This is a genomic window from Shinella sp. G-2, from assembly GCF_050172695.1.
Lineage (GTDB): Bacteria > Pseudomonadota > Alphaproteobacteria > Rhizobiales > Rhizobiaceae > Shinella.
In genome coordinates, this window is record NZ_JBBEYH010000003.1 from 449,102 (window position 1) to 530,434 (window position 81,333).

Below are 81,333 nucleotides of genomic sequence, written 5' to 3' on the forward strand. Positions count from 1 at the left end.
ACAGGTCTGGCAGCTTGCCCGCGTCGCCGACCGGCTGCACATTCCCGTCATGGCCTATGGGTTGCGCACGGACTTCCAGGGCAAGCTCTTCCCCGGCTCCAAGGCGCTGCTCGCCATCGCCGACGAACTGCGCGAAGTGCGCACCATCTGCCATTGCGGCCGCAAGGCCACCATGGTCGTGCGGCTCGGCGCCGACGGAAAGGTGGCGAAGTCGGGCGCGCAGGTGGAAATCGGCGGCAATGACAAGTACGTTTCCTATTGCCGCCGCCATTGGGACGACATCATGAACGCCGAATGAGGCGAGGGCGGCGAAAGGACGGATCCATGAAACAGCTTCCCGCGCTTGCCGCCGTCTTCCTCTGTCTGGCCGCCCCCGCTCTGGCGGAGGGCGACGCCGTTGCCGGCAAGACGGTCTTCAAGAAATGCGCGCCGTGCCATTCCGTGGAGCCGGTCAACCGCGTCGGGCCGACGCTGTCGGGCGTGATCGGCCGGCCGGTCGCCTCCATCGCCGACTACGGCTATTCGCCTGCCATGAAGGCCTTCAGCGACGGCGGCAAGGTCTGGAACGAGGCGCTGGTCGCCGAATATCTCCTGTCGCCCAAGGCCATGGTGCCGGGCACGCGCATGACCTTCGTGGGGCTGAAGAAGATCGAGGACATCGCCAACCTCATCGCCTATCTGAAGGCGCCGGCCGGTCACTAGGACCGATCGTCGTTCGGACCACTTCGCCCTGCCCAGGGAGAATCACCGTTTTGCCAGGCCTGAACGCGGTGGCGATCGGCCTCGGCCCACAACCGAAAATTTCCGCCCCGGTCTTGCAGGCCGTCGAAGGCGCCCCACATCTTGCGCGGGGCAGGTTCCTATCTGTCTGAAATCGTATAGTGTTGCCGCGATGGAATAAATCGGGCGGCGCAGACGTCTGCCGTGAAGAGCTCAAGGGGACAAAGGCATATGGCCACACTTCAGAACTTCGATGCGGAGATCGCCAAGACCCGCAGTGTCGTCAACCAGATGCGCGGCAAGCTGGAGCAATCCGGCGTCGTGCTGGAGCAGTTCGCGAAAGCGGACACCAAGCTCGGCGACGTCAATTTCGACATCGAGAATGCCCGCATCCAGGATGTCATCACTCAGCAGAAGGTGATGGAAGGCAATATTGCCGACCTCATCATCGGCCTCGAGGACGCGACCAATATCTTCGGCACCGAATTCGAGAGCATGAAGAGCTATACGGGCTACGAGAAGTTCATCGGCATCTTCTCCAAGCAGAAGATGCAGCGCATGCGCACCGACCGCGTCCGCAACATGTCGCTTGCCGGCAACCTGCAGGAACTGCTCTCCAAGTCCGACACGATCGTCGGCATCCTTAAGGAGCAGAAGTCTATCCTCGACCAGCGCTACAAGACCTCCGAGGCGAGCCTCGTGCAGGTGATCGAGCGCCGCAAGGGCACGATGGCCAATCTCGAGGCGACGCAGAAGCGCATCGAGGAATTGAACCCGCTGCTGCTCGACCTCGAAAACCGCATCGCCGCCTCGACCGACCAGAAGAGCCGCACGGACCTCGAAGGCGAACGCTCGGCGCTGGCGACCGAATACAACCAGATGCAGGCGAAGGAGCAGGAGCTCCTGGCCGAAAGCCAGACGCTGGAACGCTACACCTCGATGTTCCAGACCTTCGTGGATTCGCTCAACAACCAGATCGCCGCGCAGAACACGCTGATCAACAAGCTGACCATCGATACCGAGCAGCGCATCGTGCTCTACAAGGCGCTGGAAGATTCGTTGAAGACGGCCGCCCAGCAGGACGTCGCGCACAAGATCAACACGCTCGGTTCGCAGGTCGACACCGCCGCCGAGGAGACCATGGCCGGCATCGGCTCGGCCGCCCAGCGCCATATCGGCGACCTTCTCGAAATGCATGAGAAGAACATGCTGGCGACCCAGGACATCCAGCGCCGCAAGAAACTCGCCGACGACGCCTTCGCCCGGCGCTTCCAGGCCGTGATGGACAAGCACAACACCGCCAATTACGTGAAGTCGTGATGGTGCATGGGACGGGTTTTCCGGCCGTGAGGCTGTGGGGTGTTCGCGGAGCAAGCCGCCCATGAGCACCCCCGCCGACAGTGCCGTCACGCAGTATTTTTCGACCATCCGCTCGGCCCTGGGTGGTCTTGAAATCTTCCTTGGCGACCGCAATTCGCCCCTCTACCGCAACAGCGTGGTGGGCGAGGTGGTCATGCCGTATCTTGCCCGGCTGAAGGCGTCCTTTGCCTGCTGGGAGAACCGCATCGGCTTCGTCCAGCATTTCCGCGTCTCACGCGCCGAGAGCGGCTTTCCGGTGTTCCAGAACGTGCTGGAGCTGGAAAACGACCGGCAGAGTGCGGAAAAGCGGCTCGCCTCGATCCCCAATGCCGACCAGTTGCGCTCGGAAATGGCGGATTTCATCCTGCGGCAGAAGGCATTCCCGGCCGATCTGCAGACGCGGATGGCCGAACGGCTTTATCTGGAGCAGATCGGCAAGGGCGACATCTTCTCGCCTTTCGTGCTGCCCGAGACGATCCGCGTCGCGGTCAATCCCAAGACCATGCGTCCCTACTACGTCGTCTGCTGGGGCGCGTTCGACGGCACGGCGACGCTGCCCATGGTCTATATGGCGATGATCGAGGATTCCTCGGAAAACGTCGTCAAGATGCTGGTGGCGGAGGATGGCAAGCTCAATCCGGACGTGGACATTCCGCTGCCCGTCGGCGGCCTGCTCAACCCGGAGCTTGCCAGCCGCTTCGACGATTTCACGCTGAAGAACAGCGCCTATTCGCTGACGCCGGCGACGATCGCGACCAATCTCGACAAGGATTTTCCGACGCTGCATCCCAAGCAGTTGCGCCGCTTCGTGCTCGGGCCGTTCTATTCGGCCGGGATCACCGAGAACAACGAGAAGGTCAACGAAGTCCTCTCCAAGGTACGCAAGCCCGAAAACGCCTGGCTTCTGACCTGGACGGTGCAGGAAGTCTTTTCCAAGGCCGAGCGTCCGGCCCAGAAAGGCTTCTGGAGTTCGACGCCGGCGCAGGAGGAGTTCCACATCGAGACCGACGATCTCGAAGCCGCCCGCATGGGTGTCAGCGCCTATGAGAAGCATGCACTGGTGCCGCACGATGCCTACCAGGCGCTCTACGCCGCGGGCGAGACGCAGGGCATCTTCGGCGGCTACAAGGTGCATGTGATTTCCGGAAACCAGGTGATCAGCGAGGGCTAACCGATGAGCCTCAATGCCGGACTGACGACGATCCACGAGGACGATATCGCCAAGCATCAGGCGACGGCGCAGAGCCTCGTCTCGAAACTCGTCATCCTCGAAAGCGACGACGGCAAGAGCGGTACGGCGCTGGCCGGCACCGGCCGGCGCTTCGTCTCGACGGTTTCGACGGCCGGCACGCGGCGCACGCGTGAGGTGGAGCTGGCGAAGACCATCCAGTCCGTGCGCGCCGCCGATCCGCTGCTGTCGCCGCAGCAGCATGCCGTGCTCTATCGCGCCCGTCGCGGGGTGCAGGTGGCGCTGGCGGTAACGGATGCGTTCTCCCGCCAGACGAATCTCGAGAGCCTGCAATCGCGCAATCTCGCCTCGCCGCTCGCGGGAGACGAGGCCAATCAGTTCAAGGCGCTGCTTTCGGCCTCCGCCTATATCGCCGCCTTCACCTTCGCCGCCTACCTCGGCGCGACCCTTCCGGGCGAGGGCGAGCCGGTGGAGGACGGGGGGGAGCCGGATTATCTCTTCGACACGCCGCAGGATGCGCTGAAAAGCATGGTTGCCGGCCTCGACCGCACGCTTGCCGGCGCGCCCGACGATGCGGCGCTCGTCAGCCGGTCTCGTGCCTTCTCGCGTGTCGCCATCGAGGGACTGATCGGCCGCCGGGCGCGCTTCACCGGCCTTGCCGGCTTCGAGAATGCGCATATCCGCATCGAGCAGGACGACTTCACGCTCTCCGGCTTCGATGTCGCGCCGGGCCAGAAGCGCAAGCCGCTGGTCATGACCTTCAAGAAGCCGAACGAGATCATCGGCAACCACATTGCCAAGTATCAGGCGATGAAGCTCGCCAAGATGCTGATGGCCTACGATTTCGAACGGCAGATGAATCCGTTCGTCGAGCTTGGCGGCTTCCTCTTCACCTTCATCGGCGACGGCATGCCGGGCACCGGCAAGACGATCCTCATCCAGATGCTGGCCGGTCTCGTCAACGATTACTGCCAGATCGCCGGCTACGCCTTCCACTACGAGAATTTCGGCGTCGACCAGATTTCCTCCTACCAGGGCAAGTCCGGCCAGAACTGCAAGGAATTCGTCAACAACGTCATCAACCCGAAAGCCATCGGCTTCGGCACCATCGACGACGTGGACCAAGTGGCCGCCAAGCGTTCCGACGACCGGGCCTCCGCGGGCCAGCATGAGGTGACGGCGGTGCTGATGGAAAGCTTCGCCGGTGCCTCGACGGTGGTGCGCGGCAATTGCACCTTCGGCATGTTCTCCAACTATCCTGAGAATGTCGACGACGCCCTGCGCCAGCGCGCCGGCGCCCGCTGGCTGGTCGACGGGCCGCAGACCGAGGACGACTATATCGACATCTTCGCCATGCTGGTCGGCAAGAACCACGCGATCCCGCTCGGGGAACACACGCTGTTCGAGGGACAGGAGATCAAGCGCGCGGTTTCGACCTCCTATGAGCAGCACGCCAAGCCGCAGGAAGATGGCTTGCTCGCGGTCTGGGAAAAGCAGGAGAAGGAGCACGGGGCGATCCGGTCGCTTGCCGATATCGGCGCCTATCTCCACCGCATCAAGCTCGCCGAGCCGCGCTTCACCGGCCGCGCCATCAAGAACATCACCGATGCCATCAAGATGCGCGCCATGGACGTCGAGCTGCCGGACGACTGGTTCGCCACGCCCGAGGCCTTCATGCACAAGGGCTACGACGAGAAGAAGGCGATGATCGAGGAGCTGCGCGGCCCCATCTCGATGGAGATGGTCCTGCAGGAGATCAACCGCTACGCCGATTCGGAATTCCGCTACACCGACAAATCCGACGATGCCGCGGTTTCCGACATCATCCGCCGCGAACGCCAGCGCGAGAAGGCGATCCGCGAGATGGAGACGATGAAGGCGGAGGGGCGGTGGTGACGGCAGGAGCACGTCCCGGGGTCACCGACTTTGCCTGCAACGGAGAAAATGCCACGTGCCGAGGTTGACGGCGGCCAGCATGCGGGTAGTGAATACGACCGGAAACGAAATGAATTCATGGGCATGAACGGTGGGTCCGGTGCCCGGTTCTGGAATGTGATGTGCTGACGGAGCGCGAGGCTGTGCGGGAGACGATGGTGGCGATAGGGCAAGATCCTCGTTCAGGACACGTATCCGCATCGGATGTCGTCTTCCTGTCGGTGGAGCGCCCATGAAACGCCTCCTGGAAGCCGAACTGATCTATGGCCGGCTGCTGCCGGTCGACGAGCCGCATCTGGTCGAGCGTTACAACAAGGCGCTGGACGGCTTCGGCATGCGGCGCACGGCACTGCCGAGCTTCCGCATCGACATGACGGGCTTTTCGCCCGAAATCGCCGACGAACTCGGCGACCGCGATTATCTCGACCCGAACCGCGTCAACCGCCGCTTCGTCATTATGACGCCGGAGCAGGTGAACCTGCCGGTGGTGCATACGAGCTTTTCCAACACGGCCGCGCTGATGCATGAATTCTTTTCGGCCAATGCGCGGGCGATCAACGCCATCACCATCCGCGACGCGCTCTATGGTGAGATCGAGGACTCGGTTTCCGTCGTCAACGACATCGACGACCTGCTTTCCATCAACGAGGTGCGCTTCAAGGTGCTCTCGGCCGAGGACATGCTCGGCAAGGCCGCGGAGTTGCGCGGGCTGGTGGACCGGCTGAAGACGGTGCCGAATGCCTGGTCGGACGATACCATGCTGAACCGCATGGTGGAGCTTGCCAAGCAGACCGGCGACATCCGCCAGAACGCGCTGGTGCCGGACCAGCTCGTCTTCCGCCACGAGGCCTATTGGGCGAACCATTTCGGCGGCGTCTACGTCTTTCTCGACGACAAGACGACGACGGTCATCTGCGATCCGACCGTGCCGGGCTTCCGCCGCTCGCGGCCATGGCAGGTCAGCTATATCGCGCTGAACGACCACAAGCGCATCTTCGATTTCCTCGCTTCGACGAAGCGGCTGGAACTGCCGCGCGCCTCCTGGGTGGAGCCGTCGGGCCTTTTCCAGCACCGGGCGGACATGACGATCGCCAGCCTCGTCAACCGGGCCGATCCGACCGCCGATCTCGAAAAGACCGACCGCATCTGGCTGCAAACCTGGATGCACCGCAATGCCGCGCTGGTCGCCGAGGACGGCACCTATCCCTTCCTGCTGGAGGCCGCCCGCACGGTGGCCACGACCGGCGAGATCAAGATCAACGACGTGGCGCCGGACCGGCGGTTCCTGCTCGTGCGCGCCGCGCCAGAGCATCCGGACCAATGGCTAGTCAACCGCCTGATTTCGCAGATGGTTCCCTACGATTTCGTCTCCCGCTTCGTCTTCGACAAGCAGGGCTTCTACGCGGCCTATGAGCATTACAGCGAAAAGTTCCGCGAGTACGTTGTGGCGGCGTTGACGCGGACCTATCTGCAGGACAAGGCTGCTTTCCGCAGGAAACTCTTCGGCATCAGAGAGGATGACGCCAATGCTTGACCCGATCGTCGCGTTCTTCCAGCGCATCTTTTCGGCCATCGGCCGGGGCATCGGCACGGCTGTCGCCTGGATCCTCTGGCCGTTCATCACGGCGACGAACTGGTATCGCGCCCGCGGCTGGATCATCAAGGGACCGATCGGCATCGGCCTTCTCGTGCTTTTCGGCTTCTACGCCTATTTCATCTGGCAGACCCAGATGTGGAGCGGCTTCAACCCGGATTACGTCAACGGCTACAACCTTGCCCAGCGCAAGCAGGATGCCGGCACGGCCGCAACCGGGACGGCCACGACGACACCGGCGGCGGGAGAGGTAGCGGAGCCCGAGCCGAAGACATGCGTGCGTTCGGCCATCGTCGACGTCACGGCCGACCTCATCGACTACAACGTCAACCAGAATGCCTGGATTTCCTCGATGCTGCTCTACAAGCTCGGGCTCTTCGGGATCGACTGGGACAAGACGCCGTGGTTCGACAACAAGGCCGCCTTCCAGCGCGGCATCAACCAGGCGGTTCGCCGCACGGCGGTGGAGCTGGTCGATTCGCTCGGCCGCGTGCGCGGGACATCCGGCATCAACAACGAGCTTCAGCGCGCCCGCGGCAATATCCAGTTCGACGAGGAAACCTGGTATTTCGGCTCGGATTCGCTGCTGCCGAAGACGCCGACGCCGACCTATTACCGCACCGCCATGGCGGACCTGCGCAAGTTCAATGAATCGCTTGAATCCTGCGGCGCCATCTTCGATGGCCGCTCCGACAACCTGATCGAGTTCCTCGACCGCATCGCCAACGATATCGGTTCGACCTCCGCCATCATCCGCGAGCGCTCGGAATTCCACAACGGCGGCTGGTTCGATACGCGGGCGGACGACCGCTACTGGTTCGCCTATGGCCAGCTCTACGGCTATTACGGCATTCTTGCCGCCGCCGGCGCGGATTTCGACGCCGTCATCAAGGCGCGCGGCATCGAACCGCTCTGGGTGGAAAGCATCAAGCAGCTTCGCTCCGCGCTCAACATCCAGCCGGCGATCATCTCGAATGGCCGCGAGGACGGCTGGATCATGCCGACGCATCTGGCGACGATGGGCTTCTATATCCTGCGCGTGCGCTCGAACCTGGTGGAAATGCGCGACGTGCTGGCGCGGTAAAGGGGACTTAAAAAAACGCCGCCCTCGGGAGAGGAGCCCGGTCGCGGTGTGAGAGCTCAAGAGGGGGAGCGACACCGCATGGCCGAGGTAAAATCCGATATCGAAATCGCCCGCGCCGCGAAAAAGCGGCCGATCCTGGAGATTGGCGAGAAGCTTGGCATTCCGCCGGAGCATCTTCTGCCCTATGGCCACGACAAGGCGAAGATCGGCGCCGAATTCATCGCCGCGCAGAAGGACCGGAAGAACGGCAAGCTGATCCTCGTCACGGCGATCAATCCGACGCCGGCCGGGGAGGGCAAGACGACGACGACGGTCGGCCTCGGCGACGGGCTCAACCGTATCGGCAAGCGGGCCGTCACCTGCATCCGCGAGGCCTCGCTCGGCCCCTGCTTCGGCGTGAAGGGCGGGGCGGCCGGCGGCGGCTATGCGCAGGTCGTGCCCATGGAGGACATGAACCTCCACTTCACCGGCGACTTCCACGCCATCACCTCGGCGCACAATCTGCTCGCCGCGCTGATCGACAATCACATCTATTGGGGCAACGAGCAGAATATCGATATCCGCCGTATCGCCTGGCGGCGGGTGATGGACATGAACGACCGGGCGCTGCGCCAGATCGTCGGTTCGCTCGGCGGCGTTGCCAACGGTTATCCGCGGGAGACGGGCTTCGACATCACCGTCGCCTCGGAGGTCATGGCGATCCTCTGCCTTTCGACGGACCTGAAGGACCTCGAAAAGCGCCTCGGCAGCATCATCATCGGCTACCGGCGCGACAAGTCGCCGGTCTTCGCGCGCGACATCAAGGCGGACGGCGCGATGACCGTGCTGCTCAAGGATGCCATGCAGCCGAACCTCGTGCAGACGCTGGAGAACAACCCGGCCTTCGTGCATGGCGGCCCTTTCGCCAATATCGCCCATGGCTGCAACTCCGTCATCGCCACGACGACGGCGCTGAAGCTTGCCGACTATGTGGTGACGGAAGCCGGCTTCGGGGCGGATCTCGGGGCGGAAAAGTTCTTCGACATCAAGTGCCGCAAGGCAGGGCTGAAACCGGATGCGGCGGTGATCGTCGCGACCGTGCGCGCCATGAAGATGAACGGCGGAGTGAAGAAGGACGATCTCGGCCGCGAGAATGTCGAAGCCGTCAGGAAGGGCTGCGCCAATCTCGGCCGCCACGTGCAGAACGTGAAGAAATTCGGCGTTCCCGTCGTCGTGGCGATCAACCACTTCACGTCGGATACCGACGCGGAAATCCGGGCGGTGAAGGACTTCGTCGCCACGCTCGGCGCGGAAGCCATTCTGTGCAAGCACTGGGCGCTGGGCTCGGCGGGCATCGAGGAGCTGGCGCGCAAGGTGGTGGACCTTGCCGAATCCGGTCTCTCACAGTTCTCGCCGCTCTATCCCGACGAGATGCCGCTGTTCCAGAAGATCGAGACCATCGCCAAGAACATCTACCATGCCGGCGAGGTCATCGCCGACAAGACGGTGCGCGACCAGTTGCGTGTCTGGGAAGAGCAGGGCTACGGCAATCTGCCGGTCTGCATGGCCAAGACGCAATATTCCTTCTCGACCGACCCGAACCTGCGCGGTGCGCCGACGGGCCATACGGTGCCGGTGCGCGAGGTGCGGCTGTCGGCCGGCGCGGGCTTCGTCGTCGTCATTACCGGCGAGATCATGACCATGCCCGGCCTGCCGAAGGTGCCTTCGTCGGAGAAGATCTTCCTCAACGACGAAGGCTATATCGAAGGGCTGTTCTGACGGGGGCGCCTGCGCGCCCCTTCCGTCCTTACGTGCGGCCGAGGAAATCCAGCTTGCCGACGGCAACGCCGTTGTGACGCAGGATCGCGTAGGCGGTCGTCAGGTGGAAATAGAAGTTCGGCAGCGCGAAGCCGAGCAGATAGTCCTTGCCGGACGAGCTGACATCGCCGCTGCGTGTCTTCATGACGACGGTGCGCTCCGCCGCGCCTTCGAAGGCGGCCTGCGGGACGGAGGCGAGATAATCGACGGTCTTTGCGATGCGCGCGCGCAGGTCCGCAAAGGTCGTCTCGTCATCGGGGAAGCTCGGTGCCTCGGTGTTGGTGAGGCGGGCTGCGCTGGCCTTGGCGGTGTCGCTGAGGCGCTGGATCTGGCCGGCAAGCGACAGCATGTCGGGCGCAAGGCGGGCATTGACGAGAATTTCCGGCTTGAACTTCTTTTCCTCTGCAAAGGCCTCCGCCTTGTCGAGCAGCTTGGACAGAACGGCGAAACCGCGCTGGAAGGCGGGGATGGAAAGATCGTAGGGGGTGATCGACATCGGCGAGAACCTTTGGCTTGAATGCAGGAGGGCCGCGACGGGCCGCGCTACAGATAGGAGGCGACCGGGCGTCTTTTCAGGAGCAGGGCGAAAATAACCCGTCTACCAGCAATAGCGATAGCCGCCGCGCCGTTCCTTCACGTCGAGATGCAGGTGGTTCTGGTGGGCGGCGTCGCTGCCGGGATCGAGCACGGTCGTGAAATAGAGGCAGGCGGCCTCCGTGATGGCGCGCTGGAAAGCGCCTTCCAGTGTGGCGTCCTTGTCGGCGGGGCGGACGGTGAGGCTCTTGCCGCTCTTCAGGGCGAACCCGGCGATATCGATTGCATTGCCGAAGGCGTGTTCGGAGATCCTGCCCTCCTCTGCGCCGTTGCGGTTCTTGCAGACATAGGCCGATGCCTGTGACAGGCCGGTAATGGTTTCGCCCGGCATGGCGGCTTCGAGCGAAGGCTTCACCGAGCCTTCCATCCAGCGGGCCAGTTGCAGCGCGGTCTCGCAGCGAACGGTCGCCGCCGGCTCGACCGCGACGCCGCCCGGCAATGTCTTGAGCAGAACCGGCCGGTCGATGCCGCAGGCCTTGCTGTCATGAAGGGCAGTGGCCTCTTCGAAGACGGCGCCGATTTCCTTCATGGCCGCCCGGCAAGCGGCCTGTTCAGTGTCGTCCTCCTGCGGACGTTCCCGGGCCTTTTCCGCCTCTATCTTCGCCTCGTCCGCGGGCTCGACCTTTTTCGCCTCGTCGGCAGGTTGCTGCCCGGGGCGCGGCAGGGGCAGGGGGCCTTCCTTCGGCAGGTCGGCGGCGCCGGCAAGAACGAGGACGGCGGCGAGGAGGGTGAGGCGGCGAAGCGTGGCGATGAGGCATCTCCCGGCTGACGTGGGCGGCAGGGAAACGCGGGGCAGGCAAATTGGTTGCGAACAGGCCGGTTGGAAAGGCTGCTAGAGTTTGTCAGGGAAAAGTGGGAACCGGTTTTCCCGAAAAGACAAACGAAAACAAAAGAATTTAGAGCATGTCTGGTTCAATCTGAACCTGACATGCTCTAGATGCCGGCGCCGTGGGTGATTTCTTCCGCGGCCGGACGGTGGACGGCGCCGTCGAGGACGATGGCACGGACGCGGTCGATGAGGTGGATGTTGTCGCCGGCATCGTTGGTGGCGATGAGGTCGAGGAAGAAATCCACCATGGTGCGGGCTTCCTCGGCATTGCGCGGGTCATGCCGATAGATGGTCTGGAAGACGGTCGCGATGCTGCCGTCCAGCGCCTTGAATTCGGGGGTCTCGTATTCTTCCAGCGTTCCTGCCAGCCGAAGCTGCATGTCGCGGAACGTTTCAACCATGCCGGAAACCATGGGTGTTTGCCTCGATCTCGTGTCCAGCGGTGATTAGCATATGCTCAAAAAGACGGCAAACACTCGCATATCCCGAGAATTCGGGATGGAAGCAGGATTGTTGCGTGTTCGGCGTTGTCCTGGAACGCAACGAAATGCCGGGTCGCGCTGTCGCGCAACATCCTGAGTCCGCTTGTCAAAGGCCGGCATTTATGTGACAGGGCGGCCCGGCTCGCTAACTTGATTGAAGAAGTCAGCTTTTTTATCTTGACAAGTTTAATCATGTTTCATAGCGATGAGGCGGGCTCAAGCCCACCACGTTTTCGCCATATTTCCGCATGGCTCGCAGCCGGTGCACTCCTGTGCGTCGGAGCGATGTCGCGCGAGCTGACCAAGTAGAGGATAGACATGCAGGCCCGGCGCTCCCGTTCCGCACTTCTGGCATGCACGGCACTGGCCGTGCTCTCGCTTTCCGCCGATGCATTCGCGCAGGATGCCGCCGCCGCCGGCGACAGCACCGCCCTGCAGCCCATCGTCGTCAAGGGCAAGCGGGTCGGCACGCCCGGCATCGTCGGCGACACGCCGCTTGCCTCGGAAACGACGGCAGAAACGATCCGCCAGAAGGACATTGCCAGCGTCAAGGACCTCGGCAACACGACGGAAGCCGGTGTCGACTATGTCGAAGCGCGTCCCGGCGCGGCCGGCGGCATGTTCATCCGCGGCATGGGCGGCGCGCGCATCGCGACCCTCATCGACGATATCCCGATCCCCTATCTCGAAACGCTGACGCGCTCCGGCGGCCCGTCGCCGACGACGGGTGTCAGCGACAGCACCGACAGCTTCGACTTCTCCTCGCTTGCGGGCGTGGATGTCGTGCGCGGCGCGGATTCCAGCCGCATCGGCGGTGGTGCGCTCGGTGGCGCGCTGGTGCTGCGCACGCTGGAGCCGGAAGACCTGATCGGCGAAGGCAAGACCTGGGGCGGCCTTGCCCGCGCCGGTTATGACGGCAAGGACGAGAGCGTCAACGGTTCGCTCGCCCTTGCAGCCCGCTTCCAGGATACGTCCGTTCTCCTCCAGGGCGGCTACAAGCGCGGCCACGAATCCGACAACCGCGGCGATGTCGACGTCATCGGATCGACGCGCACCAAGGCGAACCCGTCGGACACCACCCAGAACAACCTGCTCTTCAAGGTGCGGCACGAGCTGGAAGGCGGCCATCGCATCGGTCTGACCGCCGAGCGCTTCGACCTCGACACCGATACGGACCTGAAGACCCTGCAGGCGACGACGGGCACGCCCTCGCTCACCTTCAAGCCGGGCGATTACAACGGCTACGACGACACGCAGCGCCGCCGCGTCTCGCTCGACTACGATTACACCGCGCCGGAAGCCGGTGGCCTCATCGATGCGGCCAAGCTGACCTTCTACTGGCAGGGCCTCACCAAGGAAGCGGGCTCCTTCGGTTCGCGCAACAGCGGCACGCGCTATGAGCGCCACAACACGACGGAAGAAAGCTCCGTCGGCGTGACGGGCGGTCTGATCTCGACCTTCGACACCGGCACGTTCAGCCACACGCTGCGCGTCGGCGGCAATGTCGGCTTCTTCTCCTACGACCAGTACCTGCGCGCGGTGCCGGACACGGCCTCCCAGGCGGACGTTCCCAATGTCGACGGCGTACGCCTCGGCCTTTATGCGGACGACGAGATCGCCTTCGGCGACAGCGGCTTCAGCCTGACGCCGGGTGTCCGCTTCGACTGGCACCAGTACGACCCGAAGGTTTCCGACGGCTTCAACCGCAACACCGGCATCGGCTATTTCGGCTTCCCGACGGAGCGCAGCGGCGGCCGCGTCTCGCCGAAGCTGCTGGCCTCCTACCAGGTGACGCCGGAACTCGGCCTCTTCGCACAGTGGTCCATGGCCTATCGCGCGCCGACGGTGGCTGAACTCTACAGCAACTTCACCAACGTTGCCGGCGGCTACGGCGTCATCGGCAACCCGAACCTGAAGTCGGAAACCGGCCATGGCTTCGAGGTCGGCGCCAACTACGAGACGAACGACTTCCAGGGCAAGCTGACGGTCTTCCACAATCGCTACCGCAACTTCATCGCGGAAACGACGGCCTTCACCAACGCCTTCCCGCCGGGTTACTACCCGCAGTTCATGATCAACAGCTGGGAAAACCTGAACCGCGTCGAGATCTCGGGCGTCGAGCTGAAGGCGCGCAAGGACCTCGACAACGGCTTCTTCGTGCAGGGCTCGCTCGCCTATGCCTACGGCAAGGACAAGGATACGGGCAATTTCATCCGCACGGTCGCCCCGCTCAAGGCCATTGCCGGTGTCGGCTATGCCGCCGACCATTGGGGCATGGAGCTGACCGGCATCTTCTCGTCCGGCATGCGTGACGATGGCAATGCCAAGACCTTCGACGCGCCGGGCTACGGCATCGCCAACCTCACGGGCTGGTGGGAGCCGGAGCAGATGGAAGGCCTGCGTGTTCAGGCCGGTGTCTATAACGTCTTCGACAAGCTCTACTACAACGCCGTCGGCGTGCGCCTGAAGGACCCGACCTCGGTCGCCAGCACCAACCAGCCGATGCCCTATTATTCGGAGCCCGGTCGCACCTTCAAGGTTTCGCTGACCCAGCGTTTCTAAGGTCCTGACCATCGATCGGAAGGGGCGGCTTCGGCCGCCCTTTTCTTTTTGGCGCGGGGAAGGTTGCCCTTGCGCAAGCCCGCATCTGCCGCTAACAATTCCCGCCATGGAAAACGCACGCATCATCGCTGGCTGGTGGTGGGCTCGCTGAGGCGGCCTTGACCAGTCATGCGTGATTGAGACGACAAGCCGCCCGGAACCTTCGAGGCGGCTTTTTTGTGTTCGGGCCGCCTCAAACGTCCGGGCCTGAAACGGAGTTGGGGAATGGCCACGAAAATTCTGGAAGACGGCGGCGAAGCCTATGAAACGCGGGGCGGCGTGACCGTCACCCGCCGTCGCCGCGCGGCGGATTATGCAGGGGCGATCTCCGCCTATGTCGACAAGCTCGACGAGCGGCGCGGCGCGGTCTTCTCCTCGAATTACGAATATCCGGGCCGCTACACCCGCTGGGATACGGCCGTCGTCGATCCGCCGCTCGGCATCTCCTCCTTCGGCCGCGCCGTCTGGATCGAGGCCTACAATGCGCGTGGCGAGGTGCTGCTGTCCTTCATCGCGGACCGCCTCGCGCAGGTGCCGGAACTGGCGCTCGGCGCGCGCACGGCAAGCCGCCTCGATCTCGAGGTGAAGCAGCCCGACCGGGTCTTCACCGAGGAAGAGCGCTCCAAGATGCCGACAGTCTTCACGGTGCTGCGCGCCGTGACCGATCTCTTCCATTCGGCGGAGGACGCCAGCCTCGGCCTCTACGGAGCCTTCGGCTACGACCTCGCCTTCCAGTTCGACGCCATCGACCTGAAGCTGAAGCGGCCGGACGACCAGCGCGACATGGTGCTGTTCCTGCCGGACGAAATCCTCGTCGTCGACCACTACGCCGCCAAGGCCTGGATCGATCGCTACGATTTCGCCAAGGACGGGATTTCGACCGAGGGCCGGGACGAAGCCATCGCGTCCGAGCCCTTCAGGACCGTCGATGTCATTCCCCCGCACGGCGATCATCGTCCGGGCGAATATGCCGAACTCGTCGTCAAGGCGAAGGAGAGCTTCCGGCGCGGCGACCTCTTCGAGGTCGTGCCCGGCCAGAAGTTCTTCGAGCGCTGCGAAAGCAAGCCCTCGGAAATCTCCCGCCGTCTCAAGGCGATCAATCCGTCGCCCTATTCCTTCTTCATCAATCTCGGCAATCAGGAATATCTCGTCGGCGCTTCGCCGGAAATGTTCGTGCGCGTGTCGGGCCGCCGCATCGAGACCTGCCCGATCTCGGGTACGATCAAGCGCGGCGACGACCCGATTGCCGACAGCGAGCAGATCCTGAAGCTGCTGAATTCCAAGAAGGACGAATCCGAGCTCACCATGTGCTCGGACGTCGACCGCAACGACAAGAGCCGCGTCTGCGAGCCGGGCTCCGTCAAGGTCATCGGCCGCCGGCAGATCGAGATGTATTCGCGCCTCATCCATACGGTCGACCATATCGAGGGGCGCCTGCGCGACGACATGGACGCCTTCGACGGCTTCCTGTCGCATGCCTGGGCCGTCACCGTGACGGGCGCGCCGAAGCTCTGGGCGATGCGCTTCATCGAAGCGCATGAGAAGAGCCCGCGTGCATGGTATGGTGGGGCGATCGGCATGGTCGGCTTCAACGGCGACATGAACACCGGCCTGACGCTGCGCACCATCCGCATCAAGGATGGTATCGCCGAGGTGCGCGCCGGGGCGACGCTGCTCTACGATTCCAGCCCGGAAGAAGAAGAAGCCGAAACCGAACTGAAGGCATCCGCCATGATCGCAGCCATCCGGGACGCAAGGTCCGGCAATTCCGCCAAGGTCCAGCGCGATGTCGCGGCCGTCGGGGCAGGGGTGAACATCCTGCTCGTCGACCACGAGGACAGCTTCGTGCACACGCTCGCCAACTACTTCCGCCAGACCGGCGCAACCGTCACGACGGTGCGCACGCCGGTGCCGGAAGAGGTGTTCGACCGCATCAAGCCGGATCTCGTCGTGCTTTCGCCCGGCCCCGGCAGCCCGAAGGATTTCGACTGCAAGGCGACCATCAAGAAGGCGCGCGCCCGCAACCTGCCGATCTTCGGCGTCTGCCTCGGCCTGCAGGCGCTTGCCGAAGCCTATGGCGGGGAACTGCGTCAGCTTGCCATTCCCATGCACGGCAAACCCTCGCGCATCCGCGTGCTGGAGCCCGGCATCGTCTTCTCCGGTCTCGGCAAGGAAGTGACGGTCGGTCGCTACCATTCGATCTTCGCCGACCCCTCGACGCTGCCGCGCGATTTCATCATCACGGCGGAGAGCGAGGACGGAACGATCATGGGCATCGAGCATGCCAGCGAGCCGGTTGCCGCCGTGCAGTTCCATCCCGAATCCATCATGACGCTCGGCCAGGATGCTGGCATGCGCATGATCGAGAACGTGGTGGCGCATCTGTCGAAGAAGGCGAAGGTCAAGGCGGCCTGACGGCCGGATTGCCCATGCCCCTGCCGGCGTTTCCATTCCTGTGCGCCGAGCCGCATAGGCTTTGACAAAGCCGTCCGGCTGGTCCATAGCGAACCCGAAGAGAAAACCGCGTGCACGTCCCCGTGCGCGCGGTTTTGCGTTGATGGGCCAGGCTTTTTGCAACTCGTTTGCATGCGCATGGAGAGCGGTATGACAAATTCTGACGGCAACACGGTCAAGCGGCTGGCGCTCTGGGGCATTCCCCTGTCCCTCGGCGTCATGGGACTGAAGCTCGTCGCCTGGTGGGTGACGGGCTCGGTGGCGCTGCTTTCGGACGGGCTGGAATCGAGCGTCAACGTGGTGGCGGCCATCGTCGCCTTCGCGGCGATCAGCTATGCGGCGAAGCCCGCCGACAAGACGCATCCCTTCGGCCACCACAAGGCGGAGTACCTGTCTGCGGTTCTGGAAGGCGTGCTGATCGTCGTGGCGGCGCTGCTGATCGTGATGGAGGCGGTGCCGGCGGTGCTTGCCCCCGTGCCGATGGAAGCACCCCTGCTGGGTCTCGTGATCAATTTCGCAGCGGGCGTCATCAATGCGGCCTGGGCCTATGTGCTCATCCGCGCCGGCCGGCGCTATCGCTCGCCGGCGCTTTCGGCCGATGGTCAGCATATTCTTTCCGACGTCGTTACCTCGATCGGCGTGCTCGTCGGCCTCGTCCTGGCAATCGTCACCGGCTATGCCGTGCTCGATCCGCTGCTGGCGGTGCTCGTCGCGCTCAACATCCTCTATCAGGGGTGGAAGGTCATCGCCCATTCGGTCGACGGGCTGATGGACCACGCCGTGGAGCGGGAGGAGGCCGAGGCGATCCAGGCGGCGATCGCGGCGAACGGCGCGGGCTCGCTCGGCGTGCACGATCTCAAAACCCGGCGGGCGGGATCGGCAACCTTCGTCGATTTCCATCTCGTCGTTCCCGCCGCCATGCCCGTGGGCGAGGCGCACGAGATCTGCGACCGGCTGGAGGACGCCATCAGCGCCGTGCAGCCGGGCGCGCAGGTCGCTATCCATGTCGAGCCGGAAACCGAGAAGGCGCACGGCATCAAGGTGAAAATCGAAAGGGTCGCACAATGAGCAAGACGGACGTTTCAGGCCTTTCCCAGCTTGGGCAGACGGTCGATCTTCCCGCCAATCCGGAAACGGCGGTGCTGGAAAAGGTGCCGAGCAGTCATGCCGGCACGGATTTCGTGGTGCGTTTCACCGCGCCGGAATTCACCTCGCTCTGCCCGATGACCGGCCAGCCGGATTTCGCGCATATCGTCATCGACTACATTCCGGACGGCTGGCTGGTCGAATCGAAGTCGCTGAAGCTCTACCTTCATTCCTTCCGCAATCACGGTGCCTTCCATGAGGACTGCACCATCGACATCGCCAAGCGGCTTGTCGGCCTGCTGGAGCCGAAATGGCTGCGCATCGGCGCCTACTGGTATCCGCGTGGCGGCATCCCCATCGACGTGTTCTGGCAGACCGGCGATGCGCCGCAGGGCGTCTGGATCCCCGAGCAGGGCGTGCAGCCCTATCGCGGCCGCGGCTGAGGCCGCATTTACCCTGTTTTCCGGTGGCGCTGCGAAGGTCTATCGCGGCCTATCGGTTTTGTTGCATTGTCTTGGCCAGTGAGTCGCATTATCTGAACAGCGACAGGACTATTGACGAGCAATCCGGAGACTTTGGATGAGCGACGAAGACGACAAGAAGACGGAACTGCCCCTGGGCAAGGAAACGGAGGCGAACCTTTTCAAGTCGCGTTCGATCTTCATCTACGGGCCGATCAACCAGGAACTGGCGCAGAAGGTCTGCTCGCAGCTCGTGGCGCTTGCAGCCGCCAGCGACGACGACATCCGCATCTACGTCAATTCGCCGGGCGGCCATGTGGAATCGGGCGATTCGATCCACGACATGATCAAGTTCATCAAGCCGAAAGTCTGGATGATCGGCACCGGCTGGGTCGCTTCCGCCGGCGCGCTGATCTATGTCGCTGCGCCCAAGGAACAGCGCCTTTGCCTGCCGAACACCCGCTTCCTGCTGCACCAACCGTCGGGCGGCACCCGCGGCATGGCTTCGGATATCGAGATCCAGGCGCGCGAAATCATCAAGATGAACGAGCGCCTGAACAAGATCTTCGCCGACGCCACCGGCCAGCCGATCGAGAAGATCGCCAAGGACACGGACCGCGACTACTGGCTCTCGGCAGAAGAAGCCAAGGGCTACGGCCTCGTCTCGCGCATCGTGACGTCGCAGGCCGATATCTGAGGCTTTTCGGCCACTTGAATTGAGGAAGCCCTCCCTTTGTGGAGGGCTTTTTCTTATGGGTGGGTTGCGCCGCGGCCTTCCCGCCGGTATAGACGGCCTCATGTTGAAGACCAGCGCACAGATCATCGAACGAGTTTCCCGCGGCAGCGCAGCTGTTCGTGAGCGTTCGCGCGGCTTCTCCTCGCTTCTTCTTCTCGGCCTTACGCGCGGTTGCCGGGTTCGCTGAGGAGCGCCCGGCGGCCGAAAAGCCCGCCCGGCAATAGCTCCTCGTTTCACCCCCATGCATGAATTCCGATGCATTCGCCGTCGCCAAGCGCCGATCCTTGCGCTAAGACCTTGTCGCGAATGCAGGGACGACGAAGAGACGAAGCGATGATTTTGAAGACCCATACCCCCAAGCAGGGCATGCCCGACGCCGTAACCAAGTACCAGCCCTATCCGACGATCAACATTCCCGACCGCACCTGGCCGGGCAAGGTGATCGACAAGGCACCGATCTGGTGTTCGGTGGACCTGCGCGACGGCAACCAGTCGCTGATCAACCCGATGGGCCACGACCGCAAGGCCCGCATGTTCCAGCTGTTGCTCGACATGGGCTTCAAGGAAATCGAGATCGGTTTCCCCTCGGCCTCGCAGACCGACTTCGATTTCGCCCGCTGGTGCGTCGAGCAGGGCAACGTTCCGAACGACGTCTCCCTGCAGGTTCTGGTGCAGTGCCGCCCGGAACTGATCACGCGTACCTTCGAGGCGCTGGAAGGCGCGCATAAGCCGATCATCCATTTCTACAATTCCACCAGCGAATTGCAGCGCCGCGTGGTCTTCGCCAAGGACGTCGCCGGCATCAAGCAGATCGCCACCGACGCGGCCAAGATGATCACCGACATGGCCGCCAAGGCCGGCGGCGGCTATCGCTTCGAATACTCACCTGAAAGCTTCACAGGCACCGAGCTGGAAGTCGCGCTGGAGATCTGCAACGCGGTCGTCGAGATCGTGAAGCCGACCGCCGACAACAAGCTGATCCTCAACCTGCCCTCGACCGTCGAGATGGCGACGCCGAACATCTATGCCGACCAGATCGAGTGGATGTGCCGCAACATCGACAACCGCGAAAACGTCCTCATCTCGCTGCATCCGCACAACGACCGCGGCACGGGCATCGCCGCGACGGAACTGGGCCTGATGGCCGGCGCCGACCGCGTCGAAGGCACGCTGTTCGGCAATGGCGAGCGCACGGGCAATGTCGACGTCGTCACGCTGGCGCTCAACATGTACACGCAGGGCGTCGATCCCAAGCTCGACTGCTCCGACATCGAGCGCATCAAGTCGGTCTACGAATATTCCAACGAGATGGCCATTCCGGAGCGCCATCCTTACGTCGGCGAACTGGTCTACACGGCCTTTTCCGGCTCGCATCAGGACGCCATCAACAAGGGCATGAAGGCCATCAAGAAGGCCAACAAGCCGCTGTGGGAAGTGCCCTACCTGCCGATCGACCCGCAGGACGTCGGTCGTTCCTACGAGGCGATCATCCGCATCAACTCGCAGTCGGGCAAGGGCGGCATCGCCTACATCCTGCAGGAAGACTACGGCATCAACCTGCCGCGCAACCTGCAGGTGGAGTTCCGCGACGAAATCCAGCGCATCACGGACGAGGAGGGCGTCGAGCTGCCGGCCAAGCGCATCCATGAGAGCTTCATGGAACGCTATGTCACGCAGCCCGGCACGCGCCTGCGCTTCGTCGACCACCACACCTACCCCGATGCCGGCCAGAAGGGCTCGCGCATCGTTGCCGCAGAGATCACCGACGGCGGCGAGGTCAAGCGCATCGAAGGCAAGGGCACCGGCCCGATCGACGGCTTCATCAATGCGCTGTCGATCTATCTCGGCGTTCCGATGTCGGTGGTCGACTATTCCGAACACTCGCTGCAGCAGGGCTCGAACGCGGCGGCCATTGCCTATGTCGAGGTCCAGCATCCCGGCGGCAAGCTGTTCGGCGTCGGCATCAACACGAACATCGTGACGGCCTCGCTCGAAGCCATCGTCTCGGCTGCCAACCATGTGATCGCCGCGCGCGGCTGATCGTTCGCATCGTCAGAGTTCGAGGAGCCCGGCGGCCTTGCTGCCGGGCTCTTTTTATCCGGGGCATGCCGTGGCGCGGCCGGGCGGCTCGAGCCCGCCCATGACGAAGCGGCGGCGGGGCATGTCGGGGAGAATTGGGAAGGGAAACGACAGCTTCGCCCGACGGCAGGCCCGGGCCTGACACGAGGATCCAGATACCAGGTTCAGGCCTGTCAGGTCAGATGCTGGCGGAGACCGTCTCGGCGATGCGCTCGAGATCCGGATCGGCGGAGGGGCCGACGACGACGAAGGAGGCGTTGCCCTTCTGCCAGGAGATCAGGCCGATGTCGTTGCGCATGCTCTCGGCCAGTTCGGTCTTGCCTTCCACCGGATCGCTCTTGAGGAAACAGATGGCGAAGATCTCGTTCTCGGCGTCGCGATAGAGAAGCTGCGCGGTCGGCTTGCCACCGGCCACCAGCAGACGGGCGCCCTCGAAGGTCAGTTTCTGCGCGGTCAGGTCGGGAACGGCGAAGGTCACGCCTGTGCTGGCCGAAAGCCACTCGACAAGGTGGTCCTTGTCGCTGGCGGGCAGTTCCACCAGATGGCGTGTCTGGCGCGAATAGATGCGGTGATAGTCCGCGATGTCGTCCAGCCACGTGCGCACGGGCGCGAATTGCGTGGAAGCGACCTGGAAGGAGGTCTGCTTCTGTTCGGAGATCAGGTAGCCGGCGGCACCGCCGGCGAGAAAGAGCACGAGCGAAGCGGCCAGCGCCTGCGGCCAGAAGGCGCTGCGGCGCGGGGCGGGCGTGGCGGCGACGGGAATGGCGGCGATGCCGAGCTTCGGCGGTTCATCCTCGTTCTTGCCGGCATCCTTGATGTTGCGCACCAGATCGAGCGGAATCGGCTCCTGCAGCATGCGGTCGAAGGCGCGGGCGCCGAACTCGCTACCGAGCTTCAGCTTCTCGTAGACCCCGCGCGCCTGATCGTCCCGGGCGAGGATCGCGTTGATTTCATCCACTTCCGCCTGCGGTAGCTGGCCGTCGAGATAGGCCGACAACCGCACTTCGAGCGGGAGACCCTGCGTGCTTTCCACGATCAGGCCCTCCTTTCCGTCTGTTCCGAGATCATGGCCGCGAGCCGGATGCGGGCCGCCGACAGCCGACTCATCACGGTGCCGATCGGTATCCCGAGGATATCCGCCGCCTCGCGGTAGCTGTGGCCTTCGACATTCACCAGAAGGAAGACGCTCGACAGGCCTTCCGGCATGGTCATGATCAACTTGTGCAACTGCTTGGCATAGACCGCCTTGTCGGCCGATGCCTCGATATGCAGGTTATCCTGCTCGGCGACATCTACCGTCCCCGACCCTGTGCGGACCTTTCGCTTGCGGATCTCGTCCACCCAGAGATTGCGCGTCATGGCATAAACCCAGCTTTCCAGCCGGCCTTCCCCGTTCCAGAGATGGCTTCGCGTGATGGCACGTTCACATGCTTCCTGCACGAGATCGTCGGCATCACTGCTGTTGCGCGTCAGCGTCATGGCAAAACGACGCAACTTTGGCAGCAAGTTGACCAATTCTCGCCGGAACTCATTCGATTCTGCCGTCGGACGCATTGCTTTTCCAAGGAAACGTTCGGGATCAAAACTCTATTCGCCCCCGGCTGGGCAGCGACCGTCTGATATGAAACATTCTTCCTTGGGTCCGCAAGCACGAACGGCACGCCGAAACGCAGTTTCCCGCGTTCCTCAACGATTGTCCCCCGTCTTGGCCGGCGCCGTCCCGTTTTCGGACGACGCCGGGCGAGGGCGTCAATAGGTGGTGCGTTCGCCGCCAAGCGATTGCAGCAGCGCGCGATAGGCCCAGGTGTTTTCGCCGCCGCGGTCGCGGATCTCGACGAGCTGGACGCGGGCGCCCTCGACGTCGCCCTGTTCGATCAGGGCCTGGCCCATATAGGAACGGGCGAGAATGTAGTTCTCGTCCTTCTGGAGGGCGCGCTTGTAGTAGCTCATGCCCAGCGCCATGTCGCCGAGCTTGCGGGTGTTGTAGCCCATGTAGTTGAGGATGCGCGGATCTTCCTGATTGTAGGCGGCGCGCAGCGCACGAAGGGCATTTTCGTGCTGGCCGGCATAGGCGAATTCGCGCGCGGCTTCATAGAGCTTGTCGTCGATCTCGCGTTCGGTCTTCTTCTGCTCTTCCGTCTTGGCCTTGTCGTCGGTCGGCGTGCCGTCGGCGGGCTTGGTTTCGGCCGGCTTGATGTCTTCCGGCGCGACGCATTCCTTCTTTTCCTCGTTCCAGATCTTGCCGTCGGTGCAGGTCGTCGTCGTCTCGGTGGCGACCGGCGGCGTGGTCGTGTCGGAATCGGCCGCCCTTGCGGCCGACAGCGCCGTCAGCGAGACGGCGGCGCAGAATGAAAGCAGCATGGTGTGGCGGAGCATGGTCATGGGTTCCCTCTCGATCGGATCGTCTGCCGGACGCTGGCCGTCTTCGAGCGGCCGGTGCGCGGTGATCGCCCGGCAGGCCGCTCTGGAAAGATATGACGAAGGGAGGGGGTGATTTATTCGCGACCGCTTTAGAAACGTGTCGTCTCGGCAAGGCTGAGGGCCGCGCCATCGGGTGACAGGGCGTAACGCTCGCGTTCGACGGTCCAGTTGCCCGGCGAACCGGATATCGAGAAGAGATTGTAGCCGGCGGGCGGCTTGTGCCCGCCCGGTCCCTGCGAGGCGGAGGCGATGCCGACGACCGGCACGGGTTTCGTCTGCCCCGGCAGCCAGTGCACGGTGTTGAGATGGGTATGGCCGTGCAGCACGAGCTCCGCCCCGCCGGTCGAGATGGTCGCGGCAAAACGACGGATGCCGATCATGCGCTTGTGGAAGGCGGTCGCGCCGCGGATCGGCGGATGATGGATGAGCACGACGCGGAACAGCCCGGCTTCACCCGCTGCGCGCAACATGTTCACCGCTTCACGCGCCTGCCGGCTGCCGAAATAGCCGGAGGCGGAAAAGGGCGGCGTCGCGACGGCCGTCGAGCAGCCGACGATGGCCACCTGGCCGCGCACCCGCAGATAGGGAAAGACATGCACGTCCTCCTGCCATTCGGCAGGCGCAGCGTCGCCACGCATGTAAGGATACCAGGCGCGGGTCGATTTCTCGTAGGCGCCGCGCACATAGGCGTCGTGATTGCCGGGGACGAGGGAGACGTTTTCCGGCGTGCCCGCTTCCGGCAGCCAATGCTTCACTGCGGCGATTTCCAGCCGCGAGGCAAGGTTCACGAGATCGCCGGTGATTGCCAGATGATCCGGCGCCTGCCGCTCGATGTCATCGAGCACGAGGTCGAGCGTGTTCGTGAAGAGGTGCCGGCGGCGGTTGCGGTGCCAGTTCACGAAGCCGGTGATGCGCTTGGAAAACAGTTCCAGAAAGGTGAGGGCGGGCAGCGGCCCGAGATGGACGTCCGATATGTGGGCAAGTCTGAACATACCCCTCCTTAGAGCATAAGGCCGCCAAGGGAAACGCAAGGCGTGGATATTCGCGGGCATCTGCCGCATCGTGCCTTGATTTGGCCAGGCGCTTGCGGCGAAGTGCCGTCATGGAACAGGACAAGCCCACCGACGTCTCCGCGCCCCGAAGCCCGCTCACGCGGCTGGTGACACGCGTTCTGCATGGCTATTTCGCGCTCTCGCGCGGCATGACCATGGGGGTGCGGGCGGCCTGTTTCGACGGGGAGGGGCGTGTCTTCCTCGTGCGCCACAGCTACGTGCCGGGCTGGCACCTGCCGGGCGGCGGCGTGGAGCGGGGCGAGACGGCGCTGGAGGCGCTGGCGAAGGAGATGCGGGAAGAGGGCAATCTTGCCATCGGCGACGCGCCGCGGCTCGTGCATGTCTATTTCAACCGCCAGACCAGCAAGCGCGACCATGTGCTGCTCTATCGCTGCGACGGCGTTGCCCAGACCGCGCCGCGCCTCAAGGACCGCGAGATCGTCGAGGCCGGTTTCTTCGCGCTCGACGCCCTGCCGGCCGCGACCACCGCAGCCACCCGCCGGCGGCTGGACGAGCTTGCCGGTCGGGCGCCTTTCGCGGATTTCTGGTAGGTCAGGCGGCCTTCAGCCGGTCCCGGCCGTGCGGGGAGGCGAGGTCGATGTCCGGGCCGACGGGCACGATGCCGGTCGGGTTGATCATCGTGTGGCTGCGGTAATAGTGCTCCTTGATGTGACGCATGTTCACCGTCTCGGCGACGCCAGGCACCTGATAGAGATCGCGCAGGTAGCCATAAAGGTTCGGATAGTCGGCGATGCGGCGGATGTTGCACTTGAAGTGGCCGACATAGACCGGATCGAAGCGCACCAGCGTCGTGAAGAGCCGCCAGTCGGCCTCCGTGACGCGGTCGCCGGTGAGATAACGCTTCGTCGACAGCCGTTCCTCCAGGCTATCCAGCATGGCGAAAAGCTTGCCGACACTGCCTTCATAGGCATCCTGCGTCGTGGCGAAGCCGGCCTTGTAGACGCCGTTGTTGACGGTGTCGTAGATGCTGTCGTTCAGCGCATCGAGCTCGGCGCGCAGGATCTCCGGGTAGAAATCGTCGCGCGAGCCTGTCAGGTGGTCGAAGGCGGAATTGAACATGCGGATGATCTCGGCCGATTCGTTCGAGACCATGCGGTTCTGCTTCTTGTCCCAGAGGACGGGCACGGTGACGCGGCCGGAATAGTGCGGATCGGCCTTGAGATACACCTCGTAGAGCATCGAAGCGCCGAACAGCGCATCCAGCGTGCCGCCGTTCTCGCCTTTGAATTCCCAGCCCTTGGCCAGCATCAGCGGATCGACGACCGAAACGGTGATCAGGTCTTCCAGTTTCTTCAGCTTGCGGAAGATCAGCGTGCGGTGCGCCCAGGGACAGGCATAGGAGACATAGAGATGGTAGCGGCCGGCCTCTGCGGCAAAGCCGCCTTCGCCGGTCGGGCCGGGCGCACCATCCGGGGTGATCCAGTTGCGGAACTGCGAGACGGAGCGCTGGAAATGGCCCTTCGTCGCCTTCGTATCGTACCAGACGTCGTGCCAGACGCCGTCAACGAGCATGCCCATGATGATCTCCTTTTTGCCGCGTCCTGCGGCTTGAACTTGCATCCATAGATAGCGCATGGGGCAAGGCTGGATAGGCGCATTTTGGTGAACGGTGCGTTTTGCGCTTTGACATCGGAAAAATATCTGCTATCCGCGCAGACCAGAACCGGCACTTCAGCCGGCGAGGAAGACGATCCGCATGTTCTACACGGGAACCCCACGACGACGCTGATGCTCCTGCTGCGCCCCCTTGCGGCGGCGCGATAACCCGCATCCCTCGCTCGTATCCGGTTCCTCGATCCATGAACATGCTGAAGCACGACATCGTCTACCTGACGGAACACGCCTCCCACGACGACGCCATCGAACATATCAACGAAGAAGCCTTCGGGCCCGGCCGGCATGTTCGTGCCGCTGCGCGCATCCGCGAGCAGGGTCCGCACGACCGGTCGCTGTCCTTCGTCTGCACGGACGATGGCGAGACGATCGCCTCGGTGCGGATGACGCCGGTTCTGGCCGGCGGCGTGAAGGCGCATCTGCTCGGTCCGCTCGCCGTGCGGCCCTCGCACAAGAACCGGGGCATCGGCCGGGAGTTGCTGCGCATCGCTTGCGCCGCCGCCCAGCGGAAGGGATCCGAAGCGGTCGTGCTCGTTGGCGATCCGCCCTATTACGGCCCGCTCGGCTTCGAGAAGGTCGCCTGGAATGCGCTGGCCTTCCCCGGCCCGGTGGATCCGGCCCGGGTGCTGGTCATGCCCTTCGCAGAGGACACGCATGCGCGGCTGAACGGCGTCATCGCCTGGCGGGACGACGGGTCGCAGGAACTGTAATCTTCCGGTGCCTTGCCTTCACCCCGTTCCCGCCCCGCAGGCGGGGAGAGGGGGCGGCAGCCGAATGAGGCTGCCGCGAATGCGGTTCAGTCCTTCAGTTCCATGAAACGGATGCGGTTCTGGAAGGGGTCGGTGACCTCTACCTCCAGCCGCGAGCCTTCATCCTCCAGCCCCGGCTTCATGTAGCGGTAGTTCTTGCCGATCAGGTCCTTCTGGAAGGCACGGATGCCCTTCATGTAGACGACCATGTTGCCGCCGGGCGTCGCATCGCCCGCATGTTCGGAAAGATGCAGGCGCAGCCCGCCACGGGAGACCTGCGTGTAGAGCGGGAAGTTGTCGCCGTAGCGATGCTCCCAGTCGACGGAGAAGCCGAGAAAGCCAAGATAGAATTCATGCGCCTTCGCCACGTCGAAGATGCGCACGATCGGCACGGCCTGCTCGAAGGCCACGCCGTTTTCCGGCAGCTTGGCCTCGATCTTCGCGGAGAGGATGTTCCACGTCTCAACGCCGAACTGGCGGGCGACGATTTCGAGGGCTTCGCTGTGGGAGATCTCGATGTTGCGGGCGGCCAGCGTTTCCCGCATGGCTTTCGCCATGGCCTTGGCATCGCGAAAATCGCGCATGTCCGTTCCTTTCGTTCCGGCGAAGTCCCCGTCAGTGCCCGCATTGCCGACGCCTTCGCCCAACGATGAACGGTGGAGAAAGGTTGTTCTGGAGGCGTTCGCCATGCCTTCTTCAAAGGCGCGGGTCTGCCGGCCGCCTCCGGCCGTGCCGCAAGACTAGCCGAAACCCGAGAGAGGTCAACGCCCCTCGCGGTACCACATGGCGGAGAAGGCGAGCAGCAGCAGGCCGACGCCGGCAAAGCCGGCGAAGAGCGGCAGCGAGTCGATGCCCTTCAGCACCGTCTCGTCCGTCATGCGCAGCGACAGGCGGTTCTCGTCGATTGTGCGCACCGCACCGGAAACGGGCAGCAGCGGCGGCAGGGAGATGGCCTCGCCATTTTCGCCGACCAGCCGGCGCACGGTGCCTCTGGTGGTCTCGGCGAGTGGCTTCAGCGTCTCGGTCGTCGAAATCGTCGCCTTGAACTCCGGCGCATCGACCGCGCCGACATGGACGAGGGCGGTGAGATCGCCGTTGGCGATCTCGTAAAGCCCGGTCTCGGTCGTGCGCACCTCCGCGCGGTAGAGGCCGGGTTCGGCCTCGGTCAGCGTCGCGCGCTCCGTCTTGCCGGAGGGCAGTTTCAGGATGGCTTCGCCGGGTGCGTCACCGATGGTCTGGCGGTTGATCTGCAATGTGCGGCCGAAGGTGCGGGCGGTCAGTGCCTCTTCCTCGAGCGCCGGTTCCTGCATCAGCCAGTGCGCGGTGCGCCGGTAGAGCGAGACATGCGGGCCGCCGCCTTCGAAGCCGCGAGCCCAGAGCCAGCCCTGATCGGAGAGCAGCATGGCGACGCGCCCCTTGCCGACGCGGTTGAGCACCAGCAGCGGCTTGCCGCCCTCGGCCTCCATCACGACATTGCCTTCGGGGCGCTGGACATCGACCGTGCGGAACCATCGGCCCCAATGCGGCGGCTCGTCGTTCGCGCCTTCGAGGCCACGCGTGACGGGGTGTTTGCGGCCTTCCTGCGAGAGGCGCGGATAGAAGGGCGCCTCGTTCATCGCGCCGGTCGGGGTTGCCGGCAGCACGGCGGCCAATGGCGTTCCGGCGATGGAATCGCTGCCCGCATGCTCCGGTCCCGCCGCGATCAGCAGCGCGCCGCCGTTTTCCACATATTGCGCGATGTTGTCGTAGTAGAGGATCGGCAGCACGCCGCGGTGCTGGTAGCGGTCGAAGATGATGAGGTCGAATTCGTTGATCTTGTCGACGAAGAGTTCGCGTGTCGGGAAGGCGATCAGCGACAGTTCGTTGATCGGCGTGCCGTCCTGCTTTTCCGGCGGACGCAGGATGGTGAAGTGCACGAGGTCGATGGCGGTATCGGACTTCAGCAGGTTGCGCCAGGCGCGTTCGCCCGCATGCGGCTCGCCCGAGACCAGCAGCACGCGCAGGTTCTCGCGGATGCCTTCGATGACATGGACGGCGCGGTTGTTGGCCGTGGTGATCTCGCCCTCGACCGGCGCGACTTCGAATTCGAGGATGTTGTTGCCGCCGCGCGGCACGGTGAAGCCGAGCGGCTGCTCGGTGCCGGGCTGGGCGATTTCCGAGGCGATCTCGTTGCCGTTGAGGCGCACGGTCACGCGGGCGGCTTCGCTGGTGCCGACGCCGTCGTCCACCACGCGGAATTTCAACTCCTGCGGCTCGCCGACGATGCCGAAGCGCGGCGCGCTCACCACCTCGATACGGCGGTCGAATTCGTCGGGCCGGCCCGTGACGAGCGCATGCACAGGGGCGTCGAAGCCCGAGAAGGCGGACGCCGCAGGGATATCGTGCACCTGGCCGTCGGTGATGAAGATGGCGCCGCCGACGCGCGAGCGCGGCACGTCGGCGATGGCCGAATTCAGCGCCTCGAAAAGGCGGGTGGAGGGCGTGTCCGAGGTGCCGTCGTCGCCGGCCTCGACGATGCGCGGCTCGATGCGCGGATAGCGGGCGAAACGCTCCTTGAGCCCTTCCAGCGCGGCGTTCGTCTGGGCGGTCCGCTCCTCGCTGTCCTGGCTCTGGCTGCGGTCGACGATGACGGGAACGACGGTCGACAGGGCCTCGCGGTCCTCCTGGAGAAAGACCGGGTTGGCGAGCGCCAGCACGAGGAAGGCAAGCGCCAGGGCACGCAGAAACGCGCCGCGCAGACCCCGCCAGAGGCCGAGGGCGGCCAGCGCCAGTCCGGCAAGGCCGATGGCGGCAATGGCGATCCAGGGCAGGAAGGGGGAAAACTGAAGCGTCATGTCACTGCCCCAGCCGTTCGAGAAGGGCGGGCACGTGCACCTGGTCCGCCTTGTAGTTGCCGGTCAGCATGTACATCATGATGTTGACCCCCGAGCGGAAGGCGTGCTCGCGCTGCACCTCGTCCGGCGGCACGGTTGGCAGCAGCGCCATGCCGTTGTTGTCCACGGCCCAGGCGCCGGCAAAGTCGTTGCCGGTGATCATGATCGGCGAAACGCCGTCGCCGGCGCGAGCCGGACGCGAGGGATCTTCCTTGCGGTCGAGTTCGGCTTCCACCCACAGCGGGCTGCCGGCATAGCGGCCGGGGAAATTGGCGAGCAGGTAGAAGGCCTTGGTGAGGACGTGGTCGGCCGGCACCGGCTCCAGCGGCGGAATGTCGAGATTGGCGAGGATCGCCTGCAGACGCTCGGTGTTCGGGCTGGTCGCATTGCTGTCGAGCGAGACGAACTGGTCGCGGGTGTCGAACAGCACGGTGCCGCCGCTGCGCATATAGGCGTCGATGCGGCTGATCGCGGCGCTGGAAGGCATTTCCGCCGTGGCGCTCACCGGCCAGTAGATGATGGGATAGAGGGCAAGCTCGTCCTTCGTGATATCGACGCCGACGGGCGTGCCGGGTTCCAGCGTCGTGCGGTAGGTCAGGAATTCCGTGAGGCCGGCAAGACCGCGCTCGGAAATGCGGTCCACCTCGCTTTCGCCTGTCACCACATAGGCAAGATGCGTCGTGTCGAGCCGTGACAGCAGCGTCTCGTCGCCCGGCTTCCCGTCGGCCGCACGGCTTTCGCCGGGCAGGCCGGCAAGCGCGCCGGCAAGGAACAGGGCGGCAAGTGCGGCGGTCGCGCCGCGCTTGGGCATGCGGCGTGCGGCGGCGGCGAAGGCTCCGCCCATCAGGAGCACGATGGCGCAGTCGGCCAGCAGCAGCAGCGCGGCGAGGGTGAAGAGATGCGGTTTCAGCGACCAGGTCTCCTTGCCGATCAGCGGCTCGCGCAGGACGGATGCGCCTTCGGCCACGGTGAGCGGGCGGATCTCATGGCCCGGCGGCAGGAGGTTGTGCGCGACATAGCCGTCCTCGGTGCCGTAGAGGCCGGGCGGGTTGTCGAAGCTGGCGATCGCCTTTTCACCGGTGCCTGTGGCGAGCGGCTTGGCTTCGCCCGTGGCGGCGACAAGCGTGCCGTTGGCAGTCATCAGGCGGTAGGGCGGCAGGCCCTGGCCGCGCTCCCCGTCCTTGGCCGAAACGCCGCCGCCGCGCGAAAGCTGCACCGTGCGGCGAAGCATTTCGACGAAATCGCCCGAGAGCGGCAGGTTGGACCAGCCGGTTTCCGCGCTGATATGGAAGAGCACGATGCGGCCGGACCCGAGCGGGCCGGTCGTCACCAGCGGCGTGCCGTCGGCAAGGCTCGCCCAGGTGCGCTCGGCAAGATCCGGGGTCGGCTCGGCGAGCACCTGCCGCTTGATCAGGATATCGGCCCGCGTCGGCAGGCCGAAGAACGGGCTGTTCGCGGGATAGGCGGAGAGCGGCTGCGGTTCGGACCAGGAAAGCGCGCCCCCGAGCGCGCGTTCGCCCTTGCGCAGCAGCACCGGCACCAGCGGATCGTCGGCGGGCGCTGCGGCAAGGCGCGGGCCGGCGAAACGCACCAGCATGCCGCCCGCCTCGATCCAGCGGCGCACCGCGCCCTGCACGTCCTCCGGCAGGCGGCCGATATCGGCCATGATCAGCACCGAGGGGTTCTGCTCCAGGAGTTCGGGAATGGCGACCGAAAGGTCCGCGACGCTCGGCTCGATCAGGTCGGCATAGGGCGCGAGCGCCCGGTTGATATAGTGCAGCGGCGACAGCAGTGGCTGGCTCGCATCCGTCACCTCGCCGGAAAGGAAGGCGACGCGGCGGCGGCGGAAACCGTCGTCGAGAAGGTAGGTGCCGCCGGCATTGGCCAGGCCGTCGATGGTGACGCGGGCAAAATCGTTGCGCAGCTCGAAGGGCGCGGTGATCGTGCCTGTCGTCGTCGTGGCGCCGGCTGCGAACTCCGCCGCGCCCGCGGCGATGGGCCTGCCACGGGAATCGTGTGCGGTCAGCGGCAGGCTGCGGGCCGTCCGGCCGTCGAGGCGGGTGAGCGTGAGGGCAAGCGCATCGGCGCCGTTCGCAGCGGATGTGACGGCCACGGCCGCCGCGCCGTCACCCTCGATCAGCCGGAAGTCGGCGGGGGAGAGGGCCTGTAGGGCGGTCACCGCATCGTCGGTTTCGCCATCCGCGATGCCGTCGCTGAGGAAGGCGAGCGTGCCGGGCGCCGTTCCGTCCAGCGCGGTGCGCAGTGCGGCAATGGTGGCGGCGCGGCCTGCCGGCAGGGGGCGGGGTTCCGCGGCGGCGAGGCGGTTGCGCGCGGTGGCGGCATCGACCGGCACGGCGTCGTGCTGGCGGTCGGCGGTCAGCACGAGGGAAATCGGCACGTCGCGGCTTTCGGCATCGTCGATCAGCGCCTCGGCCGTCTCGACGCGCCGCGGCCAGTCCGTCGCCGAAGCCCAGCTGTTATCGAGGACGAGGACGAGCGGACCGTTGGTCGCGAGCGTGCTGGTGCGCGGATTGAAGACCGGATCGGCGATGGCGAGGATGACGGCAGCGGCCATCAGCATGCGCAGCAGCGTCAGCCACCAGGGGCTCTGCGCCGGCGTTTCCTCGCGCTTGAGGATGGAGGCGAGGATGGCGAAGGGTGGAAACACCTCCGTCAGCGGTTTCGGCGGCGTCAGGCGCAGCAGCCACCAGATGACGGGCAGCAGCACCAGTGCGGCGAGCGCGGCGGGAAAGGCTAAGGCGAACGCGCTCATACCCGGCTCTCCGCTTTCAATGCCGGCATGCCGGAGAGATAGGCGTGCACGGAAACCAGCGCTTCCGAGGCGAGCCGGTCCGTGCGGTGGGCGATGAAGCTCCAGCCGAGATGGCGCAGGCTGTCGGCGAGCGTTTCGCGGCGCGCGAAATAGGCGCGTGCATAGTCGTCTTTCAGCGTTTCGGCGCGTCCGGCCGTCAGCTTCTGGCCGCTTTCGGGATCGGTAAATTCGGTGCGGCCGGCATAGGGGAACATCTCCTCCGCCGGGTCGGCGATCTCGACCACATGACCACGCAGGCCGCGGCGGGCGAGCGGTCCGAGGCGGTCCATGACATCGGCGACCGGGTCGAGGAAATCACCGATCAGCACGATCTCGCTGTTGCTGCGGATCATGTCCGTTTCCGGCAGGCCGTTCGTGGCGGCGTTGTGCATGAGGGCGGTCGCCAGGCGTTCGGCGGCATTGCGGGCGGCGATGGGCTCCATGATGCCGGGGCAGCCGATGCGCTCGCCGGAGCGGGCCAGGATTTCGGCGAGCGCCAGCATGATGACGAGCGCGCGGCTTTCCTTCGAGACGGTGGCGAAGGTGGATTTGTACATCATCGAGGGCGACAGGTCCGCCCAGATCCACACGGTATGCGCAGCCTCCCATTCGCGGTCGCGCACATAGGTGTGGTCGTCGCGCGCCGAGCGTCGCCAGTCGATGCGCGACAGGCTCTCGCCGTCGACATAGGGACGGAACTGCCAGAAATTCTCGCCGATGCCGCGCTTGCGGCGGCCGTGCCAGCCGGCGATGACCGTATTGGCGAGGCGCTGGGCTTCCACCATGCAATCGGGAATGAGGGCGGCGCGCGCCTGCGCCCGCGAGAGCACATCGCGGGTCGGGGTTGGCGCAACGATCTGGCCGATGGACGCCATGCTTCTATCCCGTTCAGCCGCCCGCCTGCCGGACGAGGCCTGCGATGACGTCGCGCACCGACATGCCCTCGGCGCGCGCGCCGAAGGTCAGCGCCATGCGGTGCTGGAGCACGGGTTCGGCGAGCGCGAGAACGTCGTCGACGGACGGTGCGAGACGGCCCTCGTAGAGCGCACGGGCGCGGGCGCAGAGCATCATCGCCTGGCCGGCGCGGGGGCCGGGGCCCCAGGCGACGTGCTTGTCGGTGGAGGCGACACCGTTGCCGGGACGGGCGGAGCGCACCAGCGAGAGAATGGCGTCGAGCACCTTCTCGCTCACCGGCATCTGGCGGATGAGGGTCTGGATCTCGATCAGCCGTTCGGCCGAGATGGCCGCGCCGGCCTGCGCCTCGCTGACGCCGGTGGTCTCCAGGAGAATCTGCCGCTCGGCGGCAAGGTCCGGATAGTGCACGTCGACCTGGAGGAGGAAGCGGTCGAGCTGGGCTTCGGGCAGCGGATAGGTGCCTTCCTGCTCCAGCGGGTTCTGCGTCGCCAGCACATGGAAGGGGCGCGGCAGGTCGTTGGCCCGTCCGGCGACGGTGACGTGGTATTCCTGCATGGCCTGCAACAGCGCGGACTGCGTGCGCGGCGAGGCGCGGTTGATCTCGTCGGCCATCAGGAGCTGGGTGAAGATCGGGCCTGGCACGAAGCGGAAGGAGCGTTTGCCGTTCTCGTCCTGGTCCATCACTTCGGAGCCGAGGATGTCGGAGGGCATGAGGTCGGGCGTGAACTGGATGCGGCTTGCCGAAAGGCCGAGCACGGTGCCGAGCGTCGCGACGAGCTTGGTCTTGGCAAGGCCCGGCACGCCGACGAGCAGCGCATGGCCGCCGGAGAGCACGGCGAGCATGGTCTGTTCGACCACGCTTTCCTGACCGAAGATCACCTTGGCGATTTCCTTGCGGATGACGGCGATATCGGAGAGCGCCCGTTCGGCCGCGGCGATCACCGCCTTTTCGTCCAGGCCTGCCTCGGGGGAATTCTGAACGCCCATGGTCGTCTCCAGTGCCGTTTGCAATACGCGGCGAATCGTGGCCTTGCCCCGTTCGCGACCTACATGAAAAGCTTATTAGCTCACCCGTGGCTGACAAGCGGCCACGAAATGACTATCTCGTGAGTGTATCCACCTTTTCCTCTCGCGGAGATAGGGTTGAACCGGGACGGAACAATGGCAACGGGCGAAATTCGCGAAAGCAGCGATGCGGCGGGACTGGCCGCGCTGATCTCCCGCGCGGCGGCGGAAACGGGCGGGCGCGGCCTGCCGCCGGTCGAGCGCTGGAACCCGCCGTTTTGCGGCGATATCGACATGGAGATTCGTGCCGACGGCACGTGGTTCTACATGGGCACGCCGATCGGCCGCGCGCCGCTGGTGCGGCTCTTTTCCACCGTGCTGCGCAAGGACGAGGATGGAAAGACCTATCTGGTGACGCCGGTCGAGAAGGTCGGCATCCGCGTCGTCGATGCGCCGTTCCTGGCGGTGGAAATGAATGTGAGCGGGGAGGGCGATGATCGCACGCTCACCTTCCGCAGCAATGTCGGCGATGTGGTCGAGGCCGGGGCGGAGCATCCGCTGCGCTTCCTCATTGCGGGCGAGAACAGCGAATTGAAGCCCTATATCCTCGTGCGCGGCCGGCTGGAGGCGCTGGTCTCGCGGGCGGTGATGTACGATCTGGTGGCGCTTGGCGAGACCGTCGAGATCGACGGCGTCGCCATGTTCGCGGTGCGCTCGGGCGGCGTGGTCTTCCCGATCATGCCGGCGGCCGATCTGGATGCGCTGTCGCGATGAGCTTTCCCCCCTATAGTGCCGACGAGTTCCGCCGCCGGGCGGGCGAACAGATGCTGACGCTCGGCGAAGAGAGCTGGCGCGACCACGGCGACAGCCTCCTCAATCCCTCCGTCATTCCCCATATCGAGGGCATGAAGCTGCGCGATGCGGCGGTACTCATCCCCGTCGTCGACGATGGCGAGGAGGCGCGCGTCATCTTCACCCAGCGCACCGCAACGCTGCGCAAGCATTCCGGCCAGGTCGCCTTTCCCGGCGGGGCGGTGGACGACGAGGACGAGGATGTCGAGGCGGCGGCCATGCGCGAGGCGGAGGAGGAGATCGGCCTCGACCGGCGTTTCGTCGAGCCGGTCGGCCGCCTGCCGCACTACAAGGCGCTGTCGGGCTTTTCCATCACGCCGGTGCTTGCCGTGGTCCAGCCGGGCTTCGAGCTCGTGCCCAATCCGGCGGAGGTCGAGAAGGTCTTCGACGTGCCGCTCTCCTTCCTGATGGATCCGCGCAACCACGAACAGGGCAGCGGCGTATGGCTTGGCAGCGAGCGGCATTATTATCGCATGCCCTATGACGGGCATAATATCTGGGGCATCACCGCGGGCATCGTGCGGGTGATCTATGAAAGGCTGTATGCATGACCTCTGTTTCGGGCGAGGCCTGGTTCGCCGATCCCGCGCTCGTTCGCGTGCTGGCGCTGCTCAACAGCGACGGCGGCGAAGGGCGCGTTGCCGGCGGGGCCGTGCGCAACAGCCTGATGGGCCTGCCGGTCGCCGATGTCGATATCGCGACGACGCTCCGGCCGGAGACCGTGGTGGAGCGGGCGAAGGCGGCCGGCATCAAGGCGGTGCCGACCGGCATCGAGCACGGTACGGTGACGCTGGTCATCGATGGAAAGCCCTTCGAGGTGACGACCTTGCGCCGGGACGTGGCGACCAACGGTCGCCATGCGGAGGTGGCCTTCGGCACGGACTGGCAGACGGATGCCGAACGGCGCGATCTCACCATCAACGCACTCTATGCGACCAGGGACGGCAGGGTCATCGACCTCGTGAACGGTCTGCCGGATATCGAGAGCCGCACCGTGCGCTTCATCGGCGACGCGGCGATGCGCATTGCGGAGGATCACCTGCGCATCCTGCGTTTCTTCCGCTTCTTCGCGCTCTATGGCAGCGGCCGGCCGGATGCCGAGGGGCTGAAGGCTTGCGCGCGCGCGAAGACCAGCCTTGCGAAGCTCTCCGCCGAACGGGTCTGGTCGGAGACGAAGAGGCTGCTCGGCGCGCCCGATCCCGGCCGCGCGCTGCTGTGGATGCGGCAGGCCGGCGTACTGACGGAAATCCTGCCCGAGACGGAAAAGTGGGGCATCGATGCGATCCCCGCGCTCATCGATGCGGAGAAGGCCTTCGGCTGGAAACCCGATCCGCTGCTGCGCCTTGCCGCCATCGTGCCGCCGGATCGGGACCGGCTGAAAGCTCTGGCCGAGCGTCTGCGCCTGTCCAAGGCGGAAGCGTCGGTTCTGGATTATTGGGCCGGCGCGCCCGAGATCGCGCCGAAGCTCGCCGAGACGGCCTTCGACCGGCTGCTCTATCGCAACGGCCCGCAGGGCCTGACAATGCGGTTGAAACTCGCGCTCGCCTCTGCCCGCGCGCGGGGCCTCGGCGATCCCGAGGCGCTGCCCTTTGCCGGTCTCTGCCAGCGGCTGCTTGCGCGGGCGGAGAAATGGCGAAAGCCGACCTTCCCGCTGAACGGCGCGGACGTGCTGGCCGCCGGCGTGCCGGCGGGGCCGAAAGTGGGCGCCGTGCTCGGGGCCGTCGAGGACGAATGGGTTGCGGGCAACTTCCATGACGGCCGGGCAAAGCTGCTTGCCCGGCTGGAGGAACTTGCGACGAAGGACTGATCCGTCAGGCGGCGTCGGCCGCCTTCTCGTCCGTGATGCGTTCCTTGATGTGATCGACCATGCTTTCGCGGATCATCGTCTCGCCGTGGGTGGTGCGCATGTGCTCGACCGCGCGGCGCACGACCTCCGCATCGTCATTGGCCCGCGTATGCCAGTCGCATCCGGGGACAAGTGAACCGCATTCAAAAAGTCTCATGACCTATCTCCTGTCGTTTCAACGGAACCAGTGTAGCAGATAAGGCCGGATCGACCAAACCGGCCGCCTTCTCAAACGGAAAAGACGGCCCGGAGTTCCGCTCCGGGCACGCAGGAAAACCGGCGGGCAATTCAGGCCGCGTCGTCGTCCTTCGCCCAGGCGTCGAAGCAGGCCGAGGACTGGAATTCCTCCGGCTTCGTCTGGTGGGCGGCAAGATGATAGATCGTGCCGGCCTGTTTCAGCCGGGCTTCCTCGACGATATAGGCATGTGGGAGATCCCTGTCGGTCCGCATGGTCTCAGGGGAATGCGGGCCGGAGCCCGTACGCACTGCGTCTTGTACCGCATCGCTCATGACTGCCTCCTCCATGGAATCATGTGGAGGCAGTCTACCATCAGGACCGGCGAAGCCGTAATCACAAGGCGGAGAGGGCCGCCTTAAGGCCAGCGCACCACCGGGGGCAGGGACGAGAGGATGGACTCGACGTTGCCGCCGGTCTTCAGGCCGAAGATCGTGCCGCGGTCATAGAGCAGGTTGAACTCGACATAGCGGCCGCGGCGGATGAGCTGTTCGTCGCGATCCTCCTCCGTCCAGCCCTTGTTGAAGTTCGAGCGCACGATCTTGGGATAGACCATCGCGAAGGCGCGGCCGACATCCTGCGTGAAGGCGAAGTCGGCGTCCCAGCCGCCGAGCTCTTCCGGCGAATGCAGCCAGTCATAGAAGATGCCGCCGGTGCCGCGCGGCTCGTTCCTGTGCTTGAGGAAAAAGTACTCGTCGCACCAGTCCTTGAACTTGGCGTGGTCGGCAACCGGATGGCGGTTGCAGGTGATTTCCATCGCCTTGTGGAACAGCGCGGTATCCGGGTCGCTCATCAAGCGGCGGCTGTCGAGCACGGGCGTCAGGTCCGCGCCACCGCCGAACCAGCGGCTGGTGGTGACGACCATGCGCGTGTTCATGTGCACGGCCGGCACGTTGGGGTTCACGGGATGGGCAATCAGCGAGATGCCTGAGGCCCAGAAGCGCGGGTCTTCGCTCGCGCCGGGGATCTGGCCGCGGAATTCCGGCGAGAATTCGCCATAGACCGTGGAGGTGTGCACGCCGACCTTCTCGAAGACGCGGCCTTCCATCATGGACATGCGTCCGCCGCCGCCTTCGCCGCCGTCCCGCAGCCAGTCCCTGGCCACGAAGCGGCCGGCCGGCTGGTCGGCGAGCGGGCCTTCCAACTCGTCCTCGATGGCCTCGAAGCTGGCGCAGATCGCGTCGCGCAGCTGGCCGAACCAGGCGCGGGCGGCGTCCTTCTTGTCTTCGATATCCTCGGGCAGGCCTTTCGGCAGGTCAGGTCGTTCCATGGTGTTTCCCGCTGGCGGCTCGAGGCCGATTCGCATTTTGGCCACACTTCCCAACTTTGCGCCGTTTGGCAACCGGCAAGGCGGGACTCGCAAAAGGCGCGGCGGCCGCCTATCTTACCGCTTGAGAAACCGTGCTGCCAGGAGGAAACCCATATGGCGCGTGTTCCCGGTCCGCCCCCGCTCGACGGGCTCCGGCGCCAGATCGAGCGCCACCGCCGTGGCAAGGCCGCCAGCGAGGGCGGTCATTTCGTCCGTGAGACCTTCTGCCTGGAGCGGCAGGCGGCGCGGGACAAGGCGCGCGAATGGTTCGATCTCTGGCCGAAAGCCGCCTACTGGACCGAGGTTGAAAGCTGGCGCATGCTCGACGGCGACCGCATCGAATTCACCATGCGCCGCCTGCCGAGCGCCGATTGAGGCGCATCGCCACACGTCTGGCGCGCGCAAATCCGGCAAGTTCGATTGACGGCGGAGCCGTGCACCCCTATCTTGCAGCCATCGTCATCAACAGAAAGGCGCCGTTGCGGTTCTCAAGCACGGCTCATAGTCCTTGTTAGAACTCGCGATTGCTGTCTTCCTCATTCTCTTGAACGGGGTTTTCGCCCTTTCCGAACTTTCCATCGTCTCCTCGCGCAAGCCGCGCCTCAAGACCATGGCCGCGCAAGGCTCGCGCGGCGCCGCTTCGGCGCTGAAGCTTGCGGAAAACCCCGGTAAGTTCCTCTCCACCGTTCAGATCGGCATCACGCTCATCGGCATCCTCGCCGGCGCCTTCTCCGGTGCCGCGCTCGGCGGACGCCTGCGTGACATTCTCTATGCCGAAGGTGTGCCGGATTGGCTCGCCGACCCGCTCGGTTACGGTATCGTCATCTCCATCATCACCTTCCTCTCGGTCGTCATTGGCGAGCTGGTGCCCAAGCAGATCGCGCTGAAGAACCCCGAGCGGTTCGCCTCGCTCGTCGCGCCCGCCATGTCGCTGCTTTCCAAGGCCGGCGCGCCGGCCGTCTGGGTGCTCGACGCCTCCACGCGCCTCATCTTCCGCCTGCTCGGCCAGCACGAGGTCTCCGAAAGCGTCGTCACCGACGAGGAGATCAAGACCATCGTCGCCGAGGCCGAGGCCGCAGGGGTCATCGAGGGCGGCGAAAAGCTGATGATCGCCGGCGTGATGCGCTTTTCCGACCGCGAGGCGCGCGGCCTCATGACGCCGCGCAACGATGTCGACTGGATCGACCTCGACGACACGGTCGAGGAAATCCACCAGCTGCTCATCGAGAGCCAGCATTCCCGCCTGCCGGTCGCCGATGGCGGGCCGGAGACCATCGTCGGCATCGTGCAGAAGCGCGAGCTTCTCTCCGCCATGCTGACCGGCCAGCCGCTCGATGTGCGCTCCTTCGTCCGCCAGGCGCCGATCGTGCCCGATACGATGGATGCGATGCGCGTGCTGGAAACACTGCGCAATTCGGAAGTGCCGATCCTGCTCATCCATGACGAGTACGGCCACTTCGAGGGCATCATCACGCCCGCCGACGTGCTGGAGGCGATTGCCGGCGTATTCCGCGCCGATATCGACGAAGGCGACGACGACTATGCGGTGCAGCGCGAGGATGGCTCCTGGCTGATTTCCGGCGCGATGCCCATCGATGAAATGGCAGACCGCCTCGGCCTGGCGCTGCCGGGGCGCCGCAGTTATCAGACGGCCGCCGGCCTTGTCATCGAATCGCTGCAGAAACTGCCGAAGACCGGCGAGATCACCGAAACCCAGGGCTGGCGCTTCGAGGTCGTCGACATGGACGGCCGGCGCGTCGACAAGCTGCTCGCCACGCGGCTCGATTAAGCGGGATCGGGCTCGAGCAGTCTCGGGCCCGGGCCTTCCGCTGCAAGCGTATCCCAGGGATTGCGCAGCGGACACTCCCGCATGGAAAGACAGCCGCAGCCGATGCAGCCGTCCAGCTGGTTGCGCAGCTTGGTGAGCCGCGCGATGCGGTCGTCCAGCTGGCTTCGCCACGTTTCGGAAAGATTGCGCCAGTCCTGTATCGTCAGCGGCCGGTCGTGCGGCAGCACGGACAGAGCCTCTGCTATTTCCGCAAGCGGGATGCCGGTGCGCTGCGCCACCTTGATGACGGCGACGCGGCGCAGGATGCTGCGCGGATAACGCCGCTGGTTGCCGCGGTTGCGCTGGCTGCGGATCAGCCCTTTCGTCTCATAGAAATGTAAGGTGGACACCGCCACGCCACTGCGCTCCGCGACCTCGCCGACGCTGAGTTCGCGCGGCATGGCGTCCTTCGGCATATTTTCCGTCATGGCTGTTGACCTCAACTTTGCTTGAGGTTTTATACCAGTGGCTCCCTGCTTTTCCAACACGGAGCAAACAAGCATGACAGACAGACTGACCATCGCCCTCATCTACGGCAGCGGCCGCGAAGGACGCTTCGCCGATACGATCGCGGGATGGCTGGAACCGGAGCTGAAGGGCTTCGGTCAATACGACATCATCCGCATCGATCCGGCGGACCTGACCTTCACGCCCGGAGGTCTCGATGCCGCCTCCGCCGATCTGGTCGAAAGCCGTATCCTGCAGGCCGACGCGTTCCTCATCGTCACGCCGGAATACAACCACGCCTATCCCGCCGCGCTGAAGGCGATCATCGACAGCTGCTTCCGGCCCTGGCATGCCAAGCCCATCGCTTTCGTTTCCTATGGCGGCGTTTCGGGCGGCCTGCGCGCCGTGGAGCAGCTGCGGCTGGTCTTTGCCGAACTGCATGCCGTGGCGATCCGCGAGAGCGTGAGCCTGCCGCATGCCTGGACGCAGTTCGATCCGGCCGGCAACCCGTTCCGCCCGGGCCAGCTCAATGGTCAGCTTGTCGTGCTGATGAAGCGCCTTACCTGGTGGGCAAACGCGCTGAAGGCGGCGCGCATCGCAACCCGCTATGACGAGGCAGCCGCATGAAACCGGATCACTACGCCATGGCCGAAGTCGCCCGCACCCCGGAGGAGTTCCGGCGCAATGCGACGCTGCTCCTCATCAGCACGCTGACCATCATGTCCGGCGCGACGATTTCCGCGTCGCTGCCGGGCATCGCCGCGCGCTTTGCCGACATGGAGAACGTGGCGCTGCTCAGCCGGCTGGTGCTGACGCTTCCCGCGGTGTTCATCGCGCTGTTTTCCCCGGCGGCGGGTTTCCTCGTCGACCGGTTCGGCCGCAAACCCCTGCTCGTCGCCTCGCTTGCGCTCTTCACGGTCGCGGGTGCTTCCGGTCTCTTCCTCGACACGCTGCCGGGCCTTCTCGTCGGTCGTGCGGCGCTGGGCATTGCGGTCGGCGGCATCATGACGGCGACGACGGCGCTTGTCGGCGATTTCTTTCATGGCCCGGCGCGGGACCGCTACATGGGGCTCCAGCAGGCCTTCGTCGGTATCGGCGGCACGCTCTTCCTGACGGGCGGCGGGTTTCTGGCGGAGGTGCACTGGCGCGGACCGTTCCTCATCTACACGGTCGCGGTGCTGCTGCTGCCGGCCGCGCTGGCCTTCCTGCCGGAGCCGCGCCGCACCCGGCCGGCCGGGCCGGTCGTCCCTGAGAACGGGCTCGGCGCGCGAAGGGCGGCCCTGCTTGCCCTCCTGTTCCTCGCCGCGGCCGTCAACATGATCGCCTTCTACATGATCCCGACGCAGCTTCCCTTTTATCTGGAGCATCTCGGCTACGGTGCGCCGAGCCTTGCGGGTGCGGCCATCGGCGCGGGGCAGCTTGTCGGCGTGGTGAGTGCGCTTGCCTTCGCGCCCTTCCGCCGCCTGCTCGGCATCATGGGCGTCTTCGGTCTTGGCTTTACTTCGGCGGGCGTCTCCTTCCTGCTGCTGTCGGGCGCGGAAAGTTATGCCGGCGTGCTTGCGGCTATGGCCGTCTCGGGCGTCTGCATGGGTACGATCATGCCAAACTTCGCCGCCGCGGCGATGCTGCTCGCGCCGCCCGCGCTGCGCGGCCGGATTTCGGGCCTGCTGGTTTCCGCCATTTTCGCCGGGCAGTTCCTCTCGCCCATCGTCTCGCAGCCGCTCATTTCGATGTCGGGTTACGGCCGGGCCTATGCCCTGGTCGGCGCGGTGGTGCTGGTTTTCGGTGTCGTCGCTTTCGCCGCGCGTCTCGTCCGGCCGCGCGATGGCTAGGTCAGGCAAAGCCCGTCTGGCGCAGCGCCTCGCCGCAGATCATCGCGGCGGAGAGCGCGACGTTGATGGAGCGCTGACCCTCGACCATGGGAATGAGCAACCGGCCGTCCGCGCGATCGTGGACATGATCCGGCACCCCGGCGCTTTCGCGGCCGAACAGCAGGATGTCGTCCGGCTTGTAGGAAAAGTCCGTGTAGTGCTCCGCCGCCCTGGTGGAGGCGAGCACGAGCCGGCGGCCGCTTTGCGCGCGCCAGGCCTCGAATTGCTCCCAGTTGACGTGCCGCGTCAGCGTGACGGTCGCAAGATAGTCCATGCCGGCGCGCTTGAGGTTGCGGTCGGAAATATCGAAGCCGGCGGGCTCGATGATGTCGACCGACAGGCCGAGGCAGGCGGCAAACCGCAGGATCGTGCCGGTGTTGCCGGCAATGTCGGGCTGGTAGAGGGCGATGCGCAGGTTGGACATGGCGTTTCGCCTAGTCCAGATGTGGCGCGGTGGCAACAGAATTGGCCTCAGATGCGAATCTGCGACGAAGTCTCTGGCCATTTGCGCCGTTTCGCGTTACCCAGAGCCTATCTGCAACGCGAGAAAAGGGAGGATCATGATGGATATCACGCATCGGCTACGTCGCCTCCCGGCTGGATTGACGCCACTTCTCGCCTAGGCGCTTCGCCACCCAGATTCCCTCTTGTCTTCTTTTCAATTCGCCGTGTGACGCTTTCGTCGCCCCGCGGCAATCCTACCGGAACCCCGTTCCTGACGCGCCCGATTTGCGCCGTCCGTGCCGGTTCCGTCTTTCATTACGGAGAAAGCCATGTTCGGCTGGTTTGAACGACGTTTGAATCCCTATCCCGCGGAGGCGCCCTCGCTGCCGCCGCAGGGTCTTTTCGCCTTCCTCTGGCACTACACGCGCCCGGCGGCGCCGTGGCTGTTCGTGCTCGGCTTCTGCTCCATGGCGCTCGGCGTCGCGGAAGTCCTGCTGTTCCAGTTCCTCGGCAACATCGTCGACTGGCTTTCGGCGGGCGACCCCAGCACGTTCCTCGCCCGCGAGGGCGGCACGCTGATCTGGATGGCGGTGCTCTTGCTCATCCTCATCCCGGGTTTCGGTGCGCTGCACACGATGACCATGCATCAGGCGCTTGCGGGCAATTTCCCGATGATTGCCCGCTGGCAGATGCATCGCTACCTCATCCGCCAGAGCATGACCTTCTTCTCCAACGAGTTCGCGGGCCGCGTCTCGACGAAGGTGATGCAGACGGCGCTCGCGGTGCGCGAGACGGTCATGAAGATCATCGACGTCTTCATCTACGTCGTGAGCTACTTCGTCTCGATGATCGCGATCATCGCCTCGGCGGATCTGCGTCTCGTCGTGCCGCTGCTCATCTGGTTCGTCGTCTATGTCAGCATCCTGCGCTATTTCGTGCCGAAGCTCATGGTGGTTTCGCGCGAACAGGCGGATGCGCGCTCCATGATGACGGGCCGGATCGTCGACAGCTACACCAACATCGCCACGGTGAAGCTGTTCTCGCATGCCGGCCGGGAGGAGACCTATGCCCGCGAAGGCATGGATGGGTTCCTGCAGACCGTGCACAAGCAGATGCGCCTCATCACGCGCTTCAACATCCTGATCGACGTCAACAACGTCCTCACGATGTTCCTCACGGCGGCCGTCGGCATCTATTTCTGGATGTCGGGCGACGTGTCGGTCGGCGCCGTGGCCGTGGCCGTCGGCCTGTCCATGCGCATCAACGGCATGTCGCAGTGGGTGATGTGGGAAGTGACCGCGCTGTTCGAGAACATCGGCACGGTCTATGACGGCATGGGCATGATGACCAAGCCGCACGACATCCAGGACGAGCCGCAGGCTCCGGCCCTGCCGGACGCCAAGGGCGCGATCCGCTTCGATCAGGTCCGCTTCCACTACGGCAAGAACAAGGGCGTGATCGAGAACCTGTCGCTCAACATCGGCGCGGGCGAGAAGGTCGGTCTCGTCGGCCGCTCCGGCGCCGGCAAGACGACGCTGATGAACGTGCTGCTGCGGTTCTACGACCTGGAATCGGGCACGATCACCATCGACGGCAAGGACATCGCGACGGTGACGCAGGACAGCCTGCGCTCGCAGATCGGCGTGGTGACGCAGGACACCTCGCTGCTGCACCGCTCGATCCGCGACAACATCGCCTACGGCAAGCCGGAAGCGAGCGATGCGGAGATCATCGAGGCGGCCAAGCGGGCGAATGCGTGGGACTTCATCGAAAGCCTCAGCGACCAGCAGGGCCGCTCCGGCCTCGATGCCCAGGTCGGCGAACGCGGCGTGAAGCTCTCGGGCGGCCAGCGCCAGCGCATCGCGATCGCCCGCGTCTTCCTGAAAGACGCGCCGATCCTGGTGCTGGACGAGGCGACCTCGGCGCTCGACTCCGAGGTCGAGGCGGCGATCCAGGAAAACCTCTTCGCCCTCATGGAGGGCAAGACGGTGATCGCCATCGCCCACCGCCTCTCGACGCTGACCGAGATGGACCGTCTCGTCGTGCTCGACAAGGGCCACATCCACGAGATGGGCACCCATGGCGAGCTGGTTTCCAAGGGCGGCATCTATGCCGACCTGTGGACCCGCCAGTCCGGCGGCTTCATCGCCGACGACGCGGCCGAAGCGGAAGTGGCGGCCGAGTGAACGAATGGGCTCCTTCCGCTGCGGCCGGGGGAGCCCACTCCATTGTCCTGCGTGTCGCCCATAGTCCGTAGCGGGTACGGCGACCTTTCCGATCTTTAATTTGCCCGCCGCACAAAACATCCTATATCGGGGGCATGATCTTCCGGCCGCTTTTCTCCCGCTTCGAGACCTGGATCCAGCCCTTCGCGCGGCGCGACGATCTGCGGCCCCCGCAGGGGCTTTTTGCCTTCATCTGGTTCTATGTCGGACAGGCGAAGGCGCCGTTCGCGGCGCTGCTGGTGCTTGGCGGCATCACGGCGGGCATCGAGGCGGCGACGTTCTGGTTCGTCGGCCGGCTCGTCGACATGCTGGCGACCGTGAAGCCGGGGGAGGGATGGAGCGGGCTGCTGGCGGCGCACGGGCCGGAACTGCTGCTCATGCTTCTGCTCATCGGCGTCGTGCGCTTCGTCGTCGCGTTCCTGACGGCGCTGGTCGACCAGCAGGTCATCACGCCCGGCTTCTACAATCTGGTGCGCTGGCAGTCCTATGTGCATGTCGCCCGCCAGTCGCTCTCCTTCTTCCAGAACGATTTTTCCGGCCGCATCGTCACCAAGGTCTGGTCGGCGGGGCAGGCGACGGGCGACGTCATCACCTCCTTCATGGAAAGCGTGTGGTTCGTGACGATCTACACCGTCTCGACGCTCGTGCTGCTCGGCCAGCTCGACTGGCGGCTGGCGGCGGTGCTGTTCGTCTGGCTGTCGATCTTCGCCGTGCTGGCGCGCTATTTCGTGCCGCGCATCCGCGAGCATTCGCGCCTTTCGGCCGAGGCCGCCTCGATGATCAGCGGCCGCATGGTGGACGCCTATTCCAACATCCAGACGCTGAAGCTCTTCGGGCGCGACGAGGCAAACGACCGCTACATGCGCAGCGGTTTCGACACGTTCCAGGAAACGATCCTCAACTTCACGCGGCTCTTGACGACGCTGCGCGCCTCGCTGGCCTTCCTTTCCGGGCTGATGATCGCCGGCATGGCGGTGCTGTGCATCCATCTCTGGCTTTCGGCCGTCATCAGCTCCGGCGCCGTCGCCTTCACCATGGCGCTGGTGCTGCGGCTGAACTTCCTGCTCAACCGGCTGATGACGCAGCTCAACAGCATCATGCGCAACATCGGCACGATCCAGAATTCCGCCGATCTCATTTCCAAGCCGATCGGCCTTGTCGACCGGCCGGATGCGACCGAGCTCGAAGTGACGCGCCCGGATGTCCGCTTCGACGCCATCCGCTTCCACTACGGGCGCCAGTCCGGCGTCATCGACGAGTTGACCCTCGCGATCCGGCCCGGCGAGAAGGTCGGCATCGTCGGGCGCTCGGGCGCGGGCAAGTCGACGCTCGTCAACCTCCTGTTGCGCTTCTACGATCTGGAAGGCGGGCGCATTCTCGTCGGGGGCGAGGATATCGCGGCCGTCACGCAGGAGAGCCTGCGCGCCAATATCGGCATGGTCAGCCAGGATACCGCGCTGCTGCATCGCTCGATCCGCGACAACATCCTTTTCGGCAATCCCGATGCCAGCGAGGCGGAGATGATCGAGGCGGCCAGGAAGGCCGAGGCGCATGATTTCATCCTTCAACTGGAAGACCAGCGCGGCCGCAAGGGCTACGATGCCCATGTCGGCGAGCGCGGCGTCAAGCTCTCCGGCGGTCAGCGCCAGCGCATCGCCATCGCCCGGGTCATGCTGAAGGACGCACCGATCCTCGTTCTCGACGAGGCGACATCGGCGCTCGATTCCGAAGTCGAGGCGGCGATCCAGTCGAACCTCGAGCGTCTGATGCGCGGCAAGACCGTGCTCGCCATCGCCCATCGCCTCTCCACCATCGCGGCGCTCGACCGGCTGATCGTCATGGATCGCGGCCGTATCGTGGAGGAGGGGACCCATGCGGAACTCGTCGCGCGGGGCGGGCTCTATGCCGATCTCTGGTCCCGTCAGTCGGGCGGCTTCCTCGGCCACGAGGAAGCGGCGCAATAGCGCGTCCGGGCGTCGTTTTTCGCCCGGTTTTTCAGCCCGTAAGTACTGAATGTTCAAGGCGATGCATATGCTTTGTCAAGATGCTCGCATTTTCCCGCGACAATGTGCCCACCTCCCCTTGCCAAGGCTGGACATAATTTGCGATCAAGCATAGAACGCGCCGGATTGACGGGGAATCTATGGCCGTATTGTGTCCGGATCTTGCCGGTTTCCAAAGGGGCGTTGCGGTTTCCGCAGACATTGCGTGAGAGGATGGTTTAGCCGTGAGCGAACACGAGACAACAAGCGAATCCCTGGGCGAGCCCACTCGCCGTGATTTTCTTTACCTGACCACGGGTATGGCGGGCGTCGTGGGCGGCGTAGCGGTCGCCTGGCCGTTCATCGACCAGATGCGTCCGGATGCGTCCACGCTGGCGCTCGCTTCCATCGAAGTCGACGTCTCCAGCCTCACGCCGGGTATGTCGCTGACGGCCAAGTGGCGCGGCAAGCCGGTCTTCATCCGCAACCGCACCGACAAGGAAGTGGAAGAGGCCAAGGCCGTTCCGCTTGGCGACCTCAAGGACCCGGTCGCCCGCAATGCCAACGTTGCTGCCGATGCAGAAGCGACGGACCTCGACCGTTCCGCTGGCGAAGGCAAGGAAAACTGGATCGTCATGATCGGCTCCTGTACCCACCTCGGCTGCGTGCCGCTCGGCCAGGCCGGCGATTTCGGCGGTTGGTTCTGTCCCTGCCACGGTTCGCACTATGACACTGCCGGTCGTATCCGTAAGGGTCCGGCCCCGCAGAATCTCGCTGTGCCGACCTTCTCGTTCGTATCCGACACAGTCATCAAGATCGGTTGAGGGGACACCTGATAATGAGTGCTGAACATTCCACCTACCAGCCGACGACTGGCATCGAGAAGTGGGTCGACTCGCGCCTGCCTCTGCCGCGCATGATCCATGACAGCTTCGTCTCCTACCCGGTTCCGCGCAACCTGAACTATGCCTACACCTTCGGCGCCATGCTGTCGGTGATGCTGATCGTGCAGATCCTGACCGGTATCGTTCTCGCCATGCACTACGCCGCCGAGACCTCGGTCGCGTTCAACTCGGTCGAGAAGATCATGCGCGACGTGAACCACGGCTGGCTGCTGCGCTACATGCACGCCAACGGCGCGTCCTTCTTCTTCATCGCGGTCTACCTCCATATCGCCCGCGGTCTCTACTACGGCTCCTACAAGGCGCCGCGCGAAATCCTCTGGATTCTCGGCGTTGTCATCTATCTCCTGATGATGGCCACGGGCTTCATGGGCTACGTTCTTCCCTGGGGCCAGATGTCCTTCTGGGGCGCGACGGTTATCACCGGCTTCTTCTCGGCCTTCCCTTGGGTCGGCGAGTGGATCCAGCAGTTCCTGCTCGGCGGCTTCGCGGTCGACAACCCGACGCTGAACCGCTTCTTCGCGCTGCACTACCTGCTGCCCTTCATGATCGCCGGCGTCGTCGTCCTGCACGTCTGGGCGCTGCACGTCACCGGTCAGACGAACCCGACCGGCGTCGAAGTGAAGTCCAAGACCGATACGGTCGCCTTCACGCCCTATGCGACGCTCAAGGATGCGCTCGGCGTTTCGGTCTTCCTGATCGCCTTCGCCTGGTTCATCTTCTACATGCCGAACTACCTCGGCCATCCCGACAACTATATCCCGGCTGACCCGCTGAAGACCCCGGCTCACATCGTTCCGGAATGGTACTACCTGCCGTTCTACGCGATGCTGCGCGCCATCACCTTCAACATCGGCCCGATCGACTCCAAGCTCGGCGGCGTCCTCGTGATGTTCGGCGCGATCATCGTGCTGTTCTTCCTGCCCTGGCTCGACACGTCGAAGGTTCGCTCGGCCGTGTACCGCCCGTGGTACAAGCTGTTCTTCTGGCTGTTCGTGGTCAATGCCATCATGCTCGGCTGGCTTGGCGCCATGCCCGCGGAAGGCATCTACGTCATCCTCTCGCAGCTCGGCACGCTCTACTACTTTGGCTTCTTCCTCGTCCTCATGCCGATCCTCGGCCTGATCGAGACCCCGAAGCGCATTCCGAATTCGATCACGGAAGCGGTTCTGGAAAAGAAGAACGCCAAGGCGGCCAAGGCCTGAGACGAGCGACGAAAGGAACCATGACAATGAAAAAGCTTGTTGCAGGCATTCTGTCGCTCGCTCTCGTCGCCGGTCTCGGCGTCTCCTTCGCCACGGCGGAAGAGGCAGCGCCCGCCGCCGGTGCAGAGGCGGAGCACGCCACGCCGCACTATCCGATGCATAAGCCCAAGGAACAGGACTGGACCTTCGCCGGCCCGTTCGGCAAGTATGACAAGGGCCAGCTCCAGCGCGGCCTGAAGGTCTACACCGAAGTCTGTTCTGCCTGCCATTCGATGAGCCTCGTCTCCTTCCGCACGCTGGAAGGCCTCGGCTACTCGGAAGCCCAGGTAAAGGCTTTCGCGGCGAACTACGAAGTGCAGGACGGCCCGAACGGCGACGGTGAAATGTTCACCCGCAAGGCCGTTCCGTCCGACCACTTCCCGTCGCCCTACGCCAACCACGAGGCGGCTGCCGCCTCGAACAATGGCGCGGCTCCGCCGGACATGTCGCTGCTCGCCAAGGCACGCGGCATCACCCGCGGCTTCCCGCAGTTCGTCTTCGACATCTTCACGCAGTACCAGGAAGGTGGCCCGGACTACATCTACTCGCTGCTGACGGGTTACGATGAAGAGAAGCCGGCGCATCTCGAAGTCGCCGAAGGCACGCACTTCAACCCGTACTTCGCCAATGCCGCGGCGCTCGCCATGGCAAAGCCGATCTCCGACGACCAGGTCACCTATGACGACGGTTCGCCGCAGACGGTGGACCAGTACGCACGTGACGTCTCCGCCTTCCTGATGTGGGCCGCCGAGCCGCACCTGGAAGAGCGCAAGCGCACCGGCTTCATGGTCATGGTCTTCCTGGTGATCTTCACCGGCCTGATCTACCTGACGAAGAAGTCGGTCTACGCCAACAAGGATGCCTGAGCGGTTTTCCCGCCCGGATGAAAAGGCGGCCTTCGGGCCGCCTTTTTTGTTGTGGGGTGCTGTTTCACCTGCAATAACCGGACGAAGCCCTCCGCAGTCGGAAAATCCCATGTCCACGATTGAACAAGAACTCGTCGCCGCGATCCGCAACATTCCGGACTATCCCAAGCCCGGCATCATGTTCCGCGACATCACCACGATGCTCGGCAATCCGCGCGCCTTCCGCCGCGCGGTGGACGAGCTGGTGCACCCCTATGCCGGCATCGGCATCGCCAAGGTGGCGGGCATCGAGGCGCGTGGCTTCATCCTTGGCGGCGCCATGGCGCACCAGCTGTCGACCGGTTTCGTGCCGATCCGCAAGAAGGGCAAGCTGCCGCACGAGACGGTGCTCATCGCCTACAGCCTGGAATACGGCGTGGACGAGATGGAGATGCACAAGGACGCCATCAAGCCGGGCGAGAAGGTGATCCTCGTCGATGACCTGATCGCGACCGGCGGTACGGCGGAAGCGGCCGTCAAGCTGCTGCGCCAGATGGGCGCCGACATCGTCGCCGCGTGCTTCGTCATCGACCTGCCGGAAATCGGCGGTCGCAAGAAGCTGGAAGCGCTTGGCGTGGAAGTGCGCACGCTGGTGGCCTTCGACGGGCATTGAGGGCAGGGTTGCCTGCCCGTTTGACGGGGTGGTTCACCCCGTTCCCTCCGCCCGGCCTCTCTTCCAGGGAGGTTCGATGGCCGGATGGGGGGCCATATCCCGGCAATGCCTCAGACGAATTCCAACACCGTGCTCTCGAACCGCACGACCGGCTCGCCGTGCTGGTTCCTGCCGGCGTTGAGGATCGAATTGATCACCCGGTCGGGCCGGCTGGCGAGTTCGCGCGCGCCGAGGAGCGTCACCGAATAGGTGATCGTGTCGCCGGCGAAGACCGGCTTCAGCCAACCAAGCTTGGTGAAGCCCGGGGAGGGGCCGAGGTTGGGCGGCACGATGCCCTTGGCGGCAAGGCGCCGGCATTCGCCCATCCAGAACGGCACGAAGCATTTCATCCAGCCGGCGCAGGCGTGCCAGCCCGAGGCGCAGAGGCCACCGAACAGCGTCTGCTTGGCAATCTCCGCATCGAGATGGAAGGGCTGCGGGTCGAAATCCCTTGCAAAGCGGATGATGTCTTCCGCCGTGAAGGTGTGGCTTCCGATCTCGACGGTCTCGCCGATGGCGTAAAGCTCAGCCATGCGCATGGTCAGCTTCCTTTTCGGCTACCCGCATCATGTTGATATATTCGCAGATCGCGACGGTCTCGCCGCGCTGGTTCGTCACGTCGGCGCGCAGGCGCACGATGCCGATTTCCGGCCGGGAGCGCGACGCGCGGGCCTCCACCACCTCGCAATAGCCGCCAAGCGTGTCGCCCGCCAGAACCGGACGCTTCCATTCCATGAGATCGACGCCGGGCGAACCTTCCGAGGTCGAGCCGTCGATATAGGCCTCGTAGAGCATGCGCATCATGATCGCGCTGGTGTGCCAGCCGGAGGCGGCAAGGCCGCCGAGGATACTGGCGCGGCCGGCCTCTTCGTCGAGATGCATCGGCTGCGGATCGAATTCGCGGGCGAAGGCGACGATTTCCGCCGCCGTCAGTGTCCGCTCCTTGAAGGCGAAGCGGCGGCCCGGGGTAAAGTCTTCAAAAGTGTAGTTGGCCACGTCCGGTTGTCCTGTTGCAGGGCGACAATGGAGAGGGGGATCAGGTTTTGCAAGGGCTTGCGACAGGATGCGGACTTGCTCGTGGATGACGAGCGGCTAAGGTTGCGCATCATCGGGAGCGACGATCCATGCAGAGCTTGAAATCCGTACTCGACAGCGCGACGGGCGAAGGCCTGATCTCTACCGAACAGGCCGGCCGGTTGCTGCCCTATATGGAGGCGCGGGGCGTCGTTCTCGCCAGGCCTCAGGGCGGCGGAGCACTCGATATTGCCGGCCGGGCCGAGGACCGGATCGTTGCGCCCGTCGAGGATACGGAAGCGCCGCGCTTCGTGCGCGGCTTTCACGACGTGCTGATCACCATCGGCGTCGCCATCGCCATGGCGGGCGTCTGGGGCATCGGCGCCTTCGTCGCCGCGTTGCCGGCGCTCATCCTGCTGGCCGAAGTGCTGGTGAAGCGCCAGCGCCTTGCGCTCCCGGCGGTGCTGCTGACCCTTCTCTTCGTGCACTGGATCTTCGTGACGATGGTTCTGGCGCGTGACGAATTCATCGGAAAACCTGCCGATCCCTTCCTCGACGGCCTGCTGATCGTCTTGCCCTTCGTGGTGCTGCTGCCGCTCTTCCATTGGCGCTACCGGGTTCCGCTGGCGCTGAGCTTCTGGTTCCTGTCCCTCGCTGCCGCCGGACTTAGCCTCGTCTTCTTCGTTCTCGCGCGCCTCATGGGAAGCGCCGACATCGTCACCGAGCATCCGATGCTGTCGGCGGGCATCTTCCTTGCGGCCGCGCTGGCGCTGTTCGCCGTGGCGATGATCTATGACCTGTCCGACCGGCTGCGCGTCACCCGCCGCTCCGACATCGCCTTCTGGCTGCATCTCGTTACGGCGCCGGCCCTGCTTTATGCGACGCTGTGCTGCGTCTTCCTCGGCGATTTCGCCAATGACACGCTGTTCAGCAGCAACAAGGGCCTCAGGGAGACGGCCGTCATCGTCGCTGTCGTGCTGGTGCTGATGGTGATCGGCCTGGTGATCGACCGGCGCGCCTTCGTCACGTCGGGCCTGCTCTCGCTCGGTCTTGCGACGGCCAGCCTGCTGCAGCAGATGGAAGCGCCGCCGGAGAACTACGTGTTCCTGACGCTGCTGATCGTCGGGCTCGTGGTGCTCACCATCGGTATCGGCTGGCCGCATTTCCGGCGCTGGTCGGTGACGCCGATGCCCGTGGCGCTCAAAGAAAAACTGCCGCCCCTCCGGTGAGGGACGGCTGCCAGTAGATGTCGAAAGACGCGCCGCTTACGTGTTGAAGCGGAAGTGGATGACGTCGCCGTCCTGCACCACATATTCCTTGCCTTCGTCGCGGCCCTTGCCGGCTTCCTTCGCGCCGACTTCGCCCTTGAAGGCGATATAGTCGTCATAGGCGATGGTGAAGGCGCGAATGAAGCCGCGCTCGAAATCCGTATGGATGACGCCGGCGGCCTGCGGGGCCTTGGTGCCGCGCACGATGGTCCAGGCGCGCGTTTCCTTGGGGCCGACGGTGAAGTAGGTGATGAGGTCGAGCAGGTGGTAGCCGGCGCGGATAAGCCGGTCGAGGCCGGCTTCCTCGAGGCCGAGTGCCGAGAGGAATTCCGCCGCTTCTTCCTCGGGAAGCTGGGCGACTTCCGATTCGATGGCCGCCGAGATGACGACGCATTCGGCGCCCTGTTCCTTCGCCATAGCGGCGACGGCCTCGGTGTGCGCATTGCCGGTGGAGGCGTCCGCCTCCGCGACGTTGCAGACGTAGAGAACCGGATGCGAGGTCAGGAGGTTGAGACCACGCAGCACGTCGATCTCTTCCGGTGCCAGCGTCTTCAGGAGAAGACGGGCAGGCTTGCCTTCGTTGAGGAGCTTGACCACGGCTTCCATGATCGGCAGCTGCGCGAGCGACTCCTTGTCCTTGCTGGCGGCGCGCTTGCGGGTCTGCTCGACACGACGCTCCAGGCTTTCGAGGTCGGCGAGCATCAGCTCGGTCTCGATGGTTTCGGCATCGGCGACCGGGTTGATGCGGCCTTCGACATGGGTGATGTCCGTGTCCTCGAAGCAGCGCAGCACGTGCACGACGGCATCGACTTCGCGGATATTGGCGAGGAACTTGTTGCCGAGGCCTTCGCCCTTGGACGCGCCGCGCACGAGGCCGGCGATGTCGACGAAGGAGATGCGCGTCGGGATGATTTCCTTCGAGCCGGCAATGCCGGCAAGCGCCTTCATGCGCGGGTCCGGCACGGCCACTTCGCCGGTGTTCGGCTCGATGGTGCAGAAGGGATAGTTCGCCGCCTGTGCGGCCGCCGTCTTGGTCAGCGCGTTGAAGAGGGTCGACTTGCCGACATTCGGCAGACCGACGATACCGCATTTGAAGCCCATGGGGGTGGTCCGTTCGTCCTGGAAAATTCGTTGCCACCGCTATGGGGGAAGGATGGGGCAGGGTCAAGGGCCTGCCGTCCGCCGGGCCTTGAAGTCGCCCTGCCTGCGGTGCACAATGGCCGCACACTGCTCGAAGCCGGCCATGAGGAGCTTCCCATGAGCAATGATGACACGACCCTGACCCCGAAGACCGCGACCAAGCCGAAGCTGGAGAGGCCGAAGCTCTACAAGGTCCTTCTCGTCAACGACGACTATACGCCGCGCGAATTCGTCGTGCTGGTGCTGAAAGCCGTTTTCCGCATGAGCGCGGAGACGAGCCAACGGGTGATGATGACCGCGCACAAGATGGGAACCTGTGTCGTCGTCATCTGTACCCGCGACATCGCCGAGACCAAGGCGAAGGAGGGGACGGAGCTTGCCAAGGAAGCGGGCTTCCCGTTGCTCTTCCAGACCGAACCGGAGGAATAGTTTCATCCGATATTAGCGGTTGCTGTTTATCCTGCCGCCATGGTTGAAGCGTCCACCTGGCACTATGCCGTCGCGTTCGTGCTCTTCGTTCTTCTCGGGGCCGTAGGGCATGTCGTGCGCGCCCTCTTCAACGTCTATCCCGACCGGCTGTCCGACAAGCCGCTGCTCGATCTTGCGATCAGCGATGGTTATGACTGGAGCGATCGGATCTTCGGCACGGAATATGACGATGCCGGCTACTATCGGCTCGATTCCTGGCACAATTTCCGCAATGCCTGCCTGTGGAGCGGCGTCGGCGGCGTTGCGGCTATGCTGTTTTCCGGTGAGGCCTCCGGCCTGGTCGCCTATGGCATCGATACGGGGCTCGCCTGGCTGTGGGACCTCTTCCTCTACCGGCTCCAGACGTTGCACTGGTTCTGATTTAATCGCCCTTGTCGCCGAAGAGCTTCTTCAGCATGTCGGCCATCGGGCCGGATGTCGGCAGCGCCTTCGGCTGGGCGTGGTTGCGGGCGGCGCGGATATGGGACTGGGCGGCCGGCTTCTTCGCCGGGGCCTTGTCTTCATCCGGCTTGCCGCCGGTGGCGAGCGCCAGCTTGTTCATGAGCTGCGAATCCTCGCCGCGCACCAGCATGGCGGCATTCAGGGCGAGTTCATCTAGCAGCGGGTCGAGCCAGGCATGGTCGGCCTTGGCGAAATCGCCGAGCACATGGTTCGTCACCAGTTCCTTGGCGCCAGGATGGCCGATGCCGAGACGCAGGCGGCGATAGTCCTTGCCGCAATGGGCATCCAGCGACTTGATGCCGTTGTGTCCGCCGTGACCGCCGGCGACCTTGATGCGTGCCTTGCCGGGGGCGAGGTCCAGTTCGTCATAGATCGCGACGATATCCTTCGGGGCGAGCTTGTAGAAGCGCATGGCCTCGCCGACGGATTCGCCCGACAGGTTCATGAAGGTCTGCGGCTTGACGAGCAGCACCTTGTCGCCGCCGAGTTCCCCTTCGGAGATCTCGGCCTTGAACTTCTTCGACCAGGGCGAGAACGGGTTCTTGCGGTGGATGGCGTCCAGCGCCATGAAACCGATATTGTGGCGGTTGCCCGCATATTTTGCGCCCGGATTGCCGAGCCCGGCGATGATCAGCATGGAATGGTCCGCCAAAAGGATGTGCTTGGCCTTCACCACCGCGAAAGCGGACGGAAGTCAACCGTCAGGGCTGTTTCTTCGCGTCGTTTTCCGCCGTGCGCGGGTTCTGCGGCAGGCCGTAGGCGGCGAAGATGCGGTCCTGCCCGCCATTGAGGATGAGCGTGTCCAGTTCCGCCTGAAGCCGTGCGACAGCCTCGGCCGGCGTGTTCGTGTTGCAGGCAAGGCCGTAGATCTGGCCGGACATCAGCATGGCCTTCTCCACCGGCTGACCCTGCTGCACCAGGCTTTCATAGGTCTTGATGGAGGTCGGCATCAGGTCCACACGGCCGGAAAGGAGCTTGCGGACGGAAAGATCGATGTCGGAGGCGAGGTCGATATCCGTGAAGCCGAGGTCTTCCAGTGCTTCGACGGCGAAGTCGCCGCGTTGCGAGCCGACCTTCATGGTGAGGGCTTCCTTCATGGTCGCCGGCCCCTTGCCGCCGTCCTTGCGTTTCAGCAGCACCATCTCGTCCTTCAGGAGCGGCGTGACCCAGACGAACTGGGCGGCGCGCTCGCGGTTGTAGCCGGTCGTGAAGACGCAGGTCTTCGGTTGGCTCTGCGCCATCGCGAAGGCGCGCGCCCAGGGCATGATCTCCATCGTGTAGTCGATGCCCGCCGCCTTGGCGATCGTCTCGATCTGCTCGACGCCGATGCCGGTGATCTTGCCGTCCTTCGTGAAGTTGAAGGGGGCGTATTCCTCCGTGACGAAATGCAGCGTTTCGGCGAGGGGGGCCGAAAGCGGGGCGAGCGACAGGCAAAGCGTCAGGAGCAGCGTCTTCATCGTCTCGTCCCCGGATCCTTTCAGGAGGCCGCCGCCCGGCGCGCGGGCATGTCGGGCATTGCGAATTCGTCGAGCTTTTCGAGCAGGGCGTCCAGCGGCAGCGGCCGGCTGAGCAGGTAGCCCTGGCCGAATTCGATGTTCATGGCCTGGAGGATATCCCATTGCTCCGAGGTCTCGATGCCTTCCGCCACCACGGCGCAGCCCATCTGGTGCGAGATGGTGCGGATGCCTTCGACCAGCATGCGGCTCTTGCGGCGCACGTCCGGCTGGTCGGAGGAGAGCGAGCGGGTGAAGGACTGGTCGACCTTGACGATATCGACCGGGAAGCGGTTGAGGTAGCTGAGCGAGGAGTAGCCCGTGCCGAAGTCGTCGAGCGCGATGCGGCAGCCGAGGTCGGAGAGCGCATCGAGGACCTCGCGCACCACGGGATTGTCCAGCATCAGCACGGCCTCGGTGATTTCGACGACGATGCGCGAGGGCGTGATGCCGTTTTCCAGAAGCAGCGCCGCCAGGCGGGAAGGCATTGCCGGCTCGAACTGCAGGGGCGAGAAATTGACGGCGAGATAGGTATCGGCGAGCCCGTCGAGCCTGGAGATGACCGCGAGATTGGCGATGGACTTCGACAGGATGCAATCGCCGATGCGGCCAATGGACCCGTTCTCCTCCGCGATGCCGACGATCTCGGCCGGCGGCAGGATGCCGCGCTCGGGATGATTGAGCCGCATCAGGGCTTCGAAACCGGCGACGCGCCCGTCCGCAAGGCTGACGATGGGCTGGAGATGGGCCGTGAACCAGTCTTCGCGCAGGCCCTGGTCGATGGACTGTTCGGTTTCCAGCCGCTTGCGGGCGATATCGACCATGTTGTTGTCGAAGATCTGCACGCCGTTCTTGCCGCCGCGCTTGCGGGCATACATGGCCATGTCGGATTTCTGCAGCAGGCAGGCGGCCGTGGAGGCATGATCCGGATAGACCGCGACGCCGATGCTGGCGCTGACATTCAGCTCCGCTCCGCCGACGATCAGCGGCGCGCGCAGGCTGGCGACGAGACGATCGCTGACATCGAGCGCAAGCTGGCGGCCGTTGGGCGCGGAGAGCAGGATGGCGAACTCGTCGCCGCCGAGCCGGGCGATGACGTCGCCGGCCCGCAGCTGCCGCCGAAGGCGCATGGCGACCTGGCAGAGCACGTCGTCGCCGGTGGCATGGCCGAGATTGTCGTTGATCCACTTGAAGCGGTCGAGGTCGACGAAGAGGCAGGCAAGGGGCTGGCCGAGCGTGTCGGCGTCGACGATCATCTCGTCCAGCACGGACTCGAAGCCCTGCCGGTTGAGAAGGCCGGTCAGGTGGTCGGTGATTGCCTGGCGATGGTTGCGGTTCTCGGCTTCCTTGAGATCGGTGACGTCGGTCATGACGGAGAGCGAAAGCGCCTGCCGGCCGCTGCTTTCCGCGACGCCGGTTTCGAGGATCAGGACGTCGATCACGCTGTCGTCGGCGCAGCGGAAGCGCACCGTGACCTCGCAGATGCCAGCTTCGGCGTCGTCGGCATGGCGCTTGCGATAGATCTCGCGCCAGTCTTCGGCGACGAAGTCGGTGAATTCCTGGCCGATGACCTGTTCGCGGCGATAGCCGGTCGCCGTCAGCCAGTAATCGCTGACGGCGGTGATGCGGTTTTCCGCATCGATGGAGAAGAGCATGGCCGGGGTGAGATTGTAGATATCCGTGGCGCGGGCATGGGCGAGCTTCAGCTCTCTCTCCTCGCGCTCCAGCTTGCTCTGCATCTCGTTGAAGTTATGGGCAAGAGCCCCCATTTCGTCGTTCGAGGTCCAGTCGACATGATGGCGCGAGCCGAGCCGTCGGGTTGCCTCGATGGCGGCTGTCAGGCGCATCAGCGGGCGGATGATGGTGATGCGGTTGCCGATGATGGCGGCGGTGAAGAGCGTGGCGACGGCGAAGAAGAAGATGGCGAAGATGCTCATCTCGTCCTTGGTGAAGCGCGAGAAGATGCCTTCCTTGCGCAGCCAGATTTCCGCCGTGCCGACCTTCTTGATGCCGTCGGACGCCTTGTGAAGGATATCGGTCTTGACGACGGCGCGCGCGTCCGCGGGATTGGGCTCGACAGCGGGCTTGCGGATATCGATGGCATCGGACGTATCGCGCACCCGCACATATCCGATATCGGCATCGGATTGAAGATCGGTCACGATCTGGTCGATGCTTTCCCTGTCGAAGTCCCACAGCGGCTTGCCGAGCGCCTGCACATTGGTCTTCAGCAGCACTTCCGTGTTCTGCAGGCGCTCGCGCGCGACGCGGTCGGAAGACAGGATGAGGAACAGGACGAAGAGCGGAGCAACGAAGACGAGCAGGGCGCCGATGACGATGGCGATGAAGCGGCTCTCAACCGAATGCACTTTCATGCCGGTTGCCCTTCTGCCTTTGCGCGAAGCCGTCCCATCATGCCCCTCTTTGGCTTTCGTCATTTTTGAGGTGCTTAGACTTTCACCAAAATCTTAAAGGTTGCTGAAATAACGACCCGGAAAAGTGCTGATAATTCAAACTTCCCGCAACGGTAGTGGCGGGGTCCGGACAAAGAAAAACCCCGCATCCGAGGGGAGGCGGGGTTTCCTTGAGTTCAGGCTTTGGCGAAGGCTTACTCGGAAGCTTCCGCTTCTTCCTTCACACCGCCGGCCGGAGCAGCGATCGTGGCGATCGTGAAGTCACGGTCGGTGATGACCGGGCTCGTGCCCTTCGGCAGGGTGATGTTCGAGATGTGGATGCCGTCGCCGACCTTGAGGCCGGTGAGGTCCGCCGTGATGAATTCCGGAATGTTGTCGGCCAGAGCGTGCAGCTCGACAGCATGACGAACGACGTTCAGGACGCCACCGATCTTGATGCCGGGAGCCTTGTCTTCGTTGACGAAGTGAACCGGAACTTCAACGACGACGTGGGTGTTGCCGGAGACGCGCAGGAAGTCGACATGCATCGTGAAGTCGCGGACCGGGTCCAGCTGGTAGTCCTTCGGCAGGACCTTGATCTTCTCGCCGTTGACGTCGATCGTTGCGACCGTCGTCTTGAAGCCGCCGGCGTGAATGCGCTGGGTTACTTCCTTGGTCGAGATGGCGATCGAGAGGGGGGCCTGCTTGTCGCCGTAGATAACTGCAGGAATAAGACCGTTGCGACGGAGTTCACGGGAGGACCCCTTACCAACCCGTTCGCGCGTTTCGGCCTTGAGCTCGTAGGTTTCGTGGCTCATAGCTTTACCTTTCAAGTGTAACTGGAGAGTTTGCCCCGGCGGAGAAGCTCCGGCCGCGTCAAACTTGAGGATTTCGTGAAAGCCTCATCCGCGTTGCCTCCAAGGGTGTCTACGCGGACGGGGGCTCGATAAACGAGAATGCCCGAAAATGCAAGGCCCGGAGCCGGATTGACACGCGGCCGCCGTGATTGGATGTTCTGCGCAATCGGTTCGGCATTGGAGGCCATGATGAGAAGACAGATCCTGATGGCCTCGGCCGCCCTTGCGCTGGTATCCGCAAGCCCCGCCAAAGCCCAGGAAATTTCCCCCACCGAGGCCGAAAGCATCCAGCAGCGCCTGACGCGTTACCTGCCGCAGGAGATGATCGACGCCGGCCTCGTCACCGTCAAGGCCGCGACCTCCTTCTACGAATTGCGCTTCAATCCCGCGGTTCTGATGGAGAAGTCGAAGACCGGTGCGGTGAAGATCGACGGGCTGAAACCGGTGATGGCCTATCTGCGGCCGACGCCGGAGGGCACCTACCGTATCGAGGCGAACGACAGCTTCGACATCAAGGGTGATGTCGACATTGCCGATGGCAAGAACTCCTTCACCTATGTCATCGATTCGATGAAACTCGATGGCATCTACGATCCCGAAATCCTCTATTTCACCTCCGCCGACTGGACGACGAAGCGGCTTTCCTTTTCCAGCACATCGCCGAAGGAAAGCGTGACAGCGAGCTTCGGCGAGACGGCGATGCGCATCGCGGCCGAGAAGAAGAGCGCCGAAACGCTCGACATTTCCTCGACCGGCGTGATGAAGGCCTTCGCGGAGACGATCACCGGAGGCCCGTCCGGCAGGGTGGATATCGGCGCGGATGTCGTGGACATCGATGTCAGCATGGACGGCGCGCGCTACAAGGTCATGCAGAACCTCGTCTTCTTCGTGCTCGACAACATGCGCAAGGACAAGCTCGACGCGGCGGATGCAACGCGAGTCAAGGACATGCTGCGCGCCGTCCTGCCGGTCTTCGACAACCTGACCGAGACGATCCGTGCCTCGAATGTGACTGTCGGTACGGAGCAGGGTACATTCGGTGCCGATGCCGTCACCTACGATATCGCCATGAGCGGTATTGCCCATTCCACGCGCTTGGGTTTCGGTTTGGGTGTGGAAAAGCCGAAGCCACCGACCGGTGTGTTGCCGGCCGCCTTCGAGGGCGCGCTGCCGGAGCGGGCGACCTTCAAGGTGGCAGTGGCCAATCTCGATCTTGCCGGGGCTGTCACCTATCTCATCGACCATGCCGATTTCACGAAGCCTGAGCCTCTGACCGAGGAACAGAACAAGGAGATCGGTCGCATCGTGTTTCCGGGCGGCGCTATGACCGTGGAATTCGAGGACGTTTCGGCTGTCTCGCCGATCTATGACCTGCACCTGGCCGGCAAGATGCAGGTCTATCCCGATGACAAGGATCGCCACAGCGCCGACATGACGCTGACCATGCGCAATTTCGACAAGACGGTTGCCTATCTCCAGCAGAACGCAGCCACGGTGCCGGAATTCGGCCAGGCCGCCTTCGGCCTCCTGATGATGAAGGGCCTTGCCCGTGACGCAGGCGGTGGTGCGCAGGCTTGGGACGTCACGGTCGGTGAAGACGGCAAAGTGCTCATCAACGGCCGTCCGTTGCCGTTCCAGCCGTAAGCCTCAAGCCCTGAGCCGGGCGACGACGCGGGACAGCGCCAGCATTAGGCCGCCCGCGATCAGCCCCCAGAAGGCGCCGGAAATGCCGGCGAAGGAAACGCCGGAGGCGGTGACGAGGAAGGTCACCGCCGCGGCCTCGCGGCCGTCCGCCTCCTTGAAGGCGTTGAGGGCCGAATTGGCAAAGGCGCTGATCAGCGCGAGGCCGGCGACGGCCTGGATCAGGACCGGCGGAGCGAGGCTGACGAAGGCTGTGACCGCACCGGCGGCAAGGCCGAAGATCACATAGAAGACGCCGGCATTGATGGCGGCCCAGTAGCGCTTTGCCGGGTCGGGATGTGCATCGCTGCCCGCGCACATGGCGGCGGTGATGGCTGCAAGGTTCACCGCATGACCGCCGAAAGGCGCTGATAGCAGCGAGAAAAGGCCGGTGACCGCGAAGAGCGGGCCGGGATTGGGCTCGTATTGGTTGACCTTCAGCACGGCGATACCGGGAATGTTCTGCGAAGCCATGGTGACGATGAAGAGCGGCAGCGCGATACCGATGAGGCCGGCGAGGGTGAAGGCAGGCGTAACGAATTCGGGCTTCGGCAGCAACGTTTCGGCAAGGCCGGCGAGCGCACCGTCCGGAATGTCGACGCCGAACGCGAGCACGGCGACGAAGGCGGCAAGGGCGGCCGGCACCGCATAGAGCCTGTTGATGCTGCCGACGACGACCCAGGCGAGCGCGATCGGCAGGCCGAGCAGCGGATTGAAGGCGATGGCCTTGACGGGCGCAAAGCAGAGGCCGATCAGCACGCCTGCCAGCATGGCATTGGCGAGCGTCGCCGGAATGGCTGCGACCATGCGGCCGAGCGGCTTCCACAGGCCCGCGACGACGATCAGCGCCGCGCAGACGAGAAACCCGCCGACGGCCGTCGCAAAGCCGCCTTCGACCGCGCCGGAGCTTGCCAGCAGCGCGGCGCCCGGCGTCGACCAGGCGATGGAAACGGGAAGGCGCGTCGCGATGCTCAGCACGATGGCGCAAAGGCCCATCGAGACTGAAAGGGCCATCAGGCCGGAAGCGGCCTGCGCTTCCGTCGCGCCGACGCCGGTCAGGCCGTGCAGCACGACCGCGAAGGAACTGGCAAAGCCGACGAAGGCGGTGAGCAGGCCCATGAACAGGGCTTGAGCGGAAAAATCACGAAGCATGGCGGGATCGATACTGAAAAGGGATAAGCACTGGTAACAGGCGGCAGGCGGCTTGGAAACAGGCTTGTCGCGCCAACGAAAAACCCCGCCGTTTGCGCGGCGGGGTCTGATGGACAGGCTATCGACCGGTCAGTAATTGGTCGGGCATTCGCCGGGCCGCACGACACGGTAGCCGGCGACACCCGCCGAGCAGGAATTGCCGAAGGTCTTCAGGTCGCGGCCGCGCTGGCCGCAGACCGGATTGTATTCCATCGTGCAGACGCGCTGACCGTCATTGCCCTGGTCGCGGTCGCGCCAGTCCGGCCGCTCGCGATCCCGGTTACGGTCACGCCAATCCGGGCGGTCGCGATCCTGGTCGTCGCCCCAGCCGCTGTCGGGACGGCGGACCTGGCACTCGCCGCGACCGATGATGTCGTAGCCGCTGTTGCGGGCTTCGCAGGCATTGGCGAAGGTCTGGCGGTCACGGCCGTTCGCGCCGCAGACCGGTGCATATTCGCGCGTGCAGGCGCGGCCTTCGTCCGGCCGCGGATCCGGCCGGCCGCCCTGGCGGCATTCGCCGCGACCGACGACGCGGTAGCCGCTCGAGCGCGCTTCGCAGGTGTTGGCGAAGGTCTGGAGATCATTGCCGCGCGCGCCGCACACCGGCATGTATTCCATGGTGCAAGCCTGCGGTCCTGGGTGATATCCGCCGCCGCCTTCATCGACTTCCACCGAGCAGGCCGCAAGCGTGCCGGCGGCAAGAAGGATGGCTATGCGTCCCGCCAGCCGGCGAATGAAAGGCGACGTCGATATCATGGATCCCTCCTGGTGAATCTTCCCGGACCGTAACGTAAAATTGATGCGCCCGATATTGGGGCGCGCGCAAAAAGCGGGGGATGGTAAAAAACGAAAAACCTGCGCAACCGGGGCCGGCGCGCAGGTTTTAAAAGGCCGTCGTTGTCGATCAGTCGAAGAGGCTGGAAACTGACTCTTCCGCGCTGGTGCGGTTGATCGCCTCGCCGAGCAGGTTGGCGGTCGAGATGACGCGGATGTTGTGTGCGGACTGCACCGCCGTGGTCGGCTGGATCGAGTCGGTGATCACAAGCTCCTTGAGCTTGGAGGAGGTGACACGGGCAACCGCGCCGCCGGAGAGCACGCCGTGCGTGATATAGGCGGTAACGCTGGTCGCGCCGTTCTTCAGCAGGGCTTCGGCAGCGTTGCAGAGCGTGCCGCCCGAATCGACGATGTCGTCGATGAGCAGGCAGTCCTTGCCGGAGACGTCGCCGATGACGTTCATGACTTCGGATTCGCCCGGACGGTCGCGGCGCTTGTCGACGATGGCGAGCAGACAGTCGAGCCGCTTGGCCAGCGCGCGGGCACGGACCACGCCGCCGACGTCGGGCGAGACGACCATGACGTTTTCAAGATTGTAGTTTTCCTTCACGTCGCGCGCGAGGATCGGCACGGCGTAGAGGTTGTCGGTCGGAATGTCGAAGAAGCCCTGGATCTGGCCGGCATGCAGGTCCAGCGTCATCACGCGGTCGGCGCCGGCTTCGGTGATGAGGTTGGCGACGAGCTTTGCCGAGATCGGCGTGCGCGGACCGGGTTTGCGGTCCTGGCGGGCATAGCCGAAATAGGGGATCACGGCCGTGATGCGGCGTGCCGACGAGCGGCGCATCGCGTCGATCATGATCAGCATTTCCATCAGGTGGTCATTGGTCGGGAACGACGTCGACTGCACGACAAAAACGTCCTCGCCGCGCACGTTTTCCTGGATTTCAACGAAGATTTCCTGGTCTGCGAAGCGTCTGACCGTGGCCCGGCCGAGCGGAACATTCAGATAATTGCAGATCGCTTCGGCGAGGAGCCGGTTCGAGTTGCCCGCGAAAACCTTCATCTATGGTCCGCCTGTTATTATGCTGATGGAGGGGGCTTTAAGCGGCTAAATCCGCGAATGCAAGGGCCTTGCCCCGGCGGAAAAGCGATTCTTCGCATTTCGCTGTGATTTACGCTTTCGCAGGGCTTAACCGCGCGAAGCGTCGCGCCAGTCGAGATACTGGCGGATGGTCTTCTGGGCAATGGCTTCCATCGTGCGCGCCGGCACGACCGTCCACGGGTCCGATGCCGTGCCGGAGACAGTTTCCTGGCCCTGGATGCGGTGCAGCCGCGCGCCGCTGCCGTCGAGCACATCCCAGACATAGACGACGGTGGTCTTGCCGTTGTCGTTCATCGCCGAGAAGTAGCCCTTCAGGATGTATTTCGTGGAATTGTCCGAGGCGCTGCGGATCGTCAGGCCGCTGGAGCGGGCCTCCGCGCCGAGCCGCTTGGAGAGCGGCGTGACGGCCTCGACCGGCGCGCCGATGATCGGCAGGAACCGGACCGTGTCGTCGGCCTCGGCGCTGGCGCGCGGCAGCGCGGCGACTTCTTCGGCGCCTTCCGAGGTTTCCGCGGCGAGCGAACGCTGCGCCGTCGTGCGGGCTAGCTCGACGTCCGACTGGTTCGTGCGGCGATTGCGGGCGAGAGCATCGGCCTGGCCCTGCAGCGTGCCGGCCGTGTCCTCGCCGGTCGAGACGCCCGACGCGGTGAAGGCGGTCTGCTGCGTGGCGGTCGCAACGGGCATGGTGGTGACAGGGGCGGTCTCGGCGCTCATCTGGTCGAGATCGTTCTGGGTGACGGGCGGCGAATTGAAGCCGTTGCCGACATCGGCGCGGGGTGTGAGCGCGTCGGTGCTGCTGCAACCGGCAAGCGTGGCAATGAGGCCGATCAGTGCCAGCCGCTTCATCCGCTCGTGCATGGTCTCGTCGTCCGTGTCCCTGGAAGGCTTGCGCCTTCTGCGTTCCCCATAACGATTTATGGGTTTGGCTCCCGGCCCTGTCAATCGCAGGATCTTGCAGGGCCTGCGGTCGGTCCCGTCAGATCTCGATGAAATCGAGCCCGTAGCGCGACAGCGCCTTCGGCGTGTCGGTGGTGATGAGATAGGTCTGGCCGAGCGTCATGGCCGTGCCGGTATCGGAATCGAGGATGATCGTGTGCACGAAGAGCGACATGTTCGGCTCGATCTCCTGCGGATTGCCGAGCAGGAACATCTGCGGGTCCATCCAGGAGGGGGCAAAGCGGGCGCCGACGGAATAACCGCAGGTGTTCAACCGGTGGCGGGCAAGGCCACGCTCGTCGAGGATGCGGGCGAAGGTCTCGAACACGGTGCCGAAGGTATTGCCGGGACGCAGCACCATCTCCATCGCCTGCATCGTCTCGCGGCAGGCGCTGTAGAGTTCGCGGTGTCGGGCGCTCGGCTCGCCGATGACGGCGGTGCGCATCATCGGCGCATGGTAACGCGCGCTGACGCCGGCCCATTGCAGGCTGATCTGGTCCTGTGCGTCCAGCCGTCGGCGGCCGGATTTCGAGCGGCAGAGCAATGCGTCGTCGCCCGAACCGATGACGAATTCGTTGGCCGCATAATCGCCGCCGCCGGCCAGAACGGCGTTCTGCAGCGCCGCCAGGATGGCGGCCTCGTCGCCGCCGGGCACGATGAGAGGCAGGGCGGCTGCGAGGGCGTCGTCGGAAAGCGCCGCGGCGCGCTCGACATAGGCGACCTCGGCCGGGCTCTTGATGAGGCGAAGGCGGCTGACAAGGGCGGAGGCGTCGATGATCTCGCCGAAGCTCTGAAGCTGGTTGTCGACGAGGCGGGCATTACGGCCGGTCAGGCCATGCGTGTCGTATTCCACCCCGATGCGGCAGCCGAGCAGGTCGAGATCGGAGAGAAGGTTCTTCAGATCCATCGTCGGGTCCGCGTTCACGCGGTCCACCCAGATTTCGATCTTTTCGATGTTGGAGGTGCGGCGCGCCTGACGCAGATCCGCCGAGCGCGTCAGCAGCACCATTTCGCCGTTCGCCTTCACGACGAGCGTCTGGAAGAAGAAATAGCCGAAGGTGTCGTAGCCGGTCAGCCAGTACATGCTCTCCTGCGCGAAGAGCAGCATGGCGTCGAGCTTCTGCTCGCGCATGCGGGCGGTGAGGCGCTGGAGGCGGTTGGCGTATTCCTCGGTGTCGAAGTGAAGTGCCATTGTGGTGTCTCCCTCGTCTTCGTCGGGTGTCTGAATCTGGTGCGGGCTTCAGGCCGTGATCATGATCGCGGAAATCTGCCGCCCGTAATCGGGTTCCTGCCGGTGGGTGGTGCGCCGGTAGGAGAAGAAACGGTCCTCGTCGGGATAGGTGCACAGGTCGAGGTTTTCGGCCGTCACCCCGGCATCCCTCAGGCGCTGCGTCGTCAGGCCCGGCAGATCGAACATGGCGTGATCGGCCTTTGACGACGGCGTGAAATAGCGCTGATAGGCCTTGTCCACCGCCAGGAAGCGCTCAATGAATTCGGGCCCGACCTCATAGTTCCGCCGGCTGATCGACGGACCGAGGCAGGCAAGGATGTTCTCGCGCTTCGCGCCGAGCGTCTCCATGGCCGCGATGGTGTTTTCCAGCACGCCGTAGAGCGCGCCCTTCCAGCCCGCATGGGCGGCGCCAACGACGCGCGCCTCGGGGTCGCAAAAGAGGATCGGGCCGCAATCGGCGGCCAGCACGCCGAGCACGACGCCGGGCGTGGCGCTGACGAGCGCATCGGCCTCGGGGCGTGCACCGTCATAGCGCTCGTCGACCACGACCACATCGGGTGAATGGACCTGATGCACGGTGGCAAGCTTTTCCGGCGCGGCGGCAAACCAGCGGGCGACGCGGGCCCTGTTCTCGTGCACGTTCTCCCTAGCGTCCTTCGAGCCGAGGCCGACATTGAGGCCGCGATAGATGCCTTCGGAAACACCGCCGGCACGCGTGAAGAAGCCGTGGCGCGCCGCCTTTCCGGCGCGTTCGGCCAGAAGCGGGCTTTCGATGGGGGCGGGAAGCGCTTGGTCCTTCATGGTCTCTCGGCTGGGCTTGTGTACGGGCCGCCAGGCAAGGATTTCGGCCAGGCATTCGGGGTGCAAATCGGGCCGGATGTTGTCCGGCCTTGGCCGATGTGTCAATCGGGCTGACGGAACGGAAAGAGCGCGAGCGGCGCGCTGCCGACCGCCAACACTTTGAAAAGATCGCCCATTTTTCCTGCGCCGGAGCCAGCGAGACGGTCGACATCGGCAAGGATCGACTGCTGCGTTGCCGCGTCGCGGTGACGGCCGAGGGCGGAGGCGCGCTCGCCGATGCCGAGCCCGACGAGGAAATCGCCCTGGTGCAGCATGCCGTGGATGTGAAGACCCGCGGCGGCGGCCGCGCCCGCAAGACGTTCGAAGTCCACATGGCTCGTGAGGTCCGCGTCGCCCGGATGGGCGAGCGGCGGGTCGAAATCGTGTTTGAGCACGGCCTGCAGCGTATCGCCGAAGCCGGTGACGAAATGGCCGTAGTCGATGATGACGGCCGTGCCGCCGAAGTCGGCGATGCGCGCACCGATCGTCGCCATCACTGCTTCGCGGGCCGGGGCGATCTCGAAGATCGTGCCGTTGGTGACGGATTTGTGGCTCTCCGGCAGGAGGGCCGGATCGATGCCGGCGACGCCGGCGGCAAAGGTCAGTTCGTCCTCGGCATCGAGGCCCACCATGCGCTCGCGGAAGCCGGAGGATGTCTTGACGAACTGACGGATCGGGATGGCGTCGAAGAGTTCGTTGGCCGCAAGCAGTACGAAGCCGTCGGGCAGTTCCTCGAAACTGTCGTGCCAGGTCACGCGGGGCGCCTGCGTGCCGAGCGTTTCATGCTGGATCGCGCGCAGCTTGGGGCTCGTCTCGATGAGATGGAAGGTCGCGCTCTCGTAAAGCTGCGGAGCGAGCCTGGCGATGACACGCAGCATGTCTGCCATCATCGTGCCGCGGCCGGGGCCGATCTCGGCGATGCGCACGTCCTGCGGTCCGCCATGTCTCTGCCAGGCATGAACGAGGAAGATGCCGAGCATTTCGCCGAAGAGCTGACTGACTTCCGGCGCCGTGACGAAATCGCCGGCCGTGCCGAAGGGGTCGCGGGTGCGGTAGTAGCCGTGCTCGGGATCGGCAAGGCACAGGGCGAAATAGTCTGTGACACTGATCGGGCCGTTGGTGCGGATCAGTGCCTTGATCTTGCGGGCGAGAGGTGTCGGCATGGCGGCTTCCGCTCAGGCGCTGGCCGGCGCGGCGGCGCGCGCGCGAAAGATCGCCCAGAGGCCGAGGGCAAGCATCGGCAGCGACAGCAGCATGCCCATGGTCAGCCAGCCGCCAAGGAGATAGCCGAGCTGCGGGTCCGGTTCGCGGAAGAACTCCACGGTGATGCGCGAGAGCGCGTAACCCGTGACGAAGAGACCGCTGACAAGGCCGGGGCGCTTCAGCGCGCCGAAGCCATAGATGGCGATGGCCAGGACGGTGAGAAGAACCACGCCTTCGAGGCCGGCTTCGTAGAGTTGGCTCGGATGGCGGGCGAAGGGGCCGGCCTCCGGGAAGATCACTGCCCAGGGCGCATCGGAGAGACGGCCCCAGAGCTCGCCGTTGACGAAGTTGGCGATGCGGCCGAAGAACAGGCCGATCGGCACGACGGCGGCGACGATGTCGAACAGGCTCCAGACGGCGATACCGTTGCGGCGCGCGAAGAGGAGCATGGCGAGCGTCGTGCCGGCTAGGCCGCCATGGAAGGACATGCCGCCGTTCCAGACCTGGATGGCGCGCAGCGGGTCGGCTGCGACATTGGGAAAATCGTAGAACAGGATATAGCCGACGCGTCCGCCGAGAATGATGCCGACGGCGGCCCAGACGAGGAAGTCGTCGAGCTGCACGCGGCTCATCGGTGCATCGCCTGCCCAAAGTCGCGGCGTCTCGATCAGCCGGCGCGCATAGATCCAGCCCAGCATGATGCCGACGACATAGGCGATGCCGTACCAGTGCACGGCGACCGGGCCGATGGAGAAGGCGATCGGATCGATCTCGGGATAGGGCATGATGGCGAAAAGCTGGGCAATGGGCGTCAAGGCAGAAGGCTTCCTGTTTTGCGCGGAAGATGGCGGCGCCATGGGGCAGGGTCAAGGCGATAAATCGTGATCGCGGAGGACGCGACGGCCGAACTGGCGGCGATCCACCGGAATCCGCTTGCAAGCGGCGGTCCAAGACCCTACCTCAAGGGCAGGATACGGGCGGCAGCGCCCGCCAGGACCATCGACACCTCAGGGAGTGAACCATGACCACCGGTGCGAACCGCATTCTCGACGATTTCGCCAAGCTGATGACCGATGCCGCCGGTGCCGCCCAGGGCGTGCGCAAGGAGGCCGAGACGGTGTTCCGCGCCCAGGCCGAGCGTTTCATGAACGGCATGGACCTCGTCAAGCGCGAGGAATTCGAGGCCGTGCGCGAAATGGCGATCAAGGCGCGCGACGAAAACGACGCCCTGCTGAAGCGCATCGAAGCGCTCGAAGCCCGGCTCAACGCGGGCGGCTGAGCCGTTTCGACACAGGTTTTTACCGACAGGACTCGGTTGGCGTGATTCACATCGCGCCAACCGTTTTTTTTAATAAATTTTTTACCCCTGTGGACACTTCCGAAAAGCCCTTTGTGCAGAGTCCCTTAAGCGCCCGACCTGAATCTTTTTGACAGGCTCTGTCCACAACCGGGCGGAGAAAATGGAAAGGCGGGGGCTGGCGTCGTGACTCCGCCGTTATACACTGATTTTAAATGATGATTCGAGATGGGCAGCGCAAGCTTCGGGCAGGGTAAGTCGTCCAGACTGCATGCGGTGCCGAGCAATCATTCAGTGTTGTATCCGGAGTTTGGTTTGCCGCGTCGCGTGTGTGAGCGCGATGACGCATGCCTGCCGGCCTTGAAGGTGATGCATGAGCCTTATGGAATTGGATATCGGGCGTCAGTCCAACCCGGTCGACATGATCGAGTTCGTCGCGGCCAACAATGACTGGTCGTTCGAGCGGTCGGGCGAAGACGAAATCGCCATGACGGTCGAAGGCAAGTGGACGGACTACCACGTCTCCTTCTCCTGGATGGAAGAGTTCGAGGCGTTGCATCTCGCCTGCGCCTTCGACATCAAGGTTCCCGAAAACCGCGTCAACGAAGTCCACTGCCTGCTGTCGCATGTGAACGGCCAGGTGCTCATGGGCCATTTCGACCTGTGGCGCCGCGAGGATGTCGTGATCTTCCGCCAGTCTCTGCTTCTGGCCGGCGGGGCCGAGCCCACCAACCGGCAGGTCGAGGTGCTGCTGTCGAGCGCGCTCGAATCCTGCGAAGCCTATTTCCAGGCCTTCCAGTTCGTCGTCTGGTCCGGCATGGACGCCCAGTCCGCCGTCGATGCGGTGCTCTTCGAAACGGTCGGAGAAGCATGACCATGGCGGTGGCGGGTCACGGTCCCATCGTTCTCATCGGCGCCGGGAATATGGGCGGCGCCATGCTGGCCGGCTGGCTGAAGAGCGGTGTTGCCGGCGCCTCCGTCATCGTGATCGATCCCGGCCCGCAGCCGGCCATGGCCAAGCTGATCGCCGACAACGGCGCGCGCCATGAGACATCGGCGCCCGAGGGCGTGAAGGCCGGCGTGATCTTCGTTGCGGTGAAGCCGCAGGTCATGGACCAGGTTCTGCCGCCGCTGAAGGGCCTCGTCGGCCCCGACACCGTCATCGTCTCCGTTGCCGCGGGCAAGACCATCGCCAATCTCGAAAGCCACCTCGGCGAGGCCGCCACGGTGCGCGCCATGCCGAACACGCCGGCCATGATCGGCCGCGGCGTGACGGGGGCTTTCGCCAATGCGCGCGTCACGCCGGCGCAGCGCGATTTCGTGCATGCCCTTCTCAAGGTGAGCGGTCCGGTCGAATGGGTCGCCACCGAGGGCGATATCGATGCCGTCACGGCGGTCTCGGGCAGCGGCCCGGCCTATGTTTTCTATCTCGTCGAATGCATGGCAGAGGCAGGACGCAAAGCGGGCCTGCCGGCGGACCTCGCCATGCGCCTCGCACGGGAAACCGTCGCGGGGGCTGGTGAATTGCTTCACCAGTCCCCCGATGACGCCAGCCGCCTGCGCCAGAACGTGACCTCGCCCGGCGGCACCACCGCCGCCGCCCTCTCGGTGCTCATGGCCGACGACGGCATGCAGCCGCTCTTCGACAAGGCCATTGCCGCCGCGCGCAAGCGCGCCGAGGAACTGGCGGGCTGAGTTTCTTACAGCTTTTGAGATTCTCCGCCGAACCTCTCCGCGCGAGCGGGACAAGGGGATCTGCGGCCGACTGGCCGGTTGAGGGACTACCGCGTTTTCAGATTGGGGATTTCATGACCGAGACCATTACCTACGCCGATTTCGAACGCGTCGACATTCGCGTCGGCACCATCGTCGAGGCGCTGCCGTTTCCGGAGGCGCGCAAGCCGGCCTACAAGCTGCAGATCGATTTCGGCCCGGAAATCGGCATCAAGAAGTCCTCGGCGCAGATCACGGTACACTATACGCCGGAAACGCTTGTCGGCCGCCAGGTGCTCGCCGTCGTCAATTTTCCGCCACGCCAGATCGGCCCGGTGCGCTCGGAAGTTCTGACGCTCGGTTTCGAGGACGAGACGGGTGCGATCGTGCTGGCCGGGGTTGGCCAGGACGTGCCGAACGGCAAGAAGATGTGCTGATTCAGAGCTTGTCAGGTTTAATTTGAACCAGACAAGCTCTGAATTCTTTTGTTTTCGTTTGTCTTTTCGGGAAACCGGTTCCCACTTTTCCCTGACGAACTCCAGCCGGCGATCAGGCGGGAACGCGGATCGTCGCCCTCAAGCCACCCATCGGACTGTCCCCCAGCGTGACGTTGCCGCCGTGGCTGCGTGCGATGTCGAGCGCGATGGCAAGGCCAAGGCCCGTGCCGGATGCATCCAGATTGCGCGCCTCGTCGAGCCGGAAGAACGGCTTGAACACATCCTCGCGCGAGCGCTCGGGAATACCGGGGCCGTCGTCATCGACGGTGATGGTGAGCCACTTGGCGCCATGGCGGGCTTCCACACGCACGGTCTTGGCATAGCGCATGGCATTGGAAACGAGGTTGCCGACAAGGCGGCTGAAGGCGTTCGGCCGCACCAGAACCTCGTCCTCGCCCTCGATCTCGCTGGAGAAGGTGCGTTCGTGCAGTTCCGCCTCCAGGGCGAAGCGGTCGAAAAGATCGGACAACCGGAGTTCGCCGACATCCTCTTCCGCATCGCCGCGCGCGAAGGAGAGGTAGCCCTCCAGCATGGTCTGCATGTCCTCGACATCCTTGTTGAGGCCCTGCAGGTCGGGATTGTCGCCGGCGAGCGCCAGCTGCAGCTTGAAGCGGGTCAGGATGGTGCGCAGATCATGGCTGACGCCGGTCAGCATGGCGGTGCGCTGTTCCATTTGCCGTTCGATGCGCTCGCGCATGAGAATGAAGGCAAGGCCCGCACGGCGCACCTCGTCCGCACCCCGCGGGGCAAAGCTCTCCGGCATTCGCTGGCCCTTGCCGAAACTCTCGGCGGCCTGCGCCAGCGCCAGGATCGGGCGGATCTGGCCGCGCAGGAAGAGGATGGAAATGCCGATCAGCACCAGCGACGTGCCGATCATCCAGAGCAGGAAGATATGGGTGTTCGAGGCATAGGCCTGGCTGCGCCGGGCGTAGACGCGCAGCACCTTGTTGTCGAGCAGGATGCGGATTTCGACGAGGTTGCTTTCGCCGACCGTATCGATCCAGAAGGGGCGGCGGATCTGGCGGACGATCTCCTCGCTGAGAATCTCGTCGAGAATGTTGAAGAACGGCTTGCTGCGCGGCGGCGGCAGTTCCTTGCCGGGCTCGATGGAGACGATGAGCTCCAGCCGCTCGCGGGCGATACGGGAGATCTCGGTATAATTTTCGTCCTGCGGATAGGTCTCGATGAGATCGATGATCGCGGCGATGTCGCGCGTGACGGCCATCGACAGGCGCTGCGTCACGAGCTGCCAGTGACGCTCCATGAAAACGAAGGCGACGACCGCCTGAAGCAGCACCATCGGAATGATGATGATGAGCAGCGAGCGGGCATAGAGGCCGGTCGGCATCTGGCGCCGCAGCCAGCGCGCAAACCGCCGCCAGCCGGCCATCGGCGCGCGCTCGATATCACGGCGGAGGGTCTGCAGGGTGGTCATGGGCGGCGTTCCGGGGAGGGTGACCGTCGCGACGTCCCGCGCTCGCCGGACGACCGGAGCTGGAGAGAGCCCATGCCCTGCATGCCCGGGCGCACCTTCACCCCTGCTCCACGCTGAGCCGGTAGCCGATGCCACGCACCGTCTGCAGCCAGACGGGGTTGGACGGATCGTCCTCGATCTTGCGGCGCAGGCGGTTGATCTGCACGTCGATGGTGCGTTCGCCGACCTCGGTTTCCTCGCCGATCAGCTCATGGCGCGGAATGGTCTCCCCGGCGCGCTGGGCGAAGAGCAGCATGATTTCCTGTTCCCGGTCGGTGAGGCGGATGAGGTCGCTGCCGCGCTTCAGCTCCTTGCGCACGATGGAGAAGGTGTAGGGGCCGAACATGATCTGCTCGATCTTCGGTGCGGCGGGCGCCATGTTGCGCTTCAGGATGTTGTTGATGCGCAGCACCAGTTCGCGCGGCTCGAAGGGTTTGGAAAGATAGTCGTCGGCGCCGGCCTCGAGGCCCTCGATGCGCGCCTTGGATTCGGCGAGCGCCGTCAGCATGAGAATCGGCACGGGGCGGATTTCGCGCAGGCTCTTCGTCAGCGACAGGCCGCTTTCACCGGGCATCATCACGTCCATGATGATGAGGTCGAAATCGAGCCCGCGCAGCTTGCGCCGCGCCTCGTCGGCATCGCCGGCGACAGTGACGCGAAAACCTTCTCCCAGCAGATACCGGCTGAGGAGCTCGCGGATGCGGGTGTCGTCGTCGACGACGAGAAGATGGGAGGCGTCATCGGAGGGCGCGCCGGCAGCGGTCATCGTCTTCACCCGTTGTTCAAACTGTCATTCGCTCTTGGCGTTCTGCATGCCGGTGAGGAACCGGATCACGGTACGGCGGTCGCCGTTGCCCATTTCCTCGAATGCACGGGCGATGCGGCGGGATTGCGGCTCGGCGAGCGCAAGGGCAAGTTCGCGTCCCGCCCTTGTGGGATAGAGCTTGCGCTGGCGGCGGTCCTCGGGGCCGGCCACCTGCTGGATATAGCCGGAATCGATGAGCTGCTTCAAGACGCGCGCCAGGCTCTGCTTGGTGATCTTCAGCGTGTCCAGGAGGTCCGCCACCGTCATGCCGGGCTCGCGGTTGACGAAGTGCACCACGCGGTGGTGGGCGCGGCCGAAGCCGCTCGTTTCGAGGATCGCGTCGGGATCGGAAATGAAGTCGCGATAGGCGAAGAACAGGCCTTCGATGATCTCGAAGTCGATGCGCCCGTCGCCGGTCATGGCGTCCTCGTGCAGCTCGTTCGCGCCGTTCTTGTCCGGCATCTGTCGGGCCACGTTGTCATTTCCTTTCATGCCTTGCCGTCCCCGCGTAATTTATCGCAAAATATGTCAGCCTTGTTGACATATTTTTTCGCTCTTGTTAGGGTCCCGCTCACGTTGCGGTTCCCGGGCGCCGAAGGATACCCGGCGTCATTTCGATCCCCCAATCCGGATGATTGTCCCGATCAGGCGATCCTGCCCGTTTCTGGTTAGACCGTAACAGGCGAAACAATCAACTTCAAAGAATGGCGCCCGCGCGCCGGAGGATGACAGCATGGCAGTTCCTTTCGATCAACTGGATGGGCAAATCTGGTTCAACGGCGAATTCGTCGACTGGAAGGACGCCAAGATTCACGTGCTGACCCACGGCCTGCACTATGCAAGCGCCGTGTTCGAGGGCGAGCGCGCCTATGGCGGCCGCATCTTCAAGCTCACCGAGCATAACCAGCGCCTGCACAAGTCCGCCGAAATCCTCGGCTTCAAGATTCCCTATTCGGTCGAAGAGCTGGATGCGGCGACCACCGAACTCCTGAAGCGTCAGGGCTTCTCCGAAGCCTATGCGCGGCCGATCGCCTGGCGCGGTTCGGAAATGATGGGCGTTTCGGCGCAGAACAACCGCATCAACGTCGCCATCGCGATCTGGCAGTGGGGCAGCTACTTCAACCCGGCCGAAAAGCTGAAAGGCATCCGCCTCGATATCGCCGAGTATCGCCGCCCGGACCCGAAGACCGCGCCGTCGAAATCCAAGGCCGCCGGTCTCTACATGATCTGCACCATCTCCAAGCACGCCGCCGAAGCCAAGGGCTATGCGGATGCGATGATGCTGGACTATCGCGGCCAGGTGGCCGAGGCGACCGGCGCCAACATCTTCTTCGTCAAGGACGGCGTCATCCACACGCCGGTACCGGACTGCTTCCTCGACGGCATCACCCGTCGCACGGTCATCGAGCTTGCCAAGCGCCGTGGCTACGAGGTTGTCGAGCGGGCAATCCTGCCCGAGGAACTTTCGAGCTTCTCCGAGTGCTTCCTGACGGGTTCGGCCGCTGAAGTGACGCCGGTTTCCGAGATCGGCCCCTACCGCTTCACGCCCGGCACGATCAGCGAGACGCTGATGAACGACTATATGAAGGAAGTCTATCCCGCCGCCGTGGCTGCCGCCGAGTAACCGGCTGGCTTGCAGGACCTGGGGAGCGCCCGCGGCCGTGCCGCGGGCGTTTTCGTTTGTCAGAGAAGAAAGGCCAGCCTCTCATCGGCTTTTCCCGGCGTGATCTCCATGATCTCGGCCTGCACCACGTCTTCGGCAACGAAGGGGTCGTTCTTCACGCGGGCTTCCAGGTCCGTGCGCGAGACATTGTGGGCGAGGACCGCGCCGCCGGCGGCCGGCTGGAGGCTTCCGGTTAGAAGGAAGACGCCGTCGTCGAAGCCGCGCCGGATCCAGACATTGTGCCCGTCCATGAATTGCGCGGCCTTTGCCTTGTTGGCGGAAAATTTCAGGGTGACGAGGAACATGTAGCGTCTCCTTCAGGCGGGGTGAGGGGAGTGTCGGGATGCTGGCGTTGCAGCCAGTCGTTCATGTCGGCGATCTCGCGCTCGATGAAGGCGCCGTCCCGGAAGGCGGTGGCAAGGGCGGCGACGCCCTGGCTGCGCATGAGGATGTGTAGCGCCAGGTCGTCGGCATCGTCTGCCCGCCCCATGCTTGTAAACTGCGCGGCGAGCCAGACACGGAACAGCGTGAAGATTTCGGCGGCATCGTCCCTTGCGACATGGTCGAGCTTTGCAAGTTCGTTGCAGAGCGTCCCCACGGGGCAGCCGTAGTGCATGATCCCGGCGCGGTTGGTGGTGAGGATCTGGATGAAGCTCCCGATCCGCGCGGCGGGCGATGCGTCCTCCTGCCAGGCATCCAGCATCTGCCGGGTCTTGGCCTTGCGCTGGTCGATGACCGCGGTGAGAATCTCGTCCTTCGTCCTGAAGTGATAGTAGAAGTTGCCGCGCGACAGGCCAACGGCTTCCGCGATATGCGCAAAGGATGTCGCTTCGAAGCCCTGTTCGTAGAAAAGCCTGTCGGCGGCATCCACGATATATTGGCGGGTGTCCTGTGCTTTCATCAACGGTACCGTATAGGTCGTTTGTCCTAATCGAGGATTAGGTCAATTGTCCTATTGCGTCAAGGCCGCGTATCCCGCAAAGAAAACACCCGCGAAAGCGAGGCTTCGCGGGCGTCCTTCAATTCCTGCGGCGCTTTCGCGCCTCTCTTACTTCTTGCCGAGAACCGCGCCGACGATGGCCGTCAGCACGCCGCCGCCGACCAGGCCGCCAAGGCCGTTGGCGACAAGGCCGGAAAGCCCGGCTTCACCGCCCACCATTTGCAGGAGAAGACCGCCGCCGACCCCGCCGATGGCGCCGACGATGGTACGGACGATCACGCTGACAGCCGCCTGTTTCAGGGCTGCGCCCGCGGCATTGCCGCCAATGGCGCCGGCGATGAGCTGCGTGATGATGGGCATCAATGCTTCCATGACTTCCCCTCCGAAAGGTCCGCCCGGAATGAGAGTGGCCCGGGCCGGACATTGGCCTCGTTGCCGGATGTGCGGTCTGGAGCCCGCGCCACCCGCTGCCGAAAGACTCGGCATCCGCAACGTGCGGACAATTTGGGGTTCTGTCAATTTACCCGCGCATGTCGTGCACCGTGAACTTGGGAATTTGGAAGGAGAGGGGCCCCAAAGTAAAGAGGCGGCCGCAATGCGACCGCCTCTTCCTTCCCCGCATGGCTTGGTTGCCGCGGTTTTTATTCTGCTGCGATCACGCCCCGGCGGATCTGGTCTTCCTCGATGGATTCGAAGAGTGCCCGGAAATTGCCTTCGCCGAAGCCCTCGTCGCCCTTCCTCTGGATGAACTCGAAGAAGATCGGGCCGATCACGGTCTTCGAGAAGATCTGGAGCAGGATCTTCGTCATGCCGCCATCGACGACGCCTTCGCCGTCAATCAGGATGCCGTGCTTCTTCATGCGCTCGACGGGCTCTTCATGGCCGACGACGCGCACATAGGACCGGTCGTAATAGTTTTCCGGCGGGCCGGGCATGAACTTCATGCCGTTGCCGGCGAGCTTGTCCGTCGCGTCGTAGATCGCATCGGTCCCGACGGCGATGTGCTGGATGCCTTCGCCCTTGTATTTCTTCAGGTATTCGACGATCTGGCTCGTCTCGTCCTTCGATTCGTTGAGCGGAATGCGAATCTTGCCGCAGGGCGACGTGATGGCGCGCGAGACGAGGCCGGTGATGCGGCCGTCGATGTCGAAGAAGTGGATCTGCTTGAAGCCGAAAAGCTCGCGGTAGAAATCCCACCACTTGTCCATGTTGCCGCGATAGACATTGTGCGTGAGGTGATCGAGGAAGTAGAAGCCGACGCCCTCCGGCTTCGGGTCGCGCGCGCCGGTCCAGACGAATTCCGCGTCATAGGCCGATCCCTTGGCGCCGTACTTTTCGATGAAATAGAGCAGCGAGCCGCCGATGCCGATGATGGCGGGCACGTCGAGCGCCTTGTCGTCGCCTTCATAGGGTGTCGCGCCCTTGGCGACGGCATGGTCGAAGGCATGCTTGGCATCGACCACGCGCCAGGCCATGGAGGCGGCGCAGGGGCCGTGCTCGCCGGCGAACTTCATGGCGTGCGAGCCGGACTCGGCATTGATGACATAGTTGATGTCGCCCTGCCGCCAGACCGAGATCGCCTTGGTGCGATGGGTCGCGACCTTGCTGTAACCCATGCGGGCGAACAGCTCTTCCAGCTTTTCCGGTTCCGGGTGGGCGAACTCGACGAACTCGAAGCCATCCGTGCCCGCGGGATTTTCGGCGGTGATCAGTGCCGGCGGTGCGTCATGCGGGAAAGGGCCCATCGTTCGTCCTCCTCGAAAGTGATGTGGAGGCAGTATGGCGCGGAACCCATGCAATGTGCGTGCATAGTGCTTGCGTTTTGACAATCTCATGCGATGTTCGTGCATGAACTTGGCTGATGGAGAGAAAATCGTGCAGCTTGACGATTTCGACCGGAAATTGCTCGCGCATTTGCAGGAGGATGCCCGCCTGACGAACAACGAGTTGTCGGAGCGCATCAATCTTTCGCCCTCCCAATGTTCGCGCCGGCGCATCCGGCTGGAGGAGGAGGGGATCATCCGCGCCTATCGGGCGGAACTCGACCGGGAAAAGCTCGACCTCGGCATCGTCATCGTCGTCACGGTGACGCTCTCGACCCACAACCGAGACAATGCGGTGCGCTTTGCCCGGTTGATCTCCAGTCTGCCGGAAGTGCTGGAGGCATTCTCGCTGACGGGGGAGATGGATTACATCATCAAGGTCGTGGTGCCGAACCTGAAGGCGCTCTCCGCCTTCGTCAACGATGTGCTGCTGCCGCACGAATCCGTCTCGCATGTGAAGACGGCCATCGTGCTCGACACGCTGAAGGAAACGACCGCCCTGCCACTCTGACGGGCTGTTGCCTTGCGGCAACACGGTTCGTCAACCCTGTTTCCCGCGGAACAGACTGGAATCCTGCGCCGTTGTAGAAAGCGATCACAACGACAAACAGGCCGCTTCAAGGACGGCCCCACCAGGGAACAGGATCATGCAATCGAACCCGAAGCCGCAGAACCCGGTCGCTGACCGTCTTCGCCCCGTTGCCTATCTCTATATCGTCGCCAATCTCGCCGTTGCCGCGCTGCTTTTCTCCACCGTCTCGCCGACCCTTGTCTCCGGCCCCGTCCAGGAGATCGCGAGCCTGCGCTAGTTGAGACTTGGTCTTCGCGCACGCTTGCGGCTATACGGGGATCAACAGCGGCAACCGAGCGAGGACCCCATGGGCATGCTTCAGGCGGGCATCATCCCCGTCACTCCCTTCCAGCAGAACTGCACCATTCTCTTCGATACGGAGACGAAAGAGGGTGTGGTCGTCGATCCCGGCGGCGATGTCGACGTGATCCTCGAGACGGTCAAGGAGAACGGCATCGTCTTGAAGGCCATCTGGCTGACGCACGGCCATATCGACCATGCGGGCGGCGCGAAGGAACTGAAGGACGCACTCGGCATCGACATCATCGGCCCGCACAAGGACGATCTTTCACTCCTGCAGCGACTGGAGGCGCAGGCTTCGATGTTCGGCGTGCCGATGAAGGTCAGCAATGTCGTGCCGGACCGCTGGCTGGAAGACGGAGACAAGGTCTCTTTCGGCGATCATGAATTCGAGGTCTATCACACGCCGGGCCATGCGCCGGGCCATGTGATCTACTTCAACCGCAAGCAGGGCTTCGCCCATCTGGGTGACGTGTTGTTCCAGGGCTCGATCGGCCGGACCGACCTGCCGGGCGGCGACCACCAGCAGCTTCTGGATTCGATCCGTGACAAGGTCTTCCCCCTCGGCGACGAGGTCGGCTTTCTCTGCGGCCATGGGCCGGGCAGCAAGATCGGCGACGAACGGCGCAGCAACCCGTTCCTGCGCGGGCTCTAGCCTTTTGTTTTTACCGCATTATGCGACGCCGAAGCGATCCCGCTTCGGCTGGAAATGCTTTGGAGTTTGTCAGGGAAAAGTGGGAACCGGTTTTCCTGAAAAGACAAACGAAAACAAAAGAATTTAGAATTTGTCAGGGAAAAGTGGGAACCGGTTTTCCCGAAAGGACAAACGAAAACAAAAGAATTTGGAGCATGTCTGGTTCAATCTGAGCCTGACATGCTCTGGAATGCAAGAAGGGCGCCTCTCGGCGCCCTTCTTTTTGTCCGTCAGCCTTAGGTCGGATCGACATTCAAGATTCCCAAATCGGCTGATTGCTGATTCATAGGTTACCGTGTT

82 protein-coding genes (1 of these 82 running past the window's edge) are annotated in these 81,333 nt (G+C 64.3%); 42 read left to right on the forward strand and 40 right to left on the reverse strand.

The genetic code is table 11. The features are described from left to right. The 8 genes from V8U06_RS08675 to V8U06_RS08710 all read left to right on the forward strand — a co-directional run. Window positions 1-298, forward strand: partial view of a thymidine kinase gene (locus tag V8U06_RS08675; RefSeq protein ID WP_427140307.1) — the 3' portion only. 290 nt of this gene lie to the left of the window's left edge; 298 of the gene's 588 nt are visible here — the last part of the coding sequence; the start codon falls outside the window, past its left edge; its stop codon occupies window positions 296-298. 26 nt (window positions 299-324) lie between these two features. Then, window positions 325-702 (forward strand): c-type cytochrome, encoded by a 378-nt coding sequence (locus V8U06_RS08680; protein WP_427140308.1) that lies wholly within the window; start codon window positions 325-327, stop codon window positions 700-702. Between the two features lie 249 nt (window positions 703-951). Next, window positions 952-2,040 carry a hypothetical protein gene (locus V8U06_RS08685; RefSeq protein WP_226918201.1) on the forward strand — a complete coding sequence of 363 codons (1,089 nt, stop codon included), beginning with the start codon at window positions 952-954 and terminating at the stop codon, window positions 2,038-2,040. Between the two features lie 61 nt (window positions 2,041-2,101). Then, the gene (locus tag V8U06_RS08690) at window positions 2,102-3,250 is read left to right on the forward strand and encodes a hypothetical protein (RefSeq protein WP_226918202.1); all 1,149 of its coding nucleotides are present in this window, start codon (window positions 2,102-2,104) and stop codon (window positions 3,248-3,250) included. A 3-nt stretch (window positions 3,251-3,253) separates the two neighbouring features. Further along, window positions 3,254-5,164, forward strand: coding sequence for an AAA family ATPase (locus V8U06_RS08695; protein ID WP_427140309.1), 1,911 nt, complete (start codon window positions 3,254-3,256; stop codon window positions 5,162-5,164). A 271-nt stretch (window positions 5,165-5,435) separates the two neighbouring features. Continuing rightward, window positions 5,436-6,737, forward strand: a complete 1,302-nt coding sequence (locus V8U06_RS08700) for a DUF6638 family protein (RefSeq protein ID WP_427140310.1) — start codon at window positions 5,436-5,438, stop codon at window positions 6,735-6,737. Further along, complete coding sequence (locus V8U06_RS08705; protein WP_427140311.1) at window positions 6,730-7,881, forward strand: DUF2333 family protein; 1,152 nt, start codon at window positions 6,730-6,732, stop codon at window positions 7,879-7,881. Before V8U06_RS08700 ends, V8U06_RS08705 begins: the two co-directional genes overlap by 8 nt. A 78-nt stretch (window positions 7,882-7,959) precedes the next feature. Continuing rightward, window positions 7,960-9,639, forward strand: a complete 1,680-nt coding sequence (locus tag V8U06_RS08710) for a formate--tetrahydrofolate ligase (RefSeq protein ID WP_427140312.1) — start codon at window positions 7,960-7,962, stop codon at window positions 9,637-9,639. A 28-nt stretch (window positions 9,640-9,667) separates the two neighbouring features. On the opposite strand, the gene V8U06_RS08715 is transcribed toward V8U06_RS08710, so the two are convergent. After that, entirely contained in the window at window positions 9,668-10,174 is a 507-nt protein-coding gene (locus V8U06_RS08715) for a DUF1993 domain-containing protein (RefSeq protein WP_226918207.1), read from the reverse strand. Between the two features lie 102 nt (window positions 10,175-10,276). After that, window positions 10,277-10,801, reverse strand: a complete 525-nt coding sequence (locus tag V8U06_RS08720; protein ID WP_427140313.1) for an extensin family protein — start codon at window positions 10,799-10,801, stop codon at window positions 10,277-10,279. On the opposite strand from V8U06_RS08720, the gene V8U06_RS08725 reads away from it, so the two are divergent. Then, window positions 10,757-11,041: a hypothetical protein gene (locus V8U06_RS08725; protein WP_427140314.1), complete on the forward strand. Its 285-nt coding sequence runs from the start codon at window positions 10,757-10,759 to the stop codon at window positions 11,039-11,041. The genes V8U06_RS08720 and V8U06_RS08725 overlap by 45 nt on opposite strands. Window positions 11,042-11,205: 164 nt before the next feature. Here V8U06_RS08725 and V8U06_RS08730 read toward each other — a convergent pair whose 3' ends face one another. Continuing rightward, window positions 11,206-11,502, reverse strand: coding sequence for a hypothetical protein (locus V8U06_RS08730; RefSeq protein ID WP_226918209.1), 297 nt, complete (start codon window positions 11,500-11,502; stop codon window positions 11,206-11,208). A gap of 399 nt (window positions 11,503-11,901) precedes the next feature. Here V8U06_RS08730 and V8U06_RS08735 point away from each other — a divergent pair, with 399 nt between their 5' ends. The 6 genes from V8U06_RS08735 (at window position 11,902) to leuA (ending at window position 20,961) form a co-directional block, all read left to right on the forward strand. Next, entirely contained in the window at window positions 11,902-14,145 is a 2,244-nt protein-coding gene (locus tag V8U06_RS08735; RefSeq protein WP_226918210.1) for a TonB-dependent hemoglobin/transferrin/lactoferrin family receptor, read from the forward strand. A 264-nt stretch (window positions 14,146-14,409) separates the two neighbouring features. Beyond that, window positions 14,410-16,599 (forward strand): anthranilate synthase, encoded by a 2,190-nt coding sequence (locus tag V8U06_RS08740; protein WP_427140315.1) that lies wholly within the window; start codon window positions 14,410-14,412, stop codon window positions 16,597-16,599. Between the two features lie 189 nt (window positions 16,600-16,788). After that, window positions 16,789-17,706: a cation diffusion facilitator family transporter gene (locus tag V8U06_RS08745; RefSeq protein ID WP_427140316.1), complete on the forward strand. Its 918-nt coding sequence runs from the start codon at window positions 16,789-16,791 to the stop codon at window positions 17,704-17,706. Further along, window positions 17,703-18,167, forward strand: coding sequence for a preQ(1) synthase (queF, locus tag V8U06_RS08750; RefSeq protein ID WP_427140317.1), 465 nt, complete (start codon window positions 17,703-17,705; stop codon window positions 18,165-18,167). Before V8U06_RS08745 ends, queF begins: the two co-directional genes overlap by 4 nt. Before the next feature lie 136 nt (window positions 18,168-18,303). After that, window positions 18,304-18,882, forward strand: coding sequence for an ATP-dependent Clp protease proteolytic subunit (locus V8U06_RS08755; RefSeq protein WP_226918214.1), 579 nt, complete (start codon window positions 18,304-18,306; stop codon window positions 18,880-18,882). Between the two features lie 372 nt (window positions 18,883-19,254). Continuing rightward, on the forward strand, window positions 19,255-20,961 hold the full coding sequence (gene leuA, locus V8U06_RS08760) for a 2-isopropylmalate synthase (RefSeq protein WP_226918215.1): 1,707 nt from the start codon (window positions 19,255-19,257) through the stop codon (window positions 20,959-20,961). 217 nt (window positions 20,962-21,178) lie between these two features. Here leuA and V8U06_RS08765 read toward each other — a convergent pair whose 3' ends face one another. The 4 genes from V8U06_RS08765 to V8U06_RS08780 form a co-directional block, all read right to left on the reverse strand. Continuing rightward, on the reverse strand, window positions 21,179-22,033 hold the full coding sequence (locus tag V8U06_RS08765; RefSeq protein ID WP_427140318.1) for an anti-sigma factor family protein: 855 nt from the start codon (window positions 22,031-22,033) through the stop codon (window positions 21,179-21,181). A gap of 2 nt (window positions 22,034-22,035) precedes the next feature. Further along, on the reverse strand, window positions 22,036-22,554 hold the full coding sequence (locus tag V8U06_RS08770) for an RNA polymerase sigma factor (RefSeq protein ID WP_226918217.1): 519 nt from the start codon (window positions 22,552-22,554) through the stop codon (window positions 22,036-22,038). A 195-nt stretch (window positions 22,555-22,749) separates the two neighbouring features. Further along, window positions 22,750-23,382, reverse strand: a complete 633-nt coding sequence (locus V8U06_RS08775; RefSeq protein ID WP_427140319.1) for a tetratricopeptide repeat protein — start codon at window positions 23,380-23,382, stop codon at window positions 22,750-22,752. A gap of 128 nt (window positions 23,383-23,510) precedes the next feature. Further along, entirely contained in the window at window positions 23,511-24,413 is a 903-nt protein-coding gene (locus V8U06_RS08780; protein ID WP_226918219.1) for a metallophosphoesterase family protein, read from the reverse strand. Between the two features lie 110 nt (window positions 24,414-24,523). On the opposite strand from V8U06_RS08780, the gene V8U06_RS08785 reads away from it, so the two are divergent. Beyond that, complete coding sequence (locus V8U06_RS08785) at window positions 24,524-25,024, forward strand: NUDIX domain-containing protein (protein WP_427140320.1); 501 nt, start codon at window positions 24,524-24,526, stop codon at window positions 25,022-25,024. 1 nt (window position 25,025) lies between these two features. On the opposite strand, the gene V8U06_RS08790 is transcribed toward V8U06_RS08785, so the two are convergent. Beyond that, the gene (locus V8U06_RS08790; RefSeq protein ID WP_427140321.1) at window positions 25,026-26,012 is read right to left on the reverse strand and encodes a glutathione S-transferase family protein; all 987 of its coding nucleotides are present in this window, start codon (window positions 26,010-26,012) and stop codon (window positions 25,026-25,028) included. Window positions 26,013-26,293: 281 nt separating this feature from the next. On the opposite strand from V8U06_RS08790, the gene V8U06_RS08795 reads away from it, so the two are divergent. Beyond that, window positions 26,294-26,818 (forward strand): GNAT family N-acetyltransferase, encoded by a 525-nt coding sequence (locus V8U06_RS08795; protein WP_226918222.1) that lies wholly within the window; start codon window positions 26,294-26,296, stop codon window positions 26,816-26,818. 86 nt (window positions 26,819-26,904) lie between these two features. Here V8U06_RS08795 and V8U06_RS08800 read toward each other — a convergent pair whose 3' ends face one another. From V8U06_RS08800 to V8U06_RS08820, 5 genes are all read right to left on the reverse strand, one after another. After that, window positions 26,905-27,441: a glyoxalase superfamily protein gene (locus V8U06_RS08800; protein ID WP_427140322.1), complete on the reverse strand. Its 537-nt coding sequence runs from the start codon at window positions 27,439-27,441 to the stop codon at window positions 26,905-26,907. A 177-nt stretch (window positions 27,442-27,618) separates the two neighbouring features. Beyond that, window positions 27,619-29,691 (reverse strand): hypothetical protein, encoded by a 2,073-nt coding sequence (locus V8U06_RS08805; RefSeq protein WP_427140323.1) that lies wholly within the window; start codon window positions 29,689-29,691, stop codon window positions 27,619-27,621. Window position 29,692: 1 nt separating this feature from the next. Then, window positions 29,693-32,503, reverse strand: coding sequence for a DUF4159 domain-containing protein (locus V8U06_RS08810; protein WP_427140324.1), 2,811 nt, complete (start codon window positions 32,501-32,503; stop codon window positions 29,693-29,695). Further along, a complete protein-coding gene (locus V8U06_RS08815; RefSeq protein ID WP_427140325.1) occupies window positions 32,500-33,417 on the reverse strand; it encodes a DUF58 domain-containing protein in 918 nt (305 codons plus the stop codon). The genes V8U06_RS08810 and V8U06_RS08815 overlap by 4 nt, the downstream gene beginning before the upstream one ends. A 13-nt stretch (window positions 33,418-33,430) precedes the next feature. Continuing rightward, window positions 33,431-34,444, reverse strand: coding sequence for an AAA family ATPase (locus V8U06_RS08820; RefSeq protein ID WP_427140326.1), 1,014 nt, complete (start codon window positions 34,442-34,444; stop codon window positions 33,431-33,433). A gap of 174 nt (window positions 34,445-34,618) precedes the next feature. Between V8U06_RS08820 and V8U06_RS08825 the strand changes: the two genes are divergently transcribed. Genes V8U06_RS08825 through V8U06_RS08835 form a run of 3 tightly spaced genes read left to right on the forward strand, consistent with a single transcriptional unit; the run spans window position 34,619 to window position 37,121 of the window. Continuing rightward, complete coding sequence (locus tag V8U06_RS08825; protein WP_427140327.1) at window positions 34,619-35,236, forward strand: DUF1285 domain-containing protein; 618 nt, start codon at window positions 34,619-34,621, stop codon at window positions 35,234-35,236. After that, window positions 35,233-35,865, forward strand: a complete 633-nt coding sequence (locus V8U06_RS08830) for a CoA pyrophosphatase (RefSeq protein ID WP_226918229.1) — start codon at window positions 35,233-35,235, stop codon at window positions 35,863-35,865. The genes V8U06_RS08825 and V8U06_RS08830 overlap by 4 nt, the downstream gene beginning before the upstream one ends. Next, window positions 35,862-37,121: a CCA tRNA nucleotidyltransferase gene (locus V8U06_RS08835; protein WP_427140328.1), complete on the forward strand. Its 1,260-nt coding sequence runs from the start codon at window positions 35,862-35,864 to the stop codon at window positions 37,119-37,121. Before V8U06_RS08830 ends, V8U06_RS08835 begins: the two co-directional genes overlap by 4 nt. Window positions 37,122-37,125: 4 nt before the next feature. On the opposite strand, the gene V8U06_RS08840 is transcribed toward V8U06_RS08835, so the two are convergent. From V8U06_RS08840 to hemF, 3 genes are all read right to left on the reverse strand, one after another. After that, window positions 37,126-37,317: a DUF1059 domain-containing protein gene (locus tag V8U06_RS08840; RefSeq protein ID WP_226918231.1), complete on the reverse strand. Its 192-nt coding sequence runs from the start codon at window positions 37,315-37,317 to the stop codon at window positions 37,126-37,128. A 131-nt stretch (window positions 37,318-37,448) separates the two neighbouring features. Further along, window positions 37,449-37,670: a hypothetical protein gene (locus V8U06_RS08845; protein ID WP_226918232.1), complete on the reverse strand. Its 222-nt coding sequence runs from the start codon at window positions 37,668-37,670 to the stop codon at window positions 37,449-37,451. A gap of 83 nt (window positions 37,671-37,753) precedes the next feature. Continuing rightward, window positions 37,754-38,665: an oxygen-dependent coproporphyrinogen oxidase gene (gene hemF, locus V8U06_RS08850; RefSeq protein WP_427140329.1), complete on the reverse strand. Its 912-nt coding sequence runs from the start codon at window positions 38,663-38,665 to the stop codon at window positions 37,754-37,756. A gap of 153 nt (window positions 38,666-38,818) precedes the next feature. Here hemF and V8U06_RS08855 point away from each other — a divergent pair, with 153 nt between their 5' ends. Continuing rightward, window positions 38,819-39,079 carry a hypothetical protein gene (locus V8U06_RS08855; protein WP_427140330.1) on the forward strand — a complete coding sequence of 87 codons (261 nt, stop codon included), beginning with the start codon at window positions 38,819-38,821 and terminating at the stop codon, window positions 39,077-39,079. A gap of 133 nt (window positions 39,080-39,212) precedes the next feature. Beyond that, on the forward strand, window positions 39,213-40,493 hold the full coding sequence (locus V8U06_RS08860) for a hemolysin family protein (RefSeq protein WP_427140331.1): 1,281 nt from the start codon (window positions 39,213-39,215) through the stop codon (window positions 40,491-40,493). Here the strand turns inward: V8U06_RS08860 and soxR are convergent. Continuing rightward, window positions 40,490-40,960 carry a redox-sensitive transcriptional activator SoxR gene (gene soxR / locus V8U06_RS08865; RefSeq protein ID WP_427140332.1) on the reverse strand — a complete coding sequence of 157 codons (471 nt, stop codon included), beginning with the start codon at window positions 40,958-40,960 and terminating at the stop codon, window positions 40,490-40,492. The two genes, V8U06_RS08860 and soxR, sit on opposite strands and share 4 nt — an antisense overlap. Before the next feature lie 73 nt (window positions 40,961-41,033). Between soxR and V8U06_RS08870 the strand changes: the two genes are divergently transcribed. Next, entirely contained in the window at window positions 41,034-41,606 is a 573-nt protein-coding gene (locus V8U06_RS08870; protein ID WP_427140333.1) for an NADPH-dependent FMN reductase, read from the forward strand. Then, window positions 41,603-42,811 (forward strand): MFS transporter, encoded by a 1,209-nt coding sequence (locus tag V8U06_RS08875; protein WP_427140334.1) that lies wholly within the window; start codon window positions 41,603-41,605, stop codon window positions 42,809-42,811. Before V8U06_RS08870 ends, V8U06_RS08875 begins: the two co-directional genes overlap by 4 nt. 1 nt (window position 42,812) lies before the next feature. Here V8U06_RS08875 and V8U06_RS08880 read toward each other — a convergent pair whose 3' ends face one another. Further along, complete coding sequence (locus V8U06_RS08880) at window positions 42,813-43,274, reverse strand: tRNA (cytidine(34)-2'-O)-methyltransferase (protein WP_427140335.1); 462 nt, start codon at window positions 43,272-43,274, stop codon at window positions 42,813-42,815. 349 nt (window positions 43,275-43,623) lie between these two features. Between V8U06_RS08880 and V8U06_RS08885 the strand changes: the two genes are divergently transcribed. The 6 genes from V8U06_RS08885 (at window position 43,624) to V8U06_RS08910 (ending at window position 51,165) form a co-directional block, all read left to right on the forward strand. Continuing rightward, window positions 43,624-45,480, forward strand: a complete 1,857-nt coding sequence (locus tag V8U06_RS08885) for an ABC transporter ATP-binding protein (RefSeq protein ID WP_427140336.1) — start codon at window positions 43,624-43,626, stop codon at window positions 45,478-45,480. A gap of 134 nt (window positions 45,481-45,614) precedes the next feature. Next, entirely contained in the window at window positions 45,615-47,483 is a 1,869-nt protein-coding gene (locus V8U06_RS08890; protein WP_427140337.1) for an ABC transporter ATP-binding protein, read from the forward strand. 263 nt (window positions 47,484-47,746) lie between these two features. Next, entirely contained in the window at window positions 47,747-48,325 is a 579-nt protein-coding gene (gene petA / locus V8U06_RS08895) for a ubiquinol-cytochrome c reductase iron-sulfur subunit (RefSeq protein ID WP_226918242.1), read from the forward strand. A gap of 14 nt (window positions 48,326-48,339) precedes the next feature. Continuing rightward, window positions 48,340-49,608, forward strand: a complete 1,269-nt coding sequence (locus V8U06_RS08900; protein ID WP_226918243.1) for a cytochrome b — start codon at window positions 48,340-48,342, stop codon at window positions 49,606-49,608. A gap of 26 nt (window positions 49,609-49,634) precedes the next feature. Further along, entirely contained in the window at window positions 49,635-50,513 is an 879-nt protein-coding gene (locus V8U06_RS08905; RefSeq protein WP_427140338.1) for a cytochrome c1, read from the forward strand. A 109-nt stretch (window positions 50,514-50,622) separates the two neighbouring features. Continuing rightward, window positions 50,623-51,165, forward strand: coding sequence for an adenine phosphoribosyltransferase (locus V8U06_RS08910; protein WP_427140339.1), 543 nt, complete (start codon window positions 50,623-50,625; stop codon window positions 51,163-51,165). Window positions 51,166-51,275: 110 nt separating this feature from the next. Here V8U06_RS08910 and V8U06_RS08915 read toward each other — a convergent pair whose 3' ends face one another. Further along, window positions 51,276-51,743 (reverse strand): MaoC family dehydratase, encoded by a 468-nt coding sequence (locus V8U06_RS08915; RefSeq protein WP_427140340.1) that lies wholly within the window; start codon window positions 51,741-51,743, stop codon window positions 51,276-51,278. After that, on the reverse strand, window positions 51,730-52,200 hold the full coding sequence (locus tag V8U06_RS08920; protein WP_427140341.1) for a MaoC family dehydratase: 471 nt from the start codon (window positions 52,198-52,200) through the stop codon (window positions 51,730-51,732). The genes V8U06_RS08915 and V8U06_RS08920 overlap by 14 nt, the downstream gene beginning before the upstream one ends. Window positions 52,201-52,328: 128 nt before the next feature. On the opposite strand from V8U06_RS08920, the gene V8U06_RS08925 reads away from it, so the two are divergent. Further along, window positions 52,329-53,447, forward strand: coding sequence for a hypothetical protein (locus V8U06_RS08925; RefSeq protein ID WP_427140342.1), 1,119 nt, complete (start codon window positions 52,329-52,331; stop codon window positions 53,445-53,447). Between the two features lie 36 nt (window positions 53,448-53,483). Here the strand turns inward: V8U06_RS08925 and ychF are convergent, their stop codons facing one another. After that, window positions 53,484-54,587, reverse strand: coding sequence for a redox-regulated ATPase YchF (gene ychF, locus V8U06_RS08930; RefSeq protein WP_226918249.1), 1,104 nt, complete (start codon window positions 54,585-54,587; stop codon window positions 53,484-53,486). A gap of 156 nt (window positions 54,588-54,743) precedes the next feature. On the opposite strand from ychF, the gene clpS reads away from it, so the two are divergent. After that, window positions 54,744-55,055, forward strand: a complete 312-nt coding sequence (gene clpS / locus V8U06_RS08935) for an ATP-dependent Clp protease adapter ClpS (RefSeq protein ID WP_427140343.1) — start codon at window positions 54,744-54,746, stop codon at window positions 55,053-55,055. Between the two features lie 39 nt (window positions 55,056-55,094). Beyond that, window positions 55,095-55,475, forward strand: a complete 381-nt coding sequence (locus tag V8U06_RS08940) for a hypothetical protein (protein ID WP_427140344.1) — start codon at window positions 55,095-55,097, stop codon at window positions 55,473-55,475. Window position 55,476: 1 nt separating this feature from the next. Here V8U06_RS08940 and pth read toward each other — a convergent pair whose 3' ends face one another. The 4 genes from pth to V8U06_RS08960 form a co-directional block, all read right to left on the reverse strand. Further along, window positions 55,477-56,193 (reverse strand): aminoacyl-tRNA hydrolase, encoded by a 717-nt coding sequence (gene pth, locus V8U06_RS08945; RefSeq protein WP_427140345.1) that lies wholly within the window; start codon window positions 56,191-56,193, stop codon window positions 55,477-55,479. A 64-nt stretch (window positions 56,194-56,257) separates the two neighbouring features. After that, window positions 56,258-57,013, reverse strand: a complete 756-nt coding sequence (locus V8U06_RS08950) for a substrate-binding periplasmic protein (RefSeq protein ID WP_427140346.1) — start codon at window positions 57,011-57,013, stop codon at window positions 56,258-56,260. Window positions 57,014-57,033: 20 nt separating this feature from the next. Then, the gene (locus V8U06_RS08955; RefSeq protein WP_427140347.1) at window positions 57,034-59,424 is read right to left on the reverse strand and encodes an EAL domain-containing protein; all 2,391 of its coding nucleotides are present in this window, start codon (window positions 59,422-59,424) and stop codon (window positions 57,034-57,036) included. A gap of 233 nt (window positions 59,425-59,657) precedes the next feature. Continuing rightward, window positions 59,658-60,260: a 50S ribosomal protein L25/general stress protein Ctc gene (locus V8U06_RS08960; RefSeq protein WP_226918255.1), complete on the reverse strand. Its 603-nt coding sequence runs from the start codon at window positions 60,258-60,260 to the stop codon at window positions 59,658-59,660. A gap of 228 nt (window positions 60,261-60,488) precedes the next feature. Between V8U06_RS08960 and V8U06_RS08965 the strand changes: the two genes are divergently transcribed. Then, window positions 60,489-61,943, forward strand: a complete 1,455-nt coding sequence (locus tag V8U06_RS08965; protein WP_427140348.1) for a hypothetical protein — start codon at window positions 60,489-60,491, stop codon at window positions 61,941-61,943. A gap of 3 nt (window positions 61,944-61,946) precedes the next feature. Here the strand turns inward: V8U06_RS08965 and V8U06_RS08970 are convergent, their stop codons facing one another. The 8 genes from V8U06_RS08970 to lgt all read right to left on the reverse strand — a co-directional run bounded on the left by V8U06_RS08970 (window position 61,947) and on the right by lgt (window position 70,041). Further along, window positions 61,947-63,131 (reverse strand): benzoate/H(+) symporter BenE family transporter, encoded by a 1,185-nt coding sequence (locus V8U06_RS08970; RefSeq protein WP_427140349.1) that lies wholly within the window; start codon window positions 63,129-63,131, stop codon window positions 61,947-61,949. 129 nt (window positions 63,132-63,260) lie between these two features. Beyond that, entirely contained in the window at window positions 63,261-63,926 is a 666-nt protein-coding gene (locus V8U06_RS08975; protein WP_427140350.1) for a Kazal-type serine protease inhibitor family protein, read from the reverse strand. A gap of 148 nt (window positions 63,927-64,074) precedes the next feature. After that, window positions 64,075-65,007, reverse strand: a complete 933-nt coding sequence (locus tag V8U06_RS08980; RefSeq protein ID WP_427140351.1) for a ribose-phosphate pyrophosphokinase — start codon at window positions 65,005-65,007, stop codon at window positions 64,075-64,077. A 126-nt stretch (window positions 65,008-65,133) separates the two neighbouring features. Continuing rightward, window positions 65,134-65,904 carry a hypothetical protein gene (locus V8U06_RS08985; protein WP_226918260.1) on the reverse strand — a complete coding sequence of 257 codons (771 nt, stop codon included), beginning with the start codon at window positions 65,902-65,904 and terminating at the stop codon, window positions 65,134-65,136. A 118-nt stretch (window positions 65,905-66,022) separates the two neighbouring features. After that, entirely contained in the window at window positions 66,023-67,174 is a 1,152-nt protein-coding gene (locus V8U06_RS08990; protein ID WP_427140352.1) for a M24 family metallopeptidase, read from the reverse strand. Between the two features lie 48 nt (window positions 67,175-67,222). Beyond that, window positions 67,223-68,014, reverse strand: a complete 792-nt coding sequence (pgeF, locus tag V8U06_RS08995; protein WP_427140353.1) for a peptidoglycan editing factor PgeF — start codon at window positions 68,012-68,014, stop codon at window positions 67,223-67,225. 101 nt (window positions 68,015-68,115) lie between these two features. Beyond that, entirely contained in the window at window positions 68,116-69,216 is a 1,101-nt protein-coding gene (locus tag V8U06_RS09000) for a class I SAM-dependent methyltransferase (protein ID WP_427140354.1), read from the reverse strand. A 12-nt stretch (window positions 69,217-69,228) separates the two neighbouring features. Beyond that, window positions 69,229-70,041 carry a prolipoprotein diacylglyceryl transferase gene (gene lgt, locus V8U06_RS09005; RefSeq protein ID WP_427140368.1) on the reverse strand — a complete coding sequence of 271 codons (813 nt, stop codon included), beginning with the start codon at window positions 70,039-70,041 and terminating at the stop codon, window positions 69,229-69,231. A 236-nt stretch (window positions 70,042-70,277) separates the two neighbouring features. Here lgt and V8U06_RS09010 point away from each other — a divergent pair, with 236 nt between their 5' ends. From V8U06_RS09010 to V8U06_RS09025, 4 genes are all read left to right on the forward strand, one after another. Beyond that, the gene (locus V8U06_RS09010; RefSeq protein WP_226918265.1) at window positions 70,278-70,535 is read left to right on the forward strand and encodes an accessory factor UbiK family protein; all 258 of its coding nucleotides are present in this window, start codon (window positions 70,278-70,280) and stop codon (window positions 70,533-70,535) included. 391 nt (window positions 70,536-70,926) lie between these two features. Continuing rightward, a complete protein-coding gene (locus V8U06_RS09015; protein WP_226918266.1) occupies window positions 70,927-71,427 on the forward strand; it encodes a YbjN domain-containing protein in 501 nt (166 codons plus the stop codon). A gap of 2 nt (window positions 71,428-71,429) precedes the next feature. Continuing rightward, on the forward strand, window positions 71,430-72,248 hold the full coding sequence (proC, locus tag V8U06_RS09020) for a pyrroline-5-carboxylate reductase (RefSeq protein ID WP_427140369.1): 819 nt from the start codon (window positions 71,430-71,432) through the stop codon (window positions 72,246-72,248). 113 nt (window positions 72,249-72,361) lie between these two features. Beyond that, window positions 72,362-72,703, forward strand: a complete 342-nt coding sequence (locus V8U06_RS09025) for a tRNA-binding protein (protein WP_427140355.1) — start codon at window positions 72,362-72,364, stop codon at window positions 72,701-72,703. A gap of 112 nt (window positions 72,704-72,815) precedes the next feature. Here V8U06_RS09025 and V8U06_RS09030 read toward each other — a convergent pair whose 3' ends face one another. The 3 genes from V8U06_RS09030 to V8U06_RS09040 form a co-directional block, all read right to left on the reverse strand. Further along, window positions 72,816-74,198 carry an ATP-binding protein gene (locus V8U06_RS09030; RefSeq protein WP_226918269.1) on the reverse strand — a complete coding sequence of 461 codons (1,383 nt, stop codon included), beginning with the start codon at window positions 74,196-74,198 and terminating at the stop codon, window positions 72,816-72,818. Window positions 74,199-74,295: 97 nt separating this feature from the next. Further along, window positions 74,296-75,003, reverse strand: coding sequence for a response regulator (locus tag V8U06_RS09035; RefSeq protein ID WP_226918270.1), 708 nt, complete (start codon window positions 75,001-75,003; stop codon window positions 74,296-74,298). Window positions 75,004-75,027: 24 nt separating this feature from the next. Next, window positions 75,028-75,504: a MarR family winged helix-turn-helix transcriptional regulator gene (locus V8U06_RS09040; RefSeq protein ID WP_427140370.1), complete on the reverse strand. Its 477-nt coding sequence runs from the start codon at window positions 75,502-75,504 to the stop codon at window positions 75,028-75,030. A 271-nt stretch (window positions 75,505-75,775) separates the two neighbouring features. Here V8U06_RS09040 and V8U06_RS09045 point away from each other — a divergent pair, with 271 nt between their 5' ends. Further along, on the forward strand, window positions 75,776-76,666 hold the full coding sequence (locus tag V8U06_RS09045; RefSeq protein ID WP_427140356.1) for a branched-chain amino acid aminotransferase: 891 nt from the start codon (window positions 75,776-75,778) through the stop codon (window positions 76,664-76,666). A 59-nt stretch (window positions 76,667-76,725) separates the two neighbouring features. On the opposite strand, the gene V8U06_RS09050 is transcribed toward V8U06_RS09045, so the two are convergent. The 4 genes from V8U06_RS09050 to hppD all read right to left on the reverse strand — a co-directional run bounded on the left by V8U06_RS09050 (window position 76,726) and on the right by hppD (window position 79,390). After that, window positions 76,726-77,010, reverse strand: a complete 285-nt coding sequence (locus V8U06_RS09050; protein WP_427140357.1) for a YciI family protein — start codon at window positions 77,008-77,010, stop codon at window positions 76,726-76,728. Beyond that, the gene (locus tag V8U06_RS09055) at window positions 76,992-77,606 is read right to left on the reverse strand and encodes a TetR/AcrR family transcriptional regulator (protein ID WP_427140358.1); all 615 of its coding nucleotides are present in this window, start codon (window positions 77,604-77,606) and stop codon (window positions 76,992-76,994) included. The genes V8U06_RS09050 and V8U06_RS09055 overlap by 19 nt, the downstream gene beginning before the upstream one ends. A gap of 147 nt (window positions 77,607-77,753) precedes the next feature. Beyond that, window positions 77,754-78,017: a hypothetical protein gene (locus V8U06_RS09060; protein WP_226918275.1), complete on the reverse strand. Its 264-nt coding sequence runs from the start codon at window positions 78,015-78,017 to the stop codon at window positions 77,754-77,756. Window positions 78,018-78,286: 269 nt separating this feature from the next. Next, a complete protein-coding gene (gene hppD / locus V8U06_RS09065) occupies window positions 78,287-79,390 on the reverse strand; it encodes a 4-hydroxyphenylpyruvate dioxygenase (RefSeq protein WP_427140359.1) in 1,104 nt (367 codons plus the stop codon). 88 nt (window positions 79,391-79,478) lie between these two features. Between hppD and V8U06_RS09070 the strand changes: the two genes are divergently transcribed. From V8U06_RS09070 to V8U06_RS09080, 3 genes are all read left to right on the forward strand, one after another. After that, the gene (locus V8U06_RS09070) at window positions 79,479-79,979 is read left to right on the forward strand and encodes an Lrp/AsnC family transcriptional regulator (RefSeq protein ID WP_427140360.1); all 501 of its coding nucleotides are present in this window, start codon (window positions 79,479-79,481) and stop codon (window positions 79,977-79,979) included. 136 nt (window positions 79,980-80,115) lie between these two features. Beyond that, window positions 80,116-80,277, forward strand: coding sequence for a hypothetical protein (locus tag V8U06_RS09075; RefSeq protein ID WP_427140361.1), 162 nt, complete (start codon window positions 80,116-80,118; stop codon window positions 80,275-80,277). A gap of 75 nt (window positions 80,278-80,352) precedes the next feature. Beyond that, complete coding sequence (locus V8U06_RS09080) at window positions 80,353-80,994, forward strand: MBL fold metallo-hydrolase (protein ID WP_427140371.1); 642 nt, start codon at window positions 80,353-80,355, stop codon at window positions 80,992-80,994. Window positions 80,995-81,333 lie beyond the last annotated feature (339 nt).

What these genes read in the sequence shown, in the direction of transcription:
- V8U06_RS08680 (WP_427140308.1), top strand. Translation starts at nt 325, where the DNA reads ATGAAACAGCTTCCCGCGCTTGCCGCCGTCTTCCTCTGTCTGGCCGCC.
- V8U06_RS08685 (WP_226918201.1), top strand. Translation starts at nt 952, where the DNA reads ATGGCCACACTTCAGAACTTCGATGCGGAGATCGCCAAGACCCGCAGT.
- V8U06_RS08690 (WP_226918202.1), top strand. Translation starts at nt 2,102, where the DNA reads ATGAGCACCCCCGCCGACAGTGCCGTCACGCAGTATTTTTCGACCATC.
- V8U06_RS08695 (WP_427140309.1), top strand. Translation starts at nt 3,254, where the DNA reads ATGAGCCTCAATGCCGGACTGACGACGATCCACGAGGACGATATCGCC.
- V8U06_RS08700 (WP_427140310.1), top strand. Translation starts at nt 5,436, where the DNA reads ATGAAACGCCTCCTGGAAGCCGAACTGATCTATGGCCGGCTGCTGCCG.
- V8U06_RS08705 (WP_427140311.1), top strand. Translation starts at nt 6,730, where the DNA reads ATGCTTGACCCGATCGTCGCGTTCTTCCAGCGCATCTTTTCGGCCATC.
- V8U06_RS08710 (WP_427140312.1), top strand. Translation starts at nt 7,960, where the DNA reads ATGGCCGAGGTAAAATCCGATATCGAAATCGCCCGCGCCGCGAAAAAG.
- V8U06_RS08715 (WP_226918207.1), bottom strand. Translation starts at nt 10,174, where the DNA reads ATGTCGATCACCCCCTACGATCTTTCCATCCCCGCCTTCCAGCGCGGT.
- V8U06_RS08725 (WP_427140314.1), top strand. Translation starts at nt 10,757, where the DNA reads ATGAAGGGCAGTGGCCTCTTCGAAGACGGCGCCGATTTCCTTCATGGC.
- V8U06_RS08720 (WP_427140313.1), bottom strand. Translation starts at nt 10,801, where the DNA reads ATGAAGGAAATCGGCGCCGTCTTCGAAGAGGCCACTGCCCTTCATGAC.
- V8U06_RS08730 (WP_226918209.1), bottom strand. Translation starts at nt 11,502, where the DNA reads ATGGTTGAAACGTTCCGCGACATGCAGCTTCGGCTGGCAGGAACGCTG.
- V8U06_RS08735 (WP_226918210.1), top strand. Translation starts at nt 11,902, where the DNA reads ATGCAGGCCCGGCGCTCCCGTTCCGCACTTCTGGCATGCACGGCACTG.
- V8U06_RS08740 (WP_427140315.1), top strand. Translation starts at nt 14,410, where the DNA reads ATGGCCACGAAAATTCTGGAAGACGGCGGCGAAGCCTATGAAACGCGG.
- V8U06_RS08745 (WP_427140316.1), top strand. Translation starts at nt 16,789, where the DNA reads ATGACAAATTCTGACGGCAACACGGTCAAGCGGCTGGCGCTCTGGGGC.
- queF (WP_427140317.1), top strand. Translation starts at nt 17,703, where the DNA reads ATGAGCAAGACGGACGTTTCAGGCCTTTCCCAGCTTGGGCAGACGGTC.
- V8U06_RS08755 (WP_226918214.1), top strand. Translation starts at nt 18,304, where the DNA reads ATGAGCGACGAAGACGACAAGAAGACGGAACTGCCCCTGGGCAAGGAA.
- leuA (WP_226918215.1), top strand. Translation starts at nt 19,255, where the DNA reads ATGATTTTGAAGACCCATACCCCCAAGCAGGGCATGCCCGACGCCGTA.
- V8U06_RS08770 (WP_226918217.1), bottom strand. Translation starts at nt 22,554, where the DNA reads ATGCGTCCGACGGCAGAATCGAATGAGTTCCGGCGAGAATTGGTCAAC.
- V8U06_RS08775 (WP_427140319.1), bottom strand. Translation starts at nt 23,382, where the DNA reads ATGACCATGCTCCGCCACACCATGCTGCTTTCATTCTGCGCCGCCGTC.
- V8U06_RS08780 (WP_226918219.1), bottom strand. Translation starts at nt 24,413, where the DNA reads ATGTTCAGACTTGCCCACATATCGGACGTCCATCTCGGGCCGCTGCCC.
- V8U06_RS08785 (WP_427140320.1), top strand. Translation starts at nt 24,524, where the DNA reads ATGGAACAGGACAAGCCCACCGACGTCTCCGCGCCCCGAAGCCCGCTC.
- V8U06_RS08790 (WP_427140321.1), bottom strand. Translation starts at nt 26,012, where the DNA reads ATGGGCATGCTCGTTGACGGCGTCTGGCACGACGTCTGGTACGATACG.
- V8U06_RS08795 (WP_226918222.1), top strand. Translation starts at nt 26,294, where the DNA reads ATGAACATGCTGAAGCACGACATCGTCTACCTGACGGAACACGCCTCC.
- V8U06_RS08800 (WP_427140322.1), bottom strand. Translation starts at nt 27,441, where the DNA reads ATGCGCGATTTTCGCGATGCCAAGGCCATGGCGAAAGCCATGCGGGAA.
- V8U06_RS08805 (WP_427140323.1), bottom strand. Translation starts at nt 29,691, where the DNA reads ATGACGCTTCAGTTTTCCCCCTTCCTGCCCTGGATCGCCATTGCCGCC.
- V8U06_RS08810 (WP_427140324.1), bottom strand. Translation starts at nt 32,503, where the DNA reads ATGAGCGCGTTCGCCTTAGCCTTTCCCGCCGCGCTCGCCGCACTGGTG.
- V8U06_RS08815 (WP_427140325.1), bottom strand. Translation starts at nt 33,417, where the DNA reads ATGGCGTCCATCGGCCAGATCGTTGCGCCAACCCCGACCCGCGATGTG.
- V8U06_RS08820 (WP_427140326.1), bottom strand. Translation starts at nt 34,444, where the DNA reads ATGGGCGTTCAGAATTCCCCCGAGGCAGGCCTGGACGAAAAGGCGGTG.
- V8U06_RS08825 (WP_427140327.1), top strand. Translation starts at nt 34,619, where the DNA reads ATGGCAACGGGCGAAATTCGCGAAAGCAGCGATGCGGCGGGACTGGCC.
- V8U06_RS08830 (WP_226918229.1), top strand. Translation starts at nt 35,233, where the DNA reads ATGAGCTTTCCCCCCTATAGTGCCGACGAGTTCCGCCGCCGGGCGGGC.
- V8U06_RS08835 (WP_427140328.1), top strand. Translation starts at nt 35,862, where the DNA reads ATGACCTCTGTTTCGGGCGAGGCCTGGTTCGCCGATCCCGCGCTCGTT.
- V8U06_RS08840 (WP_226918231.1), bottom strand. Translation starts at nt 37,317, where the DNA reads ATGAGACTTTTTGAATGCGGTTCACTTGTCCCCGGATGCGACTGGCAT.
- V8U06_RS08845 (WP_226918232.1), bottom strand. Translation starts at nt 37,670, where the DNA reads ATGAGCGATGCGGTACAAGACGCAGTGCGTACGGGCTCCGGCCCGCAT.
- hemF (WP_427140329.1), bottom strand. Translation starts at nt 38,665, where the DNA reads ATGGAACGACCTGACCTGCCGAAAGGCCTGCCCGAGGATATCGAAGAC.
- V8U06_RS08855 (WP_427140330.1), top strand. Translation starts at nt 38,819, where the DNA reads ATGGCGCGTGTTCCCGGTCCGCCCCCGCTCGACGGGCTCCGGCGCCAG.
- soxR (WP_427140332.1), bottom strand. Translation starts at nt 40,960, where the DNA reads ATGACGGAAAATATGCCGAAGGACGCCATGCCGCGCGAACTCAGCGTC.
- V8U06_RS08870 (WP_427140333.1), top strand. Translation starts at nt 41,034, where the DNA reads ATGACAGACAGACTGACCATCGCCCTCATCTACGGCAGCGGCCGCGAA.
- V8U06_RS08875 (WP_427140334.1), top strand. Translation starts at nt 41,603, where the DNA reads ATGAAACCGGATCACTACGCCATGGCCGAAGTCGCCCGCACCCCGGAG.
- V8U06_RS08880 (WP_427140335.1), bottom strand. Translation starts at nt 43,274, where the DNA reads ATGTCCAACCTGCGCATCGCCCTCTACCAGCCCGACATTGCCGGCAAC.
- V8U06_RS08885 (WP_427140336.1), top strand. Translation starts at nt 43,624, where the DNA reads ATGTTCGGCTGGTTTGAACGACGTTTGAATCCCTATCCCGCGGAGGCG.
- V8U06_RS08890 (WP_427140337.1), top strand. Translation starts at nt 45,615, where the DNA reads ATGATCTTCCGGCCGCTTTTCTCCCGCTTCGAGACCTGGATCCAGCCC.
- V8U06_RS08900 (WP_226918243.1), top strand. Translation starts at nt 48,340, where the DNA reads ATGAGTGCTGAACATTCCACCTACCAGCCGACGACTGGCATCGAGAAG.
- V8U06_RS08905 (WP_427140338.1), top strand. Translation starts at nt 49,635, where the DNA reads ATGAAAAAGCTTGTTGCAGGCATTCTGTCGCTCGCTCTCGTCGCCGGT.
- V8U06_RS08910 (WP_427140339.1), top strand. Translation starts at nt 50,623, where the DNA reads ATGTCCACGATTGAACAAGAACTCGTCGCCGCGATCCGCAACATTCCG.
- V8U06_RS08915 (WP_427140340.1), bottom strand. Translation starts at nt 51,743, where the DNA reads ATGCGCATGGCTGAGCTTTACGCCATCGGCGAGACCGTCGAGATCGGA.
- V8U06_RS08925 (WP_427140342.1), top strand. Translation starts at nt 52,329, where the DNA reads ATGCAGAGCTTGAAATCCGTACTCGACAGCGCGACGGGCGAAGGCCTG.
- ychF (WP_226918249.1), bottom strand. Translation starts at nt 54,587, where the DNA reads ATGGGCTTCAAATGCGGTATCGTCGGTCTGCCGAATGTCGGCAAGTCG.
- clpS (WP_427140343.1), top strand. Translation starts at nt 54,744, where the DNA reads ATGAGCAATGATGACACGACCCTGACCCCGAAGACCGCGACCAAGCCG.
- V8U06_RS08940 (WP_427140344.1), top strand. Translation starts at nt 55,095, where the DNA reads ATGGTTGAAGCGTCCACCTGGCACTATGCCGTCGCGTTCGTGCTCTTC.
- pth (WP_427140345.1), bottom strand. Translation starts at nt 56,193, where the DNA reads ATGCTGATCATCGCCGGGCTCGGCAATCCGGGCGCAAAATATGCGGGC.
- V8U06_RS08950 (WP_427140346.1), bottom strand. Translation starts at nt 57,013, where the DNA reads ATGAAGACGCTGCTCCTGACGCTTTGCCTGTCGCTCGCCCCGCTTTCG.
- V8U06_RS08955 (WP_427140347.1), bottom strand. Translation starts at nt 59,424, where the DNA reads ATGAAAGTGCATTCGGTTGAGAGCCGCTTCATCGCCATCGTCATCGGC.
- V8U06_RS08960 (WP_226918255.1), bottom strand. Translation starts at nt 60,260, where the DNA reads ATGAGCCACGAAACCTACGAGCTCAAGGCCGAAACGCGCGAACGGGTT.
- V8U06_RS08965 (WP_427140348.1), top strand. Translation starts at nt 60,489, where the DNA reads ATGAGAAGACAGATCCTGATGGCCTCGGCCGCCCTTGCGCTGGTATCC.
- V8U06_RS08970 (WP_427140349.1), bottom strand. Translation starts at nt 63,131, where the DNA reads ATGCTTCGTGATTTTTCCGCTCAAGCCCTGTTCATGGGCCTGCTCACC.
- V8U06_RS08975 (WP_427140350.1), bottom strand. Translation starts at nt 63,926, where the DNA reads ATGATATCGACGTCGCCTTTCATTCGCCGGCTGGCGGGACGCATAGCC.
- V8U06_RS08980 (WP_427140351.1), bottom strand. Translation starts at nt 65,007, where the DNA reads ATGAAGGTTTTCGCGGGCAACTCGAACCGGCTCCTCGCCGAAGCGATC.
- V8U06_RS08985 (WP_226918260.1), bottom strand. Translation starts at nt 65,904, where the DNA reads ATGCACGAGCGGATGAAGCGGCTGGCACTGATCGGCCTCATTGCCACG.
- V8U06_RS08990 (WP_427140352.1), bottom strand. Translation starts at nt 67,174, where the DNA reads ATGGCACTTCACTTCGACACCGAGGAATACGCCAACCGCCTCCAGCGC.
- pgeF (WP_427140353.1), bottom strand. Translation starts at nt 68,014, where the DNA reads ATGAAGGACCAAGCGCTTCCCGCCCCCATCGAAAGCCCGCTTCTGGCC.
- V8U06_RS09000 (WP_427140354.1), bottom strand. Translation starts at nt 69,216, where the DNA reads ATGCCGACACCTCTCGCCCGCAAGATCAAGGCACTGATCCGCACCAAC.
- lgt (WP_427140368.1), bottom strand. Translation starts at nt 70,041, where the DNA reads ATGCCCTATCCCGAGATCGATCCGATCGCCTTCTCCATCGGCCCGGTC.
- V8U06_RS09010 (WP_226918265.1), top strand. Translation starts at nt 70,278, where the DNA reads ATGACCACCGGTGCGAACCGCATTCTCGACGATTTCGCCAAGCTGATG.
- V8U06_RS09015 (WP_226918266.1), top strand. Translation starts at nt 70,927, where the DNA reads ATGAGCCTTATGGAATTGGATATCGGGCGTCAGTCCAACCCGGTCGAC.
- proC (WP_427140369.1), top strand. Translation starts at nt 71,430, where the DNA reads ATGGCGGTGGCGGGTCACGGTCCCATCGTTCTCATCGGCGCCGGGAAT.
- V8U06_RS09025 (WP_427140355.1), top strand. Translation starts at nt 72,362, where the DNA reads ATGACCGAGACCATTACCTACGCCGATTTCGAACGCGTCGACATTCGC.
- V8U06_RS09030 (WP_226918269.1), bottom strand. Translation starts at nt 74,198, where the DNA reads ATGACCACCCTGCAGACCCTCCGCCGTGATATCGAGCGCGCGCCGATG.
- V8U06_RS09035 (WP_226918270.1), bottom strand. Translation starts at nt 75,003, where the DNA reads ATGACCGCTGCCGGCGCGCCCTCCGATGACGCCTCCCATCTTCTCGTC.
- V8U06_RS09040 (WP_427140370.1), bottom strand. Translation starts at nt 75,504, where the DNA reads ATGCCGGACAAGAACGGCGCGAACGAGCTGCACGAGGACGCCATGACC.
- V8U06_RS09045 (WP_427140356.1), top strand. Translation starts at nt 75,776, where the DNA reads ATGGCAGTTCCTTTCGATCAACTGGATGGGCAAATCTGGTTCAACGGC.
- V8U06_RS09050 (WP_427140357.1), bottom strand. Translation starts at nt 77,010, where the DNA reads ATGTTCCTCGTCACCCTGAAATTTTCCGCCAACAAGGCAAAGGCCGCG.
- V8U06_RS09055 (WP_427140358.1), bottom strand. Translation starts at nt 77,606, where the DNA reads ATGAAAGCACAGGACACCCGCCAATATATCGTGGATGCCGCCGACAGG.
- V8U06_RS09060 (WP_226918275.1), bottom strand. Translation starts at nt 78,017, where the DNA reads ATGGAAGCATTGATGCCCATCATCACGCAGCTCATCGCCGGCGCCATT.
- hppD (WP_427140359.1), bottom strand. Translation starts at nt 79,390, where the DNA reads ATGGGCCCTTTCCCGCATGACGCACCGCCGGCACTGATCACCGCCGAA.
- V8U06_RS09070 (WP_427140360.1), top strand. Translation starts at nt 79,479, where the DNA reads ATGCGATGTTCGTGCATGAACTTGGCTGATGGAGAGAAAATCGTGCAG.
- V8U06_RS09075 (WP_427140361.1), top strand. Translation starts at nt 80,116, where the DNA reads ATGCAATCGAACCCGAAGCCGCAGAACCCGGTCGCTGACCGTCTTCGC.
- V8U06_RS09080 (WP_427140371.1), top strand. Translation starts at nt 80,353, where the DNA reads ATGCTTCAGGCGGGCATCATCCCCGTCACTCCCTTCCAGCAGAACTGC.